Raw genomic sequence first — 115,343 nt, forward strand, 5'->3', positions numbered from 1 at the left:
TGTGACAGGATTAACCACAGGACTTGCTGTAATTATATTTTCTTCACAAATTAAAGATTTCCTGGGTTTACAAATGGGAACGAGTGTTCCTGTAGATTTTCTTGCTAAATGGGTGGCTTATTGGGATCACTTATGGACTTGGGACAGTAAGTCCTTTGCGGTGGGTCTCTTTACCCTATTGATCATGATCTATTTCCGAAACTACAAGCCTCGCTATCCTGGAGTCATGATTGCTATTGTAACAGCGACCACTCTAGTTTGGTTACTTAAAATTGATATTCCTACGATTGGCAGTCGTTATGGATCTCTACCAACCGCGATTCCTCTACCTAAAATTCCTCAGTTGAGTATCACGAAAATTCTTCAACTTATGCCAGACGCCCTGACTATTGCAGTCTTATCGGGATTAGAGACTTTGCTAGCCGCCGTGGTCGCTGATGGAATGACAGGATGGCGTCACCAGTCCAACTGTCAACTTGTAGCCCAAGGTATAGCGAACATCGGAACATCGTTATTTTCAGGAATCCCCGTCACAGGATCACTATCACGTACAGCTGCTAGCATCAAATCTGGAGCAACCACTCCCGTAGCAGGAATCCTCCACTCAATCTTTATTTGCTTTATCTTGCTTCTTCTGGCTCCACTGACTATCAAAATTCCTCTTACTTGCCTCGCTGCCGTCCTAATTTTGATTGCGTGGAATATGAGTGAAATCCACCATTTTCTCCATCTCTTTACAGCTCCTAAAAAAGACATTGTGGTTCTCCTTACCGTGTTTATCCTCACAGTAATGACAACGATCACAGCAGCAGTACAAGTAGGTATGATGCTAGCGGCATTCTTATTTATGAAACAGATGAGCGATCTTTCCGATGTGATCTCAACAGCCAAATACTTCGACGATGATAATCAACCCAAGGATTCCGACTTTTTAAACAAAGCCGAAGTTCCTCAAAACACAGAAATCTATGAAATTAATGGTCCCTTCTTTTTTGGAATTGCAGATAGGTTAAAAAATCTTCTTAATGATATAGAAAAGCCCCCCAAAATCTTTATTCTATGTATGACGCGAGTCCCTACAATAGATGCCTCGGCTATGCATGCATTGGAAGAATTTTTCTTAGAATGTGACCGCCAAGGGACCCTTCTCCTGCTCGCTGGAGTTAAGAAAACTCCCCTTGCCGACCTAAAACGCTATCATCTAGATGAGCTTATTGGAGTGGATCATATCTTCTCGAATATTAAAAGTGCTCTTCTCTTTGCCCAAGCTTTAACAAACCTAGAAAGCAAAACTGCAACGCGTCACCTAACCTAAACCCTAGAGAAGACATCTTCAATATCGTTGAACAGTCCTGAAGAGAAAATAAGCTCAGCATTCCCGTTCCTCAAAAATTTAATGGTCGCCAACCATATTCTCAGGGACTACCAGATGATCAAATTCCTTGTCAGAAAGATATTCCAAAGATATACAGGCCTCTTTCAAAGATAAATTTTCATGAAAAGCTTTCAGTGCTGCTTTCGAACACTTGTCATAACCTATGATAGGAGCTAAAGCTGTAACTAACATCAAAGAATTGTTTACATTATCTTGTAAACGAACTTTATTCGCTTTTAATCCTACAACAAAGAATTCAGAGAAGGCCCTCATTCCCTCAGAAAGCAGATCCACAGATTGCAGAAAATTATAGATTATCACAGGCTTCATCACATTAAGCTCAAAGTTTCCTCGGCTCCCGCTAATAATGATTGTTTGGTTATTACCAAACACTTGAGCACAAACCATCTGGAGAGCTTCACACTGCGTAGGATTTACCTTGCCAGGCATAATAGAAGATCCAGGTTCATTTTCAGGGAAAAATAGCTCCCCTAAACCACACCTGGGTCCTGAACCTAAAAAGCTCAAATCAGTAGCTATCTTAGTTAAAGCAGATGCTAAAGTTGCTAATGACCCATGGGCATCTACCAAAGCATCGTGGCAAGAAAGTGCTGAAAAGTAATTGGAAGCTGGAATAAATGGCTCGCCAGTTTCCTCCCTTAAGTAATGTATTACCTTTTGAACGAACCCTTCAGGAACATTTAACCCAGTCCCTACAGCAGTAGCTCCAATCGCAAGCTCGTATAAATGAGCTAAAGAAAACGCTATACTCTCTAAGCAATGACGCAATTGACTGCTATAACCAGAAAATTCCTGACCTAACGTCATAGGAACCGCATCCATAAGATGCGTACGACCTATCTTGACATCATGACGAAATTCTTCAGCTTTACCGTCTAAAACCCGAATCATATGATCTAAAGCAGGTAGTAACTTGTTTTTTAAACTAATTACACTAGCGATATGCATCGCTGTAGGGAAAACATCATTCGAAGACTGAGATTTGTTCACATGATCATTCGGATGGATGGGATCCTTACTACCCACCAGTCCTCCGTGATGACGAATAGCAAGATTAGCAATAACCTCGTTCACATTCATATTAGATTGGGTGCCACTCCCCGTTTGCCAAACTTTTAACGGGAAATGCTCTTCAAAACCTCCTTCTAAAATCTCATCGGCAGCAGAAACTATCATATCGCAATGTTTGGAATCCAAAAATCCTAAATCTTGATTCGCCTTAGCAGCACATTTTTTAATCCATACCAGAGCCCGTATTACCTCATAAGGCATTAACTCGGGTCCCCAAGAAAAAAAATTCCTAGAACGCATAGTTTGCGCCCCGTACAACTTATCCTCAGGGACCTCTACTATTCCTAAGCTATCCTTTTCTTGTCGCATATCTATATCTTCCCTATAATCCAGCTTTTTTTCCTCGTGAACTACATCAAAATGAAAAAAAAAGTTACCTGCTACTTTGTTATTATTTTTTTCCTACTACTCCTCTGGGAGATAGCGTCGCGCCATCAACCTACACTTTCGTTTCTATGTCCTCCCCCCTCGAGCATTGCCTCAAGTACTCTTCGCTCCCTACCACTCTTGTTAACATCTTCTTGGCACACGTTAAAAGCTATTTTGGGAGGATTCTTCCTTGCGATCATCCTCTCAATAACTCTCGCAACGATTATGCTATCTTATAAATCAGCTAAAGATCTCCTACAACCTTTTTTCATCCTGCTACAGTGCACCCCCATGTTTGCCCTAGCTCCACTTATTGTACTTTGGTTTGGCTGGGGACTCAGTGCTGTGATCATCCCTACAGCACTGACGATATTCTTTCCTTTAACTTTGACTATCTATCAAGGGATCCTATCCACACCAGAAGAACTTATGGAACAGTTCATTCTCTGCGGAGCTACAAAATTTCAGCTCCTTATCAAACTCCGTATTCCCCATGCCCTCCCCCATATATTCTCAGGTTTAAAAATTGCCATAGGATCTGCAGGATTTGCTGCCATTGCAGGAGAATGGGTAGCTTCACAATCAGGTCTCGGTATCCTCATCCTCGAAAGTCGTAGAAATTATGAAATGGAAGTGGCATTCGCGGGACTCGCGACGCTCACACTTCTCACTCTTACCCTCTTCCAAATCACCTTGTTAAGTGAAAAATTGGTTTTTTCCCTATTTCGGGTAAAACGTATAAGCCATAAGCGCAAATCAGTAGCTAAAAAAGCTTTATTCGTACTTTGTTTAATCCCTATAATACTTATTCCCTGGAAAGGACATTCTAAATCTCCTTCTAATAAAAAAAATCTTACTTCACTAACACTTCTACTCGATTGGACTCCTAATCCTAATCACATTCCCCTCTATGCAGGAATAGCCAAAGGATACTTCAAAAAACATGGTTTAAATCTACAACTCCAAAAAAATACAGACTCGAGCTCTGCAGTTCCCCATGTCCTTTTTGAACAAGTCGATATGGCTCTTTATCATGCTCTGGGCATCGTCAAGACCTCTATAAAAGGTATGCCTATACAAATCATAGGCAGATTGATAGACAGTTCCCTACAAGGTTTTCTCTACAGGAGTGAAGACCCTATTAATAAATTTGAAGACCTAAATAACAAGGTCTTAGGCTTCTGCTTAAATAACTCCAGAGATCTTAATCGTCTACTTGAGACCCTACGTCGTAACGGTGTCGTTCCTTCCGAAGTGAAAAATGTGAGTTCTGATCTCATCTCGCCAATGCTATTAAAGAAAATCGACTTCCTCTACGGCGCCTTCTACAATATTGAAGGAATAAAATTAAAAACTTTAGGCATGCCTGTACAATGTTTTCTCTCGGACACCTATGATCTTCCTACAGGCCCTCAGTTAATTGTCTTTGCTAAAAAAGGAACGAAAGCTAGTCAACCCGAAATTCTAGAAGCCTTCCAAAAAGCGCTTCAAGCGAGCATAGTATTCTCACAAAACCATCCCGAAGATGCGTTTAAACTCTACGCTAAAGCAACTAGAAATATACCTAAAAATCTCAATGAGGAGTATCTCCAATGGGAGGAAACCTTCCCTCTACTAGCTCAGTCACAGGCTCCTTTAAATAAAGATATCGTGAACAAACTCCTCCAAACAATTAGTAAACGATATCCTGAACTTTCTTCGGAAGTTGCTCAGTTTTCTCTAAACGATCTCTATAATTCTTTGCTATAACAAGAAGAGAGGACATAACTAACTATCTCTTTTACACATCCAGTTCAAAAAAATGTTACCTATAAATAAAAATTTATACAAATCTCAATACTCAATAAACTCTTTCTATTGAATAGCATCCTCTAGAGGATTCCCTTGAAAATAATAGGAAATGAGGTTAAAAAACTAGCCCATGATACAATTTTCTTTTTTGTTACCCCAAGCATGTATTTTGCTGTTGGCCTCCGATTCTTTAACTAATGTCTTAGCGTTACACTATCTCCTCACAAACTATTCGTTAAAGCAACGGATGCTTATTTTATTACGAGAGAGCTGCTTCGCATTCATTGCTATGTTTGCTCTTTATGGACTCTCTCTCGGGGGTCTAAAAATATTGAATACCCCAGTCTGCACTATACAAGTTGTTGGGGGAATTGCTGTGACCTTAACAGGAGCTAGAGCTGTCTTGCGATTGGGAAAAGAAGAAGCCTGGATCCCTTATAAATTCAGTGTTCCTCAAGCATCTTCTCCGTGGATTTCTCCAATAGCCCTCCCACTGATGTTTGGACCCTCATGGTTAGCAGCTTGCTGTACACTCATAGGAGGAAATCACAATACCTGGATCAATTTCCAAATCCTAATTCTCAGCTGGACGCTCATTACCCTATCTACCTTCTCCCTTCAAATCTTCTGTAAAAGAAACAAAGTACTCCTCGCCACACAAACAGTTCTAGGACTTTTTGTGACCATTGTGGGGACCCAACTTCTAGTTTCAGGATTACAACAAGCATTTTTATAGAATAAGCTATGCTCACCTTAATTAATCTTAGTCTGCTATTTTATGTCCTCTTCGATTCTCCTGGGTCGATTCCCATCTTCGTTGCCTTGTTAAAAAACTTTTCCCGAAAAAAACAACAAAGGATAATCCTGAGAGAATGCCTGTTTGCTCTCGGAGCTCTGGTTATTTTCGTCACTTTTGGAAGAAGCTTCTTCCAGTTTTTGGATATTTCTCTGTACTCTTTTCAAATCATAGGCGGTTTTCTCCTCTTTGTCGTCTCTCTGAAAATGATGCTGGCACCGATGCCAGCAAAGACTAAAGACGACAACTCGAAAACAGAACCTATATTCTTTCCCTTAGCTTTTCCAGTAATCACAGGCCCTGCTGTCATTACAGCAATCCTTAGCTACATGGAAGAGGGAGTGCATTCTAGGGAAATTATTTTTACTGCAATGATCGTCGCTTGGACGTTTTCTTTATTTACTCTGCTATGCTCGAGCTTTTTTGATCGTGTTTTGGGAAATTTCGGACTCCTTGCCTTGGAAAGATTATTCGGTATTGCTCTACTACTTATGTCAGCAAACCTTATGTTGAAAGGCATCTCAATTGCGTTTAATATGGGCTTTTATATTGGGTGATCCTTATGAAAAGAAACGAGCCTTGTTGGTGTGGGAGTCAACGTAAATGGAAACAGTGTCATTATCCCCAACCTCCCAAAATGTCTTCGGAAGCATTAAAGCAACATTACGCTTCCCAATATAGCATCATACTCAAAACTCCAGAACAAAAAGCAAAAATCTATACTGCCTGTCAAGTTACAGCGCGTATTTTAGATGAGCTATGCAAAGCATCTCAAAAGGGCGTAACTACAAATGAATTGGATCAGTTTTCGCAAGAGCTGCACAAGAAATATGATGCCATTGCTGCTCCACTCCACTACGGCTCACCACCATTTCCAAAGACAATCTGTACCTCATTAAATGAGATTATTTGCCATGGAATTCCTAACGATATTCCACTAAAAGACGGTGATATCATGAACATAGATGTGTCCTGCATTGTTGATGGCTACTACGGAGACTGCAGCCGTATGGTGATGATCGGAGAGGTTCCAGAAATTAAAAAGAAAGTATGCCAAGCATCTTTAGAATGTCTTAACGATGCTATAGCTATTTTAAAACCAGGCATTGCCCTTTGTGAAATTGGCGAAGCTATAGAGGCTCGGTCTGACCTCTATGGATTTTCTGTCGTAGACCAGTTTGTGGGACACGGCGTTGGAATTGAGTTTCACGAAAACCCCTATGTACCACATTATAGAAACCGCTCTATGATTCCTCTAGCACCAGGAATGATCTTTACTATAGAACCTATGATTAATGTAGGAAGAAAAGAAGGCATTATAGATCCCAAAAATCAATGGGAAGCACGTACGTGCGATAATCAACCAAGCGCACAATGGGAACATACCATAGCAATTACAGAGAGAGGCTACGAGATACTAACTCTTCTAAATGACTAACTTCTTCTTCGAAAAGCTCAATACGCTCTAGGAGTCTTTGGATCATGGAAACATCATCAAAAGACATGTCTTGCTTGGTAAGCTCTTCCTTTTTCTTCAAAGTCAAATACTTTTCTTGAACAGCAAAAAGCTTTTTTCTTACCAAGGAGAGGGTCTCGCTCTTTTCTATAAACTGCTCTTGAAGCTGAGAATATAACCCTTTATAATGCTTTTCTTCGTCTGAACTAATGACAGAATTCGCAGAAGCCTGAGTAACCGCCTTCTCTTCAAATTCACGCACCAATTGGTGGAGCTGATCTATCTTTGTTTCTTTCTGATTTAAAAGGTCTTGAAGCTCCTCGCATCTCATTTCAAGCGTAGTAAAATTTTCTAACGAGAGGGTTAGTTGGTGACAACGGTTTTCATACTCAGAACAACGTTGCTTCTCTACTAAAATCTCATTTCGTAAACACTCTAAACTCTTTTCCTTTTCCTGCAAAGCAGATGCCCATAGAGAAAGATCTGAATTCGCTGAACCATCACTTTCATAAACCAAAGGCTCTGCTAACCAAGGAAACACAACATCCTCGTTCTTAGAAACCAATTGAACATACTTATTATGAAGTTCTGCGTAATCTTCTAGCCAACTGTTTTTTTGATCAGCTAAAATTTTCAAATCTATAGTTAAGTACTCTTGTTTCTGATAGGCCTCTTTTAAAAGCTCCTGACATTTCGTAAGCTCTTTCTCTAAACCTTGAGCACGAGCATCCAAAAATTCCTTCTCTTGGCTCTTTTTCTCTAGTAAATCTTGATAAACATTACGTTGCTCATCCAAATCTTCCGAAAGCCTTACCCGCTCTTTCCCCTTAGCCACCTCTTCTTCTTGAGCAAGCCATACCCCTTGAAGGAAAAGCCCGTAAGAAAGTAAAAATGATAAACCTAAACCAGAAAACCAAAAGGACTGATATAAAGGTTCTCCAATAACATACTTAGCAAGATAAAAAGTTACAAAAATCCCCGTAAGCAAAGCATAGCCCTTGCCACGAAAACATAAAATCAGTGGCAGCGCCAAAGAAGAAAATACTAATAGAAAGGGAATTAAGGAAACTTTAACAACAGATGCGCAACCTAAACACGCAAAAATCGACAACAGAGCACTTATAAAAACCCATTCTATAGAAAATGATCGCGTGTTCTTTATCAAATTTCCTAACTTAATAGGCTGATTTACCCATCGATACAGACGTTTGCTAAGCACGTACATCGGTTTTAACATCCCAATAAATGAATAAGTTTAAGACTCGTCTAAAGAGTCTCGTGCTTTTGTTAATAAATAGCTGATCACAGCAGGATCTCCTTCATAAGTCATCTCCACCTGGATTTTGCCGTCAGAAGATACCTGACCACAAGTTACCAATACGTAAGCACTTACGTCATCTTTGAAAACTTCTGGATAGTCATTGCACTCATTCCCAGACACTTTCTTCTCCTCTCCAGCTAAAGATTTATATAACACAACTAGGGAGTCTGCAAAAGCCTCTATCAGGATCCATGCTAAGCTCTTCTTACCCCAATCTAGTAGTCCCAAAATTCTCTGGGCCACCAAAACTTTTTATTAGTTATCTAAAAAACAAAATACTTAATAACAATCAACAAAGAAAAATCATAAAAAATTTATTTTAATAAACGTTTTCTTTCTTGTTAGAATAAAACTAAACAAAAGTTAAATTTTTTTATTATGTCTATAACTATTACAGGGACTAATCCCACAGCTAATGCTACAAACAGTTCTCGCCCTCCCCTAGAACCTTTAAATACACCTAAAATAGGTGCTGTGCTTTTTAGCATTTACGAGCTTCTTTTACAAGCAATTGAAATTCGACAACAAACAGTTCTGACTCAATCACAACAATTAAACGACAATACTAATATTCAACAACAATTAAACCAAGAAACTAATCAGATCAAGTACGCCATAGTAAGTGCTGGAGCAAAAGAAGACGAGATCACTCGAGTACAAAATCAGAACCAAAACTACTCAGCTCAAAGATCTAACATCCAAGATGAACTCGTAACCACACGACAAAACGGTCAGATTATCCTCTCACACGCCTCTACAAACATTAACATCATACAACAGCTAGCCTCACAAGATTCCTCTTTTATCAAAACGACAAACTCGATAGGAAGCACCGTAAACCAAATGAATAAACCCCTAGGATAATTAATTAAACCATCCTTAAACATTTTAAAACCAAAAACTAGTTAGGTTGAATATGTGGATTATAGACCCTCTCTCCGTAAAAAAACCTCTACAAGCAGCCATAAATGTTCCTGGAACTCCAATTACAGAAGGACCGAATACAGCAACTGCTGACGATATCATTACAAAATTCTCAAAAGACTCAAATCCCCTGATTATTACTGTTTACTACGTATATCAATCCGTATTAGTTGCCCAAGACAACCTGTCGATTATTGCCCAAGAACTTCAAGCAAATGCTTCAGCACAAACCTACTTAAATAACCAGGAAGCTTTATACCAATACGTCAGTATTCCTAAAAATAAACTAAACGATACCTCCTCTACCTATTTGCAAAATATCCAATCTGATAACCAAGCGATAGGCGCTTCTCGACAAGCTATCCAAAACCAAATTTCCAGTTTAGGAAATGCTGCGCAGGTAATTTCCAGCAACTTAAACACAAATAATAACATTATTCAACAATCCCTACAGGTAGGACAAGCTCTTATCCAAACCTTCTCCCAAATTGTAAGCTTAATTGCTAACATCTAATTATAGAGGAACTTATGGCGATAAATCCCCTCCCCAGTACAATAAATAAAACCAATAAAGTGATTCCCGATTCTACAAAAGTAGTTCGTGACTCCATCACAATTAATAAACAGTCAGCCTTCTACTTTTGCATTACTGTAATGCTCAAACTCTCTGAATCCACAACCGAATACAGCAAATCAATCATAGCCGTACTAGAAGATAATACAGTAGTCCAGCAGCAAAGAGTTAAAGAGCTCATTAACCTCCCTTTACTCAAAGTTCCTGATCTACAGAAAAAAGCTGGAACTGATGACGAATATACTAACCAAAATGAAATCCAATCCTACCAAAGCTCAAACCAACAGATTTCAGCAAACCGTCAGATGATACAACAAGAACTCTCCTCGGCACAACAAAGAGCACAAGCGAACCAAAAAGCTGCAAACTCAACAACCACGGAATCCATGCAAATTCTACAAGCTACTAGCTCAATGCTCTCCACTCTAAAAGAACTAACAATTAAAGCGAATCTAACGACCTCACCCTCTGATTAAACTATGACAATAGTCTTCTAATAAAACAATCCATCCTCTACTATGGAGGCTTGACCGTCAGACTGTAGGTACAGCCTCTATGAGGGTGATCTTTCCCGATAAACACAACAAATTGCCTAACCTATCTAAGCTTTTAAAAAAACTTCCGTCGGTTATACTAGTTACTTCGTGTATCGCCCCGTTCCTTTCTTATATCATAAATAAAATTTTTGGAATTTCTGGGCTTCTTGAAGCTCTAGCCCTTTCTGTTAAAGGGATCCAGAAACATCATTTTTGGCAATTTTTCACCTATCCTCTAGTCACAGCAGATTCTCTATGCCTACATAAAGATCAAAGCTTTGAAATCACTCAAAGACTTCTTTTACGCAATGTCCTGGATTTCTTTCTTTTCTACAAAGCTATCCACCACGTCATCCGCAAGTTAGGAGCGTTCAGTGTTCTCGTCCTAATCTCAGGCGAGGTACTAATTACAGGAGCTGTTCTCTGGGGATTCATGGCTCTAATCCACAGCTCTCACGCCTTCTTCGGCCCAGAAAGTCTTATCTGCGGTGTTTTGACTGTGCAGATCTTCTTGGATCCAGAAAAGCGCTTTACAATAGGGGCTACTCCCCTATCAGTCTCAAGAAAGTGGGGCTTCGTATTCATTTTAGGGTTCTACTGTTGCATTCTCATTTTTTCTGGAGCCTTCTTCCTATTCCTCGGATCGATGCTTGCAATCATGTTGAGCATCCTATTTTGTAAAAAAGAAAAAATTCCTAACCCCTATATTACTTCTTTGAGATTCTAATTCTCCTCAGAAAGCACCGCTAAAATTGCAGCACGAACCTCACCGATTCCTGATAAAACACCCTCTTCAAAGCGAAAAAAGGGATTTCCTTCCAATTCAGGGAAATCCATAGGCTGCAATAAATCTTCGGGAGTTAAATTAGGAATGATCTCCTCTCCTAACTGTTGGAGTCGTAATTTCTGATCCTCGTAAAGCTGGTCTAGTAATGTAATAATTTTATTTTTCACTTTTCTCTCTACGCTTTTCTATAAAAAATTGTTTCATTAAATGTTCTGCCTCCTCCCGACATACATTCCCAGTACAAGTAACCGTATGGAAGGGATGCTTCTTAGTAAAAATATTGATCCAACTGCCTCCTGCTCCCAAACGGACGTCTGGTCCCCCCCAAACAACTCTAGAAATTCTAGCTAATTGAATCGCACCCGCACACATCAAACAAGGTTCTAACGTACAGTAGAGCACAGTATCCGATAAACGCCAATTATCTAAAGCCTCAGAAGCAGACCCTATACATAAAATTTCAGCATGAGCTGTAGCATCCTTAAGCTTCTCTACAGAATTATGCGCACGAGCAATAATTTTATTCTCTTTTACAATAATGCAACCTATAGGAACTTCATCCTCATCATAGGCCTTACGAGCTTCTTTGAAGGCTTGTTGCATAAAAAAAACATCTTTTTCCATATCGAAAAACATCTCTCTATCCAATTCTAAATAATATTATTTATTACGTTGCAAATTCTAAAAAGAAAAAAAATAACAATATACAATATCAATAAAACCCTTTTATGAAGCAATCTCAGACCTTTCAATAACCTTCCAATTTTTTCTTTGTTACAGAAAAAAAAGTCTTACCCTACCAAAAGGTGTACATTAACCATGTTCTCAAGTATAATTGGCTTTTGCGGTAATTATTTTAAGGAGACATCCGATGTCTTTGGATAAAGGAACTAAGGAAGAAATCACAAAGAAGTTTCAACTTCATGAAAAGGATACAGGATCGGCAGATGTACAAATTGCTATTCTCACGGAACATATCGCAGAATTGAAAGAACATCTTAAAAGATCTCCTAAAGACCAAAACTCCCGCTTAGCATTACTTAAGCTTGTTGGTCAAAGGAGAAAGCTCTTGGAATATCTTAATTCTACTGATACCGAAAGATATAAAAATTTAATTACAAGATTAAATCTACGTAAGTAGTTTTTTAGTTTTCCCTACAAATATCTAACAGGAGACCTTCATGAATTTTCAAACTATTTCTATCAATCTGACCGAAGGTAAAATGTTGGTATTTGAAACAGGGAAAATTGCTCGTCAAGCTAACGGAGCGGTTCTTGTCCGTTCAGGGGAAACTTGCGTTTTTGCAAGTGCTTGTGCTGTGAACCTTGATGACAAGGTAGATTTTCTTCCCTTACGAGTTGATTACCAAGAAAAATTTTCTTCCACAGGAAAAACCCTTGGTGGGTTCATAAAAAGAGAAGGACGCCCTTCCGAGAAAGAAATTTTAGTTTCTCGCTTAATTGATCGGTCTCTGCGTCCTTCATTCCCTTACCGACTCATGCAAGATGTTCAAATTTTATCTTATGTATGGTCTTACGACGGTCAAGTGTTACCTGATCCTCTCGCTATCTGCGGAGCATCGGCAGCCTTAGCGATCTCAGATATTCCACAGAATAACATTGTTGCTGGAGTACGCATTGGATGTATTGATAAGAAGTGGATAATCAATCCTACAAAAGCCGAACTAGCAGCCTCTACTCTAGATCTCGTACTCGCTGGAACAGAAAATGCTATTTTAATGATAGAAGGTCATTGCGATTTCTTTACTGAAGAACAAGTACTCAGTGCTATAGAATTTGGTCACAAACATATTGTTACGATCTGTAAAAAATTGCAAATGTGGCAAGAGGAAATCGGAAAGTCTAAAAATCTCAGTGTAGTGTATCCCCTTCCTCTAGAAGTTTTAACAGCAGTAGAGGAATGTGTTCAAAACAAATTTATTCAGCTTTTCAACATTAACGACAAGAAAGTACATGCAGCTACCGCGCATGAAATTGAAGAAACTGTTTTAGAAAAATTGGAGCGTGAAGATGATGATCTTTTCTCCTCTTTTAACATCAAAGCAGCATGCAAAACATTAAAATCTAATACGATGCGCGCTCTCATAAGAGAAAGAGGAGTTCGTGCGGATGGACGTTCCTTAACTACAGTTCGTCCTATTGGCATTGAAACTTCTTACCTTCCTCGCACTCACGGTAGCTGTCTCTTCACTCGTGGAGAAACACAAACACTAGCAGTTTGTACTTTGGGCAGTGAGGCCATGGCGCAACGTTATGAAGATCTCAATGGTGAGGGCCTTTCAAAATTTTACCTACAATACTTTTTCCCCCCCTTTTCTGTTGGAGAGGTAGGGAGAATGGGGTCTCCAGGAAGACGAGAAATTGGTCACGGCAAACTCGCAGAGAAAGCCCTAAGCCATGCTCTTCCCGATAGTGCTACATTTCCCTATACCATCCGTATAGAATCTAATATTACAGAATCTAATGGTTCTTCATCGATGGCTTCTGTGTGTGGCGGCTGCCTAGCTCTTATGGATGCTGGTGTCCCTATTTTTACTCCTATTACAGGAATCGCTATGGGGTTAATCCTTGATGACGATGGAGCTATCATCCTCTCTGATATTTCAGGTCTTGAAGATCATCTCGGAGACATGGACTTTAAAATAGCAGGGAGTACCGAAGGAATTACAGCCTTCCAAATGGATATCAAAGTTGAAGGAATCACCCCCGATATCATGAAAAAAGCTCTTTCTCAAGCAAAACAGGGGCGTAATGATATTTTAAATGTTATGAACGAAGCCCTTGCTGCTCCGAAAGCAGACCTATCTCAATACGCACCTCGTATTGAAACTATCCAAATTAAACCAACAAAAATTGCTTCAGTAATCGGACCTGGAGGCAAGCAAATTCGTCAGATCATTGAAGAGACTGGTGTCCAAATCGATATTAATGATTTAGGAATTGTCAGTATCTCTGCATCCTCAGCGTCGGCAATCAATAAAGCTAAAGAAATCATTGAAGGTTTAGTTGGTGAAGTTGAAGTTGGAAAGACCTACAGAGGTCGCGTAACTTCAGTAGTTCCCTTTGGAGCTTTTGTCGAAGTTCTCCCTGGGAAAGAAGGACTCTGCCACATTTCCGAGTTTTCTAGACAGCGAATAGAGAATATCGGCGATGTTGTTAAAGAAGGCGATATCATTGATGTAAAACTTTTAAGCATCAATGAAAAAGGCCAACTTAAGCTTAGCCACAAAGCAACTTTAGGGTAATCTTCTACTTTGCAGTTGTCGTCTGGACGGGTCTAAGTAGCATTAAACCCCAAGCCAGACAAAGTATCTTCTTTGGGAGGGGGTGGAGGAAGATCATCGGAAGACTTTTTGAATAACATTCCCTCTTCTTTCAGACGTGCCCTTTTCTTCTCGGGTTCCCAAGTATGGTCCATAATTTCTTTAACATCTTTGGAATCGAGAGTTTCAAACTCGATTAGCATCTGAGTCATGAGTTCTACTTCTGCCTTGTGCTCATTAATTATATCTAATGCACGTTGGTATGCAGCATCTAAAAGTGTTCTTAATTCTGTATCAATAGTTTTTGCTGTTTCTTCTGAATAACTCTTTTCGTGATAAGCACCATAACCTGTCAAGGCATCAGAACGGTCGTCATAAGTGACATTTCCTAGCTGAGGACTCATTCCCCACTCACAAACCATACTGCGTACTAGCTTTGTAGCCTGGGATATATCTTGCTGAGCACCGCTGGAAATATCTCCAAGAAAGATTTCCTCAGCAGCACGACCTCCCATCAACACAGCAAGCTGATCGTAAAGCTCTTTTTTCCAATAACTCAGCTTATTTTTTTCTGGTAGAAAATGAGTAGCTCCTAAAGAGAGCCCTCTGGGGATAATTGTAACTTTATCTACAGGATCTCCGTGCTGTACACAAAGCCCTACAACAGCATGACCAGACTCGTGATATGCTGTAGTTTTTCTCTCTTCGGCATCCATCTCTAAGCTTCTACGTTCCTTACCATAAAGAACTTTATCACGAGCTTCAGCAACATCAACAGCAGTAACTGCAGTACGGTCTTTACGTGCTGCTAATAAGGCAGCCTCATTCAATAAATTTTCTAAATCTGCTCCAGAAGCTCCTGGCGTACTTCTAGCAACTGCCATAAGATCTACAGTGGGGTCTAACTTGATTCTCTTTGCGTGTACCATAAGAATCTCAAAACGCCCCTTAATATCAGGAAGGTTCATCACAACACGTCGATCAAAACGTCCTGGGCGGAGCAGAGCCTTGTCTAGAACATCAGGACGGTTGGTTGCAGCCATAAGAATAACACCTTCGTTGGTGCCAAACCCATCCATTTCTACAAGAAGTTGGTTTAATGTCTGTTCTCTTTCATCATGACCACCACCAATACCAGCACCACGATGACGTCCTACAGCATCAATTTCATCAATAAAGATAATGCAAGGAGCGTTACGCTTTGCTTGCTCAAACATATCACGGATACGGCTTGCGCCGACTCCAACGAACATCTCAACAAAATCGGAACCAGCAATCGAGAAAAAGGGACGATCCGCCTCTCCAGATACAGCCTTAGCAATTAAGGTCTTTCCTGTTCCTGGGGGTCCTATCAACAGCACTCCTTTTGGAATACGTCCTCCTAAACTAGTAAACTTATTGGGATTTTTCAAGAAGTCCACAATCTCAATAAGTTCTTCTTTAGCTTCCTCGATACCAGCAACATCAGCAAAAGTAACCTTATTCTGTCCCTTGAGCAGCATCCGCGCAGGAGATTTCCCAAAAGACATCGCAGAACCACTCATCCCTCGCATCTGACGAGAAAAGACCAAGTAGACGAAGAGTAAAACTAAAATAATAGGTAAAAATGTAAAAAGATATCCTAAATAGTGTGGTGAAGGCTCTTGGCTCTTAAATGTTTTCTCCAAAACTAGGTTTCTTGGTTGATCTGGAGCCTTAAATGATAGCGAATGGTTAAACTTAAAGGCAGCCCACTCTTCCTTAGCCCCCGCAAACCAGTGGCCAAAAACTTCGGGATCCTGTTTCTCTAAACTACGAGAAGAAAGCTCTTGGTTATTGAAGTACCAAACTGTCTGACTTAATTCACTACGAAGCTTCTCTAACTGTGCTTGATTGAGATCGCGCACCTCGACCAATTTATGATACTTGTTCCACTCCTCTCGATAAAGGCGTACAGAACGGAGTTGAGAAAAACGTTCTCCTCCCTCAGACAATACTAAAGAAGAAGAGATCCGATTCAAAGTATTAAGAACCTGCCCATAAAGTGTATAGGCTTGTTCGCCATCAGTCTCCTGAGTTAAAGAGACCTCAACTTGCTGATAGAGATCTTTAAGCTCTCTTTTTAAAGTCTCGGATCCTATTCCTAAAACGGGAGAAAGGTACTTGCCTATTAACTCGTAAAGATCTGAGCCGTAGGTACGTAAAACTGCTGAAGATTGCGACAGCGCTCGATAACGCTCTTCTAAGGCATGTAGATTGATCAGCTGTGGATTTGCAGGTCCTGTAACAACCAGAGGCTCTATCGACAGAGAGCCTCCTCCTTCATCCTGATAAGAAATTGGATACCCTTGTTCAGGAATTGGGGATCCTGAAATTGCAGAAAACCATAGTATGGAATTCGTGACCTCTTTGCCTAAGATAGTAAGGCTCTTGCTCGTCTCTTGAAGATCAAAGTCTAACCGATGCCCCTGGTCAATAAGCTCTAGATAATGATAATGTACTTGTCCTTCTTGAGTTTGGACATCACGAAAACGTCCGCCAAAAGAAACTAAATTATCGTTAAGTGCTATCTTATGGCTATCTTCTGGAACGATTAAACGCAAGTTAACAAGGTGCTCTATTTGATGGCTAAAACCTACTTTAGCCTTCTTCCCAGCTACAAAATTTTGAAATGCAACTACACCAAAAACCACACCAAACAAAAGAAAAAAAAAGACTGTAGGGAAATTTTTTTTCGGTTCTGGCTTCATTTTCTTATCTTTCGACATAAACTTCACAACTAAGCTAATCAATCAGACGGATAATTATTCAATATAACATATTTTTTATTATTTTGTTTTAAAAAAAGTAAATGAAACTATAACAGCCAAATAAAAAATATGAATAGGCCCTAATACAAGGACCCAATCTTCTCTCATTTTTTCACATATAGAGAACATAATGAGTATATACTTTCTAATCTATCATTACTACTCTAGGTTTTATGATTACTACCTTATTCCTCATGCGTAAAGTTGCGCAAGAACTCTGAGATAAGTGATCGTAAACCATTTGTAAAAAATGCCTTGAAACAGCAACTCCAACATCATTAAAAAATTTCTTCATAACCCATTTACCTAAAAATGCTTGTTGAATTAAAGAGTCTGGAAATGGAAGTAATCTTTGAGATTTTTCATAAGTGACTGCAGAAAGAAATGGTTGGGCTTGCTCTTCGAGATACTCGGAAAGTTCTGCAGATTCTTCACCTAAGGTCAACAAAGGAAAAGTAATATTTTTTCCAAAGACCTCTTCAAGCCAAGGGAAAAGTTTTTTTCGCATCCTGGCTCTTAAATACCTTTCATCTTCATTTGAAGGATCTTGTATATAAGAAATGCCTCGAGCATCCAGAGCCTCTCTTAAAGAGCTTTTAGGAATATGTAGCAAAGGTCGTAAAAGTAAAACACCTTGAACGTAAGATCTCTCTGCCATAGCCTTGAGATTAGTTAAATGAGCGCTTTCTAACAAACGTTTCAAAACTGTTTCTGCTTGATCATTAGCGTGGTGAGCGAGGAAAATTCCTCCAGCATTTAGATGTCGATAGGATTCATAAAGAAGGGCGTAACGTTTCTTTCTTGCCTGATTCTCTAAATCTTTATCTCCTTGCTCTTCAGCGGTCAAGGCATGTAGAATGAAGGGAATACCTTCACGAGAGCAAAGTTCCTCTAACTCTTTAGCTTCTTGAGCAGACCTAGACCTCCAGCCGTGATCTATATGTACGGCAGTAAAAGAAACTCCACGTTCTTTAAGTAGATAAAAAAGAAAAAGAGAGTCGCTTCCACCAGACAGGGCAAGCAAATATCTTTTTTTTTCATCTAAAGAAGAAAAAAAAAGATCTAATTGCTTATCATCACAAATTAAATAAGAACTTAGTACCATTTTATACGCCTACATAGAAATCATGGGAAAGAATAGGGTTTCTGGGGTTTTTTCAGAAAAGATCTTTACTGTCTCACTCTATCAAAACGTCTAAGAAATTTTAATAATCAGGTAAGCTATGCCTATTTTATGGAAAATTCTCATTTTCCGTTACTTAAAAACAACAGTTTTTTGCACCTTAAGCTTAATCTGTATTTCTATAATTAGCTCTTTGCAAGAAATTGTTGCTTATATTGCTAAAGACGTTCCCTACGATACAGTCTTACGTTTAATCGCCTACCAAATCCCCTACCTTCTTCCCTTTATTCTCCCTGCTTCCTGTTTTGTCTCTGCATTCTCTCTTTTCCGTAAGTTATCAGACAACAATCAAATGACCTTTTTAAGAGCATCTGGCGCCTCGCAAAGCATCATCATGTTTCCTGTATTAATGATTTCAGGAGCCATTTGCTGTCTGAACTTTTATACGTGCTCGGAGCTTGCCTCAATTTGCCGTTATCAAACGTGCAAGGAAATTGCAAACATGGCAATGACATCACCAGCCCTGCTCTTACAGACTCTACAGAAAAAAGAAAACAACCGTATTTTCATTGCTGTAGATCATTGCGCTAAAAGCAAGTTCGACAATGTCATCGTAGCTCTAAAAAGAAATAATGAAATCTCCGATGTTGGAATTATAAAAAGTATAATCCCTGATACCACTAAGAACACGGTAAAAGCTAAAAATGTGGTCTTTATCTCAAAGCTTCCAGAATCTTCCTCTCCCTCTTCTCAAAAATTCTATATTGAAACCCTAGACGAAATGCTGATTCCTAAAATTACTTCAACATTGTTTGCTGGAAAATCCTATTTAAAAACACGCACAGACTATCTCCCTTGGAAGCAGCTGGTTAAACAGTCTCTAAAACACTCTCATCTTCCCGAAACTCTAAGGAGAGTCGCTATTGGTTTTCTCTGTATAACCTTAACTTATGCTGGGATGGTGCTTGGAATTCATAAACCTAGGTTTCGAAAATCTATAGCTTTATACTGCATTTTCCCTATTCTAGACCTTATCCTGCTCATTGTTGGGAAAAATACACAAAATCTACCCTTAGCCTTCATGCTATTTGTCTTCCCTCAAGTGATCTCCTGGGTTGTCTTTGCTGCTCGCGCGTATAGGGAAAGTCGGGGGTATGCTTAGCTCATGTTGATTTGGAAACGCCACTTACTCGCCAGATTCTGGTTTGCTCTCATCTCTCTTTTGATACTTTCTCTAATATTCTATGCTTCTATTCATCATTCTTTACATACCCTTAAAGGAGCCTCTACAACCGCTTCTGGAATTTCTATAAAGCTCTCTATACTATACTATCTCGCACAGATTTCCTTAAAAGCAGAGTTCCTCATGCCTCAGCTTGTTGCAGTAGCAACAACAAACACACTCTTTTCTATGCAAAATAAGAGAGAAATTATCCTTCTACAAGCCTCTGGTCTTTCCTTAAAATCTCTAATGCGTCCTCTCCTCCTCTCTGGATCTTTTATCATGATGATGCTCTATGCTAATTTCCAATGGTTGCATCCTATATGCGAGAAAATTTCTATTACTAAAGAACATATGGATAGGGGAACGACAGCCAAGGAACAGGAAAAAATTCCTGCTCTCTATCTCAAAGATCAAACAGTGCTTTTATATTCCTCTATTGAACCTAAGACTCTTACCTTAAATAATGTCTTTTGGATCAAAGATCCTAAAACAATTTACACCATGGAAAAGTTAGCTTTCACAACTCCCTCTCTTCCGATTGGCTTAAATGTAACACAATTCTTTGCTAGTGATTTAGAAAATATTGAGCTTAAAGAATTTTTCGATATGAAAGAGTTTCCTGAAATCGAGTTCAATTTCTATGAGAATCCTTTTTCCAAGCTATTTTCTGCGGGAAACAAAAACCGTCTTTCAGAATTTCTCAAAACTATACCCTGGAATGCTACAGGTTTAGGACTCTCGACACAAGTGCCACAAAGGATCCTATCTCTTCTAGCGCAGTTCTATTACGTATTGATTTCACCACTTGCTTGTATGGCCTCTATCGTCCTATCTGCCTACCTCTGCTTGAGATTTAGTAGAACACCGACAGTCACTCTGGCCTATTTAATTCCTTTAGGGACCATTAACATTTTCTTTGTTTTTCTAAAAGCGGGAATGGTCTTAGCAAGCAGCAGCGTTCTTCCCACACTTCCTGTTATGGCGTTTCCTATCGTAGTGCTCTTTGTGCTTACGAATTATGCTTATGCGAAACTTCAGTGAGCTCATGCATGTATCCAGTGAACTCCCAACTTTCAATGTCTCCCTTGAAGAAAGATTTCATGCTAGAAAATCCCTGGCGATTTTTCTTCAAACAGTTCACAAATTTACTTAAGAGTTCGATATGTGATACGAAGACCAAACGATCTCTGGCTACAAATGTAGGAGATAAGACGGCAGTGAGTAATAATTTTAAGCTATGTTCGTCCCAAAACGCTTCTCTAGAAAAGAACGCAAATCCTGCAATAAAGACAGAAGCGTAGTCCAATCCATCTTTAGATAGGACTACAATAGAGTTAGGGTTGATAGTTTCTATTAATTTAAAGACAAGTAGGTAAGAGAGGAGATGCAGAAGCAAGAGTTTATCATTTCTAAATAGAATTTTTTTCTTAGGAAAGAAAATATCTTTCAATGCCGTAAGATTTTCTTTTAGGAAAGTATGTACGGGCTCTTTTAACTCTTTCGTTAGGAAAAATGATGAGGTGGGGAGGGGTTTACGGAACTCTTCTTGCAAAAGAAAAAAGAAATCAGAAAAGGTTTCAATATCTCCATGGATACTTTCCAAATTATCGAGGAGTTCTTCGGGTTCAGGGAAAGAGAAAGTATCGACAGAAGAGGCGTACTCTTCTTGTTCTAAAGCTTCTTCAATGACACGGCTTCGAGCACGCTCTTTTCTTGATATACGATTCTGAATATTTAGGACTAAAGTGACATCACTGCGATGTACCTTAGCACTGAGAAATCCAAGGAATTCCTCATTACAATTAGCATAAGAAATAGAACTCTGGATGACGGGACTTGGAGATCGTATTACATCTATAGATTTCTCATGCAACTTCAACCTTCCTTCCAGACTAGGGAGGATTCCCAAAATCATAGGATCATAAACTTTAGATTCGTGTTCTAGAACTCTATCCATAGCTTTAAAAATAGGTCCATTAGGATATTTAGAAATAAGACGATGCAGCTCGTCATAAGCGTCTGTAAGGTATTGTCCTGATGAAAGAGGCTTCTTCCCATCCGCGTTTGTTAATTTCGTTTGAATATTGAAGTAGAGATAACGAGAGGCCTCTTCAAATACTAATTTGCTTTCAAAGATACCTATACTTAAGGCTAAAGCAAGAAGTTTGGCCTGTTTTTTTTCCTGAGAATCAATAGCAATGTCATTATTTAAGTCTTTCCATGCTTCTCTTAAAAAGAGAAGAAAGTCATTAAAATACAATATATTATGCTTCTTAGGGCTTTTGGCGACCATGGTAGCTTCGTATCTTGAAAAGAACAATGCCATTACTGCATTGTGGACTTTAACTACAGCTGCAATATCTAAATGACTTAAAGCACTCTGATAAAATAATCTCAAAGGCACGTCATTTATGAGAACAAGCAAAGAGGCAATGTTTTTCACCTCTTCACTATTCCAGAGAAGTGTTTTTGTTAGAGGATCGCCTTCATTTACAGTCTCGTATAGCTTATTTTGCTTGTAGATAATCTGAACAAGAGCATCATTGTAAAAGCGTTTATCTTGCTCATCTAGCATGTAGAAAAGCTCATAGGAACGATCTCGCTTGACTTCAACAAGGTTATTTAAAAAGCACTCAGGCTCTTTATGTTCTTGGGTCTCTTCAGCTGTCGAGAGATGATAGGTCTGAGGTTGTTTAAAATTCTTTTTAACCTCATCATAGGCCCTATTAACTTCAGAATATTCCTCTAATAAAGATTTGTAGATGTCTTCTTGGTTTTCTAAAAAAGAAAAGACGTTTTGCACACCTGCAATTAAAAAATCCGATTCCTTAAGAACTTTGTCTGCATGATTTTTTGAAACACAACTTACTTCAAGTAGATAGTTTTCAACATTTTTCAAAGCTTCTTTCATTGCCATTACAGAAGAGCATGTCTGCTTTCTCTGATCTAAACGCGCAGGACTATCCAGGTAGGAACTATCGGAGGTAGCTCGGGAAATCTCCTTGAGTTTTTCCAAATTTGCTAAAGCCTGTTCAAAGTTACGTCGAGACCCTTTCATTCTACCTCCTCGATGGAACCAAAAAAGTTAGATTATTTTTTATGAGATCGTTTTTCTAATTTATTATAAAAATAAATTAACTATCAATTTATTTAAGAATAAAAAGAAAACAAAGAAACACAAATAATTAATAAATAGAAAATTAAAAATTAATAAAACTATAAATCATTGAGAAGAAAGAGATTAAAAGGAAATAAAAAAGAGAAATGGTTGAATATGAGTGACTCGCAGCTCCTAACCGCAAAGCCCTTTCTCCACCGTAAGGAACTTGTACCAAAAGGAAACGGAAGAAGAGGGATTCGAACCCCCGGACCCTTTCAGGTCTCCTGTTTTCAAGACAGGTGCATTAAACCGCTCTGCCATTCTTCCTTAAGCAAATTGTTGTAAAAACCTCAAATCGTTTTCACTAAAAAGACGGATATCCGAGACGCCATGCTTTAACATAGCTAATCTTTCAATTCCCATGCCAACAGCATACCCAGAATAGATTTCAGGATCAATATCTCCGTTGCGCAGTACTTGGGGATGAATCATTCCCGCTCCTGCAACTTCTAGCCACCCTGTATATTTACAAAGAGTACATCCCTTGCCACAACATTCACAAGAGACATCGACCTCTATACCTGGTTCAACAAAAGGAAAGTAACTATGTCTAAAACGCAGCTCTGCTTTCCTTTCGAAAAAGGAATGGTAAAATGTACTTAAGATTGCAGTCAAGTCTGAAAATGTTACATTGTGATCTATATAAAATGCTTCCACCTGATGGAAGAGTACATGAGAACGGGCAGAAATATCTTCGTTACGAAAACATAGACCAGGTGCAACAACTTTAATTGGTGGTTGTTGCTTTTTTAGTTCACGAACCTGAACATTTGATGTATGTGTTCGCAACACTGTTGTAGCATCTAGATAGAAAGTATCATGCATCTGCCTAGCAGGATGATCTTCAGTAAAATTCAGCAAAGTAAAATTATTGGCTTCGCTTTCAATATTGGGGGCTTCTCGAACACAAAATCCTAGGTGAACAAAAATATCAACAACGTTATCAAGAATGCTTTTTAAAATATGTCTACGACCACCGTGTTGAAAATTTCCTGAAAGGGAGATATCTATTTTTTCTTTAGAAAAGGCTTCGGCTTGTTCTAAAGAAAAAATTAGAAGACTTTTTTCGTGGAAAAGCCCCTCTACATAAGTCTTAAAGTCATTTATAAGGGAACCAACTCTTGCCTTGTCTGTACACCGCTTTAATTTTTCGGAGAAACTACGAAAAATACCCTTTTTTCCTAGGTAATGTACTTTGAGATCCGCAAGTGCCTTAGAAGAGTTCACCTGATTTAACTCAGAATGAAATTGTTGCTTTACAGCTTCAAGCTCTTCTTTCATTTCCATAGAAACTCTGGTCCCTAAATTGTGGCTTCCAAAGCTTTTTTAGCTTCATTTGCAATTTCTGCAAAACCTTCAGGATTATGGATAGCTATTTCTGAAAGCATTTTTCTATTTAAAGAAATGTTGGCACATTTCAAGCCATTGATTAAACGGCTATAAGAGAGACCGTGAATTCTTGAAGCGACATTAAGACGAGCAATCCAAAGGCTACGAAAATCCCCTTTACGGTCTTTCCTATGCATATAATTGAATGCCATGGCGCGCATGACACTAGAACAGCTCTGACGAATATGTCCTTTTCTATCACCCCAGAAGCCCTTAGCTTGTTTTAATATACGTTTACGACGACGTCTAGAAGCTACTGAACCTGTTGCTCTTACCATAACTAAATTTCCTTACCTTTAAACAAGCATCATTCGCTTATACATACCTACCTGACCTTTATCCACAAGAGGCTGCTTAGATAGATTGCGTTTTTCTTGTGAAGACTTTTTTGACAACTTATGTCTCTTCCCAGGACGAGTTCTTTTTAATTGGCCTGAGCCTGTTAATTTAAAACGTGCTGCAACAGACTTATTGCTTTTCATCTTGGGCATGAGACTTTTCCTGTTTTTTCTTTGCTTTTACCGTTCCTGGAGCCACAACACAAATCAAAGAACGACCTGCCAACTTGGGTTCAGCTTCAACAAAACCAATATCGTCTAAACCCAGGCTCATTTTTTGAACAACTTTAAAACCATGTTCTGGATAAGCTAATTCTCTACCTCGGAACATGCATGTAATTTTTACTTTATTTCCCTTTTCAACAAAGGCACGTGCTTGCTTTAACTTAGTCAAAAAGTCATTTTCGTCTATGTTAGGTTTAAGCTTAACTTCTTTTATGCGCACCTGATGTTGTGCTTTTTTGCTGTCCTTTTCTTTTTTTGTCAGATCATAGCGATACTTACCGTAATCCATGATCTTACATACGGGAGGCTCACTATTTGAAGCAACTTCAACTAGATCAAGACCCGCCTCTCGGGCTAAATCCAAAGCATCTTTAATAGCCAGTATTCCTAGCTGTTCTCCCCCTGAACCGATGAGACGAACTTTAGGAGCTCGTATTTGCCTGTTAATCTTAAAATTTAATGCCACACTCTATCTCAATTTCCTGTTAAGACAATTGCTATGGTCTGAAAGCACTGTGTGTTCCAGAAAAGACAATCTGATCTTTTATCCATTCTAGACAAGAAGAAGGTTATCTTAGGGTATTAGGAAAAGAAAAGCAACGGAAATCCCTTTCTCATAATTATCCCTGTTGTCTTTATAAATTAAAAATTTTATAGCAAAAATCTCCACCAACTCTTTCTCTAAATCAAAAAATAGGTGTGTTCTGAAAACAAAGTACATTTTTCAACTAAGAAGTTTTTGTTGCAATTAAAACTTTCTACTAGATAACCTGATTTCTTTCTCACAACTTCTTAGCTAAGGACCTCTTTAGCAGTTAAATGTGTATTATTAACTATTTTTTGGGTGCTTATCATGGCCACATTGAGTCCTGAAAAACTTTCGGGGTCTGCTATTTCAATCTCTAAGGAATTCCCTCCTCAAAAGATGCGAGAAATCATCTTACAGATGTTATATGCTTTGGATATGGCTCCTCTAGCAGAGGAAAGTTTAGTTCCTCTACTTATGTCGCAAACTGCGGCATCTCAGAAACAGGTTCTCATAGCTTTAAGCCAAACTAAAAGAATTTTAGAAAAATCCCCAGAATTGGATCTAATTATTGGAAGTACCCTTAAAAATAAGTCTTTTGATAGTTTAGATCTTATGGAAAAAAATGTCTTACGCCTGACCCTCTTTGAGCATTTTTATAGCCAACCCATTAACGAAGCGATTCTTATTGCAGAAGCAATTCGTCTAGTTAAAAAGTTTAGTTATTCAGAAGCCTGTCCTTTCATTCACGCGGTTTTAAATGACATTTTCACAAAGTCGCCCCCAAATGAAAATTCTTTAAACTTCTGTCAAATTAACTTAGACTGAGGGATTCTCAAAATGAAAGAATCTGCACCACCACATTTTCCTTTTCCTGTTCGTCGCAGTGTGTGGCTGAACAGGTATTCGACATTCCGCATTGGAGGGCCTGCAAATTACTTTAAAGCTGTCCATACTATTGATGAAGCTCGTGAAGTTATCCGTTTCCTACATTCAATAAACTACCCCTTCCTCATCTTAGGGAAAGGCTCGAACTGTTTATTTGATGACCGTGGTTTTGACGGCTTTGTACTCTACAATGCTATCTATGGTAAAAAGTTCCTAGAAGATGCCTGTATTAAAGCATATTCTGGTCTTTCCTTTTCAGCTTTAGGAAAAGCTACTGCCTATAATGGATATTCAGGACTAGAGTTTGCTGCAGGGATACCTGGATCTGTTGGCGGGGCCATTTTTATGAATGCAGGGACAAACCAAAGTGACATATCTTCCGTAATAAAAAACGTGGAAACAATCAACTCTGAGGGTAAGCTTTGTTCCTATTCTTTGGAACAATTGGATTTGGGCTACCGATCGTCTCGCTTCCATAGGGAGCAAGAATTTATTTTATCAGCAACCTTCCAACTTTCAAAAAAACAAGTCTCTGCCGATCACTCAAAATCCATTCTTGAACAACGACTAATGACACAACCCTACACACAGCCTTCTGCTGGCTGTATTTTCCGCAATCCCGAAGGTACTTGTGCAGGAAAACTTATTGATGAAGCTGGGTTAAAAGGGTTAGCGATAGGAGGAGCTCAAATTTCTCCCACGCATGCAAACTTCATTGTCAACACAGGCAAGGCCACTTCTGACGAAGTCAAGCAACTGATAGCAATCATCCAATCGACTTTAAAAACCCAGGGCATTGATCTCGAACACGAAATTCGTATTATCCCATATCAACCTATGACATACTCCCCTGCCGCTGAAAAATAAAAAGTCGAGGAGCTTGAAACCGATTGACAGTGTAGAATGAACTCACGCACCAATCTTTAGGGTTTAACTGCTGCGCTAGACTCTGCACTGCGTAGGTTTCCCTTTCTCCTTCTGGATGACCTGGGTAGCATACAACAGTAACGAGTCCATCCGAGCGTACTATGTTTAAAGCGCATTCTAAACTAACTTCTGTAGTTCTTGCCAATGTAGTGATTGCTTTATTCCCTGCAGGAAGATAACCCAAGTTATAATGGATAAGTTTGGCATCTTTCTCTGAAAGATACTCATGAGACTGTTCTTTAATTTCAATAATGGCTTTTTCTTCCTCTGACAGGTGTGTTTCGAATAATATTAAAGCGTGATTCAAGGCTTCTTTTTGAATATCGTACACAACAAGTTTTCCACACCCCTGAAGTAGCCGAGCTAAAAGAAGGCTATCTTTACCGTTTCCACAGGTTGCATCAATCACTGTATCCCCAGGAGAAACTATATTTTTAAAAATTTCATGCGATGCTTGAACTACATTATGAGTAAGCAGTCTATGACATGTAGACATGAAGAAGCCTATTGCAAAGATACCATTTTCTGGTTAGGATAATAACCAAATTTGGGGTATTAGCTCAGTTGGTTAGAGCGTCACGTTGACATCGTGAAGGTCAGCTGTTCAAGTCAGCTATATCCCAGCCTTCTTTATAAATTCCGTATAAAAAATTTCTTGTCCTTTTGTCCGCCAAAGGTTTTCAAACCAGGAGTTGCCATAATTATCTGCCATTTTTATATAATGCGGTGTTTCCATTCTTGGAGTTAAAAGTGTTTGCAGAATCGTTACAGACTCCAAGAGGTATGCCTTATCATCAGTAGCTAAAGCAAAAACTGCCGAATCTTGAAGGGTACGAGCTACTTCTTGAACAAATGGGCCTTGGAAAAGGCGGTGTTTACGATGTCGAAACTTCGGCCAGGGATCTGGGAAATTAACAACAAGGCGTTGCAGAAATTGGTCTGGAACATAGTACTGAAAAAAGGTCTCGGCAGCACCACAGACAATTCTTAGGTTTGGGATGCGATGGTTGATCATTTTGGACCAAATTTTCCTTACCCTATCAAAGCGCTGCTCCACAGTGATCCAAAGCATCTGAGGATTTTTCTGAGCTTGGGCAACTACCCAATCACCATTACCAGAACATAATTCACAAGCTATAGAGGTATGATTTTGAAAAAATTCTTGATGATAGCCTGTTGAAAAATCCTGATGTTCGAAGTAGTGTTTAGGAACGTAGAGAACTCCATCCCGAATACAGGGTCGACGTTCTTTCCATAAAAATGGTGGGGACAAATCTTGCGGCTTCATGAAACAACAGAGATCAGAGACTGGTTGCTTGAGAAAAGTATAAAGCTTCTTGAAGTTTTCTCTAAGGACTTTCTTCTGCAGGGAGACAGGGTAAACCCTGAGAGACAATATTTAGGACCGTCTCTCAAAACTTCCATTAAAAAGATTGTAAATTACCAATTCAAATTACCAGCAGTTTGATATTCGGTAACCCGGGTTTCAAAGAAATTCTTTTCTTTATTAAGATCCATAGTTTCGCTCATCCAAGGAAAAGGATTTCTGGCGTGATAGATAGGTTTTAACCCGATTCTCTCTAAGCGACGATCTGCAATATGACGAACGTAATCTATGAACATTGAAGATTTTAATCCCAAGATTCCTCGAGGCAAACAATCTTTAGCATACTCAATCTCAAGCTCCACAGCTTTTTCAATAAGAGTCTTGATTTCTTCTTGTAATTCTGGAGACCAAACTTCAGGATTTTCTTCTTTAATTCCATTGATAAGATCGATTCCAAAGTTTAGATGTATGGTTTCGTCTCTAAGGATATATTGGTACTGTTCCCCAATTCCTGTCATTTTGTTTTGTCTATGGAAAGAAAGAATCATCACAAAACCACTATAGAAGAAGATTCCTTCCATAATGATGTAGTATCCAACTAAGTTTTTAATGAAATGTCCAAGGCCTTCTGTAGACTCTACAGAAAAGTTAGGATCAAGGACATCTACGGTTAATGTCATTTGAAAATCATCTTTAGCTTTAATTGAAGCTCTTTCATTGTAGGCATTGAATACTTCTCTTTCATCAAGTCCTAGAGACTCACAAATATAAAGGAATGTATGTGTATGTACAGCTTCTTCAAAAGCTTGGCGTAACAAATACTGTCTTGCTTCAGGGTTAGTGATATGTTTGAAGATAGCAAGAACAATGTTATTTCCAACAAGGCTTTCCGCTGTACTAAAAAATCCTAGGTTTAACAAAATTACCCTGCGTTCATCTTCAGACAGTGCATCTGATTTCCATAATTCGATATCCCTCGCCATAGGGACTTCTGTAGGGAGCCAGTTGTTTGCACACCCATTAAGGTAATGTTCCCAAGCCCATTTATACTTAATAGGAACTAGCTGATTGACGTCAACTTGATTACAATTCACCAACCCTTTTTTACTGACTTCTACTCGTTTGAGCTTTCCGTCTAAAATATCTGACTCCATTTTAGCTCCTCTTTTTTCCATTATTGACAAGATTCGCAACCTTCTTCCATTGAACAAATAGGGGTTGTTTTTCTTTCTACCACAATACTTGTGGACGCTGACTTATTTTTCATCCAACGGGGCTGAATGCCACGCTTATTGATATCTATAAAAGACTTCTCTACTGATGTTGCAGCTTGAGACCTTAAATAATATGTAGTCTTTAATCCTTTTTTCCACGCCATGAGATACATGTTCGACAGTTTTTTACCATCAGGTTCGGCAAGATATAGGTTGAGTGAAACTCCCATATCAATCCATTTCTGTCTTCTAGAGGCACACTCTATGATCCATTCAGGTTCGATTTCAAATGCTGTTAGGAAAATCTTTTTCAAGTAATTAGGAATCCTTTCGATCTCCAATAAAGATCCGTCAAAGTATTTTAGATCATCTAACATTTCCGCATCCCAAAGACCTAAGTCCTTTAGTTTTTTAATCAGGTAGGTATTGGGGATTGTGAATTCTCCTGAAAGATTGGACTTTACAAATAAATGTTTATAAGTTGGCTCTATGGACTGGGTCACTCCTATAATATTAGAGATTGTTGCTGTAGGGGCAATCGCCATGACTTGGCTGTTTCTCATTCCATATTTCTGGATAGTATCACGAACTAGAGTCCAATCCTTTCTGCTTGATGTGTCTACAAGAACATTGTGATCTCCCCGCGTTTCTTTGAGCAGCTCGATAGTATCTAATGGTAGGTACCCACGATCCCACTTAGATCCTGAATATGAAGCATATGCGCCGCGTTCCTGAGCAAGCAAGCTCGAGGCTAGAATAGCATAGTATGCAATTATCTCCGAGCACTTGTCAGAAAACTCAACAGCTTCCTGCGAGGCATAGCTAATGTTCAACTCGTAAAGTACATCTTGGAAACCCATAACTCCTAACCCCACAGCTCTGTGAGTCAAGTTCGCTCGTTTAGCCTCTACTGTAGGGTAGAAGTTTAAGTCGATAACGTTATCCAAAATACGGATTGCTATTGCGATTGTTTCTTTTAATTTTTCTTCATCTAATTCGCCATTAAGGATGTGTGCTACCAAGTTTATGGAACCTAAATTACAAACTGCAGTCTCTGATTCCGAACAGTTCAATAAAATCTCTGTACATAGATTGGAACAACGTACGATGCCAACATGATCTTGATTTGAGCGAATGTTCGAAGGATCTTTAAATGTAATCCAAGGATGGCCTGTCTCATAAACCATGCTTAACATTTTACGCCACAGCACTTCGGTTTCAACTTTTTTATAAAAACGAATTTCCCCAGATTCAGCCTTACGTTCATATTCTTCATAAAGCTTTTCAAATTCTAAACCGTAGGCCTCATGTAAACCTGGAACATCATCGGGACTGAAAAGTGTCCACATGCCTTTTTTTTCTAATCTCTTAAAGAAGAGATCTGGAATCCAGCTTGCTGTATTGATATCGTGAGTTCTACGACGCTCATCTCCTGTATTCTTCCGTAATTCCAAAAAGTCTTCGTAATCCAAGTGCCAGTTTTCTAAATATACGCACATAGCACCTTTACGCTTACCCCCTTGATTCACTGCAATTGCAGTATCGTTAGCAACTTTAATGAAGGGAATTACGCCTTGACTCTTCCCGTTTGTTCCCTTAATTACAGCTCCTGTAGCACGAACATCTGTCCAATCATTTCCAATGCCCCCTGCCCATTTAGAAAGTAGAGCGTTATCAGAAATCACCTTGTAAATGTGACTTAAGTCATCCTTGACTGTAGAAAGATAGCACGAACTGAGCTGGGAATGCCGCATTCCAGAGTTAAATAACGTAGGAGTTGCTGGGGTATAGCGGAATGTTGATAGCAGATTATAGAAAGTGATTGCCCAAAAGTTCTTGTCTTCTCCTTCATTTAAGGCTAAGCCCATAGAAACCCGCATCCAAAAGATTTGGGCAGTCTCTAAGCGTCGTCCTTCATGTAGATTAAAATAACGATCATAGAGATTTTGTACTCCCATATAGGAAAATTGCCGGTCTCTAGAAAGGTCAAGGACTTCACTAAGAGCATCGAGATCGTAATCCTTTAATTTAGGATTTAAGCGATACTTTTCTCCATTGAGGATATACTCTTTAAAATGTTTTTTATGTATTTCTGATAAATTCGGGTCTTGAGAACGGCATCCTAAGGTTTCTTGATACAAAACACTGGTTAAAAGTTCTGCTGCGATAAAAGCATAGTCGGGTTCTCTTTCAATATTGGCCCGTGCAGCCATAATACACGCTGTTGTTACTTCTTCTTCTTTGATTCCTGAATAAAGGTTCAGAAAGGCCATATCTGCAAGCAATTGAGCATTTGTAGTTTTAGGAAATCGCTTGCATGCCCAAGAAAACCGTTTTTCTAAATCTGTCTTGCTCAAAAGGTAAGTTGTCCCATCTTCTTTTTGAACAACATAGGTTTCCTCTTCGGTTATAACCTCTTCTTGTCCCTCTTGATCTTTATGGGCACGGGCTCTTGCACGAGCTTCTCTATATAGAATATAATTTTTAGCTACATTATAATAGCCTGCAACCATCAGCTGTTTTTCAACAATATCCTGAACAATTTCAAGATTAATACCCTCTTCAATATGAAGACTTAGGACATCTTCAACAATCCTAAGGGTAAGGTCATTAATTTCGGATAGTGTTGCAGGAGAAGTCATCCCCGTGATTTGGTGCGTAGCTCTGAAAGCTTTTTCGAGAGCTGCTGAGATCTTCATAGGATTAAATTTAGCAGAACCACCGTCTCTACGTATGATTGCAATTCCAGACCAAGAATTGCCGCGGGTGACCTTACGTTGGTCCCTGTAGACAATATAATCACGAGCGACATCTTGTAAGCCGCTAATATACAGCTGACTTTCTACAATATCTTGGATTCTCTCTACAGTGACTACTTGTCCTTCAGAAATTTTAGAAAGGACTTCCTTGACCACTTTATGAGTAATTTGCTCGATAGATTCTTCTAAATCTTTGGGTAATGGAGAACTATTTTCTAAGCTACGCGTATCTCGAAAAGCTGCCTCCAAAGCCTGGAAAATCCTATCTTGATTAAATGGGACAAACATTCCATTACGTTTGACGATGGTGTAATGCTTTTCTTCAACTTCGACCATAACTTTTCCCCAGAATGATATTTAAATATTAAATTCTTTTATTCTTTGCGCACTAGAAAACCAGGACTCCGAAACCATAAATATTGGAGTACTTTTTCCTTTGTTGTAATTAAAAAGTAGAAAAAAAAACGACTTTAAACATAAGAAGGATTTCCTCTAAAAACCCAATATGTAGTGAAACATTATGCGCTTATCTACCATATATAGGAATTGTGGTGGTTTCCTGCAATTGAAAAATGATGCTGTTCTCGGTAAAAAAGATCATGCTCCAGGCTCTTTTAGAGATAGAGATCTTAACAGAAAAGAGGACCGCAAAAACTTGTTGATTTTAGAAGAATGTATTATGCTACGAGCAAAAGAAACTCTGGCAAATTGACATGGCAGGACTAGATCTAGAAGCGCGAGGCAAGCGTCGCGTAGTGACCCCTAACGCTATTACTGCTTTCGGACTTTGTTGCGGATTATTTATTATTTTCAAAAGCGTATTAAGAACGTCATCCTCTGTAGAATTATTTCATCGTTTGCAGGGCTTATCTCTTTTACTTATTAGCGCTATGATCGCGGATTTTTCTGATGGTGCGATTGCCCGCATTATGAAAGCCGAGAGCGCTTTTGGTGCTCAGTTTGATTCTCTTTCTGATGCAGTAACTTTCGGCATTTCCCCACCCTTGATTGCTATAAAAAGCCTTGATGGGATTTATGTCGGAAATGTTTTCTCTTCGCTACTACTCATTACCTCCATTATTTATTCTCTGTGTGGGGTGTTGCGGTTAGTACGTTACAATCTCTTTTCCCAAAAAACTGTTGATGTTTCAAAACCTTATTGTTTTATTGGACTACCAATTCCTGCTGCTGCTGCGAGCATCGTTTCCTTAGCTTTATTTCTTGCCTCAGATTTCTTTCCTGACCTCCCTGCCCAAATTCGGGTAGGTCTACTATCGTTTGCTCTTCTTTTTATTGGGGGTCTGATGATTTCCCCTTGGAAATTCCCTGGAATTAAACAGTTTCGCTTTAATGTTTCTTCATTTCTTCTTGTAGTGACTATAGGGTTAGCGGCGTGTCTTTTCTTTTCAGGACTTGTAGATCATTTTGTTGAAGTATTTTTCCTTGTTTCTTGGTTATATACTTTAGTGGGTTTCCCGATCTTTTCAATCATCTGTAGAAAAAAGAGTTAGTATCTGTTATGAACATTTTTTTTTCTCTAGCGTGCCTACTTTTATCTGGGTGTGTTTTTTTTCTAGGGGTGTTCGTAGCCTCGTACTATTATTCAAGAAAGAAGCACGACTTTTTAGAAAAGATTCAGAAATTGGAACACGAAAATCAACTTTTACAGACTTCTTTAAATCTCAGCCGCCATCAAGAGCAGTTAATTGAGGATTTCAGCAATCGCCTAGCTATTTCTTCTCACAAACTCATCAAAGACATGAAAGAAGAAGCTCAAAATTACTTTGGTGACACATCTAAATCTTTTCAATCTATACTCTCTCCTATCCAAACAACACTTACGACATTTAAACAAAGTTTGGAAACATTTGAAACTAAGCATGCTGAGGATCGCGGAAGACTGAAAGAACAGATGTCGCAGCTGCTTGCTGTAGAGAAAAAGTTAGAACAGGAAACTCATGTTCTAACGGATATTTTAAAGCACCCAGGATCTCGAGGACGTTGGGGAGAAATCCAACTGGAGAGAATTTTAGAGCTTGCAGGGATGTTAAAATACTGTGACTACGACAGTCAAACGACAAGTGTACAAGGATCCTTTCGAGCTGATATTATCGTTCGCCTACCTCAAGATCGTTGTTTGATTATTGATGCCAAAGCCCCGATTTCGGAATCCTATTTTTCTTTAGAGGAGATTGATAAAAGCGATCTTGTTGATAAAATTAAAGAACACATTAAAACTCTGAAATCCAAGAGTTATTGGGAAAAATTCCATCACTCACCAGAATACGTGATCCTTTTTCTTCCTGGAGAAAGTTTATTCAATGACGCGATTCGCTTGGCTCCCGAATTGATAGAAATTGGAGCTTCTTCAAACGTAATTTTATCAAGTCCTTTAACTTTACTTGCTCTTCTGAAGACCATTGCTTACATGTGGAAGCAAGAAAATCTCCAAAAACAAATTCAAGAGATAGGTCTTTTAGGTAAAGAGCTCCATCATCGCTTACAGGTGGTGTTCACACATTTTCATAAGATAGGGAAAAATTTAAACCAGACAGTGCAGAGCTATAATGATATGGCATCGAGTTTTCAGTATCGGGTACTACCCACATTGAGGAAATTCGAGGGCTTGGAGACTTCCTCTTCTTCCCATCAGATTGAAGAGCCTACCGCTATAGAAAGCCTTGCAACCTCGTTTCCTCATAGTTCATTTGATATAGATGAGAGGCTAACTGCTATAAAGTCTTTAGAAAAACAAGAATAACATTCAAATTGCTGGCACTATCGGAAAATCTTTATCTAGGGTAGGACCAATATTCCGCAGCATATCTTCTCCTGCAAAAGATATGAATGTTGTCTCTTCAACTGTCGATGCCAGATATTTATCCACAACCATACAGATATGTTCTTTGGTCATTTCAAGAACAAAACGACGAAATGCTTGACGCAACACTGGAATCTTACCACTTTTCAGCCTATAAAAAGCTACGGAAGCACGGCTTCCAGGAGCTACGGGCATATCTAAACCTTGGATAACTCCAAGAGCTCCTTCATAGACATCTTCTTCATTAAATTTTCCAGAAGCAATCTCCGAAACTCCCTTCAGAAAAGTTTTGTAGGTGGTTGCAATTCCTGGATCTCGATAACTATAGCAATAGAAAGATCCTCGAGATAAGTTTGCAGCTGCTCCCGAGCCATAGGCCCCTCCTTGTTCTCGGATCTTAGTGTGCAACACAACATTATCCAAGATTTCTGCTGCTACGGTTAAAGCTGCGGCATCAGGATGGTCATAAGCTATATCTCTAATAGGGAAGGCAAGAGCATTGAATGCTGCACGTGCAGGAATATGTAACCCCTGAGATGAGACACTTAAATCTATGATTGGGTTTTCCCAAGGTTCTGGGATAACAATCAGATAATCTAGCAAACCGTAAAACTTATTATCTTTTAATTGCTGATAATTATGAGCACTTCCACTAACGACAATCTGCCGTTTCCCAGAGAAACATTTTGTAAATAACCGTCGTAGAATCACAACAGCTTCATCTATATTCTGATCAAAATTTTTTTTAAATTCGCGAATTTTTTTAACATAAGGAAGCCCTGTAGTCAGATAAGACATTGCTGCTGTTATAGAATTCCCAAAGCAAGCCATGCTTACTGCATAGCTCATGGAACTATTTCTAACACTATTCGTCAATGCTTCATTATGCTGCATGAGCAGCTCACGGATCCTGGGAATATCTGTGAAATCTACACTTGTTAACATATCGCTGATAATACGACAAAGCTTCTCGGATTTTGATGCCAAGGCTTTGCCTCGGATACTTACTGATGGAGAAAGAAAGCTATTTTTATTTGCGTGAGGAGAAAAATCATACGAGACATCTACACCACCCGTGTGCTCTAAAAGAAGCTCTAGATGTTCTTTATAGGATCTTCCTCCACATCCCAGCTGCAACATTAAAAATACGAGCAAACGTAGCCATGGGAGCTCTTCAACAGATAGCGGGGGGATATCTATCACAACATCTATAAAGACAATGTCATTTGTGAAACATTCATGATGCAGAACCTCTCCTTCGCTGAGCCCTTCTTTAATTAGGAGAAATTCCTTTCCAGATGTGGGCACTTTATCTAAAGCAAGGCTAGGAAGCACCCCTTTTAGATCTTCTTCCTGCGCTTGATATTCTTCAAGTTCTCGTGTATTCTGTTGAATCTTTTCTTTATCTTCATCCGTCAATTTTTCCTTGATACTCTGTAAAAGCTGCTGTTCATCTTTATTTTCCTTAGCAACAAGTTCCGTATCAGGAATCAAGATAACTCTCGCAAAATGTGGATTATCTAAGAAGTACTTGCGGATTAATTTGGCAAGATAATCAGAATTTTTTAAAGAAGTGCGAAATTCAGAAAATAAGCTATGGATTCTTAGCCCATCTTCAGGATGGCCTCCGTGCTGTTTTAATAACCCTGAACGGAAAAATAACGACAACCCATAAGGTAGAGAATATCCTGTGATCTCTTTTCTAGATAACTCTAACTGATGTACCGCACCCTCTATAATATTTTCTGCTATCCCTTCGCGGATGATCTCTTCAAGAGAAGCAAAAATCAAAGCTTCTAATTTCTGAGCTCCTGCTGGAGAACATCCCTTACATACTAATGTCATTGGAATTTCACGTATATCATTCTCGATGCTCATCTCTGTCTGCTTGCAGAAACCTGATTTTAGCAATCGAGATTTTAAAGGAGCCGCATCTGTACCCATAAGAATGATTTCTAACACATGCAAAGCCAAAAGTTCTTGTTGATCTAAGATAGAACAGGTAAGCCAAGAAATTCCGAAGAGGACTTTATTTTCCTCTTGATGATCGACAGGATAGGTCAAGATGTGCCTGACTGGTTCCTTAAACCGCTTCTGCAAAGGTACTGACACTGTTTGCTTTTCTAGTTTTGTAGCTTGTCTAAGTAATTTTTCTTCCAAGAAATCTAAATGACGGGAAGGTTTGATATTTCCATAAAAATAAAACAAACACCGATTGATACTATATTGGCTTTGATGAAATGTGCTGACGTCTCCACGAGATAGAGTTACAATCTCTCTAGGTTCTCCTCCTGAGTTTACGCCATAGGTCACTGAAGGAAAAATTGCTGCATTTAAGGCCTCAGAAAGTCTTGCCTCCCCAGACATCATAGCACCTTTCATCTCGTTAAAAACAACTCCTGTATAAAAGAGCTGATTCTCAGAATTGAGTTCGTATCTCCATCCCTCTTGAAAAAAACTTTGTTTGGTAAGCAAAGGATGAAATACTGCATCAATATAAACGCTGAGTAAATTATAAAAATCTTCGGGAATCTGGGAAGCTGCAGGATAGCATGTGAAATCTGGTCCTGTAAAAGCGTTTATGAAAGTATTCAGACTACGGCGCGTCATCGAGAAGAAGGGATCTCGCACAGGATAGTTCTCAGAACCACAGAGGACCATATGTTCTAAAACATGCGCAACACCATTGGAAGTCTGTGGACATGTTCTAAAGCAAATATTGAATACGTTTTCATCATCATTGTTCACGATCATCATGATAGAAGCTCCTGTCGGCTTATGTTCCGCTTCAAGGAGTTTAATCTCTATTTCAGGAAGATCTTTGCATGACTTAATAAGGAAATTTCTATACGTATCACCAGCTTTCATACTTTCTGTAACTCGTCTGATTGTTAGGATTGCATCCCTAATTTGTCATGCTTAATCATGCTAACAAGCACGCTAAACCCTATGTTCTTCTTTTCTTTTCGACAAAAGTAAGTTAAGTTACTGTGATATTATTTTCAACAACTGCTCTGGGAAGCTCATGAATCTAGATTCGAAATATTTTGATATAAATAGTGCAACTTTTCTGGAAGAATTTGCAAAATTTATAAGCTTTCCCTCGATATCTGCCGATAGTAACCGTCTTCATGATTGTGAAAACTGCGCACATTTTTTAGTAGAATATCTTAAGAAGATTTTCCATATAGAGCTCTGGGAAACGCCTGGCCACCCCCCTTTAATCTATGCATCGTACAAAAGCAAAGATCCTCTTAACCCAACTCTTATGCTCTACAATCACTATGATGTCCAGCCAGCAGAACTCGCTGACGGTTGGAAGGGAGATCCCTTTATTCTTAGGAAAGAGAATGGCAATCTTTATGCCCGAGGAGCCTCTGATAACAAAGGACAATGTTTTTACACCCTAAAGGCATTACAACACTATTACAAATCTCGAGGAGAATTTCCTCTGAATATCACTTGGTTGATTGAGGGTGAAGAAGAGAGTGGGAGTCCCGCGTTATTTACTTGGTTAGAAAAGAAAAAAGAAGTTTTGCGTGCTGATTACCTTCTTATCGTAGATGGAGGCTTCCTTTCCCAAAAACATCCTTACGTAAGTATTGGCGCGCGAGGTATCGTTTCCATGAAGATCCACCTTGAAGAGGGCAACAAGGACATGCATTCAGGGGTTTTGGGCGGCATTGCCTACAATACCAATCGTGCTTTATCAGAAATTCTTAGTTCCCTCCACCACCGCGATAATTCTATAGCTGTTGAAGAATTTTACGATGATCTTGCTCCCCCCCTAGATACGGATCGTCCTGATCTTCCAAAGTCAGACACTCTTTCCGAATGTGAAGAAACGTTAGGGTTTCGACCTCAGGGTTATGAATCTTCTTATAGCCCTGAAGAATCTGCTTTACGCCCTACTGTAGAAATCAACGGAATTTCTGGAGGCTATACGGGACCTGGCTTTAAGACTGTGATCCCCTATAAAGCAACTGCTTATATCTCTTGCCGACTTGTCCCTAATCAAGACCCTGATAAAGCTGCTCAACAGGTTATAAATCATTTGAAAAAGCTCGTTCCTTCTTCATTAAAGTTTTCTTACGAAATTCTTGTAGGAGGATCTCGAGGTTGGATAAGTTCTCCTAACCTCCCCATAGTCAAATTACTTCAGGAAATCTATAGTAGTCTTTACAATGAAGAGTGTTTGAGATTAGTGATGCCTGCTACGATCCCGATTGCTCCCCTATTGGGAGAAGCAGCACAAGCCTCACCTATCATTTGTGGGACTTCTTATCTTAGTGACGACATCCACGCTGCTGAAGAACACTTCTCTATAGATCAGCTTAAGAAGGGATTTCTTTCTATCTGTCAGCTTCTTGACAAGCTCCCTAAAATAAAAGAGAGACGAGGATAACCACCTCTCCTCCCTTGATTACTCGGAGCCCTTTTTGAATGTCTTTCTTACTCCTCAGGTTTCAAAGCAATGAAGCGAATGACATCTCCTTGGGAAACCATAAGTAGAATACTCTCGTTGTTGGAGTCTTTTAAAATCCTATTGAGATCTTCAATCGAAGATACTTTTTGTCTATTCACAGCAAGGATCAGCTGGCCAGGAGCAATTCCTGAAGATGCTGCTACAGATCCTGATTCGACATGTGTAATCAGAATGCCTTTAGTTTCTAGAGCAATTCCTAGCTTTTTAGCATTTTCAGGATTGAGGTTTTGAACACGGATTCCCACACGCTGTAAAGCTGACATCCCGTCTTCTTTTGGAGCCTGGGAAACCGTGACTGGAATCTCAATAACTTTTCCTTCGCGAACGACCTTCAGAACAATACGTGTATCTGGATTCATTAAAGAAACGGCATTACGGAAAGTACTCAAGGAATCGACTTCTTTTCCATTATAAGCGATAATAACATCTTCTTGTTTTAGCCCTGCTTTATCTGCTGGAGATCCTTTAACAATATCTGTCACTAGAGCCCCATAAACCTTTTCGAGTTTGTAGCAAGCAGCAAGTTCCGCATCTATAGGTTGTAAAGTCACTCCTAAGAATCCTCGGGTAACTTGACCGTCACGGATAAGCTGATCAATGATTCTATTAGCCATAAGGCTAGGAATCGCAAACCCTATTCCAATATAGCCACCACTACCACTGACGATGGCAGTGTTAACACCGATAACCTGACCATCAATATTTAGAAGAGGGCCACCAGAGTTTCCAGGATTAATAGCGGCGTCTGTCTGAATAAAGTCTTCGAAGTCTGCAATATGAAGTTGATTTCTTCCTTTGGCGCTGATTACACCCACAGTAACCGTAGCTTGAAGACCAAAGGGATTACCAATTGCAATTGCCCAATCTCCGACTTTTAATTGGTCGGAGTTGCCAAAAGAAAGATATGGGAGGTTTTGAGCTTTAATTTTAATTACCGCAAGATCTGTTTTAGGATCGAGTCCGATTACAGTTGCTGGGTATTTTTGCCCATCATGAAGAGTTACATGAATCTTACCCGTATCTTCTACAACGTGGTTATTAGTCACGATATAACCATCCGAAGATACAATAAAACCTGTTCCTCGAATTGCCTCTTTACTTTGAGGTCTTTCTCTCTGTGAAGGCAAACCGAAAAAACGATTGAAAAACTCGTCATTAAAATAATCAAAAGGATTTTCATAGGGCCCGCGACGTCCAGGAGCAGGATGTGCTACAGTATTGCTCTTTGGAAAACTTTCTATGTAGACAACAGCGGGAGTCGCCTTAGTAGCGACCTTAGAGAACCCCCCCGAGATTTCTTTAAGAAGGACATCTTGAGGCAGCTCTGAAACCCGAGTTTCTTTTTTCCCTAGAGCTTGCCCTGGTAAAGAAAAAGCTACCAGACCCAAACCAACAAGTACAGCTAACCACGAACGCAATTGCTTAGTTATCATATCTATCCCTCAAGAATGTTGTCTTCGATGAAGCAGAATACCATGGTGCACTAGCTAACATAGCTTCTGCCCTCTAGTAATTACGAAAGGTAAATCATATGTGACGAAAACATTACTACAAAGGGATTTTATCTCTTTAGATTGAGAATACTTGATGATTAAAGTTAAACTTTGAGGATCCTATCACCTAGAGCTCCCTGCTTTGAGCTTAAAGGCTCTTCTATACCGCCGACGGATCTTTTTATCTTAAAAGTAAGAACCTACCACGATCATTTTGACTTTTCTTTTGGTAAGGGTATCTGTAATGTAATCTGTGTTTTGATATCAATAATTAATGAGGCACTAACATCAGGGTCGACTCCTCGAGACCCATGATATAACACTGCGTCTAAAAGATCAGCTCTAAACATTTGATCAAATGCATCTAACATTGTTTTGTTTACAGCATTTAGATTAAATTGTTCACTCACTTGTTCTACTATCGCTTCAATAAAAGTCGAAGACTTTATAACTTTAATAAACTCTGGCCACCAAATCTTAAGAATAGTTTTAAATAAGTCGCTCGATACATAAACTGCCGTATTTCCCCTGGTCGCTCCAGTCTTATTATCAAGCAGACTTTGAATTTCTTTCTTTATCTCTTCACTAATTAAGCCGTATGCAAGAAATACTCGAGGATCGAGGGGAGAATCCCCTCGATCAAGGATATCAAATATCTTCTGCAACCGAACCTCACCTTCTGATGATAGAGACTCAATGACGTGAGTCAGCATATTTCTCACATAGCTTTGTACTGCTTTTTTTCTGCTTCTTTACCAAATGAGAGCCAGTAATTCAAACGGCACATCTCTGGAAGCTGAGAAGAGAGAGAAAAAATTGCTACATTTTCGCAAGAGAGCTGGTAAAAGTCTATACCAATAAACCGCTTGTAAAAATCGTCTTTTTTAAGCCAATAATAATAAGGCGGGTAAGCACAAGAATCCAGGTACAGACTCCTTCTTAGATCAGTTTCTTGCCACATTGTCGTTAACAAAGACCTCTTTTCTACATCTGTCGTAAAATTCTTATGTAAAAAATAGCGAATTGTCAGCGCTAATAGGACGATGGGGAAAAGTAAATAGGAGAGTAGTTTCAAGACCTTTGCTGTCGTTGAAAGAGCTACCTCCTCTTGTGGTTAGCGTAACCTAGGTTGGGACCATCTAGAGCAACTATTTTTAAACGTTTCCCTCCCAAGAAAAACCAACTATCTATTCCGGCCATTAAACGGTGTTGAAATAGGGTCGATACTGAAGGGGCGAAACTATAAACTTGCATGAAAAAATATCTTTTTTAATTTAACAAGCAAACATTATAGAGTTAGTTGCCAAAAAAAATAAAATAGAATTTTGTAAATTAAAGAATTATAAAGATTTTAATAAATACAAACATCTGAATACTAGAAGATTAAGTAGAAGAAATGGCTCCGAAGAGATCCGTATCAAAAGGGGAAGCTCTAAAATGTTCTAATCCCTATAGCTGGACTAGGAGATCAAAGAATCTGCTTTCTTTAAAAATGTGAGTCACTCTTAGTTAGAAGACTATTTTAGTGGAAAGATTGTGTAAAATAATACGGTGTTCTTAAAGATAGAGAATGAGCTATTATTGAAGGAAGGGAATCTGCTGTTTACTTCTTTTATTACTGCTTTTACCAGGTGTTCTTGGCATTTGTTATCTACTGCATTACACACTTCTGCGTTTATAACATTTGGACAACGAAACTCACGAGTTGCTTCATTTATTATTAATTCAATAAAATCTCCACCGCGTATAACATGAAGATGCTTTTCAAAGTAAGCTTTTAAAATTATCTTAGAAATTTCACATTCTTGCCGCTCTACATAGATTTGTGTCTTGTCGATTATATTCGCCATACCACCTTCTCCAAGTGTATGCCGCGCCAAGTCTTTCCAATGTTCATGAAAATCTCGATAGCCAAAGCAAGATTTATTTTTGAAAACGATCGCCATCTTAGGGAGGAGCTTCATTAAGTTATCCCAACGAGTATCGCTTAGTGACAACATACACTCAATAACATGGCGCAGCATACCTCTAAAATAACTCTTTTTACTTTCTTCTTCTTCAGAAAACTGACCATCTTTTACATAGTTTTTGAAACGGCTAGTTTCTGGAGTTTTGTTAAAAAGAGGAAACCAAGTTTTTAGATCGCTCAAACTAATCGAACATACGTCTATTCCAGTGATATTTTTCCCATTTTTCCATATATTCAGCCTTTCTGGATTATCGAAAAGTTGAATGTCGGGGAAAAATCTGAAGTCGCTTAGAGAAGTGCATCTCCAATTACGTTCAAACCTAGCGTGTAAGAGGTAGCGAACTAGCAAAGCAATAAGGACAATAGGGAAGAACAGATAGGAGAATAGTTTCAAGATCTTCTTTACTTTTGAGATGCACATAGTTTCTTGAATAGTCAAATAGCTATTACCCTCAAGCGCGAAAATTCTTAAACGATTTCCTCCTAAGAAAAACCAATTATCTAGTTTTGCCATCAGGCGATGTTCAAAAGGAGTTGGTACCGAGGAATCAAAACGATAGACAAGCATCAAAAAACCATTATTATTTTTAGATAGAAAAAATTATTCATGCTTTTATTAATAAAATCAACACCTTATAATTTTAAAAAATACTATTAAACAAAAAGAATTAGTTTGTTTTTTTCTAGAAATTCCAATTAGAGATGATCTAGGATGGATAGGATAGAATTTTTAAAAATTTTCTCGTTAGTAGAAATAAGACCGAGTTCTATAAAACCGACACCTTGATCAGGGCTCTGCTGTAAAGAAGACGGAACAAATAGAAAACTATTATTAGTCTTATTTTTAAAAAGGTAATTCTAATAAAATTAAAAAAGTTCCCTCTACGTACTTGGATTGTCTTCCCAATGCAGACAACCAGAGAAATATAAACAAAAACAAAGAGTAGCTAGCTCTGGAACTAGATATAGTGTTTGACCTATAGAGGTCTTGAATATAGCGTTGAGTCTCTTAAAAATCTCACCTCCAATACTTTCTTTTAAAATATCTTTTCCTGTTTTAGATACTTCAAAAAAAACGGAAAACCAGATAGTTTTGTAAACTCCGAGAGCGGGTCCACGATCTAAAAGAATCCACATCTCCTCTTTCGATCGAATGTTTGGTCCATCCCCAACCATTTCCTCTTCCCTCTTTGTCCTTTCAAATACAGAGAAGACAACTCCATGACGGCCAGCAGACTGTATACACGATGTCTTTGGAGGATTAAAAAAATACATGAGAAGTAAACGAACCAGTTTTCGTTTACCATCGAAACTAATCAGCTCCCCAGTCTCTGACTCACGCATCTCTTGGATCAATGTTTCCTCTAGTCTATTTGCAAATACCATATCTTCACGGAGGCATCTTGAGGGCCACTCAAGAGTTTCCAAATCTAAAAGATTTATCATTTCTTCTATCTTAGCCTCATTACATTTGTAAATTCGACTTACAGGCAACCTTGGAGAAGCTTCTACATTACACTTGAAATTTGCGTGCAATTGATAACGAATCACCCAAGCGAGTAAAACAAATGGAATCAAAATAAGTGCTAGGATAACTTTAAGGATTTTTATACAAGTGGGTATCGCAACTTCTTCTTCTATTCCTTGAGCCATATTAGGTCCATCTAAACGGATAATTTTTATCCGCTTTCCTCCAAAGAAAAACCATGAATCTAGTTTTGCCATTAGGAAATTTTGAAATGTTGGTTGAACCTGGGAAGAGAAATCATAGACCTGCATAATGTCCTGCTTCTATTTTTGTTATAACTTCTTAACTACACGCAGTCCTTCTATAGTTTACCTGATTAGCTAGTGCGGTGTCGTTAGAAAGAAACTATGGAATAGGGTAGAACATGTAAATAGCAAAGTGCGATAGCAGTAAGAACCAGGGGCAGCAAGAAGTACGAAAGAACTTCCGACATCTTCATTAAAATAAAGATCTCTCCACATTCTCAAAATCCATCCCCTGAACTAGGAGAATCTGGGGAAACAATTCTAACTGTTTGGCAAAAAAAAAAACCGTCCATCCAGTTCTACCGTCAGCCGATTCTTTAGAGTCGGCTGAAATTCAAGAAAAATTATATAGATTGCCATATAAAATATCCTCTTAATTTTTTGGTTCAAGGATTGGAAAAAGATCTGAGCTATTTCTATATTTTTTAAATTTATCTTTGAGAATCTTGTCTGCGAAAATTTTGAAGAAAACCAGGAATTGTTCTTGAGACCGAGAAAAGGGAAAGAGAATTCTTATTTGTTCAAAGGCATTAAGAAAACTTTCTTTCTTAGATTATCAAGACAATATTAAGAATTAGAGTTCTTTGGCTCGCAATACAGCGTCTACAGTTTTTCCGATATGAGCAGGGGACTCAACGACGGTAACCCCACATTCACGTAAAACTTGTATCTTACTTTTGGCATCTCCAGAATTTCCAGAAACGATGGCCCCAGCATGACCCATGCGTTTCCCTTTTGGAGCCGTGACGCCAGCAATAAAAGCAACAACGGGTTTGGTGCAATACGCTTCAATCCAGGCTGCAGCTTCTTCTTCGGCACTACCCCCAATTTCGCCGATCATTAAAATCAATTCTGTATAGGGGTCTTGTTCCAATTCCTGCAAGACATCAATAAATGATGTTCCGTTAAGTGGGTCACCTCCGATGCCCACACAAATACTCTGGCCAATTTTGATTTGAGTCAGCTGCCAAACAGCCTCATATGTCAGAGTTCCTGATCTAGAAACGACTCCAACATTTCCAGGAAGATGGATATATCCTGGCATAATTCCAATTTTACATTCTCCAGGCTTAATAATTCCTGGACAATTAGGGCCAATAAGCTGCGAAGTACTATTTTCCATGACCCTAGCTACTTGAAGCATATCTCGAATAGGAATCCCTTCGGTAATACAAACAATGAGTTCGATTCCAGCATCCTCGGCTTCAAGGATCGCCTCGGCAGCATAGGGCGGGGGAACAAAAATCATTGTCACACGACAATCCGTAGCTTGCTTTGCCTCAAGGACAGAATCATAAACTGGAAGGTCTAGCCAAGAGGTGCCTCCCTTGCCTGGAGTAACGCCACCTACGAAGTTAGAACCATAGGCTAGACACTGCTCAGTATGAAATGAACCTGCTTTCCCTGTAATTCCCTGTGTAATGATGGGAGTATTTTTATTTAGAGAGTCGAACATGGGTTTCCTAAATCTATACACTCAATGCTACAGCAAGCTTGGCACCCTCTTCCATGGAAGAGACAAATTGGCAAGGAATCCCAGATTGCTGAACAATTTCTTTTCCTAATTCTACATTTGTTCCTTCGAGACGAATTACCGTGGGAATCACTTGGTCTCTTGTTTCCATAACTGCAACAAGCCCAGCAGCAACTACAGAACAATCCATAATCCCTCCGAAGATATTAATAAAAAGCACCTTCACACTCTCATCGGACAATACTAAAGATACAGCTTCTTGGATTTGCTTTTGAGAAGCTCCTCCTCCAACATCTAAGAAATTTGCGGCATTACCCCCGTGCAACTTTAAAATATCCAGGGTACTCATAGCAAGTCCAGCGCCATTCACGATACAGCCAATATCTCCGCTTAGAGCAATGTAGGATAATCCGATTTGCTTTGCCAAGACATCACGAACATTCTCTTGAGAAGGATCGTACAGAACTTCTAAGTTGGGATGACGGTATAGGGCATTGTCGTCAATAGTAACCTTAGCATCGAGGACAAACAACTCACCACTTGGAGTCAAAATTAAAGGATTAATCTCTAACAAAGAGAGGTCATTTTCATAAAAGCACTTAGCAAGCTTCTTAATCAACTGAACACCTTGCTGCATCACTTCTCCCTCCCACTCCATGAACTTAGTGGCTTGACGAAGCTGATAATTATAGATATGTCCATAAGAAGTAAGTGGCAATGTCTGTAGCTGTTCTGGGTAGGATTGGGCCACCTCTTCGATATCCATACCTCCTGCTTTTGAAAGCATAAGAACTGGGCATCGATGCTTCCGATCCATAATCACTGCTATATAATATTCCCTCTGTATATCAATAAGTGGAGAAATCAAGACCTTCTCTACAAGGAGAAACCCATCTGCAGTTTGATTACTGGTAAAATGCATCCCCAACAGCTTAGCTACAGCTTGCAAAATCCCCGCCGAGGATTTTGTAACAATGACTCCACCATTCTTTCCCCGCCCTCCAGCATGAACCTGTACTTTAACTACACCAGAATCCAATCCTGACTTTGTGACGAGAAGTTCTCCTTCTTCCTCTGAAGACACTACCCAATATGGAGGGATAGGCACATCATAAGAGGCTAAAAGATCTTTAGCTTGGTACTCATGAAGATGCATAAATAACTCTTTGCGTTTTCCTTCTTATCTTGTATCATTTCTTTTACTTCAACTAACTTTGCTATTAGCAATGTTCAACTTCTTTAGAAATAAGCTTCAATCTTTATTTAAAAAAAACATTTCCTTAGATCTTATAGAAGATGTCGAAAGCTTGTTTTATGAAGCAGATTTTGGGACTGAGCTTACTGAAGAGCTCTGTGCACGATTACGTCAAACTAAAAAAGCTGATGAGTCTGCTATCAAAGAGCTCATTACTTCTTTACTTCACGAGTCTCTTGAAGGTTTTCCTTCTCAAACTTTCCAAGCTTCCGCCACAAAACCTGCGGTTTCTTTACTCGTTGGGACCAACGGCTCGGGGAAAACCACAACAGCTGCGAAACTTGCTCACTACTATAAAGAACGATCTCAAGACACGATGCTTGTTGCCACAGATACATTTCGAGCTGCTGGCATGGACCAAGCACGACTATGGGCAAACAAACTTGGCTGCGGTTTTGTCTCTGGAAAACCTGGGGGAGATGCCGCTGCTATTGCCTTTGACGGTATCCAAGCCGCAATAGCCCAGGGGTATTCTAGAGTCATTATTGATACTTCGGGCCGCCTGCATGTACACGGCAATCTTATGAAAGAGCTTTCTAAAATAGTTCTGGTTTGTGGAAAAGCTTTAGATGGAGCTCCTCATGAAATTCTTATGACTGTCGACTCTACCCTAGGAAATAATGCTGTAGAGCAGGTTCGAGTATTTCATGACGTCGTTCCCCTATCAGGCCTGATCTTCACAAAAGTAGACGGTTCTGCTAAGGGAGGCACTCTTTTCCAGATAGCTAAAAGATTGAAAATTCCTACAAAATTCATAGGTTATGGAGAGTCCTTCAAAGACCTTGATGAATTTGATTTAGATCTTTTTCTAAAAAAGTTATTTGCTGAGATAGAAAAGATCTAAGCCATTGTTTAGTCTCGATTTCCTGAAGAAGAAAAAATCTGTAGCAGATACCAAAATACCATGATTACATTGCAATACATCTTGAGAGCAAGCATCAAAGAGAGTTTGTAACTCAAGGCGTTATTATTACCTATACTAGCAGAAATCCGACGAATTGCTTGCGCATCAGCAGCTGTCAACCCAACAAAGATTACCAACCCTAGATAGCAAATCAATAAATACATTAAAGGCATAGAGATAAAAATCGAAACCACGCCAAATACTAGAGTCACTAACAGAAGTCCTATCAAAGCGAAAGTCATGATTTTACTAATTTTAGTAAGATCGCTTTTTGTAAAGGCGCCATAAAGTGCTGCTAAGCCAAATACCAAAGCTGCTGATCCGAAAGCCGCCCAGATAACTCCTCCGCCATATTGAGCAGCATACACAGGAAGCAGGGTTCCAAAAAACATTCCTTCTAATGTTGAATAGAGAAGGAAAAGACCTCCTAAAGTAGAAACCGATAGAGTCTGGATCTTAGCATTGATAAAGAAAGATACTCCTAGGGTAGCCAAACACCACACCCACCAAAAAGAAAAAAGGCTTCTATATAATCCAGAAAAATAAAGGCACAGGGCAACACATGAAGTTACGATCAGCCCTGCTGTCATCCAACCATAGACTCTCGAAGCAAAGGTTCCTTGCAATCGAGAATCTTGTATATAGTCACGATCGTATAGTCCCATAAAATCCTCCTAATTGCTCACCTAGAATTGAAAAATAGGGCAAAATAAACTTAAAGCTCATAATAAAGGCTAACTACATTTATTACTATCACCAAGAACATCAAAAATAAAGTAAACTTTCCTCCTGGAACCAACCGTTTCTCTCTATGTTGTTGTTTGCCGTAACGCCCTTTCCATACAATCAATGTTGGGAAGAACCCAATAATGATGGCAACCCCAAGGCCCCCAGCATACTTAAGACAGGTCAAAACAATTTCAGGATAACAAATGGCCCAAGCAAGAGGGATAATAAATGTTAAAAAGAAAATTGAAAACGGATGCGACTTCTTGTTCCACTTTAAACCATCGGCAAGAAAATCCATAACACCCAAAGCAACGCCTACAAAAGAGGAAACCAAAGCAAAGAAGCCAAAAAGTTCTCCCGCGATATAAAATGCCCAGGAATGATGGGCCTGCTTGAGAGCTTCTACAGCAGTATACCCACCTACCCTAGCCTGCGCAAGAATAGGAAGAGAGACGGCACCTAAAACCATAGCTTCCCACAAAATATAGAGAATAAGAGGAATACATGTTCCTATGATAATAGCCTTTTTAACATCTCCAACTTTTTTGTCCATGTAGTAGTACAATGTAGGAATGATACTTTGGAATCCAAAAGCAAGAAAAAACAAAGGAAATGCGTTCATTGTAGTTAACCATGAGGAACGCAGTAAAAAGCTCGGTTGGATTTTTAAAAATCCAAACAGACAAAAAATTCCGAAAGCTATAATCAAGCCGAACATAAAAAATCGATTACAATAATCCACGACTTTTGTTCCTGCCATAATGATAGGCCCCATCAATATAGAAAAACCTAAAGGTCCCAGATGACGAATCCACGGAATCCCCAAATTTTGGCAATTAAAAATGCGACATAAGATGTTTCCTCCTTCACAGAAATATGCAATAAGTAAGGAGTAAAACAGAAACAAGTAGACAAGGCATACAGAAATCTTGCCTATATGACCTAAGATAGATTCTGCCATGGAAAGCATGTTCACTTGGTTCTTGGATTCCTTCATCCAAGTCATGACTTCAAGGAAGCAGAACCCCGCAGCCATAGAAAAAAGCCATGAAACAATATAGAGAAAAGTTGTAGGAAAGAAACCGCCTTGAGCGGTCAGTACAGGAACCGCTAAAACACCAGCACCAATTGCAGAACCTGCGATAAGCAAGGATCCGCCTAAAACTTTATTTGACATAATTTATACCTAATGTTTCATATGCGCTCTTAAGACAAGTCCTGAAGAGCTTCCCATCGCAGGATTGCCGTGCCTACCTACTGGAAGTGATTATTCTACAGTAACAGACTTGGCAAGATTTCTGGGACAGTCAATTTCCGTTCCCTTTGCCAAAGCCATAGCGTATGCCATCACTTGACTAGCTACAGTATATAACACAGGCGCAGCGAGAAAATGACAGTCTGGAACAAAGATCTGTTGATCAGAAACTGCAGCGATATCTTCACGAGATTCGGGAGCAATAGCAATCACATGAGCATGACGCGCTTTAACCTCCATCATATTGCCTATCATTTTTTCATAGACAACATCATCACCGCAAAATGCAATCACAGGAGTCCCTTTGCTAATTAAAGCTATAGGTCCATGTTTCATTTCTCCACCAGGATAGGCATTCGCTTCAATATAAGCAATTTCTTTGAGTTTCAGAGCAGCCTCCATAACAACAGGATACATCAACCTCCGTCCTAGAAAAAGGAACTTATCTTCACAGGAATAGGAGTGAGCCCAAGAATGGAGAGAATCGTTAGCAAGAAGTTTCCTGCACAAATCTGGCAAGCTTTGTAAGCCTTTGCCAAAAGAAAGTTGTTCTGCATGAGTCAATGCACAGTGTGCGTTTGCTAATTTCAAACCAAAAAACATAAGCAACAAGAGCTGAGAAGTAAATGCCTTTGTAGAGGCCACACCAATTTCCACTCCTGCTTCTAAAAATAAACAATGATCCACACCAAGAGCAATCGCTGATTCAGGGATATTACAAATTCCTAAGAGATATGCGATGTTTCTTCGACGTAATTCCTTCAAAGCAGCTAGTGTATCAGCAGTTTCTCCTGACTGACTAATCAAAACCCCCAAAGTATTTTTACCTACATAGGGACGTCGATAGCGAAATTCAGAAGCAATTTCAATATGTACAGGAATCGAAACTAAAGACTCTATGATATATTTAGCAAGATAACCCGCATGATACGAAGAACCGCAAGCAACAATAGTGATTTCTTTAAAGGTCTTAATGGGGAGATCTGACAAAAAATCGGATAGAATACAGCCTTCTGCATCCATATGCTTTTGAATCAAACCTTCTAAAACTTCTGGCTGATCATAGATTTCCTTAAGCATATAATAGCTATACCCACTTTTATCCGAAGCGTCTTCATTACAGGTAATTTGTCGTATGTTCTTATGAATTTTCTTAAGTTCCAAATTATAAATCTCAGGTTCTTTCCCTTGAGAAATTACTGCAAATTCTCCAGAAGCGAGAGCTTGAGAATGTCGCGTATGTTTAAGAAACGCTCGGGAATCTGAAGCAATAAATGTCTCTTCTTTCCCTAAGCCCAGAATTAAAGGGCTCTCTTGAGATGCGCAAAGAAGCAAATTCGGATGATCTTTATGGACCAAAGCACAGGCTACGCTACCTCGTAGTTGAGATAAAGTCTGACAAAAGCTGAACACAAGATCTTTGGAATCTTGATAATATAAAGCAAAAAGCTGAACTATAATTTCAGAATCAGTATCCGAAGCAAAAGAAACTCCTTGACCAACCAGTTCCCTTCGCAACTCTTTGAAATTTTCTATAATCCCATTATGAACTACAGCACACGATCTATTCTGATCTACATGAGGATGGGCATTTATCTCTGTTGGCACTCCATGAGTTGCCCAACGGGTATGGCCAATGACTGATGAAGACATGACTTGTTTTTCTTCCAACAAGTTGGAGAGCTCTTTAACATGACCTACAGTTTTTCTGATAAAAAGCCCTTCTCCAACGACAGCAGCAAGACCTGCGGAATCATAACCACGATATTCTAATTTTTCCAAGCCCTCTAACACAAGGGGCACGCCATCTTGGTCTCCCAAATATCCAAATATCCCGCACATACTATCCTACTCTATACTGCCTGTGCCCAATTCTGCATCAATAACATCTGCAAGAGCCTTGGCAAGGCAGTCTACTTGATGTTTTTTAAGACCCTCAACCATAACTCTGCATATATTTTCGGTTCCAGAATATCTTAATAATATACGTCCAGAAGGGCCTAGAGCATCCTGAACATCTCTTAGGGTTTTTTCAACTAACGGAATATTTTCAAGAGGAATTTTTTCTCTTACAGCAACATTTATCAAAGTTTGGGGACTTTTTACAATTGGGGCTGTCAAATCTGAGAGTGTGGATTCACTTTCTATCATAATGCGTAAAACTTGCAGTGCTGAAACAATGCCATCTCCAGTCGTATTATAGTCTAAGAAGATCATATGCCCACTTTGCTCACCTCCTAAGGTCACTTCGTTTTCTAACATAGCGTGCAAAACATGCCGATCCCCTACTGGGGAAGTGACTACCTGCAAACCTAACCCTTCCAAATATTTCAACACTCCAAAATTTGTCATAACCGTAGCAACAACACGGTTATGTGGTAATAAGCATCTTTTTTTAAGATCACTAGCACATATACTTAATATCATATCTCCGTCGACAATATGACCCTTCTCATCCACCATGATAATCCGATCTCCGTCCCCATCTAGAGCAATCCCAAGATGGGCTTGGTGTTCGATTACAGCTTTCTGAATGACTTGAGGAAAAAGAGCTCCGCAGTTTTCATTGATATTTACTCCCGTGGGTTTGCAACCACAACAAATTACCTCCCCATCAAGCTCTTCAAATACCAAAGGTGCTACTTTATAAGAAGCTCCATGAGCGCAGTCTAAAACAATCTTTAATCCCTTTAAAGTGCGTCCCTTAGGGAACGTAGCCTTAACGAACTCTATATAGCGTCCCAGAGCATCTATGACACGTTTATTCTTCCCAACGGCATGATCTTCAGGAAATGGACCGAAGGCAACTTGACTGACCATTGTTTCAATACGTTGCTCAAGAAAATCAGAAATTTTAAATCCTTCCGAAGAAAAAATCTTAATGCCATTATCCCAATAAGGATTGTGTGAAGCAGAAATCATAATTCCTGCGTCAGCTCGATACGCTCGTGTAATAAAGGCAACCCCTGGTGTAGGAATGGGGCCAAGAACAAGAGTTTCTACACCCATGGAATTGAGACCAGCAATCAAGGCATTCTCAAACATATACCCTGATAACCTAGTATCTTTGCCTACTACAACACGATGTTTGCCCGACCTATCTTCTCGAAGTACTCTAGCTACAGCTTTTCCTAATAAAACAGTTGTTTCTACTGTCATAGGCTCAAAATTTGCTCGTCCTCGAACACCATCTGTACCAAAAAGTTTTCTCACACTCTGTTGCATGTTTCTCCTAAAAATCTCTAATTACCAGTCTCTTTTTGCTGCTTCTTACAATAAGAAAAGCAAATTTATAAGTAGCAAACTATAAGCAAAAGAAAGTAACCTTTGATAGTAGTATTCTTTGAGAAGAATATTTCGATCTTCCATAGAGAACTCTCTAATGGATGTAAAGGTCTATAATTTAATTCTGTCAGAAACTGGAAATTTTTAATTATAAATACTTTTTATATCCTTTTCGTATCGAAGCATCAAAGTATTTAAAAACTACCGACCAGTTTCCAGTAACGCTGAAATCTGAGGCCTGCTCTATATCTAACCAAAAATCTGGCGCCAATCCCTATATAGAACATCTTTTATTTCACATTTTTATCCTTGAAAACTTCGCTATTTTTGCTATGTTGGGATTTTAAAATGGAAGTAGATCTGAACTACACGCTCTTTTTCTTCCAAGACTTTTAACTCTTAATAACTATAATAATGGTCTGTGAAAACAATATTCTCTCTGGTAGAGGCATAGAATTGTTAAAAAAAAAATCTAATATCACTTTAACTCCTACGATTTATTCCGTTTCTAACCATAACATCCAACTCAAAGATTTTTCTCCTCAAGCCTTATCAGTTATCAAAACCTTACGTAAAGCAGGATATACCGCTTATATTGTTGGTGGTTGCATCAGGGATTTATTATTAAATACCACGCCAAAAGATTTTGACATCTCCACTTCGGCGAAACCCGAAGAAATTAAAGCTATCTTCAAAAATTGTATTTTGGTTGGCAAGCGTTTCCGTCTTGCCCATATTAGGTTTTCCAAGCAGATTATTGAAGTTTCAACATTTCGTTCTGGAAGCACGGACGAGGATGCTTTAATTACTAAAGACAATCTATGGGGAACTCCTGAAGAAGATGTCTTACGAAGAGATTTTACAATCAATGGATTATTCTATGATCCTGAGCAAGAAGAAATTATAGACTATACTGGTGGCGTTAATGATTTAAGGAATCGTTATTTGCGGACTATTGGCGACCCATTTACAAGATTCAAGCAAGATCCTGTACGAATGCTGAGATTGTTAAAAATTTTATCACGGTCTCCATTTACTGTAGAAACTCAAACTCGGGAAGCTTTAATTGCCTGTCGTCAAGAGTTGACTAAAAGTTCGCAAGCACGAGTCTTTGAAGAACTCATCAAAATGTTGAATTCGGGAACCGCAGAAAATTTTTTCCGTTTATTAATAGAGAACCATCTTCTTGAAATCCTTTTTCCCTACATGGATAAGGCATTCCGCTTAAATCGCACACTAGAAGAGCAAACAGCTACGTGCTTAAAAGCCTTGGATAGGAAGATACAACAAAAAGAGAGACAATATGAACGTCACCAGTTGATGGCCGTATTTCTTTTCTCTCTAGTGAACTTTAATGTCCGTTATAAGCATCAAAAACACCCCTATTTATCTTTAACGTCAATTTTTGATTATATCAAAAATTTCCTAGAACAATTTTTTGCCGACTCATTCACAAGTTGTTCAAAAAAAAATTTCATCCTTACAGCATTAATTTTACAAATGCAGTACAGGCTGACACCCCTGATTCCTACAAAAAAGGCTCCCTTCTTCAATAAAAAACTTTTACATCACACAAGGTTCTTAGAAGCATTATCTTTATTAGAAATTCGTAGTATAGTGTATCCTAAGCTCGATAAAGTGTACGCTGCTTGGATGCATCATTACCAAACTCTTAAATATAAAAAGGATTCTTGTTCTCAAAAGTAGGTCTAAACATGCTCCCTTCTGACCTAGTTTATCTTCTTTATCCCCTAGGATTCTTTGGTAGTCTTTTTTTTGGGATTGCTTTCTCAATACAGTGGTGGCTAAGTGAAAAACGTCAACGTGTCTATGCTCCTCGAAGCTTTTGGATTCTCTCCTCAATAGGGGCATTTCTGATGATTGTCCACGGGACAATTCAAAGCCAATTTCCTGTTATTTTACTTCATGTCATTAACTTGGTTATCTACCTCAGAAACTTAAATATCACTTCCTCTCGACCCATTTCCTTTCAAGCAACGTTGGTTCTTATGGCCTTGAGTGTGTTATTAGTGACGCTCCCTTTTCTCTATACTAACATAGAATGGATGGCATCCCCTAATATCCTAAACCTTCCTCTTCCTCCTGCACAACTTCGTTGGCATCTTATAGGATGTTTAGGTCTTGCTATTTTTTCAGGTCGTTTTCTAATTCAATGGTTCTACGTAGAGTTGAATAACACCAAGGGTTTCCCAGTAATATTTTGGAAAATTGGACTTCTTGGGGGGGTGCTGGCTTTCATTTACTTCATTCGAATCGGAGATCCTATAAACATTCTGAGCTACGGTTGTGGATTATTCCCATCGATTGCAAATTTATGCCTCTTTTACAAGGAACAACGTTTGAATCCCTATTCAAATACGCATTGCTTTCTCTCTGCTGGGGAAGCTAGCGGCGACATTCTGGGGGGCAAGTTAATCCAATCGATAAAGTCTCTCTATCCTAACATGACATTTTGTGGTGTTGGAGGTCCTGCGATGCGACAAGAAGGTCTCGAACCCGTCCTAAATACGGAGGATTTTCAAGTTTCGGGGTTTGTTGAAGTTTTGGGATCACTATTTAAATTATTTAGAAATTACCGAAAAATCCTAAAAGCCATAATCCAACAAAGGCCAGCGACTCTTATCTTTATCGACTTCCCAGACTTTCACTTTTTCTTAGTTAGGGCGCTAAGAAAACGCGGGTATCGAGGAAAAATCATCCACTATGTTTGCCCGAGTATCTGGGCGTGGCGTCCTAAAAGAAAGCGCATACTAGAGAAATATCTTGATGTGCTCCTACTCATCCTCCCTTTCGAATCAGGCCTTTTCAAAAATTCATCTCTCGAGACCATCTATTTGGGACATCCCCTAGTTAAGGAGATTTCTGACTATAAAGAAGAGACTTCTTGGAAAGAGAGGTTCCTTACTTCTGACCGTCCTATTGTTGCTGCCTTTCCTGGAAGTCGTCGTAGTGACATTGTTAGAAATTTGCGGATCCAAATACAAGCTTTTCTAACTTCATCGTTATCTCAAACACATCAACTTGTAGTTTCCTCATCAAGCCCTAAGTACGACGAAATCATCCAAGACACTCTAAAAGCAGAAGGATGCTGGCCTAGCCAAATCGTACCAGCGAATCTCCGCTATGAGCTCATGAGAAGTTGCGATTGTGCACTAGCAAAATGTGGAACTATAGTCTTAGAGACTGCCTTAAATCAAACACCTACAATAGTAACTTGTCGACTTAGACCTTTTGATACTTTTTTAGGAAAATATATCTTTAAAATTCTTTTACCCGCATATTCTTTGCCTAATATCATTATGAACTCTATTATTTTTCCCGAATTCGTTGGAGGAGAAAAGGATTTTTACCCAGAAGAAATCGCTATCGCTTTAGATTTGCTAAACCAACATGACACTAAAGAAAAACAAAAGGAAGCCTGCCGCAAACTATGCAAAGTTATGGCAACAGGAAAAATAGCTTCCGAAGATTTTGTAAAAAGAATTTTTAATATACTCCCTGTTAGGTGAATATTTGTACTTCCTAATGCAAATTAGGTTTAAAGTTAAATTAAGTGCAAAGCACTTCTTCTTAACGACTTTTAAGATATTTTGATTAAATATTATAAGTTGTAATAAAATGTTTCTATTTAATCCAATTCAAGATGCATATGTCTAGTCCCGTATCTTCGCCGCCACCTTCATTAGGAACTCCTAATCTGATACCGACAAAACCACTGGCTTATTCCCGAAGCACCGAACACATCTCCTCAGAAAATCAATGTCGAGCACGCCTAACTAAAGTTGCTCAAATGATAGATCCTACTTTCATATTCCGCACCTCTAAGAAGATATTGAACCCTTGTGGGTGTTCTGGTTCACTATGTTGGGTCATTGTCAACATACTAGTGTTTATCATTACGCTAGTACTATATACTATTCTTCTGCCAATTAAGCTCATCCTAGTGAGCATTCGTCAATGCATACCCCCTCCTAAAGTAAAGATTTTACGCGAACCTACTATTAATGAAACAAATGAAGTCATTACTCCCCTTATCCATGCTTTGGAGCAGCTGCTTTATGTAAATAATGAACTCCGCCCTTTTAGGATCAACGAGGAAAATCTAGACAAGGCTCCCGCACCCAATCCCTTTTTAAACAGGCTAATCGCGACTACAAGGGAAGAAAGCCTGGAAGCTATGCGGGCAATTCCCGACTTATGCTCGCAACTGAAAAAGGTATTAAAATCGCTAGGTGTGCTGACTAAGGAGTGGCAGAAAATGTTGGCGTATTTTGAGGGACTCAAATACGAATACGACTCGCATCCCGACAAACAGACGTTCCCAATTTTTATGAAAATACTCATAGAAGCTTTTACTTGCAAAGCTCCTTTCTTTTCTAATACAACCAGGCCCCCTAATACAAAGGAAAAACAGCAAGCAGCTTTATTCATTGCAATTTCTTCCACAACCTGTAAGCCAACTTGGGGAGAAGTCATAAGCAGAGCTCTTAGCAAACTCTATAGTAGTACTAATGAAGGAAGCAATCAGCTCCTTACCTGGGTCCAGGAGTTTAAAGAAAAAGAGCTAATGCTTCTGCAAGATGGAGAGGTTAAAGAGTATGCACATATAGGTCAGAAAAAAGGCCCTGAGTACACATCAGCGATAGAAAGCGCTCTAAAAAATGAAGCAACAGAAAAAGTACAATGGCATATTATCAACACTATGAAATGCTTCTATGGAAAACGTTTCGGTCTGATGGTAGAACACCTACAAGACACGTTTCGGTCTCTAACTTTACGTCAAACCACTGTAGAGACAAACGAAGGAAAAGAAGAAAGTACTCACCTAGCTACCCTTTTCCTAAGTAGGTATCTAGACAACCCTGGGAAGCTTGTGGATAGCGTCTTTCAAGCGTTGCAAAAAGCTAATCCGCAAACAAAAAACATAGTTCGCGATTTCGCCCTAGATGTATTAGCTGAAATCATAGGACTCCCCGAAACTACCGCGCATACCGAGGTTTTTTCCACACTCTTAATGGACCAAGATACTTATGAGCCTAACAAAGCTTGTGTAGTCTATTTACTCTATGTCCTAGGTATTATCCAGCCATAAAGCAACGTATAAGCACTAAAAAGAATAGAAAAGGGTTACTAAAATAACCCCTTTTGTCTTCGATTAAAGAACTGATACGCCTAGTTAGAAAATAATGCGGATACCGCCATTGAAATCATAAGCTGTTAGACCCTCTCTCCATTCATAATTAAATCCTAAATAAGTACTTAAATATGAATTCCACTCAGTATTATTATTAAAGCGAGCTTTCCAAGCTTTAGAAGGAATATCTACTCCATAACTTCTCCAAGAATAAGCTGCATCCTTTAGTGTAACCAAAGACACAGGCCTTTTACGATACACATCAAATACGTAAGAAAGCTGTACGCCATTCACTTCGGAACATGATCCACGCGAATATCCATGTTCTAAAGCAAAGCCTACAGGAATGGCTACATTCTCAAAGCGAGTTTTTTGGAAAGTTCTGACTTCTTTACCTTGTTCGTTGATCTCTGGCAGATCCATGCGGATATACTCTGCTTCCACAAAAGGAACTACTGTAGATACGATTGCTGATATAAACCGACGAGGATTTACAATATAGCGATAATCAATGCTCGTACCTGTAATAAATCCTTTTCCTACCCAAGAGCCTGTTGAACTCCCCAAATTACCATAATCTGTAGTCAAATCGTTGTTTATGTTACTATAAACAAAAGCTCCTTTTACCAACCAAGAACCTGCTAAAATCCCTGCGTAGGCAGCACCCATATAACTCTTAAGATGATTTTTAGCTTTGTAGGATTGGCTTTCAGTTTTACCAAACAACTGTGCAAAACATCCTCCAATTAAGAAGTCTTCAACAAGCTGTGTATCCAAACCTAAGCAATAACCTGCGAGCTGATGTTTGAATCCATCAAGATCTCCAGTATTTTGACAATCTTCAACAACACCTAACCCAGATCCCCAGATGTTTGTCGAGAAATCCAACTCCATTCTTTGAGCGATCGTATGATGTCCAAAGATCTCCTGTCTAAGAGCTCGAAGATCTGTATAATAGCTCCAAAGACTATTTAAAACTAAAGTCCCTTGCTTTTCAGGATTTAACTTATATCCAGTAGGTTGCCAACCCACCACAAGTTTTCCGTCTTCCATTTTAGTTTCAGACCAAACCCCTGTGTGACCATACGTTGCAGTTGTGATTGAGGGTAGAGAAACATCAATTTTTATATTAGATAGAGAAGCATCCGTTGTAGGAGTTCCTGACATTCCTTCTGCTGTCTTAAGAGCAATTAAAGAAATATCTTTAGGCGAACTTAAAAGAGCATGATTTTCATATCCCACATCGGTAGGATCTATAATCTTAAGATCTATTGTCGTAGAATTTAGTGTTGTTCCCTTAGGAAGGACAATTTCAGGAGGAAGAGGAAGAGTTCCATCTTGTTCAGGAGCAAACGAAGACAAATCTATAGTAATACTTGTGATATCGGCAAGTACTCTAGTATCTGCAATTTTATCGGGTGTAGGAGAGCTCATATTAATTTGAACTCCTGCAGAAACAAGATTCTCCTCTTTATTTTCTATAGGAAGAGAAACACTTTTATCAACTGAAGAATCAAAAATACGGAGGACAGAACCTGCGGATAATAAAATAGAGCTTCCTCCTTCCTGCTTCAGTCCTGCCAACCAAAGCTCTGTGTTTGGAGATAAAGCCAAGGTCCCCTCTTGTATAGCAGCAACTTGAGGAATCTTAGACGCTCCACGAGAAAACCGTATCGTACCCTCATGATGCTGTTCACTTTCATCTTTTGGCTTAGCATTAAAGATTAGTGAGGGGGCGTCTAAAGGACTTGTATTTTCAGCTGGCAAACCCCGAATTGAATTCTCTTGATAGGTAATTGGATCTTGGAAAAGAATGTTTTTACTTTGAACAGCAGAAAGCTCTAGTATTTTTGAATCTTTCCCACATAAGTGGATGGCATTAAAACTCCCATCAAAATTTATATTCCCTTCAAACGAGATATCACCACCAAAAGCCTCTAAACAAACAGTTCCGCCCTCTTTAATTTGGATACCAGCACCACTAGAAGCTCTGTTCCCATAGAAAGAAACAGTGCCTTGATTCTCTGCTATTTTGAGGTTTTGTGTATAGATGGCTCCTCCTCCAGACAACTCTTCTGTTACTGAAGAACTGGCAGTTTGAGTGCTATTTTTAGCAAATAGAATATTCCCTGTGTTGCCTGTAATCGTAACTGTCGGTGCATCATTGCTCTCAGAAGGAACCAAAGATCCTACAAAAATAGCTCCTCCAGAGGATCCCGCAGAATTGTCTAAAAATAGGACATCCCCTTCATTATTCTGAATATTTACAGAAATCTTCGCAAAAACGGCTCCTCCGTATGATCTTTTATCTTTAGAGTCACCAAAAACAAGGTTATCTTTGAATTCTATGCTTCCCTGATTCCCAACAATCGCTACAGAGCCTTGAGGAGCAGCAATTCCAGCACCACCAAGACGTGTTCTATTTTTAGAGAAAAATACTAAAGAACTATTGTCTGTAATGTTTACTGATTCGTCTAAAGCACAAACGGCACCACCGAATTTCCCAGAACCATTAGAGAAAAATTCAATGGCCCCGTTATGGGAGATATCTACTTTTTTAGCTAAGATAGCTCCTCCTGAATCACAACCATTTGAGGTTGTGTTATCAGAAAACACAACGGCTTGATTATTTCGAATGATAGCTTCGCTAGTAGAAAGCAAAGCACCACCTCCTACAATAGCTGAATCGCTAACAGTAGAAGACTCTTCACCACCACCAAGGTTATTAGAGAACCTAAGATTTCCTGTATTATCTGTAATTAAGATATGTCTAGCTAGAACGGCTCCTCCTCCACGAATATCCGTTGAGGAGATCACGCTTGGGTTTGCAACTTCTTCTGACAAAGGAGCTACTAACTCCTCTTCAATAATATTACCACAAGAACGATCTCTATAAGCACAAGCCTTATGGACACTATTGTCTTGATCTGTAGATTGCGCACCTGTTTCTGGGGTCCCTGTTTCTTCAGAAGCTATATATTTTTGAGCAAGACCTTGACCTTTATTTCCTTTAAAAACAATATCTCCAGAGTTATTAGAAATCCTTACTATATCGGTAGAAAGGATAGCGCCCCCGCCAACATATTCCCCTATCCAGAAGGTACTTCCACCTAAATTTCCTGCAAATTCTAGATTCCCGCTATTGGAATCTAGAAGAACATTACGACCCCATAAAGCTCCTCCACCAGCATAATCTTCTGCTTGTGTCATGACCTCTAAAACAGATGCTTTATTTTTTAGGAAAGTTACAGTCCCAGAATTCCCAATAATACTAATATTCTCTTTAGAAGTATTTTCTTCCGATGTAGGATTTAATCGAGATCCACAATAAATAGCCCCTCCCTGTTTCCTAACTTCGTTCTCTTCAAAAAGAATATCACCAAAATTATTTGCAATTAAAACCGTCGTATTTGCACTTAAGGCACCTCCAGTTAGGACGGCTGTGTTATGTTTAAAGGAAACCTCACTAATTGCTTCGTTCACATCAACAACATTTGCTAAAATCGCTCCACCGTGTGTGTTAGAAGTATTTTTAACATATTGAACTACTGTATTATTTCTTAAAGTAAAAGTACCTCCAACTGCTAGGGCGCCTCCACCCACAAAATCTGTAAGCCCTATACGTTCTCCAAGACTAATTAGAGATTGGTTTTCTAAAAATTCAACACCACTACAGTTGCCTTGAATATCGATGTCTCTTCCTGAGGATATTGCTCCTCCTGACAACGCCCGATTTTCCTTCCACAAAGCAGTGTTTTCATTATTTTTATAAACAAAATTTTCACAAGCAAAAGCTCCTCCGTTGGCCTTGTCAGAGCTATTTGTCTCCACAACAAGCACTCCCGTGTTACCTAAAATGGATATATTTCCATCTACAGAGGCATTTTGAACTCCACGATTACGAGCATTAAAAACAGCTCCTCCTCGAGAAAAATCTTTAATCAAATTTGAAGATTCAAGGTCTAAATTACTTGTACAACCAGTTAAAGTTAGATCACCAGAACGGGTCACAAGAATGTTAGCACCTGCGGCAGAGCCATCTTCTAAAGACTCACAAGATGTAAAGCTCAACCCTTTAGCAAAATTCTCAAAAACAATATCTTTATCAGAATAGACAGCAGCCCCAGACTTAGCAGCTTTAATATTTGCAAAACTTAGGCCTGCATTAACCCCTGCACCAGAAAAGATGATTCCTTGAAATGATGAATCAGTTGGAGAGAGGTACTGAGATGGTTTGTTTTTATAACAAAATGCTAAGCCATGAAAAGGATCTTTTAAGGAAATATCAGTAGTTATTCCAGAGTCTTTTCCTGCTGCTACCGAAGTTTCGGGGTCTTTAAGAGAATTCAATGGAATTTCTGTAGAGCTACTTTCTCTTGAAGTAGCTTCGCTCTTCTCTTTACTATCTGAGGATACTTCCTTGCTCACAGGATCGATTGTATCAAGCTGAGAAGTGGGTTGAAAAAAAGCTCTTGTATCTAAGTCAGACCAGACAAGTTGTTGATCAATAGTATATACTGTGGTTTCTTCAACAAGATGTTGAAAATTCTCTAAAAAATTAACATCCGAAATATCAAGACTCTTTCCAGAACTTCCTTCAGTAAGAGATATTGTAGGGTACAAAAACTTCTCGGATTCGTTTTGTAAATTAAGCTGATTTACAGATGGTTGTTCTTCTTCGACATTAGCAGGATTTTTAACCAACTTCTTGTTGAATACACCTAAATCCAGTTCAGAACTATATAAGGAGCTCGCTTGAAAAGAAATTCCTGCTGACAATACTGCTACTATTACGGAATGAGAAAATGAAGATCTATAAAATCGTACTATTTTTTTCGCTACCATTGCAACCTTAAACCTGAGAGGTGTTTATAAAGTATTTTGCAAAGTATGTAGCACTATCAACAAGATCCCGTCAATAAAGAAAAAGCTATACAGAGAAGCAAAAAATTGAATTTAGTTAAATTAAATCAGATTAGACAAAATACGCTTGCATAAGCGTGCTTGAGCAAGATTTATAGACCCTAAAATACCATGAAATAAAGAAGGGCCGCAGGCCTTACCGTGACATTTGATCACAAGTTTAGAAAGACCGCAGAGTACGGAGCCAGGATAAAACGTATAATCTAACCGACGTTTAATATCGGCCTCAATTTTATCTCCTAAAATACGTCGCAAGAATTCGAATACTCCCTCAGCAGTCTTTAAAAAGATATTTCCTGTAAACCCATCGGTTACGACGATATCTGCAGCACCATCAAAGACAGCACCGCTTTCTATATTACCTAAGAAAGCTCCTTCAAATGTTTCTCGAAGCATACGGAATGTTTGACGATGAGCTTCGGTACCCTTACGTTCTTCTGAACCAATATTAAGCAATCCGATAGTAGGAATCGTAGAATCACCGAGACACTGACGATAGGCAATCCCCATACGAGCAAAGCCTACCATCTCTTCGGGCTTTACAGCAATATTTGCACCAACATCTAAAATAACTGCACGACCTCGCATTGTAGGAACACAAACAAGTAATGCGGGTCGAGATACTGCCGGGAAAAGAGAAATCTTAGTACGTGCTAATGTAATTAATGCCCCTGTATTTCCTGTAGATACAAAAGCATCAATTTTATCCTCTTGAAGATAATCCAATCCTAAAGCCATAGATGAAGACTTTTTTCGGATAGCTACTAAAGGGGAGTCCTCCATAGCAACAAAATTTTCGGCAGCAATAATCTTAGGAAACTTCTCGGAAGGAAGTTCCGATTTAAATTCTTTTTGAATTTTCTTTTGAATATCCTCAGAGGCAAAAAGAGTGAATGCAAAAGGAATATCAGAATCTTGGGATTTAAGTACATCAACCAGCACTTTCCAAACAACAAGAGGAGAATGGTCCCCTCCCATTAAATCTATGCCAATTTGCACTTTCATAATAATCAGATAAGATTTATTTCTTTTCTACAGTCATAACGGCTTTACCGTTATAAAAGCCACAAGAAGAACATATAGTGTGAGGAAGAACCGCATGCTTACAATTACTACACTTCGCTGCGTAACAAACTTTCTTAGCATCGTGACTTCTTCGAATATTTTTTCTTGCATTACTATGTCGATTGCGTGGTACCGCCATGTTCCTTACCTTTTATAAATACTCAAAGGGATTATTCCCCTGATGTTTTTTTCTGTCTTCCAAAAATTTTAAGATATTTTTCCTTTCAGGACATCCTTGTCCGCTACATTCTTCAAAACGGTCACTTTCTAAAAGGAGCTCCTGACGAATCAATGGCTTGCAATCAAATACTCCTGAACTTACCTCATCATGAGATATCACACGTTGAAGATCTAACAAGCAGACAGGGTGTAAAAAAAAGTTACTACACACTGGACAACATAACCCTAGCTGAGTCTTTAAGCTTAACAAGAGAATCCATTGGTCATTGTCTATGCGTACCAAAGACCCTGAAACCTCAATGGGAGAGTTCAAAAGCTGTTCTTCCCCACTCTCTCGAATATATTCAGGGCCAATAGAATAGCTTATTTCTTCCGTATCCCCAGGCAATTTCAAACGAAAAATATATAATTTTAAATTATCAATACAGTCCATACTAAAATCTTTACTATCTAGAACCAAGACTTTTGGGGATTAGAAGGACAGCTTACCAAAGACAATGATTATAGAAAACAAAGACCTACAGTTGAAAAGAATTAAATTAAAATAACCTAGTTATTTTTAAAAAGAATCAAAAACCATTTCTGTAGAATTTTTTACCTATTTTCCTTATAATCACCAACGCAACTTATCTCATGAGCAGTTAGAAATTTAAGTTTCGACATCTAGAAACCACTTTTTTCCCAAACAAAATAAATAAGCTCAAGGATATGGTATAGGCAAAGGAAAGTCATGGAAAATGAAATTTTACTTAACATAGAATCAAAAGAAATTCGTTACGCCCATCTGAAAAACGGTCAACTCTTTGACCTAATTATAGAGAGAAAAAAAGTTCGACAACTTAAAGGGAATATTTACCGAGGTCGTGTTACGAACATTCTGAGAAATATTCAGTCTGCGTTTATTAACATTGATGAGAGAGAGAACGGTTTCATTCACATCTCAGATATTTTAGAGAACTCGAAGAAGTTTGAACAGATGTTCGATATGGATTTAGACACTCTTCCTGAAGAAACTTCTGAATCGGCTCTTCTTTCTGAAGAAGCTCCCATCGAAGAGTTTCTCAAATTAGACAGCCCTGTTTTGGTTCAGGTAGTGAAAGAGCCTATTGGGAGTAAGGGAGCACGTTTAACTTCAAACATCTCAATTCCAGGACGTTATTTGGTACTGCTACCAAACTCTCCTCACCGCGGGGTTTCTCGCAAAATTGAAGATCCCCATATGAGAGAGCAGTTAAAGCAACTCATTCGTTCTTTTGAAATGCCTCAAGATATGGGATTAATTTGCCGTACAGCAAGCACTACAGCCTCTACTGAAGCTCTCATTAATGAGGCTCATGACCTACTGCTGACCTGGAAAACAATTTTAGAAAAATTCTATTCTACAGAACAGCCCTGTTTGCTCTATTCAGAAACGGACATACTAAAAAAAGCTGTAATTACCTGTATTGACAAAAACTACAAGCGGCTCCTGATTGACGACTATGCCACGTATCAAAAGTGCAAGCGTATGTTAAAAAAATACTCTCCAGATGCTTCCATCAAAATAGAGTATTATCGGGATTCTATTCCGATGTTTGAGCGTTTCAACATAGAGAAAGAAATTGATAAGGCGACAAGAAGGAAAATTTGGCTTTCAAGCGGTGGTTACTTGTTTTTTGACAAAACAGAGGCTATGCACACTATCGACGTAAATTCAGGAAGAAGCACGCAATTAGAAAGTGGCGTAGAAGAAACCCTAGTTCAAATCAACCTAGAGGCAGCTGAAGAAATTGCTAGACAGATGCGTTTACGTAATGTGGGCGGATTAGTCATTATTGACTTTATCGACATGAAATCTCGTAAGAATCAGCGACGTGTTCTGGAACGATTGAAAGAACACATGAAATACGATGCGGCTCGCTGCACTATTTTAAGCATGAGCGAGTTCGGACTTGTTGAGATGACCAGACAAAGAAACCGGGAATCTCTAATGCAAACATTATTCACTATATGTCCATACTGCTGTGGCAATGCCATCATTAAAACACCTGAAAGTGTTGTAATTGAGATTGAAAGGGATTTGAAAAAGGTTATTAATCACAAAGAACACTCTCATCTTTGTCTTGTTGTGCATCCAGAAATTGCTAACTATATGAAACAAGAAAATGATGACGACGAAATGATAAACTTAGCTAAGCAACTAAAAGCTAAACTTCAGATCAATACATCAGACTCACTTCATTTAAATCACTATCAATTTTTCTCGCTCATTACAGGGGAAAGTATAGATTTATAGGGCAATACATGCAGTTTTCTAGGTATTTACGACATGCTTTTGATAATCAGTATCTCCCAGAGCCTTTACATCAACAATTTTCTGTTTTTCATCAGAATTACATTGATGCGGCTATAAGAAAATCTGCGTCTGCTCAAGCTGAAGCACTATGCTTACAATGGGTAAAAGTTATCATTGAAGACCTCAAAAACCCTTTTATCTTTCCTCCCTATCATAAAAAAATTCGTGCACCTATAGATCTATTTCGTTTGGGTATAGATTTTTTCTCTTTAGTCACTGACGACAAAAATTCTCGCATTTTAAACCTTCAGCGTCTTAAGGAAATTCAGGAATATATTACTAGGGGAGATAACGTTGTTCTCCTTGCAAATCACCAGACAGAATGCGATCCTCAACTCATGTACTATACCTTAGGAAAAACACATCCTGAATTAATGGAAAAAATGATTTTTGTAGCTGGAGATCGAGTGACTTCGGATCCCCTAGCACGCCCGTTTAGTATGGGATGTGATTTATTGTGTATTTATTCTAAGCGTCATATTGCCAGCCCACCAGAACTTCGGGAAGAAAAGCTCCTTCACAATCAGAAAAGCATGCAAATTTTAAAGACTCTGTTACATGAGGGCGGTAAATTTATTTACGTGGCCCCTGCAGGAGGTCGTGACAGAAAAAATAAAGAAGGAAAGTTATATCCTTCGGAATTCTCTCCAGAAAGTATTGAAATGTTTCGTTTATTAGCTAAGGCTTCTGATCAAATTACGCATTTCTATCCTTTTGCTTTGAAAACCTACGATATCCTCCCCCCCCCTCCAAAAATAGAAGATGCGATTGGAGAAGATCGAGCAATTTTCTTTGCTCCTGTTTTCTTCAATTTCGGAGATGAATTGTTCTTTGATCAATTATGTTCACAAGAAGAACTTGTTAACTGCGATAAACGTACTCAAAGAACATTGAGAGCAGAAAAAGTATTTTCTATTGTAAAAAATCTATATGAGGAACTGTAAGATGTTTTGGAAAATTTTATGTCCTATTTTAATTTGCGCCTCACTGTGCATAACATCTTGTAAACAACGGTTCCAGATCATCCCTAACGAGTGTCCTTTACAAGTCTCCACTCCAGCTGCTGCGAATCAGAAAATTGAAAAAATTATTTGTAGTAACGGCCTACCTCTTCTCATTATTTCAGATCCCAATTTTCCTACCTCAGGAGCCGCTCTTCTTGTAAAAACAGGAAACAATGCTGATCCCGAAGAATCTCCTGGGATGGCACATTTCACAGAGCACTGTGTCTTTCTTGGAAATGAAAAGTATCCTGATGTTTCTGGTTTCCCTGGATTTTTAAGTGCCAATAACGGGATGTATAATGCATTTACTTCATCAAATAGAACTACCTTTATATTTTCGGTAGAGAATTCTGCTTTTTCTGAAGCTCTGGACCAATTTGTTCATTTATTTATTCATCCAAAGTTTCGTCAAGAAGATCTTGATAGAGAAAAGTACGCGGTACATCAAGAATTCGCTGCCCATCCTCTTTCTGACAGCAGACGTGTTCATCGTATTCAGCAGCTTATTGCTCCTCAAAATCATCCCTGCGCCCGCTTTGGTTGTGGCAATGCCTCAACCCTAACTTCCGTAACAGGAGAGAAAATGGCTGAGTGGTTTAATCTACATTATTCTCCCGAAAATATGTGTGCAATTGCTTACACCTCCGATCCTCTTTCTAAAGCAACAAAACAGTTATCAAAGATCTTTTCTCAGATTCCTAGATCACAAAATTATGAGAAACAAAAGCCTTTTTTTCCTTCTGGAGACACTTCGTCATTAAAAAAGCTCTATATTAACCAAGCAATTCAGCCCACCCCTAATCTAGAGATTTACTGGCATATCTATGATTCTTCCCCTTCGATCCCTTTGGGCTGTTATAAAGCTCTTGCCGAAGTTTTAAGAAATGAGAGTGAGAACAGCTTAATGTCTGTATTGAAAAAGGAACAGCTGGTTACAAACTTAGATGTAGAATTCTATAGGAGTTCTTTAAATACTGGAGAATTCTATATTAGTTACCAGCTTACAGAGAAAGGCGATGAACATTATTCTAAAGTTATTGACTATACCTTCCAGTATCTTCGGTATATTCAAGAACATGGTATTCCTAGCTACACTTTAGAAGAAATCTCTACAATTAATGCTTTGAACTACTGTTACAGCTCTAAAGGCCCTCTTTTTGACTTACTTTGTAAACAAATCGTATCCCTAGCGAATGAGGACTTATCCACGTATCCCTACCATACGCTAGTTTATTCCAGATACTCTTCTCAAGACGAGTCTCTTCTGCTTAATTTAGTCTCTGATCCTGAACAAGCTCGCTATGTTTTATCTAGCAAGAACCCTAAAAATTGGGAAGGAGCTAGAGAGCTCTACGACCCTATTTTTAACATGACTTACCATGCAAAAGCACTAGATCATGTTAAGGATTATGGAAAAGTGCCATCGATAGAACACATGGCGCTTCCAAAGCCGAATATATTTATTCCTAAAGAAGTGACCCTTCCTGGAGTGCACTTACTGAAAAAACAAGAATTTCCTTTTGCTCCTGTACTCAGTTACCAAGGCGATAAATTAACTGTGTATCATTGCGAGGACTGCTACTATACAGCACCAAAACTTTCCAGCCAAATTCGCATCCGCTCTGCTCAAATTTCGAGGTCAGCTCCTCAACCTTTAGTTGCTACAGAGCTCTACTGCTTAGCTTTAAACGATCACCTTCTAAGAGAGTATTATCCTGCAACTACAGCAGGTCTTTCATTTACTTGTGGTTTAGGTGGTGATGGTATTGATTTAAGAATTTCGGGGTACGCGGCAACAGTCCCTGGATTACTACATTCTATTTTAACATCGTTACCTAATTTAGAGATCAATGAAGGGACATTCTCAGTATATAAAAAACAACTGTTAGAGCTCTATCAAGGATCTTTGCTCAACTGCCCGATACGTGCTGGGCTTGATCAGGCGATCTCACAAGTTATGAAGGGAACCTACTCTAATACTACCAAGCTGGCTGCTCTTGAGGAACTAACTTTTTCGCAATTCCAGGTGTTTACCTCGAACGTCTTCAATAGTGTACATCTTGAAGCTATGGTGTTAGGGAACCTTTCTGAGGAAGAGAAAAAAGGCTACATCGCTACTTTACAAGCTTTTACGGCATCGCGATCTGCCCATACTATAAAGCCTTTTTATTACGAGCTACAATCTAAGAGGGTTGCTGAGATTCATCATAATTATCCGCTAACTGCAAATGGCATGTTGCTATTACTTCAAGATGAGAATTCCCCATCTATACAAGGAAAAGTTTGTGCAGAGATGCTATTTGAATGGCTACACCACATTACTTTTGAGGAACTTAGAACCCAACAGCAGTTAGGTTATATGGTGGGGGCTCGCTATCAAGAGTTTGCTTCAAGACCTTTTGGATTTCTCTATATCCGTTCAGATGCGTATTCTCCTGAAGAGCTTTTTGATAAAACGTCTACGTTTCTTAAAAAGATCTCAGCTTCTCCTGAGAACTTTGGAATGTCACAAGAAAAATTTGCAAACATACGCAAAGCCTATATCAATAAACTGTTGGAGCCTGAGCATTCCTTAGATATTATGAACTCAGCCTTGTTTTCTTTAGCTTTTGAGCGGCCTTCTGCGGAGTTTTCAACCCCTGATTTGAAGATTGCTGCTGCAAAAGCATTAACATACAAAGATTTCTTAAACTATTGTCAATGTTTTCTTACTAATGAACTGGGGACAAAAACCAGTGTCTATATACGTGGCACTGAGAAGAATACATAAAACCACAATGCTTGTGCATTTGTTTTATCTTTGTGGTTCACCTAAAGAAACAGTAGAGAAATTCTGGGATGTTTCTCAACAACCAGAATACTCCCAAGGAAATTATTGAGGGTCCTAGGGCTCCAAGAAACAACCACCCCATATGAATTGCCGATGATGGAAATGCTGGCCTTAAGATTAGGTATCCCACAATATTTGGGATATTCGAGACTAAGGTAAGCCCTCCTGCTGCCATACAACCTACAACTACAAGATAATGATAGCAATCAGTAGCTACGGAGAGATTATGTACTAGGTAATTCACGAGTGCATTATCTAAGAATATAGATAGCGTATAAGAAACTGTCATATATCCGAAGTCTGACAGACCGTGCATTAAGTTTAGCACCCACCATTCTTGAAGATCTCCGAACACTACTAAGCCAGCATAAAAAAGTCCTACATAGCACACCTTAGGAAGATTTATAGGATCTTGATAAAAGATAGTAAACTTCTGGAACGCCAAGTAGAACAGCAGCAGAGCTCCCATGAACAAAGGTGTAGATCGTGACAATATTATAGAACTAACAAAAACAATATGCACACAGATGATCCACCAGGGTACTTGTTCACCAATAGGATCTTTGCCATTAGGGATGTCTGGGAATTTCTTAAACTCTTTCCGAAAGATAAAATAATAGATGGTTGTAGAGACAAGGATAGCAATTATGGCTTTCCATGCGAAGTGGGAAAGAAAAAACGAGTGTTCCCATTTTAGTGTAGGAAAGATCAGAAAGAGGGCTCTTGAGGATACATAGCTTGTAAGTCCTCCTATAGAGATGTTTGAGAACAGAAGGCCCATAGTAGCATACGCAAAGCGTTTTGAGGGAGAAAATACATAAAAGTGCTTCATAAGCAGAGTAGCACCAATAATCATAGCTCCTGTTTCTTTAAGAAGGCAGCAAAGAAGTGGGGGCGCTATCATTAATGTCCACCACCAAGATTTGGGAGAGGTATTTCCTATTTTAGCAATTGCGGAGAGTACGCGTTCTGCGAAGTATACTATAGGACGGGACTCTAGTAAAATAAGGATAACCATAATGAAGACTGCGAATCCGTAGTTTCTACTGTTAAAGTAGGCCAAGGTAATCCTGTAACCTTCGGTATATAGAAACCAGCAGAACAACGGAATTGCCCACAAGAAAAATACAATTTCCACTCTACTTAGGATTCTGAAGAGTTCTGATAGGCGGACATAACGTTTCCAACATTCTGGGAAAACAAGTTTTTTATGTTCGTAGGACTGACAGAGAGTATGAAGCCAGGGAGTAAGAAAGGTGTGCAATATCGAACAAAAAAAGAGCACTGCGGCTCCTATTTTTAAAGAATAAGAGTATGAAGGCAGGATCATAGAGAACCAGACAAGCTGAGTTAATACTTATGCGTAGACATAAAGGTATTCACAGTAAAAAGAAAGGGTCAAAAATTTAGAGGGAATCTTTGGTTGTTTTTTCCGTAGAGAAATAGAAATTTCACATTAAAAAGCTAAGACACACTTATAAAAGAAATTGTTTAAAATAAAAAAATCCTATAAGTAGGAAAGGAAGGTGAGGGTTTATTTATGTCTTACAAGATTACACTTCCTGAAGCTGATGAAAAGACTACTACAAAAGTAGAGCAAATTTCCAAAGCTTCTATTTTTATATTCTCTGCGCTAAAGGAAAAAACTAGTTTAGGTGATATCCATGGATTTTGCCAAGCAGAAAATTCACTTTCTGTAGAGGCAAATAAAATCATATCTGTGGCTGAACACACACTCGTGGGCTCTTTCTGTAGATAGGTTGTTTTACAGAATACCATTGATTTTTTCTATAAAGGCAACTTACGGGAACTCCTTGTGTTTGTTTGATTAGGCTATGAATATGAGACATTGCCTGGGAATCTTTTTCAAACTTGTTTGGATAGCAAACAAATAAAGTTGCTCCCGAACCTGACATAAGCACATGGCTATGGAAAGGACTCCATATCCTCTCTAGCATGTGTTTCTTATCTTTCAAGTCTGTGCGTATACGAAATACGGATTTTTCTAAATCATTTTCACCATAGAAGAAGGCTTTAGGATTTCCTCTACTCAAGTCTTGTGGAAGTAGGGATTGGTAAGCTCTTTCCGTGGAGACCCCTTGATCATCTAGATAAAGAACATATTTATGCTTATGATTACGTTTTTTTAGAGAAACGACCTGTTCTCCCCGACCTTTCCCTAACGCTACTCCTGAAGAAAAAAAAAAGGGACATCGCTTCCAATTTCCTTTGCCCAAAGTTGCAAAGTAGTTGCGGGAATATTTGTTTGGAAATGCTTGTTAAGGGCGTAAAGGGCCGTAGCAGCATTACTGCTACCTCCTCCTAATCCAGCCTGGAGGGGAATAGATTTATTGAGATACCAAGAAACGGGTTGTAAAATTTGTGTTTCCCTTCTGAAAATAGCAAGACTTTTCCAAATGAGATTAGAGGGGGAAAGCATTTCATCGACATTACTGACCAAATGATCCTTTGTGCTACTCTTTAAAGAAAGTGTGTCTCCAAAATCTATAGCTTGATACAGGGTTGTAAGCTCATGAAAATTGTCGGAACGTTTTTCCCATATTTTTAAAAAAAGGTTCAACTTTGCGGGAGAAAAGTATTGCATGATGTCCTTTCTAACAAACTTTTCTACCCTATACACTAGCCTTCTTGACTTTCTTCAGTTTGTTTCCCTTGTGCCAAAACAGTGACGTATTCATTATCAGAGGTAACTTCAACCAATAAAGTTGCGGTTACTTCTTCTTTTAGCTTTAAAGGAATGCTTTTCTTGCCCAAATTCTTGATAGCGTAGTGGGCATGAGGAAAATTTTTACGAACCAAGAAAATATTCTTCTTTGCGGCTTCTTCAATAATATCCGAGATGGTTACAGATCCGTACATATTATTATCAGGGTCAACACGTACTTGGAATTCCAATACAGTATCTTTGAGGACCTCAGCAATTCTTTCGGATTCTGTTTTATCAGCAGCAGCTTGTATTAAGCGTTGCTCTTTAAGCTTAGCTTGCAAACGCAGAGTCCCTGCACCAGCAATAACTGCTTTTTTCTTAGGGATAAGATAGTTACGGGTGTATCCAGGGAGAGCAGCAACTAAATCGCCACTACGTCCTAACCCATCAACATCTTCAAGTAAAAGTAGCTGTTGTTTCATTTTTCTTCCTATAAATTAATCTTCTCCAACAAAAGGCAACAATCCTAAATGACGGGCCCTTTTGATTGCTTGCGATAGCACGCCTTGGAAACGGGAAGAAACACCCGTAATTCTTCTAGGTAATACCTTACCTCTTTCAGTAATAAATTTTTTTAAGGTTTCAACATCCTTATAATCTATTGATTTCCAACCCGCGGAAACAAAAGGGCATTTTTTATTAAAACGCTTCCTTCTGTGTTCATTACTATGAACAGGCTTATTCATATTTTCTCCTTAATAAATTATTCGGGTAGAGAGGTAAACTCTAAAACTTCTTTTACAGAATCTGCTCTAAGAGTCATAAAGCGAAGCAGATCTTCATTTAAATGATACTCTTTCCAAAGCTCTGAAATTACTCCAGGAGAGGCAGAAAAATAAATAAAATAGTAGTAGCCCTCCCTAGCTCCACGAATAGTATATGCTAGTTTTTTACGTCCTTGATCGTGAATTTTATAAATTTCACCGCCGTAATTAGTTATGCCTGAAATAACCTTATCCAAAGCTTTGTGCCTAGCTTCTTCACTAAGAGTGACGCTAAACACATAGGCGCCTTCGTAAAGTTGATTTTCCTTTTTTCCCATTAAAAACTCCTAAACACAGACAGATAGAGTAGTTTATTATCCTTAAGATATCTCAGTCCACTAAAATTATTTCAGAAACGTCTTGAGTCATTTAAAATTCCGAACACCACTGGGTAAATAGAGCGGCTGCCTCAATAAATATAGATTTCAACTGAAGGTTTTCTTCTTCAGAGAATTTTCCTAAAACAAATTTAGATAGTTCAGCACCTTCTTCGGAAGGTCTTCCTAGACCGAACCTTAATTTCCAGTATTCATTCGAACCTAAACTGGAAGTAATGCTCTTAAGGCCATTGTGTCCCCCACTTCCTCCGTTAAAACAAAGGCGAAGTTTTCCGAACGAACGATTCACATCATCAGCGAGAACTAAGATGTGACTAAGAGCAATATTAAAATACTTTTTAGCCAAAATTACAGATTTGCCACTTAAATTGACAAAAGTCGTTGGCTTAATAAAAATCAAGGGCTCTGAAGAAGACTCTATAAGAGTCATTAAAGCGCAACATTTTGACAAAGGCTTAAATGGCGAGCCATGAAGTTCCTCTACCAACCTATCAGCTAATAAGAACCCTACATTATGTCGAGTATTTGCATATTCCCGCCCAGGATTCCCTATAGCTACAATCAGCTTAGCCATATTATCTTCTAGTGACGGTTATAGCGACTTCTTTCAAAGGTGTAATTGGTTCAATGCCATCAGGGATCTTTATATCAGACAGTTTTCTCGTTTGAGAGAGTCCAACAGACTGCACATCAAGTTCTAGAAAAGGCACAATATCTTTAGGTTTGCATACTACGCGAACCGAACGAATCACCTGTCTTAAAGATCCGCCTAGTTTAACTCCAATACAGTCCAAAGCATTGATACAACGAATGGGAATATTCAACTTTACAGGACGATCTTCCATGAGTTCTTCAAAATCTAGGTGAATGACATCATAAGTCGTTATTTGATATTGGATATCTTTAACTAGAGCTTTGACTATACGCCCTTCATAAGACAAAGAAAAGATCGTAGAAGATAGAGCGTCACTTTCTAAATTCGATAAAAACTTTTTAAAAACAAGTGCATCAACTGTGATATTAGCGAGGCTCTTGCCTCCAGAATAAATTACAGCAGGAATTCCGCCTCGCTGACGAATTTTCTTAAGAAAAGATTTCTTACCAGTCTCTCGACTTGTAACTACAAGCTCCATAATGTTGTTTTCTCCATAATCTTGAGTAAAAGAGCTCTGCGCTATGCATTCACTCTGAGAGTCCAAACATATTTTCTTAGAGGGCCAATCACTGTCATGTTTTGGACGTCTATCTGACAGTTTTCGAAGTAAAATTATATCTCCACTTTGGAAAAAGTCAATACTTTCCCTAATTTAAAGAATAGAGTTACCAAAAGGAGAAAAAGGACTCTGGGGTGGAAGGATTCGAACCTCCGATGCACGGTACCAAAAACCGCTGCCTTACCGCTTGGCCACACCCCAACGGAAAGCCATTAGTTTAACCAAACTTCAGTTTTTGAAAATAGGAAAATGATAAAAATCTCTCTTTTTTGGTCTTGAGATTTTACCTTCATGCTTGATATGGGATATTTTATAGTTTTAGGAAGAGTCTATGAGAATCGTACAAGTCGCTGTAGAATTCACTCCAATCATTAAGGTGGGCGGCCTAGGTGATGCCGTAGCAAGTTTATCAAAGGAGTTGGCAAAACAAAACGACGTGGAGGTACTTCTTCCTTATTATCCTTTTATTTTCAAATTCTCTTTATCCCAAATTCTTTCTGAGTCTTCTTTCTATTATGAATTTTTAGGAAAACAGCAGGCCTCTGCGATTTCTTATTCCTACGAAGGTTTAACGCTTACTATAATTAAATTGGATTCACAAATAGAGCTTTTCTCAACCACGTCGGTATACTCTGATAATAATGTTGTACGTTTCTCTGCTTTCGCAGCTGCAGCTGCAGCTTATCTTCAACAAGCGGATCCTGCTGACATTGTCCACTTGCATGACTGGCATACAGGCTTACTTGCAGGTTTATTAAAGCATTCTCTTCGTCCTGTGCATCCAAAGATTGTCTTTACTATCCATAATTTTGGTTATCGAGGATATTGTAGTACGCAGATGCTTGCTGCGTCACAAATTGACGATATTCATTTAAGTCATTACCAACTATTTCGCGATCCACAAACTTCTGTTCTAATGAAAGGGGCTCTATATTGTTCAGACTACGTTACTACAGTGTCTCTTACTTATGTGCAAGAAATCATAAATGACTATTCTGATTACGAACTTCATGATGCGATTTTAGCAAGAAATTCTGTTTTTTCTGGGATCATCAATGGAATTGATGAAGAAGTTTGGAACCCAAAAACAGATCCTGCTTTAGTGGCACATTACGATACCAGCCTATTAAACCAACCTGAGATCCTATTTACTAAAAAAGAAGAGAACAGGACGGCTTTATATGAAAAGTTAGGGATGAGTTTAGACTACTTTCCTTTGATTTGTATTATCTCGCGCATTGTGGAGGAAAAAGGTCCAGAATTCATGAAAGAGATGATTCTACATGCCATGGAAAACGGCTATGCCTTTATATTGATTGGCACAAGCCAAAACGACCATCTTCTCAATGAGTTCCGTAATTTACAAGAGTGTCTAGCCAATTCACCTAATATCCGTTTGATTTTGGACTTTAATGACCCTTTAGCAAGGCTAACTTATGCTGCTTCTGACATGATCTGCATTCCATCACATAGAGAGGCTTGTGGACTGACACAGCTGATAGCTATGCGTTATGGCACAGTTCCTTTAGTTCGTAAAACTGGGGGACTTGCTGATACAGTGATTCCTGGAGTAAACGGTTTTACTTTCTTTGATACAAATAATTTTAATGAATTTCGGGATATGGTTAGCAATGCTGTAGCTACTTATCGTGAGGAGCCCGATATTTGGTTGAATTTGATTGAGGCGGGCATGCTTCGGGCGTCTGGTTTAGATGCCATGGCTAAGCATTACTTAAACCTTTATCAATCGTTACTGTCATGATTCTTTTCTGAATCCTTTGTTTTAGATCTTTGGGATAAAAAGTTTTTGTTCATCCAAAAGTATTCTATTCCTGAAGCTATAGAATAAACAGCTATTATTGAAACCATAACCGAGGCAAAGAGTTCCAGTCCATCATCAGAAAGAAGCCCTAGAGAATGAGGGATCATAGCCAAAAGAATTAAGCAGAAGCTGACTCCTTGTAATATAGCTTTCAGTTTTCCACTAGCCCTTGCAGCCACAACACGCCCACGAAAAGCACATACAGTACGCAAAGTACTAATTACAGAATCTCGTGCTAAAAAGATAAATACCAAAAGCAGAGGCAAGTTCACTGGAGGCTGTGTAAAAGTCAGGTAGAGAGAAATTCTATAGATACTATCTGCCATAGGATCCAAGAGTTTGCCTAAATCAGTAACCTGTGAAAACTTTCTTGCAACATAACCATCGATAGCGTCTGTTAACTCGGAGATTCCCAAGAGAGTTAAAAGCACATAAGGCAAAACTACTGGAGTGATTCCAAACCATTTTCCCTTTAAATAAAGGATCATGAAAATGGGTGTAATAAATAGTCGGGAAAAAGTTATGTAATTAGGTAGTCCCACCCTACTCCCCTAATATATGTTTCTTTTCGGTCTCTGACGATCGCCTTATTAAGAGACAAAGGCAAGAAAATCAAAGTCTTCTTATTGTTTCGTTCTTTAGCTTATGTAAGGAAACCTTATATTTACTTTATTCGCAAGATCAAGGATAGCTGTGAGCTCAAAGGAGGTCATGCTTTCCTTAAGGTTGGTATTTCGTATGATTAGTTTTTGTATACCGAGAACCCTTACGCACCAAGCTAACTAGAAAATTTTCTAATTTTTCTAAATTATTGAAAATATTGTCAAGTACTATGAAAACAACTCTACATTGCGTGTGGCTACTAAAACATGTGCTACAGGATTTCTTCCAACTTTACTCAAGAGAGTTTGTAGGTCAAAAATCTTCGTATATTTAATTAAAATTGGAATGCTATCTTTAAAAACTTCTTCCCTTATCTTGTTAAAGATAAGACTCTCTTTTCTTTTGGTTTTCTGTACTATAGTATTTTATAAAAGATATATACTCATCCTAACACGTACCGTGGGACACACGGGAATCTACGCTTGTGGAGAAGATGTAAGCCGTAGCGTTCTTTAAACTCTATGCTGCCTTCAATGAAACAAGAATCCTCCCGCTTTAGTTAAGGAGAATGTCAAAAGAAAAAACGTTATATCTTGGAGTCATTTGTGTTAGAACATCCCCTCACCTTACAGTCTATGATTGCAACCATCTTACGATTTTGGAGCGAGCATGGGTGCGTCATCCATCAGGGATACGATTTAGAAGTTGGCGCTGGAACATTCAATCCTGCAACATTCTTACGCGCATTAGGACCTGAGCCCTATAAGACTGCTTATGTAGAACCCTCAAGACGTCCCCAAGATGGTCGGTATGGTATGCATCCTAACCGATTGCAAAACTATCATCAACTCCAGGTCATTTTAAAGCCCGTCCCTGAGACTTTTCTCTCACTCTATATGGAATCACTAGGAGCCATTGGTTTAGACCTTCGTGATCACGATATTCGTTTTATTCATGACGATTGGGAAAACCCCACGATTGGAGCTTGGGGATTAGGTTGGGAAGTGTGGCTAAATGGGATGGAAATCACCCAGTTGACGTATTTTCAAGCAATTGGAAGTAAACCTTTGGATACTATCAGTGGAGAGATCACCTATGGCATTGAAAGAATCGCGATGTATTTGCAAAAGAAAAGTTCCATTTATGATGTTCTATGGAATGACAATCTAACTTACGGGCAAATTACACAAGCTTCTGAACAAGCTTGGAGTCAATATAATTTTGACTACGCAAACACCGAGATGTGGTTTAAACATTTTGAAGATTTTGCTGAAGAAGCTATGGCAACTCTTAAAAACGGTCTTCCTGTTCCTGCTTATGACTTTGTGATCAAAGCATCGCATGCTTTTAATATCCTTGATGCTCGAGGAACGATTTCTGTCACGGAGCGTACGCGTTATATTGCTCGTATCCGTCAATTAGCTCGTTTAGTTGCCGATAACTATGTAGAGTGGCGCGCTTCTTTAAAGTATCCTTTACTTAGTCTTGCCTCAGAATCTGAGCCTAAGAAAACATTAGCATCTGCTATCCCTATTATTTCGTCTACTGAGGATGTATTACTAGAAATTGGTTCTGAGGAACTACCTGCGACTTTTGTTCCTATCGGAATACAACAACTGGAATCGTTAGCTCTTAAGGTCCTTGCTGATCATAATATCATTTATGAGAGCCTAGAAGTCTTTGGCTCTCCAAGACGACTAGCTTTGCTTATCAAAAACGTAGCTCCTGAGGTAGTACAGAAGGCATCCGAAAAAAAAGGTCCTATGCTCGCTTCTCTGTTCTCTTCCTCTCGAGATGTTTCTCTTCAAGGGCGGCAATTTTTTGCTTCCCAAGGTTTGAATATTTCTCATTATGAAGACCTTTCTCGACACGCTTCCTTAGCTATCCGTACAGTCAACAATTCGGAATATTTATTCCTATTATATCCTGAGGTAAAGTTGCGAACTGCGGAAATCTTAATCCAAGAACTCCCTTTGTTAATTCAAAAGATAAAGTTTCCCAAAAAGATGGTTTGGGACAACAGTGGAATAGAATATGCACGCCCCATACGTTGGCTATTAGCTCTTTACGGAGAACAAATCTTACCTATTACTTTCGGTAATATAGCAGCTTCAAGAAATTCTTTTGGGCACCGTCAATTAGATCCGAGGGAAATTTCTATTTCCTCTCCACAAGATTATGTAGAAACCTTACGAACAGCTTGTGTTATAGTTTCACAAAAAGAACGTCGGATGATTATTGAACAAGGGCTACGAGCTCATAGCTCTCCTACAATTTCTGCGATTCATCTTCCTCGTTTAATCGAAGAAGTTACATTTCTATCGGAGCACCCCTTCATCTCTTGTGGGCAACTTTCCGAGCAATTTTGTGCTTTGCCGAAGGAGCTTCTCATTGCCGAGATGGTAAATCATCAGAAGTATTTCCCTACTCATGAAAATTCTTCGGGAGCTATTTCCAACTTCTTTATTGTTGTTTGTGACAATTCTCCGAATGACACCATCATTGAAGGAAATGAAAAGGCGCTCACTCCTCGTCTCACTGACGGAGAATTTCTTTTCAAACAAGATTTACAAACTCCGCTAACGACCTTTATTGATAGGCTGAAATCTGTAACATACTTTGAAGCTTTAGGTTCTTTATACGACAAAGTGGAACGTTTAAAATCGCACCAAAGAGTATTCTCTACGTTTTTCCCCTTAGCAGCTTCCGAAGATCTGGGTATTGCTATCGAATACTGCAAAGCTGACTTAGTGTCTGCTGTCGTCAATGAATTTCCTGAGCTTCAGGGTATCATGGGAGAATACTATCTTAAGCACGTAAATCTTCCAACGGCATCTGCAATCGCTCTAGGAGAGCACTTGCGACACATTACTTTGGATCAAAAGATCTCAACCATAGGCTCTCTTCTTTCTCTTTTAGATCGTTTGGATAACTTGCTGTCGTGCTTTATTTTAGGACTTAAGCCTACGTCATCGCACGACCCTTATGCACTACGTCGCCAATCGTTAGAGGTTTTAACCTTATTACTAGGATCGCGGATCTCTATAGATTTTGCTTCTCTTCTAGATCGCCTAGCCGATCATTTTCCTAAGACCATTCAAAAAAAGGTCTGGGACAAGGCAAAGATCGTCGAAGAGATCCTGGATTTCATTTGGGGTAGGTTAAAAACATTTATGGGATCTCTAGGGTTTAGTAAAGATGAAATTGCTGCTGTTCTTACAGATTCTGTAACTAAAAATCCTATTGAGATTTTAGACATTGCGGAAGCTCTCCAGCTATTAAAGAAAGAGCATTCCCACCAGTTAATAGTGATTGCTACGACTCATAATCGTTTAAAGAAGATGCTTTCCTCTCTAGAATTTTCTATGGCCTCATACTCTATGGAAAGTTTTGGAGATCGTGAAGCTAACTTTAAGCGAATTCTTGATACTTTCCCACAGCCTCCTGAGAAAAGCTCGGCAAAGGCGTTTTTAGAATACTTCTTAGCCCTCTGCGGTCTTTCTAATGATATTGAAGATTTCTTTAATAATGTACATATTGCTACTGATGATGACGGCATTCGAAACTTACGAATTTCACTACTACTTTCTGCTATGGAGAAGTTTTCCTTATGTCATTGGGAATCTATAGCTATTTAATTTGATATAACATTTAGATAAAAGAAAACGCTCGTAAGAGGAAATCCTCCGAGCGTTTTCTTTTATTAAGAGAGTATCTGGTTTATGCTACGGACTACTCTTCTGAGTGAAACCCAGACTTACTTGTCTTCCGTTTCTGTAGGCTTTTCATCTGCTGATGCTTGTTCTTCATCTTCCCAACACTCTACTAAAAACGGAGTTCCTTCTTCTGTAACTTCTTCATCCGCAGTTAAAGGAACTGGGCTAACTTCTATGATATTTCCAGGTCCTTCTTTTGTGACACAAATAACCACAACACTTAACCCTTCAGGAAAAGACTCTTCCTCGAACAATTTTTTGAATGCTTCGATCTCGTCAAGCATGAGGTCTCGGACTGGAGGATAAATCAGTGGGACACCTCCTGAGGGCGCGAGCAGGACAAAGTTGGCTACCTCAGAAAATATAGATTCTGAAAATACAGAAATTACCCCGTTGCATGCCTGGTTTAACTCTACGCAGGATTCTGGATCGAAATTATTGTCGGGATTATAGAGTACTACAATAACCAGTGGCTTTTTCTCATTTCGTGATGCTTGCAAGGCTTGCAAATAAGAGCGATAAACTTGTATATCTTGAACTTCAACTATCTCCTGCTGATTGTTGTCATCGTTTTTTGGGCTTGGGCTACTCTCCTCACCGAAAAGAGGGAATATCATTAATAATGAAAGTAGAGATAGTGCGGTACGCATTTAATGCCTCCTTGTTTAATCAAAATTATTTCTGAGATAGGGTGTCAAAATTCTATTTTAAAAGATACTCTAATTCTTAGTTCCCAAAGGCAAGACAGCACAACATTGAGCCACGCCCTGTTTATCTATCAAAATATAGCATAAGCGAGGACCGTCAACAGCACTCACCTCGGGGAACATTTCTATAAAACTTCCCATATAGAAAATCACAGGATCCATCTTGTAAGGAAAGTCCATGGGACTAATTAACCCAGGGCATAAAACAACGGTATTAAAGCCCTTAGTGATTGCCTCGGGGAGCGAAAAGGAACCATTCGTTAAAGAAACAAATTCTTTGGTCTGTTGTTCAGAGAAAAAGACTAGAATTCCAGCTTTCCCCTCAGCAATAGCATTACTATAGGCAGCTTCGAACTTACAGAAGAGTTGAGAACCTTCTGCACAGGCAAGTTGTGTAGGCCATACAACCCCTTCATCCTTACCTACTAGAGGTTCTGCCGCTATTAAAGAGGGAGAGAAAAGAATAAGGGCTAGTAAAGTAATAAGGTAACGGTAAAACATAACTTTATTCACACTTTATTTAAACTAAAAGGACACTATCACAAACAATGAATTAGATCATTATAAATAGATAAATAAAAAAATTAAAAATATAGTTTTATAAAACCTGAGCTCTTTAGATCACAGTCAGGCTATGAATCTTCGAGACGAGGATAGAGAAAACCATATTTGCTAGGCTATAGAGAACAGGCCGCCGATATAAATAGCTAAGGGTAATTTGTAAGTGAAAGTAGCTCAAATTTAAATCACCTGATTTTGTGTTATTAAGCACTCCATTTCTAACCACTGTTGTGTTTGCCAGTCATGAAGAATAATGGAAGCTCCAAATCCATATCCGATTTCCTCTAGGAATTGACGAGCGCTTTCAGATAGAAGAAGCGTCTTGACGGCTGACGTTCCAATTGCTTCGGTTACGGAGATTCCTTGGGAGCGTGGAGAAGAAAGGAGCGTGTTCCCGTAGCAAAGGATAATACTTAAAAATGGTAGTAAAAATTTAAAAGCTTTCATGAAAAAACTAATAATAAAAATAAAAACGAAACAGTATTTTATATTAAATTTATTAAATTTTCAATGATTTAGAAATAAGATTGAATTTATTAAGAAACAACGAACCCGATCGGTCTGTTTAAATCATAATCGTTAAAGATCCCTTGACAAAAGATATGATGAAAAGTCTAAAAAACCCTGAGGTATGTTTTTAGAAAAACAAGAATTCTTTATAAAAGAAGGAGTGGCTTAAGAAAGAACTGGGTCTTCTGGATCTAGCAAACTGATTATTGTTCTATCTTTACGCAATTGAACATAATCTTCCAAAATTTCAAGCTTTTTATCTTGAGCATTTTGGTTGAGAGACAAGGGCTGGCATTGCTCGCGCCATTTCCTATCTGCCATTCTCTGAAGAGATTGTACGAAGATGGTATCTAGGGCACTTATGTTTAGGCGGCGTTTTGTTAACAATTGAAGAATTTCGGAATCAGAAAGCAGCTCAAGAGCTTCATCCAATGGAACATTTTTTCGATATTTTTCATAATAGGAAATCATAAAAACAAAGAGCTTCCTGCATTCGGAATGTTTAAAATCCTCTGGAACAAAGTAGTATTGTGCAGTATAGAGAATTTTAGCATTGAATCCGCAAAAAAGCATACAACGCAAGACATCTGTTTCCATCACAATATCGGGATGAAGCTTTGGAACTTTTTGTTTTATTGGAATTTTTTGTGGTGCAGTTTTCCCCTGAGGGTTTGCTAAGGACAATACCATATCTTCTGGTATGGTCATTAACGAGGCCAACTGCTTCAGATGCTCGTATACAAGAATAGGGCTACCCCAGTGCTTGATTTGACGAATAGCTTCTTCAACTATAAGAGCTTTTTCTCTTGGGCCAAATTTCGGGTAGGAGCTAATTTTTTCACTGATCAAAAAAGTAAGATAGTCTTCACTTTGTTCTAATAAGGCAATGAGCGTAGAGCTTCCTCGTTGCACAAGAAAAGAATCGGGATCATGGCCCTGAGGTAGCCTACATACAAATACTGACATCCCAGCAGTTTGACAAAGATCACCAACACGTAGTGCAGCTTTATTTCCTGCTTCATCACTGTCGAAAAGTAGAAAAACTTTTATAACTCCCAGCTTACTTAACTCTTTCACATGTTCCTCTGTGAATGCTGTTCCTTGAGCCGCCAATGTACAATTAAATCCTGAATCTATCATTTGCAGGCAATCAGCCTGTCCTTCTACTAAGATTACCTTTTTTTCTTTTGCTATCCTCCTACGAGAAAAGTTTAGCCCGAAGAGAATCCTCGACTTTTTGAATATAGGAGTTTCTGGAGTGTTCACATACTTGCCTCCTTGAGAGTTTTCTAAAAATTTCCTCGATGAAAATCCAATAGTATGTCCTAACGCATCATGGACAGGAAAAACGATCCTTCGCGAAAACAAAAACCATTTATTCCCTAAAAACCCTGCAGTATGCAGTTGTTCTTGTGAGATTTTCCTTTCTTGCATTGCTTGTAAAAAAAGAGACTGCTCGGGTCCATAACCCAAATGAAATCGATCTATTGTATCTGGGGAAAATCCGCGCTGATATAAATACTGCAAAGCCTGTCTACCTTCGGGAAGGTGATACAAGCAATAGCGAAAAAAAGTCTCCGCTTCACTGTTGATTTGACGCAGTTCTTCTTTCAATCCCTGAGGAGGAGTGTATCCTGAATCCTTAGGTTTCAGGACTAGATCTACTTGAAATTTTTTAGATAATACTAAAACAGCTTCGGTAAAGGAGTAACCTAAGTGCTGCATTAGAAAGCCAATGGCATCCCCGTGTGCACCACATCCAAAGCAGTGGTAGTGCGCACCCGTAGGATTCACAATAAAGGAAGGTGTTTTTTCTGTATGAAAAGGACAACACGCCTTGTATGTTGCACCTGATCGCTTCAAGTGAATGTGTTCTGAAAGGACGTCCACAATATCTATACTGTGTCTCAAGTTATCTAAGCTGTCTTCCGTATACATAGCAGTACCCAACTTGGTTATGCTGCAATTTTAACTTACAGATTTTTTGAGTTTAAAAAGACTAAGGCTCTACAAAATAGAGAGACTCTCCCCAATTATTGATTTACTTCTGTATTTTGTCTAATGTAGCGTTCCTTGCTGACTGAATTTCTTTTATACTAGGTAATTTTTATAAAAAGGAGTTTTCTATTTATAGCCTCCAAGGAAAGGATTTTCTACCGAGAATTGCCTTGGAATTAATACCGTATCATGTTTATCTTTCTTAAAGGGAAGCGGCCCTTGATGTGGCATTCTTAGTTCCCACTCTAGATTTAAAACTGAGGTTGTCTCTCAGGAATTTTAGAGACTCGTTCGAACACTCTACTTTCCTGTATAGTCACAGGAACTCTGGCAGAAGCCGCGGTAATAAGTTAGCTAAATGCATTTTAAATCCTACTGGTAATACAGAAACAATAACGTACATTGCGAATAAGTTATGACGGAAAAAAAACCTACCCCCATGATGGAACAATGGCATCAGTGCAAAGAAAAAGCTGGAGAGTCTGTACTTTTATTTCGGATGGGAGACTTTTACGAAGCTTTTTATGACGATGCTGTTCTTTTATCTCAACATTTGGAACTTACTCTAACACAAAGACAGGGGATTCCTATGAGTGGGATCCCTCACGCTACAGTCGATACCTATGTCGATCGCCTTATTAGCAAGGGATTCAAAGTTGCTATTGCGGAACAATTCGATGAGTGTTCAAAAGAAAAAGAGAGTAAAAAAACGGGTCCGATGGCCCGAGATATTCAAAGGTTTGTTACCCCTGGTACTTTACTTGCCTCCTCGCTGCTCCATGAAAAATCCAATAACTATATTGTTGCTATCAATCGTGTAGGATCTCTTTTCGGTTTTGCTTGTTTAGACCTTTCTACAGGATCTTTCCTTATTGAAGAATGTGATAATACTAAGGAGCTTGTTGACGAGATCTGTCGTCTTTCCCCCTCTGAGGTGCTCTCATATAGTAAATTTTACAATAAAGAAACCTCTGTTGTAATGCAGCTACAACAACACCTTAAGCTTACCTTATCCACATATGCAGACTGGGCCTTCGAACATAAGTTCGCCTCTCAAAAACTTACAACTCATTTTCGGGTAGCCTCTCTAGATGGGTTTGGCCTGAAAGGTTTGGTCCCAGCGATCAACGCTGCTGGAGGTCTTCTCTCTTATATCCAAGATAAACTCTTATTACCTACAAAACACATTGCGATTCCTAAAACCCGTGGAAAACAGCAGAAGTTGTTAATAGATACGTCATCCCAAATTAATCTAGAACTCCTAGCCCCCCTTAATGATCCTCAGGGGAAAAATTCTCTCTTGCGTATTATGGATCATACAAATACACCTATGGGAGGAAGACTCTTACGTCAAATTTTAGTCAGCCCTTTCTACAATCCTAAAGAGATCCTTGTACGCCAAGATGCTGTAGAATTTTTCTTTCGACAAGTGACATTGAGGAAAAATATCAAAACGTATCTTTGTCAAGTACGTGATATCGAACGTCTGATGACCAAGGTAACGACAGGATGGGCGGGACCTAGAGATATCGGTATGCTTAGAGATTCCTTTTGTGCAGGAGCTCAAATCTATGAACAACTTGCATCTTCTAATCTTCCCGAATTTTTTGTAAATACATGTTCCTTAGGTGCGGAATTATCCTCATTAATCGAGCTGCTTTCAACAGCATTACATGGGGACCTTCCTTTCCGTGTCTCGGAAGGAAATGTCTTTGTAGATGATTTCCACGATGATTTAAAACGTCTACGCCACAATCAAGGACATTCTCAAGAATGGCTTTGGGAATACCAAGAACGTATTCGTAAGGAAACAGGAATCAAGAAACTCAAAGTCTGTTTTGCTCAGGCTTTAGGATATTACATTGAAGTGAACAGCGACCTTGCTCCTCGGCTTCCTAAAGAGTTCATCCGTCGGCAATCACGACTACATGCAGAAAGGTTTACTACTGTTGAGCTGCAACAGTTCCAAGATGATATGTCCAACATTTCTGATAAACTTCAATCTTTAGAAACCCAATTCTTCAAAGATCTTTGCTCACAAATCCTACAATTACGTACAGAGATCTTGACTCTATCTCAAAATCTAGCAGATCTAGACTATATAATTTCTCTTGCGGAGCTCGCAGATACCCAAGGCTATTGTCGTCCTCGTTTAGATACAAGCGATGCCTTATGTATTTATCGCGGCTGCCATCCTGTAGCAAAAACTCTTTTAGATACTGGGAAATTTATTCCCAATGACACTGAAATGCGTGGCTCACAAACCCGGATGATCCTACTTACTGGGCCTAACATGGCGGGGAAATCTACGTATATCCGTCAGGTAGCTCTTTTGGTGATTATGGCTCAAATGGGATCCTATATCCCTGCAAAGTCAGCCCACATCGGAGTTATTGATAAAATCTTTACTAGGATAGGCGCTGGAGATAACCTCTCAAAAGGAATGTCTACTTTCATGGTAGAAATGGCTGAAACTGCCAATATCCTTCACAATGCGACCGACCGCTCCCTAGTAATTTTAGATGAGGTAGGAAGAGGTACAAGTACTTATGATGGCCTTGCCATTGCTCAAGCAGTTGTAGAATATCTTCTTTTTACTGATAAAAAGAAGGCTAAAACGCTCTTTGCAACTCATTATAAAGAGTTGACTACTTTGGAAAATCATTGCCCTCACGTAGAAAATTTTCATGCTGGTGTTAAAGATAAAGCGGGGCAACCTGTTTTCTTATATGAGATTCTTAAGGGACACTCACAAAAAAGTTTTGGCATTCATGTTGCCAGGCTTGCTGGCTTTCCCCTTTGTGTGGTATCGAGAGCTCAGCAGATCTTAAGACAATTAGAGGGCCCAGAATCGATTACCTCTCCTGTTCAAGATAAGATGCAACAGCTTACGTTATTCTAGTTATGCGCATTGAGGATTTTTCTCTCAAACTCATTCCTGCCTCTCCTGGAGTCTACTTGATGAAGGATATCCAGGGTCAAGTCCTCTATATTGGCAAAGCTAAAAATCTCAAAAATCGCTTAGCATCATATTTTCATGAGAAGGGGGACTCTCGAGAACGAATCCCATTTCTTCTAAAAAAGACCGCGACTATTGAAACTATTGTCGTTTCAAATGAAACTGAGGCTCTTCTTTTAGAAAACAATTTAATTAAGCAGTACCATCCAAAATACAATGTGTTGCTCAAAGATGATAAAACCTTTTTCTGCCTTGCAATTTCCCTCTCCCATTCGTGGCCAAAAGTGGAAGCGGTTCGTACCAAAGGGATCACCTCTTCACAACGACAATTGATTTTTGGTCCTTATGTAAGTGCTGAAGCTTGTCACACACTTTTAGAGGTCATTAGTCAATGGTTTCCTCTTAGAACCTGTTCAAATCGAGAGTTTGCCTTAAGGAAGCGGCCCTGCATTCTTTATGACATGAAGCGTTGCCTTGCTCCTTGTGTGGGACGCTGCACGCGCGAAGAATATCAAGGAACCTTAGAAAAGGCGATTCTCTTTCTCAAAGGAAAGATCGAAGAAGTTGTCAAGAATTTAGAAAAAGCTGTTCAGAAGGCCTCTGATAACTTGGAGTTTGAGCAAGCAGCTAATTACTACCGCACTTTGTCATTAATTAAGCAGGCAATGGCAAAGCAGCAAGTTGAAAAGTTTCATTTCCAAAATATTGACGCGCTTGGTCTTTACAGGCATAAACAAAGGACTATTTTAACGATTCTTGCCGTCCGCTCAGGAAAACTTCTTGGAGCCCGCCATTTCTCTTTCTTTGAAAATGCTCAAGAAGATCAAGACTTCCTCTCCTCCTTTATTTTACAATACTATGTTAACCAGCCTCATCTTCCCAAAGAAATTTTACTACCTCTTCCTTTAGAATTTCCAACTCTCGCTTCCTTACTGAATGCAGATGCTCCCCCCCGCTTACGTTCTCCAAAAACAGGATATGGAAAAGGACTTCTCAATCTTGCATATCAAAATGCCAAGACGTATGCAGCAACTACAACCTCTTCATCAACTCTTCCCTACCAAGAATTCCAACAAGTACTGCGAACATCACAGTATCCTTACCGCATAGAATGCTACGATAATGCCCATATGCAAGGCGCTCATGCTATCGGAGTGTACATTGTATTTGAAAATAGTGGGTTCGAGCCCAAGCAATACCGCACGTTCTCCATTGATTCTGAAAAGACTAAGAATGACTTAGCTCTATTAGAAGAAGTGCTCTTAAGAAGGTTTCATTCATTGACCACCGCTCTTCCTGATATGATTGTGATTGATGGAGGAAAGACTCACTATAACAAGACAAAAAAAACACTCCAAACCCTCAACCTTACTGGAATCCAAGTCGTTACTATAGCAAAAGAAAAAAGTAATCACAGTCGAGGGTTAAATAAAGAGAAAATTTTCTGCGAAACCTTTCCAGAAGGTCTTTCACTTCCTCCAACTTCTAATTTATTACATTTCTTTCAAATCCTTCGTGATGAAGCGCATCGGTTTGCGATTAGTAAACACAGAAAAAAAAGAGGCAGGGCTTTGCTTATACAAGAAAAAATCCCTGGAATTGGGGAGGTAAAACGAAAACGATTATTGCAGAAATTCAAAAGCTGGGAACAAGTAATGCGTAGCTCCCAGGAAGAGCTGGAAGCTATTCCTGGGCTAACTAGGAAAGATATCGAAGAGCTTCTTACAAGGCAAAAAGCTTTCAACAAGTCTGAATAGGCTTATCCTTCGGAATTCTCCATCAAGAAATCTTCGGGTGAAGGAAGATCTTGAACTAATACTTCTTCTTCACTTTCTTCATCAATAGGATCTTTTGGTTGTGTCAATCCCTTGATAACCACGTGCACAGCAGCCACGTGAAGTCCTGTATACTCTGAAATTTCCGAAACAATACAGCCTTGGATTTCTTCTGTTTTTTCTGGTATAGAAACACCGTAATCTACATTTACTTCAACACGAACTTTGACTAAATGGTTTTTCGAATCTTGTTCTACATAGATTCCCTTCATTCTTTCGATATCTCTGCCAAATAGAGCATCTATTAGATTTCCTCCAAGGAGGGAAACACCATTAATTTTTGCTAAACAATGCAAAATAATTACTTGGATAACACGAGTTTCGATATCACGGCTGAATACTGTTTCAGGAAACTCAATCTCTTTGACATCTAATTTTAAATTTTGTTTTTCCATTTTTCCTCCTCCAATGCGCTCTATTTCTTCTCTAGAGAAATATAACACCGTGGAAATAATAAGTGTTAGTGACAATCTAATAGTCCAGCGGTTAATATGCTACATTCATTAGACCCTATTTCTAGTTACTTTACATGACTTACGGGTTCCCTTGCAGCTTTTTGGGAGCAAAGAAAAATAATCGTAACACTAAACGTTAGTTTTTTGTTTTAGAAATTTTAAACTCTGCAAGCTTAATTTTCTCTTTATTCTTCCTTCTCCCTAGAACAATGTATCAGAAAAAAGCCAAAATCGTCCTTGTTGCAACTACTCCTCTGAAATTTAAATTTTGTTTTGTATTTTCCTTTCCAAACTTACCCTATTTCTCTAGCGAGAAATGCAACACTGTGGGAATAATAAGTGTTAGTGACGGTCTACTAATCTTGCAGGTACGCTAGGCTTTATGCTTCCTATTTCGATTTTATTATTTTATGTGATTCTAGGTTGTTTATCTGCCTACATAGCAGATAAAAAAAACCGAAACCCGATTGGCTGGTTTTTTGCGGGAGCATTTTTTGGATTTATCGGTCTAATTGTTCTTCTTCTTCTTCCTTCTCGTCAAAACAATACTTTAGAACAGGCCCAAGGTAACCCTTTTGATAACTCCAATCTTTTTGATGATCTAAAAAAAAGCTTCGAAGGTAAAAACAAAGAAGAGGAAGACGAACCATTATCATCGGAAGATCTTAAAGAAATTGTTATTGATACAGAGAAATGGTTTTACTTAGATAAAGAGAGAAAAAACGTAGGTCCCCTATCTTTTGACAGTTTAGTCTTATTTTTAAAAGATCAAGAATCCTGCTCTAAAGAAAAAATCAATCCAAAAGAAATTTGGGTTTGGAAAAAGGGAATGGAAGATTGGAAACGAGTGAAGGATGTTGCGGCACTACAGCTGGCTTTGAAAGAAACAAAATAAAACCCCACACTCTTCTTAAAATAGAGTTGGGGTTTAACTAGAATAGACTACCAACTAGCTTTAATGACTCCAGGAATTTCTCCCATAGAAGCCATTTGTCTAAAACAAATTCTAGAGACAGCAAACTTTCTTAAGTAGCCTCTAGGACGACCTGTCAACAAGCACCTATTATGCAAACGTGTAGGAGAGGTGTCTCTCTTCATTTTATTTAAAGCGATGCGGGCACTCTCTTTTTCTTCTTTGCTAACAGACAAACTCTTCACGATTTTACGAAGGTCTGATCGTTTTTTAAAATTAGCCTCTACCAATCGTTGACGCTTAGCTTCTCTTGCTATTGATGATTTTTTCGCCATGCGTTTTACCTAAATTTTTTAAATTACTTTTTACGGGCAGGTCCTGTTTGGCGCTGCTTTCGATTTGGATCTTTCTTATTAATTACGTAAAGGCGTCCTTTGCGGCGGACCAATTTATCCCCCTTAGATGGATCAGCCTTAACAGATGAACTAACTTTCATGAAAATATTACCTTCACTTCTCATAAAAAAGGAGAAGCATATTAAGTTACAACAAGGAACCAATTTAATCTCCTAGAAGCTTTTTTGACAATATCAGACTGTCATCTCTCGAATTTTCTTAGATCAGTTAGAAGAAAGCTGGTGTCTTCTTGTTGATCTTTATTGATATAATCTTCTAAAATTTGGCCGAAGCCTCTCTAGTGAGACTAGTAAACCGTGAATGAGGCTAGGAATTATAGGGAGACACTGTGAAACGGACTTATCAACCTAGTAAAAGGAAACGCCGCAATTCTGTGGGTTTCCGTGCTCGTATGGCCACAAGAAATGGAAGAAAACTTTTGAATCGCCGTCGCCGCCACGGCAGACATGCTCTAGTCGATTTGTAATTTAGTATTTTGTGCACCAATTAACTTTACCCAAACATGCTCGTATTTTGAAAAGAAAGCAATTTCTTTACATTACGCGATCAGGTTTCTGTTGTCGTGGCAGCCAGGTGACTTTCTACATAGTCCCGTCTCGGCATCCTGGGATTTGCAGGGTTGGTATTACTGTGTCTAAAAAATTTGGAAAGGCCCATGAAAGAAATTCTTTTAAGCGTGTCGTTCGTGAAGTATTTCGGCATGTCCGCCATCAGCTTCCTAATTGTCAAATTGTTGTTTTCCCGAAGAGACATAAGCAGCAACCCAGTTTTTCAAAACTTCTCGAAGATTTTATAAATCAAATCCCAGAGGGGCTGAGTCGTTTCGGGAAAACTAAAGCTACGACTGGTGGCGAATGTATTCCAAAGAACGAGAAATATGCGAACGCACCTCGTTAGGAGCAGCTTCAAAAGCGACTTCTGCGTGTTGCAGAGCTTGATGCCATTGATCGGAGTCTAAATAAAATTGAGCGATCATCATTTCTATACGCCACAAATTATCCTTATCCTGTTGCCCAAATTGAGAAATATAACTTTCTAAAGGGGCTATTACCTGGCTGGCGTCTTGACGCACGCCAGTTCGAGATCTTTTTGCCAGTTCTTGAAACTCTATAAGAGCTACGGTAAAATGTGTTTGCTTTTCATTTTTAGGATCTTTGTGGAGAAGGCGTTTTTTAATTCTTTGACACTCCTCGGAATCCATTTTGCCTACTTCTACTAACAAACGAAACTTCTCGGATAAGAAAAAGTAGTCATCACTACGCACACCAAGTTCAAGAGCATGATTGAGAAATTCTTTATAAGAAAGCTCTTCAGCAAGTCGATAATACCTTTGTAGTACTGATAAAGATAGAGACGCCATAACTGGGAACGCCCTTCTTAGTAAAGAATCGCTTTCTACGATATGGCAAAGACTATCTCCTAAATTGGAGCCTGTCTCGTTTCCAAAAGAGCCTATTCTATAAATTTCTCTCTCTTCATGTGAGAGTAAAATGATGCAAGGCAGCTCATTAATTTTGAATTTAGATTTCAAAGCAATATTCTGCTTACGAATGCCTTCAACCTGGGGTCTATGTTTTAGGTAATCAACTTCCACACAAACGAACTTACCTCGCACTCTTTTGATAAATTCTGGTGATTCTAAAACCTCTTTCCAGATTTTCATACAGGAGCCATTCCAGTCGGAACCAGAAAAAACAACAAGGAGAGGAAGTTCTGCTTCCTTACTCTTTTGCAAAGCTTCCTGATAGTTCGGGTGCCAAACAATGGTATTAGCATCATTGTTCTGGGCTGCTTCTAGGTTAAGGAAGCTCACACTCAACAAAAGAGTAGCTAAGACCTTCAACTGTTTTAAGGAACATCGTTTGATATTTTGTAACAGGATCACAGGCTACCTCCTCCTTTCCTAAGATTAGGGTGCAATTTATTCTATTCAGGGCGGGCCAGATATGCCTCTAGAACATCTTTTTAGCGACTCTTGTTGTATAGTCTTTTTTTTATTAAAACGAAATAAAAAACACTACTTAAAAACGTTGAACTTCGCTACTAAAAAAAATTTAGCTTCTATTGCATGAATAAATATGAAACTCTAAGAATATTTATGCGATTTTTTATTTCTTTTGAAAAGAAAGAAATTTGCTATCTTTTCTCTTCCAAGATTTTCGAAAGTAAAAATCATGGATCTAGAAAATTTATTTTGTTAGCATAAGCGGAAGAGACTGATGTTAAATTCTTTCTGTATGTGCAGCAACAAACTCCTCAGTCAAGAGTGATACAGTTATGGCATTTTCTCCTATAGAAGGTCTCTATTTCTACAATACAGCATCTCAAAAAAAAGAACCTTTCTTCCCTAATCATACCCCTGTAAGACTGTATACTTGCGGTCCTACGGTTTACGACTATGCTCACATAGGGAACTTCCGAACGTATGTTTTCGAAGATGTTCTCAAGCGCACTCTGTTATTCTTTGGTTATTCTGTAACCCATGTGATGAATATTACTGATGTAGAAGACAAAACCATAGCAGGAGCCTGCAAAAAAAATATTTCGCTGCAAGAATATACTGAGCCGTATATTGAGGCTTTTTTTGAAGATCTCAATACTTTAAATATTGCTAAAGCCGATTTTTATCCCCATGCGACACATTACATTCCTCAAATGATCCAAGCAATTACAAATCTCTTAGAGCAGGGAATCGCCTATGTAGGCCAAGAGGACCCCTCTATTTACTTTTCTCTTAACCGCTTTCCAAATTACGGGAAACTCTCTCATCTTGATCTTAGTAGCTTACGCTGTTCCTCTCGTGTCTCTACTGATGAATATGACAAAGAAAACCCAAGTGATTTTGTACTTTGGAAAGCATACAATCCAGAACGTGACGGAACAATTTATTGGGAAAGTCCTTTTGGAAAAGGTCGACCTGGATGGCATTTGGAATGTTCGATTATGGCTATGGAACTTCTTGGAGACTCTTTGGATATCCATGTGGGAGGCGTAGACAATATATTTCCCCACCATGAAAATGAAATAGCTCAATCTGAAGCTCTATCAGGGAAACCCTTTGTACGCTACTGGCTGCATTCAGAACATCTTCTCATTGATGGGAAGAAAATGTCGAAGAGCTTAGGGAACTTCTTTACTCTGCGAGACCTTCTAAACCAGGGATTTACTGGTCAAGAAGTACGCTATATGCTGTTGCAAAGCCATTACCGTATGCAACTCAATTTTACAGAAGAAGCTCTTCTTTCCTGTAGGCATGCCTTACGTCGCTTAAAAGATTTTGTTTCTCGACTTGAAGACGTTCCTCTCTCTGGGGAATCTCCCCTCCCTAAAACCTTGACCTCTAGTAATCAATTCCTTTCAGCTTTCTCAGGAGCTCTTGCCAATGATTTAAATGTTTCTACAGGATTTGCATCTCTTTTTGATTTTGTTCATGAGATTAACAGTTTGATAGACCAAGGGAATTTTTCTAAAGCCGATTCTCTCTACATATTGGAGATTCTTAAGAAAGTCGATAGTGTACTTGGTGTCCTTCCTTTAACCACAATCGTGCCCATTCCAGCAACAGTGATGCAACTTGTTGCAGAACGTGAGGAAGCTCGAAAAGCTAAAAATTGGGCAATGGCAGACATCTTGCGTAATGAGGTACTTGCTGCAGGTTTTCTTATCGAAGACAATAAGTCAGGACCTAAAGTAAAACCTCTTTAAAATTATGTCTTCTCCACATCGAAGCGCCGCATGACAGGGAAATACAATACATCGCGTATAGATGCAGCATTTGTAAGAATCATAACAAGCCTATCTACACCAATACCAAATCCTCCTGCAGGAGGCATTCCTTGACACAAGGCTTCCAAAAACTCTTCGTCAATAGGATGACACTCGCTATCTGAAAGTAGTTCTTTTTTGGCATACTGTTGCTCTAATAGTTGTCTTTGACGAATAGGATCATTCAGTTCCGAATAGGCATTACATAACTCCTTCCCTAAACAGAAGCTTTCAAAGCGCTCTACAAAGGCAGAATCTCCAGAGCGCAGGGTTTTACATAAAGGGGTTGTCTCTATAGGGTGATCTGTAATGTGGTGAGGGGCTATTAAATTATCAGATACCAGTTCATCAAATAAAGTAACGATCAACATCCCCCGGGAAGCGTTCACAAATGCAGTCTCTGGCAAGGTCGTTTTTGCCTTCAATATTTCCTTAAGCTGGTGATCACTATGAACGTCAACATCAATATTTGCATAGGTCGCGATACTTTCTTTCATTGTCATCCGAATCCAAGGAGCTTTAAAATCCACCTCTTGAGGACCGTGTTTCCAATGAGAATAGACAAGAGATGTATTGTTTTGGTTTAAAGCACGAACAAGATGTTCGATAAGATTTTCTACAAAGACCATAACCTCTTGATAATCCATGTAAGCAGCATACGCTTCTATCATCGTAAATTCAGGATTATGAGTTCTATCAATTCCTTCATTTCTAAAGACCTTCCCAAGTTCATAAATACGAGGAGCTCCTCCTACTAGGATTTTCTTCAAGGCGATTTCCAGGGAAATTCTCAAAAACATTTCAGAGTGTAAAGCTTCCATTGTTGTCGTGAAGGGCCGAGCTTCTGCACCTCCATAGATATTTTGTAATATAGGAGTTTCTACCTCTAAGAAGCCATGAGCGTCCATATACTGGCGAATGAGCTTGATAATATAACTTCTTGTTACAAAGGTATTGCTAACCTCTCTTGAGGAAATTAGATCTAACCAACGCTTACGGTAGCGGACTTCTTTATCACTCAAACCCGCATGCTTATCGGGTAACGAAAGTAGGGATTTACAAAGTAGAGTTACCGTCTCTACAAGAACCGTAAGCTCTCCAGAATGAGTGAAGAATAGATAGCCATCAATCCCAAGAATATCTCCTAAATCCAACTTCTTTTCTATAAACTTAATCGGAGTGATCTCAGCATCTTTAGAAAGTCCGTTTACAGAGGTAAACTCGCGGTTGAACATCACTTGGATGGTTTGATTATGGTCTAAAATCTGTCCGAAAGCATTTTTCCCCATGGCACGGAAAAGAATCAAACGCCCAGCAAAACGGACTTTAGGAGTAGACCTACTCATAGCAGCTTCGCTATTCCCTAAATCTTGATTAGCAAACGTTTTTTTAATATCTTCGCATGAAAGAACTCCTGGAAATTGGTAAGGATAAGGTGCTACGCCCAACATAGAAAGTTCCTGAAGTTTATTCATCCTGTATAAAAAATCTTCATGATCTAAGTATTCTGCTTTCACCGTCATTCTTTCCCCTACCTTAGTATGTTTGTATAAATACCGCTTTGTGTTACAAGCCAAGACTCTGAAATCACTCTATCTAAATTTATAAAGAGCTGCCTAATCCCATCAAACAGAGTATCTGATGCTTTAATTATGCGACAAATTTTATATAGCTTCTGAAATTTTTTGGATCTCTTAAAAAAGTCTAGTGAAACTTTAAGTTCATAAAGAGAATCGCAACAGCGTTTGCGCTACTTCTATAAACCGATAAATTATTCTCTATTCTCTGATTCTTTTCGAAGATTCTGACTCTTCTTCAAGTTCTACGCATATATCAGTCAAAGATTTGCAAAGAATAAACATTTTAAACTTTGGTATTGAAATAAAAAAAGAGAAACCTTAGAATTTTTCCTCTTTAGTCGTAATTTATAGTTTAAAAAGTAATTTGTGAACAGCACACATAATTTTTCCTCTCAATTCCGTTCTAACTGGCGGAATCCCCTTATGGATAAGCTGCCACCCTCTTGGGGGGGGGGGGATTTGTGCCGTTAGCTTCCAAAACAGAACAAGTCGTAAGTTTTTTTTCCTATTATTTCCACCGTAAAAATACGTTACTCCAAGCTCTTAAAACTTCGCCTAAGCAATAGAAAACAAGAGTACTGTAAATTTTTAATCGCTCATAATCCTCTCTATATTTGCGGGCATCGCCTTTTCAAATGGGGGAACAGTTACAGATCTATTTTGACAAGCTATCCGTTTATTCGAGAGCAGATGTATCAAGAAATCAAAGGCTGGCTACCCCATCTCTTGAGAGCAACTCTTTTTATTGCGCCAAATTTTAATTTAAAAACTTTTACAAGAGGTTTTCATGAAAATCTATAGTTTTTCTCCTGGAACTTGTCCTAACTGGCAAACCGCTCTTATGAGTAAATTAGACTCGTATTGTTGTTTAGGAGGGGGAAACCGTTACCCGAATTATCAGTACAAGTCCCTCTGGACTTATTATAGCTAGAAAAGAGACAGCCCAAGTTTCTATGTTAATAAAAATCTTAAAAATCCTTTCACTCCTTCTCTTGCCTATTATTTTAATTGCCTTAGCAATTCGCTTCTTTTTACATGTAAAATTTGATAGACGATGTTTCTACATACCAGTAAATGTGACTAAGCAAGAAGAACTCGTCCTTGCTAAGAATCCTGAGCTAGTTAAAAAAGCTGCTTTAGAGGTCTCCCCTGCCTTCTTTGCTCTGCCTAAAAAATATCAAATTATGACAATCAAATCTCCTGAAGGGCAAACACCTGAAATTACCTTCTCTATAAATATAACCAAGCTTGGACAAGACCTACTATCGGCGAAAATCCCATTCTTAAACATAGACTTAGACTCCTTAAAATGGCCTAAAAAGGATCTGGATAAGCATTTTGACTTCGCCTACGATCGGCAGTTTTCCTCTACAGAGGAAACACTAATTAACCGAGTTCGAATGATGGAAAAGGAGAACGGAGATAAAGAGTGGATGTGTTTTGAAAGCAAAGAACTTTTGGCACGTTATTTCGTAAAACGATTGTTTCAACCTTCGGATCTACAACACGCTTCTTCCCCCGAATTAAATAAAATAACCTTCCTTCCCTTTGGCAATGAAAACCAAGAAACGATATGGGGACCCCCTCTTCTTTAAAAGAAACGAGAACAACCCCCTTGCCCTCCCTCCTGGAACGATAATCATAAAACTCCTTACAGTCCTGGGTTTGAGAATCCCACAACAACGTAGTTATTTTGGTAATCCTGTCAAAGATCCGTATTACGGAGATCTTGAACACGAGAAGCAAGGGTGTGTGTTTTATTGGGAAAATGCAAACCAATCTATATTGCAAGATCACGGGCTTTTTAAATAACCTTATAAAATCTTTGGATTTCACGGTTAATTGTGCTCAATGCATTTGAAGTTTGAGCCTATACACTGGGCCTCAAACTTCTTTACAAAGTTAGAGCCAAATGAAAAATGCTTTTCCTTTTATTTCCTGACTGCTTAAAATTGTATGTCCCCAATTCGATACGCCTACCACTCTCCTCCTAGTCTTAAAGGCTAGCTCCAGAACTAGAACCTCTGAATTACAATACAATTAAGAAGCTTTCTGAAGAAATCCTGGCAAGTCTTCCTATAAAAAACTAAAACAATTACAATGCATGTTCTTTTTCTTGTATTTCCCCTATACTTTGCCCACTTCAAAATTTAGGAACCACCTATGATTCAAAGGCCTACCCTAACAAACTTCTATGAAGATTTACTACTATTGACTGACCCGCAGCCTTCTCTCATAATGTTTTCTTCAAAGAAAGCACAGGCATCTTGGGAAAGGCGCAGAGCTCACCCCACTTTGTTTAAGATTTTGGAAGTGATCTGGAACATCGTTAAATTTATTATCGCAGTCATTTTGTTCTTGCCAGTGGGGTTATTCTGGGTACTTCAGAAATTGTGTCAATTTCTCATTCACCCTGCTCCTTTCATATCTCAGCACATGCCAGAAAAAGCTGTGAAGGATACAAGAGCTGTCTATGTTTCCAAGCTCAAAGACCTCCTTAGTCTCAATGAAATTTCAGCAGTCCAGCGTGTGGTTATGCAATATGACGAACTGCTTATCGATAGTGTGGCTATAAAACTCCCCAATGCTTTCCCGAAAAGATGGATTCTTTTTTCTCAAGGAAACCTTGGGTCTATAGAAAACCAATTTAATCAAGAAAAATGCTCTATACACGAGCTGGCAAAAGCCACCCACTCTAATATTCTTATGTTCAATTATCCAGGAGTAATGTCTAGTCAAGGATCCGTGACACGAGAAAATCTCATTAAGTCATACCAGGCATGCGTACGCTATTTACGAGATGAAAATACAGGTCCGAAAGCCACTCAAATCATTGCTTTCGGATATTCTCTGGGGACAAGTGTCCAAGCCGCAGCCCTAGATCGTGAGATCACCGATGGCAGTGATAAAATCTCGTGGATTGCCATAAAAGATCGAGGCCCCCGATCCTTAGCAGATATCGCAAATCAATTTTGTAAACCCCTAGGTTCCGCTATTGTAAAATTAGTAGGTTGGAACATAAACTCTGTAGAGGCTAGTGAAAGACTGCCTTGCCCTGAAATTTTCATTTATAACTCTGATAAGGACGGAAAGCCAGTTGGCGACCACCTCTTTGAAAAGGAAAATTGCGTGGCAACTCCTTTTCTAGATCCTGATAGAGAAAACACCGTTGGAACTAAACTCGCTCTAACCACAACAGGTCTTCTCCATGCAGCCCCTCTCCCAAGAAGCATAATAAAGAGATTAGCGAAGACTATCTCTGATTATTTAAATGCTAAAAAAAACAAGTCTGAAAAAATTGATTAAGCGACTAGTTTATTTTTGCTAGTTTTGAAAAACTTTGATCGACGGGTTTGTAAGAAAATTCTCACCTTGAATTTACAAAAGAGGGGCTCAATGCAAGGATACGTTTTCAGATCTCCTTAATGCATCTTAAGGGCAGACTTCACCCTAGTTACATAAGCAGCTCCACCACCAGGTTCAAATCCCATGCGAGCGAGTTGTTTTCCTTCTTGATCTATGAAGACCAGCTCAGGGAATCCCGTAACTTTATGTTGAGTTTTCAGTTCTTGATTTTTTTGTCGTTGCTCTTGAGATTGGTTATTCTTTTGAGGAAAATCAACTTCAACCATATGAAGATGCTTACGAGCAAAGTCCTTAAAATCGGTAGTTTGCAAAATCTGTTGTTGCATTTTTATGCACCACATACACCAGTCTGACCCTGTGAAAAACAGGCATATAGGTTTGTGGTCTTGTTTAGAAAGTTCAAGAGCTTTTGAATAGCTCTCCCAGTTCATATTTGTGGTTGTCGCAGGGCGAGTTTCTGGAGGATTTTCTCTAGAAACACGCTTTCGTGCAGCACAACAAGGTAAAGTCAATAGCAGGCAACCGACAAAAGCACATCCTTGCAACCAAAATTTCATGTCACCACCTTAAAAAAAACACGTCGAATAAATTTGTTGAGTATGATGACACTATTATCTCATTTAGGATAAAATAAGAATAGAAATTCTTGTCCACAGAGAACTTCTCCTTTAAGGACACCAGAAAGTAAGCCTCTTTTTAGAAAAATAAGCTATTTATGGAAAACTCTCAAAATCTTTATGAGACTGTCTCTCAACTTTTAGATCGTTATTCTGAAGAATTCTATCCTAAAATTTCATCTCTCTTGGACGTAACACTTCCTAACACTGCGGCCTCTATAAGTGCCCCACACCTACATAAGAAAGCTATAGAACTACCTAATGCGGAGCCTCAAGTACTACCTCCTTCACCTACGAATCTTTCTAAGGAAAAGTCTAAATTTTCTGAGTGGAAATGTGTTCCCCTTCATCCAGATCTTTCAAAAGACCGTATTTTAAAAGAGAAGTATCTTGCCTTAAAAGATTACACTCTTTCTCCTCCGAAGATCCCTTGTTCTATTTTTGTTTATGAAGAAAACAATGAAGAAGTACTCTTCTTCAACAGACTAGCAAAAATTCTTACTCAGCAATTTTTTCCTACAAAGTTGACGTTGATTCATCCAAACACAAATATCTTTTTAAATAACTCGGATCTTTTTTTAGCTCTAGCCCCTTTAAATGTGATCCGCTATAAAATTCCTACAACTGATTATCATCAATCTCTGACACAAAATGAGTGTATCTTTCTTCCCCTCTATTCTTCACTAGAGTATGAAAAAGATTCACAGTTAAAACGAAATCTATGGGCTATATTGAATCGTCTACCTTTCGCCTATACGCCGAAGTCATCGTAGGCTCTAATATTAACAAGGTACTCGATTATGGCGTTCCAGAAAATCTAGAACACATTACCAAAGGAACCGCTGTTACCGTTTCTCTACGCGGAGCAAAAAAAGTTGGGGTCGTATATCAAATAAAAGCAACCACCCAATGTAAGAAAATTCTGCCTGTCTTAGGAATATCCGATTCAGAAATCTTCCTCCCTCAAGATCTTCTTGATTTATTGTTTTGGATCAGCCAGTACTACTTTGCTCCCTTGGGGAAAACTCTCAAGCTATTTCTCCCTAGCATTTCTTCAAATGTTATTCAGCCCAAGCAGCACTATCGTGTTGTCTTAAAACAAAGCAAGGCAAAAATTAGAGAGCTTCTTGCTAAATTAGAAGTTTCGCATCCTTCTCAAGCTTCTGTTTTAAAAATTCTACTACAATATTCGTCTCCGTTAGGTCTATCTTCCCTTATGGAAAAAGCCAAGGTATCGCAATCTCCGATCCATTCTCTTGAGAAGCTGGGTATTCTTGATGTTGTGGACGCAGCTCAGTTAGAGCTCCAAGAAAATCGACTTACCTTTTTTCTTCCTTCTCCTAAAACCTTGCATCCTGAACAGCAAGACGCCATAGATAAAATTTTTTCTTCGCTACAAACATCACAATTCCATACGCATTTACTTTTCGGAATTACAGGAAGCGGCAAAACAGAGATCTATCTTCGAGCGACAAGCAAGGCTCTTAAACAAGGGAAAAGTACCATTCTTCTTGTTCCAGAAATTGCCCTCACAATACAAACAGTCACATTATTTAAAGCTCGCTTTGGCAAGGACGTGGGCGTTCTCCACCACAAGCTTAGCGACAGCGACAAAAGTCGCACGTGGCGACAAGCTTCCGAAGGATCTTTACGTATTCTGATAGGACCACGCTCAGCTCTTTTCTGCCCCATGAAGAATCTCGGACTGATCATTGTAGATGAAGAACATGATCCCGCGTATAAACAAACTGAAAGTCCTCCTTGCTACCATGCCCGGGATGTTGCTGTAATGCGAGGCAAACTCGCACACGCTACTGTGGTTTTAGGAAGCGCGACTCCCAGCTTGGAAAGCTATACCAATGCGCTATCTGGAAAATACATTCTATCACAACTTTTTTCACGAGCTGCTGCTCAACCAGCAAAAGTTTCTCTGATCAATATGAACCTAGAGAGGGAAAAGTCAAAAGCCAAGACTCTATTTTCCCAGCCAGTTTTGAAGAAAATAGCCGAGCGTATGCAAGTGGGAGAGCAAGTTTTGATTTTCTTTAATCGTCGAGGGTATCATACAAATGTCTCTTGTACAATTTGCAAGCATACATTGAAATGTCCTCATTGCGATATGGTACTCACTTTCCATAAATATGCGAATGTGCTTCTCTGTCATCTATGCAACTCCTCACCTAAAGAGCTCCCACAATCATGCCCAAAATGTCTTGGAACCATGACGCTGCAATATCGAGGCTCTGGAACAGAAAAAATAGAAAAAATACTACAGCAGATTTTCCCTCAGATACGTACTATCCGTATTGATTCCGACACTACCAAGTTCAAGGGAAGTCACGAAACCTTACTGAAGCAGTTTGCAACGGGAAAAGCAGATGTTCTTATCGGCACTCAGATGATTGCCAAAGGCATGCACTTCTCTGCAGTCACGCTCGCGATCATTCTGAATGGAGATTCTGGATTATATATCCCAGATTTCCGAGCTTCAGAGCAAGTCTTTCAGCTTATCACACAAGTAGCAGGAAGGTCTGGGCGTAGCCACCTGCCTGGAGAAATCCTTATCCAATCATTTCTTCCTGACCATCCAACAATTCATTGTGCTATGCGTCAGGATTACTTTGCCTTTTATAGTCAGGAAATTACAGGTCGTGAACTCTGCGACTATCCTCCTTTTATCCGTCTTATTCGTTGTATTTTCATGGGGAAATGCCCCAAACAGACCTGGCAAGAAGCAAACCGGGTCTATACAATCCTAAAAGAGCAGTTAGAAAATTCGAAACAACTGATGCCAGTCACTCCCTGTGGCCATTTTAAAATTAAAGATACATTCCGCTATCAATTTTTAATTAAGAGTACGTACGTGATTCCTGTAAATAAAAAGCTACATCACGCCTTAATGCTGGCAAAGCTCTCGCCAAAGGTGAAATTCATGATTGACGTGGATCCTATGACTACTTTTTTCTAAGTATGGTTTCATAACTTGAGCCAGCTGGTCCACCTCATCTATGGTATTGTAAGCATGTAGATTGACGCGCAAGAAAGGATGTTTAGCAAAGGCTACAACTCCCACATGTATACCTGCATTCTCTAATGCAGAGACAACTTCTTCGAAACAGGCGTGTCTTAAAAATATGGGCTGTACACATCCTGGAGCATGAGAGGCAAAACACCCACTAAAGTGTTCTTTTAACTTAAAGACCTGCTGGCGTGCTTTTTCTCCTTCAGAGGTAAGGAAATCATAAGCTGTACCTATAGAAATTAGGGTGTGTGGAGATAAAGATGTAGAATAACGCAAGGGTGGAGCATTTCGCATTAACTCATATTTTACTTCTGATGACGTTAATAAAGAGGCTCCCATCGTCCCCAAAGCTTTCCCGTAGGTAACCAATACAGCATAGAAATTTTCATAGCCTAAGGCGTGACACAATCCTTTTCCCTCTTCTCCGAAAATTCCCATAGCGTGTGCTTCATCTACAACTAAGTGAGCGTGATACTTTTTTGAAAGCGCTATCACTTCCTGAAGCGGTGCTAAAGTCCCCCTAAAAGAATATACAGAAGAGACAAAGATAAAAATCCTTCCCTTAGAGCTTATCCTATAGCATTGTAATAGTGATTCTAAGTGCTCAAGATCATTATGATGAAAGGCATGGTGTTGGCCAGCAATTACGGATAGACTGTGCACTACAGACATATGCACTTCTTCGTCCCACAGAAGCACATCGTTAGATCGCGATAGGTGATAGCATAGGCCGAGGTTAGCCATATAACCACTATTTGCCAAGAAGGCATTCGGGGCTCCGTGATATCCTGCTATTTTAACTTCAAGATCATCTATAACTGGAGAAGACCCCACCATAAGCCGAGAGCCACGGGTCCCTAGTTTCTCATTAGGAAACTGCTGACAATGGATGTGGAACCGCTTACTTACCTCACAGTATATTGTGGGAGAACGGGCAAAACCTAGAAAATCATTTGTTACAAAATCTACAACACCAATGGTAGTCAAAAAACTCTCCTTGCACACTCACTATGCGTCAACCTACCTCAGAAAAAAGGCTACTTAGCCAAATAATGAAACAGCCAGAGCATTTAACGAGGCATAATCAGGTTTTCCAATGCCTAAGATAGGAATGCTTTTAACCTGATGCACATAGGATATCTTCACTATGCTACTGGTTTCAGCGTTTTTTAAGATATCATTTACTTCATGTATTGTTGTAGGAAAAGTAGTAAATAAACACAGCCTTACCTTATCCCCAGGAATACCACAAACCACTAGGAAGTTTGCATCGCTATTCTGATTGGCAATAAAATGTTCACGCAAAATACTCTCCAAAGCCTCTAGGCTGACCATTTCTCCACCGATTTTTACAAATCGGCTAAGCCTACCTTCTAAAAATAGATCACCACTAGGACCTATATGACCCAAATCTCCAGTCAAATACCACCAATCTCCACCTAGGGAGACAAAACCCTGATGTTTAGGGCTGCTCAGATATCCTGAGAATACAGAACTCCCACGGATAACGATCAACCCCTGTTCTCCTGAAGATACGGGAACATGAGTTTCTTTAGAAATAATGAGCACATCCATATCTCCGATCGGCAATCCCACACACTCTGGTTTTCTAGGACTTTCTCTCGTAGTAATCGAAATAACAGGAGAACATTCGGTAGCACCATATCCCTGATATAAAGTAATTTTTGGCTGTAATTTCTTAGTTTCTTCATAGAGGCTATCTTTCAACGCGTCACCACCGATAACAACAAGCCGCAGAGATTCTAAATGGGAATTTTGTTTTTTTGCTGTTTTCAGAATGTATTCGAAAAATACTGGGGTACTCCCCAATAAAGAGACCTTTTTGTCATCGATCAGCTCAACTAACTTTTTAGGGTTTAAAGGATTAGAAGCAAATACTACAGGAAAGCCAACAAGTAAAGGGAACATGCCGCAGCTATTGAAACCGTAAGCATGAAAAGGAGGTAGAAAGGCCAACATGACATCTTGCCTACTTGGATCGAAAAATTTCAGGCACGCTTTTTGATTCGCAATTAAGTTCTTATGGGTTAGAGGGACTGCTTTTGGCAATTTTTCTGTTCCAGAAGTAAACAAAATCACAGCAATGTCATTGCTCTCCAATCCTGAAACTCCAAAAATCCTAAGTAACCAAGGAACGGAACACTTAGAATACAGCCCTATGCGACACTTCTCCCACCAGGAAAGCTGTTTACGCATATCTTCCATATAGACAAGATCAAAGGGATACTCTATCAACCCTTGGACCTCAGTTAAATGTTTGACCAGCTGCTGTGAAGTTAGAACACGAACTATCTCTGCTGTTTTTGTACATGCACGCAGTTCTCTAAGTCCCTGACTCCAGTTGATCATTACGGGAATCTTTCCTGCAAGTAGAATGCCAAAATAGGCAATATAAGCCCCTATAGATCCAGGCATCATAACCCCGACTCTATCTTCAGGAAATTTCGATACCTTGATTGCTACGGCAATTACAGCATTGCGAAGCTCTCGATAAGAGAGAGAACCAAGATGCTCGTCGAAACAGGCAATTACAGCATCAAGTTCGGAACATAGTATTAAAAAATTTTCTAATACCGTAGATCCTGGTCGCAACCCTAAAGGACGGTTGTTACGACTCCTATTCCATTGATCGTGCATACCTCGTAACTTCCTCGTTATCCATAAGGAACTTCTATGGGCAAACTGTCATCTCCTTGATTAAACCAAGAGGCTAAAAAAGTATTTAGATCTTGTTTAGTTGGAAATTGCTTTAAAAAAAGATGATCTACTTGACATAGAGTAATTTTTACAAACCTTTTGGGCATAAAAAAAATCGCGCGACGGAGTAAAGCACGCAAAGCTTCTTTAAACACAAGACCTAACTTAGGTGTAGAGTCACGCTTGTAGCGAGAGAATGCGCTCCCCCATAAACCTGAAACTCTTACTAAAATTACGTTGCATTCCGCAACTTCATGTAATAACACATACGCAGAATACTGATTAACGATTTCTTCTTTCCCTGTTCTAGATAACCTTCCTGAAGGATAGAGAAGGATGCTTTCCCCTCTATTTAAAGCCGCTGTGGCTTCTTCATAACATTTGTTCATACAGTCCAAGGTCTCCTTATTCTTTTTACCAGGAACAACTTGGGGGATAGAAATAGATTTTACAGAGTTTAAAAACCATCGAACAATGGGATTGCGAAATAAATACTCGACCGCCATGGGACGAGTATGAAATCGCCTCCAAAATAGGTATTCTAGGATAACGGGATCAATTTCCGCGACGTGATTCGCAAGAAATAAACACCCTTGTCTAGGATTGAGATTTAGGGTTTTCCGCCCTTCAACATGCATACGGTAGCGCAACTTTAGCAACATACCTATAAGAAATGCATACATGCCCTCATAAGTAGCTCGCCATAGCTTCATTAGCATAAGTTCCCCTTACTTATAGGGAAAAGAATTTTAGCAAGCACTAAGCTTTCAGCTATAGTGCCACTCCCGAAGTTTAACATAATCCTAACTTTTGCTAACATTCTTATCTAGATACTTGAGGAAAATTCTATGTACTCTCAGTTGCCTAACTATCAGAACATCGTTGAGTCTGTAGTTACGGAAATCATCACGCAATTACTAAACTACCGAAAAGAACAACGTTTAGTCCCTTCTTGGGAAAAAGCCGACGGATCCTTTATCACTCCTGCCGATTACGGTAGTCAATATTACCTAAAACAACGACTTGCAGAAGCTTTTCCTCATATTCCTTTTATTGGAGAGGAAGTTTTAAATCCTAATCAAGATAACCAAAAAATCCCAGAGATCTTAAAATTTACTCGGCAGTTGGCTCCCCGAATCTCGAGCGAAGACTTAATTTCTACTCTTGTTGCTCCTTCACCTCCAACCTCTCTATTTTGGCTTGTCGATCCTATTGACGGTACTGCGGGTTTTATCAGACATCGTGCTTTTGCTGTTGCTGTATCGCTAATTTATGAATACCAACCGATTTTATCGGTCATGGCATGTCCTTCCTATCATCAAACATTTAAAGTATATTCAGCGGCTAAAGGTCGTGGCCTTTCTATTTTACATTCTCAAAATCTAGATAAACGATTAATTTATACTGATAGAGGACAAACAAAACAATTCTGCGAGGCTTCGTTAGCTGCATTGAATCAACAGCATCATGCAACACGTAAGCTTAGCCTTGGCCTCCCCAACAGCCCAAGTCCGCGTCGTGTAGAAAGCCAGTATAAATACGCTTTAGTTGCCGAAGGCGCTGTAGATTTTTTCATTCGCTACCCTTTTGTTGATTCTCCTGCTCGTGCTTGGGATCACGTGCCAGGAGCCTTTCTTGTTGAAGAAGCTGGTGGTAGAGTAACCGATGCTTTAGGAGCCCCTTTAGAATATAGAAAAGAGAGTTTGGTCTTGAATAATCACGCTGTGATTCTTGCTTCTGGGAATCAGGAAATCCATGAGACAACACTAGCAGCAGTACAAAGCCAACTCAATGTTGTCCCCTCTGATAAACTTATTGCTCTATGAGGTATAGGCCAGCAGCCTCTCTTCGACAAAGGAATCCGATAAAGCTACAAGATCTTTCCCTGTGGCTTTACTTTCATTGTATAACTCACGCAGGACTAAAGGAAGATGTTCTACTTTAAGAAGAACTTCTTTAGGAGCGTAGGTTTTTCCCTCTATTGCTGCAGTCACATTAAGCAATCCTCCGGCATTCACTAAATAGTCAGGACCGTAAAGAATTCCCCGTTCGTGAAGCATCATCCCAACGGAGCTATCTTGAAGTTGATTATTTGCGACACCTACAATCGCCTTACAATTTAAATCGACAACACTATCTTTACGAATCACATTACCACGAGCGCAGGGAGTAAAAATATCACATTCCAACGCATGGATCTCCTCTGTAGGAACAATCGTAGCCCCGTAGAGTCGCACGGCATCCAGCAGGGGGGGATCTAAAACATCAGCAACATAAAGTTCGGCACCTTCAAAAAACAACGATTGTAATAGACGTCGCCCTACAGAGCCAATCCCCTGAATAGCAACTTTTTTCCCTCTAAGGGATCGAGATCCCCAAAGATGTTGAGCTGTTTCTTTTATGCATAAAAATCCCCCATGTGCGGTGTATATAGAAGGATCTCCACTAACATCAGCAAGCCCACAAACATAGGGAGTTTCTTGAGCAATTATAGAAATATCGTTTATAGAGACACCAAGATCTTCGGCACAGATATATTTACCCTCTAAAGCATCCACAGCCTGACCAAAAGCTTTCAGCATACCTTCAGTAAGGTAAGGAGCATCCTCAGGAAGAATGATTACACTTTTACCCCCGCCTGTACCCGTGTTACTGATTATTGCCTTGTACGTCATACTCCTTGCTAAGCGAAGAGCGTCTGTACATGCATCCTCAAAAGAAGAGTATAGAGAGGCTCTCACTCCACCTAAAGCTGGTCCTACTGCTGTTTGATGAATAGCAATAATTGCATGAAGACGCACCTGTGAACATGTGATTTCAACAACACGCTCATAATCCTCTATTTTTATCTCTTTAAAATTTAGGGAGTATTTCATAAATTAGTGAGGGTTAATTAGAAAATAAAAGTATTGTTCACTTTTAATTAAAAGTCAATCAACCCCGAGCAGACTCTTCTCTTAAAACTTCCTCCGTGTTAGTCTAATTTCACCAAACCTGCTAGTATAGAAAATTTTATATTGAGAGTTATTTATGTCTAAAAAACCGTTATATGTTGCGCATCCTTGGCACCACCCCGTATTAACTCAGGATAATTACGAGTCTCTATGTTGCTATATAGAAATTACTCCTTACGACTCTGTAAAATTTGAATTAGACAAAACGACAGGCTTGCTCAAAGTAGACAGACCTCAAAAATTTTCTAACTTTTGTCCGTGCCTTTATGGTTTGCTGCCTCAAACATACTGTGGGAATGCCTCTGGGAAATATAGCGGAGAACAAACACGTCGTGAAGGAATCCAAGGCGATAAAGACCCTTTGGACGTATGTGTTCTTACAGAAAAAAATATCCATCATGGAAATATTTTACTTCAAGCACGTCCTATAGGAGGACTTCGCATCATTGATTCTGGAGAAGCCGATGATAAGATTATTGCTGTTCTAGAGGACGATCTAGTTTTTGCTGAAATCGAAGACATCTCAGACTGCCCAGGGACAGTATTAGATATGATCCAGCACTATTTTCTAACATATAAAGCAACTCCTGATCACTTAATCAAAGGGGTTCCAGCAAAAATCGAAATCGTAGGCATTTATGGAAAGAAGGAAGCTCAAAAGGTGATACAGCTTGCTCACGAGGATTACTTATCCTATATTGGAGAGACTGCTGATGTGAATTAATTTTTAGGGAGAGGTATTCCCTCTCCCTAAAAATTAAAAAGAAAAAAGATAGTTATTAATAAATTTATCTGCTTCTACAGTAAGATCCCGCAATTCAGGAAAACTTAGTAAACGGAGTCCCTCTTGGAAGGGCAACCACTGGCTATCGCAAATTTCCATAGGATCTGCGTGAATGTCACCACGCACTTCAGCAAGAAAATAGGTGACTTCTTTGCGAACAAAGACCTGCTCTTCATTATTAAACGAATACTGTTCAATAAGAACTTTAGGGAAGAAATTAACAACACTTAGTCCAGTTTCCTCTACTAGTTCTCTCTCTGCGGCCTCTTGAGGACCTTCTTTATCTTCAGAATGTCCTTTAGGAAATCCCCAATGTTTTCCTCGAGTATGGCAAATAAAACAAGCTTTTAATGTGCTCTTATCGGGAGTGCCGAAAAACCTTATAGGAATAATACCAAAAGAATACTCATATTTTGTCTTCATCATAATTAGGGTACATACCTCGAGAATAATATCGTTGAATTATGTCCACCAAAACCAAATGAGTTGGACATTGCTACATCAATATCCCAGTCTTGAGCTTTATTTGCAACTACATCAAAGTCTTCAATTTCTGCGATAGGATTATCCAAATTAATCGTGGGATGAAGCTTTCCAGTAAGTATAGCTTGAATTGCAACAATTGCTTCAACACCTCCCGCAGCTCCAAGACAATGCCCTATTAATGATTTAGTAGAGTTCATGCGCAGATTGCGTACGTGAGAGCCAAAAGCCTTTTTGACGGCCAAGACTTCAGAAAGATCTCCCAAAGGAGTCGATGTGCCGTGAGCATTCACATAGTTTATTCGTTCTTTAGGAACTCCTGCAGACTCTAAAGCACCAAGTACACACGCAGTAATTCCCTCACCATCATCTCTAGGAGCTGTAATATGGAAGGCATCACATGTAACGTAACTTCCTAAAACCTCAGCAAAAATAGGAGCATCGCGACGTAGAGCGTTCTCTAGGGTTTCTAAAACAAGAATTCCTGCTCCTTCTCCTAAAACAAATCCATCACGATCTCTATCCCAAGGACGTGAAGCTTGCTCTGGAGCATCGTTTCTTTCAGACAAAGCACGATTAGCAATAAAGCCTTCTAAACCCACGCGATTAACTGCAGCTTCAGTACCACCACAGATGATCATATCAGCACGCCCAGATACTAAATGTTGATAGGCAGCATCAATACAATAATTTCCTGTAGCACATGCTGTAGATATAGAATAATTAGGGCCCATCAAACCAAAGTCCATAGCAATAAGTGCTGGAGCCATATTAGTAATGATGTAAGGAATAAAAAAAGGAGATAGTTTTTTATGAATAACTAAAAGTCTTTCCATCCCTTCGTCTAATGTTGAGAGGCCTCCCATTCCAGAGCCTACAATAACTCCACAACGTAAAGGATCAGCGGGCAGATGGTCCTTGTCCCAGCGCGACATAGCAATCGCTTTTTTAGCAGCAACCATGGCATAAGTAATAAAGGGATCCACACGACGTGCTTGCTTTTTATCTAAATAAGGCTCGGGATTAAATTCTGGGATCCATCCAGCAAAACGAGTGGCATAATCTTCGCAAGGAAAAGTAGTAATTGTCCGAACACCGCTAACACCAGCGAGCAGATTATCATAAAAAGTATCTACTTCATTCCCGAGGCAAGATACAACACCGAATCCTGTAACAACTACGCGCTTTTTACCCATGTAGGTCCTTACTCCACTAAGAAGCTAAAAGCTTGGATGCGACAATAAATCCGTCTTTCCAAAGCTCTTCTAAACGATATTTCCCACGAATTGCGGAAACAAATACATGGACGACAATAAACCCATAATCTATCACCACCCAATTACCATCAGTTATCCCCTCGATATGAAGAGGGCTAACTTTTTGCTTTTTTAATTCTTCTACGATAGTGTTTGCTAAAGCTCTAACGTGAACATTAACACTACCTTCGACAAAAACAAAATAATCGGTAAATTCTGAAATTGTTCTAACATCTAGAACTACTGGATTATTTCCTTTTTTGCTGTCAATAGCCTTAACAACTACTTTCAATAGATTAAAACAAAATGAATCCATAAAAACCAAGTTTAGGATACTCCATTATCCAAGATAAGGTCGAGCTTTTTTTTAAGCACAATCAAACGATATTCCAGTAATATTTTTTTGCCATTTTCTTTAAACGGCCCTGCGGGCGAACAACCGTTTTTTCTTCTCCCAACATAAGAAAAGGGAGATCTAAAATGTGGTCAGAAAAGGTATGACTTCTTGCTTGGTTAATTTTTTTTATATGACTCAAAATTTGAGCTTTCTTATCACCTGTAAGACATTTTTTATAAATCGTCTGTTCTGCAGACTGATCGCGATAACAAGAGGCATACCAAGAGCTGATCCCGATTTGCTCAGCTATGGGTTGTACAATAAAATCTGGAGAAGAAGAAAAAAGGATAACCTGTCCTGTAGCATCTGCAAAAGCTTCTTCTAATTTTTCTAAAACAGGAGCATAAAAATCAGAAAGCGTCAAAGTAGCTACAAAATTTAAGGCAACTTCATAAAGATCGTCGCAGGAAACAGGAGAAAGCAAATGAGTTACAATGGAATAATAGAACGATGGAAGATCCCAAAAAAAAACTTGAATCTAAAAAAACGGCAAATAGAGGGGGGCAACGTTTTATAAGAAAACAAACCTTGAAGTAGGCCATAGCGATAAAAACTCCAACTGCTATTTCCTTTCAATAAGGTGCCATCTAAATCAAAAGCATATATACAATTTCTTCTCATAGCAATTGCTGAATCTGTTGCTTCAATTCTAAAATACTTGCATCCAACTCTTCAAGCGCACGCTTGTCTTCTTCAACTAGAGTACTATATTGCATTGCCCGATCAAAATCTAGTCCCGAGGACCCTAATAATTTTTTATCTTGCTCTAATTTATCTTTAAGTTCTTGGCGACGCTCTCGTCTTTGCTTGAGTACTTGGCGCATATTTGTAAGCTTTTCTCGAGAATCTGGAGAAGAAAGAAGTTGTTCTTCAAAGAAGTTGGCAATAGCTTGAAGAGCAACATTGAGTTGATTATCTAAAGAAATTTTTTCAGCAGGAGACAAAAAAGACATTTTACTTAATAGCTCTTTCAATGTCCGCCACTCTTCTTGAGACTCGAAAGTAATGTTCCCTTCGGAGCAAGTTTTTGAAAATGCGGTAATGCGCTCAGCAAGAGAGCGTGCAGCTTCTTTCTTGACTTGCTTATCTTTAGTCAATTGCTCTTGATAAGAATGCTCCGCGGCATCTTGTTTTTCTCGCAATCGATCAAATACTGCCTGAAGCTCTTTTTTTAAGGAGATAACATCATCGTGTGTAAGATCAAGAGCCCGAATTTTCTTAGAAATACCATCTAAGTCTTTGCGTACTTTAATGAAATCGTGTCCCTCAGTAAGAAGAGAGGATACCTCGGTTAACATTTGACGGACTTCTTTTGAATTTTCAGCTGATACGATACGTAAGCGGCCTTGCTCTTGGCGAATTTCTTTTTCCATCCCTTTGAGTTGATCCCAGCACTTACTGAGTTTCAATCTTGTATCAGAAAAAACATGCGATGAGACAAAGAGTCGTTTCGCTGCGTGTTGAAGATTTTTGATCTCTTTTCTTAAAAAAAAAACAGTTTTTTTTAACGTATCTTTGTCAGATCCAATGAAATATTTAGAGACAAATGCATCAACATCTTCTGCAAATGTTCGACTCACTCTTTCGATAAATTCCTTGCGTTTAGGAAATACCTGATTCCCCAAAGTAGAAAGACGCTGGAAAAATTTACTTTTCAACCGCATCCGCATCCCAACATTCATGAGTTCCTTACGGAGATCTATGATTTTTGAAGAGAAACTACTCAACCAT

Annotated in this window: 102 protein-coding genes, 3 tRNA genes and 1 pseudogene (2 of these 106 cut by a window edge); 43 read left to right on the plus strand and 63 right to left on the minus strand. The window is 39.0% G+C overall.

What is annotated here, in order from left to right; translation table 11 throughout:
* On the plus strand, window positions 1-1,315 hold the 3' portion of the coding sequence (locus CMV32_RS01255; protein WP_192940636.1) for an SLC26/SulP family anion transporter. It extends 401 nt beyond the left edge of the window; the window shows 1,315 of its 1,716 coding nt (coding positions 402-1,716); its start codon lies beyond the left edge, outside the window; the stop codon is at window positions 1,313-1,315.
* Between the two features lie 78 nt (window positions 1,316-1,393).
* On the opposite strand, the gene fumC is transcribed toward CMV32_RS01255, so the two are convergent.
* Window positions 1,394-2,776 (minus strand): class II fumarate hydratase, encoded by a 1,383-nt coding sequence (gene fumC / locus CMV32_RS01260; protein WP_100934130.1) that lies wholly within the window; start codon window positions 2,774-2,776, stop codon window positions 1,394-1,396.
* Window positions 2,777-2,827: 51 nt separating this feature from the next.
* Between fumC and CMV32_RS01265 the strand changes: the two genes are divergently transcribed.
* From CMV32_RS01265 to CMV32_RS01280, 4 genes are all read left to right on the plus strand, one after another.
* On the plus strand, window positions 2,828-4,585 hold the full coding sequence (locus CMV32_RS01265; protein ID WP_100934343.1) for an ABC transporter substrate-binding protein: 1,758 nt from the start codon (window positions 2,828-2,830) through the stop codon (window positions 4,583-4,585).
* Window positions 4,586-4,757: 172 nt separating this feature from the next.
* A complete protein-coding gene (locus CMV32_RS01270) occupies window positions 4,758-5,363 on the plus strand; it encodes a MarC family protein (RefSeq protein WP_100934131.1) in 606 nt (201 codons plus the stop codon).
* 8 nt (window positions 5,364-5,371) lie between these two features.
* Entirely contained in the window at window positions 5,372-5,980 is a 609-nt protein-coding gene (locus tag CMV32_RS01275; RefSeq protein WP_100934132.1) for a MarC family protein, read from the plus strand.
* Window positions 5,981-5,985: 5 nt separating this feature from the next.
* Window positions 5,986-6,861: a methionyl aminopeptidase gene (locus CMV32_RS01280; RefSeq protein ID WP_100934133.1), complete on the plus strand. Its 876-nt coding sequence runs from the start codon at window positions 5,986-5,988 to the stop codon at window positions 6,859-6,861.
* Here CMV32_RS01280 and CMV32_RS01285 read toward each other — a convergent pair.
* Together CMV32_RS01285 and CMV32_RS01290 are read right to left on the minus strand one after the other, a co-directional pair.
* Window positions 6,818-8,104: a coiled-coil domain-containing protein gene (locus CMV32_RS01285; protein WP_239923127.1), complete on the minus strand. Its 1,287-nt coding sequence runs from the start codon at window positions 8,102-8,104 to the stop codon at window positions 6,818-6,820. The two genes, CMV32_RS01280 and CMV32_RS01285, sit on opposite strands and share 44 nt — an antisense overlap.
* A gap of 30 nt (window positions 8,105-8,134) precedes the next feature.
* Window positions 8,135-8,320, minus strand: coding sequence for a hypothetical protein (locus CMV32_RS01290; protein WP_192940637.1), 186 nt, complete (start codon window positions 8,318-8,320; stop codon window positions 8,135-8,137).
* Window positions 8,321-8,578: 258 nt separating this feature from the next.
* Between CMV32_RS01290 and CMV32_RS01295 the strand changes: the two genes are divergently transcribed.
* From CMV32_RS01295 to CMV32_RS01310, 4 genes are all read left to right on the plus strand, one after another.
* A complete protein-coding gene (locus tag CMV32_RS01295) occupies window positions 8,579-9,064 on the plus strand; it encodes a DUF720 domain-containing protein (RefSeq protein WP_100934135.1) in 486 nt (161 codons plus the stop codon).
* Between the two features lie 52 nt (window positions 9,065-9,116).
* A complete protein-coding gene (locus CMV32_RS01300) occupies window positions 9,117-9,638 on the plus strand; it encodes a DUF720 domain-containing protein (protein WP_100934136.1) in 522 nt (173 codons plus the stop codon).
* Between the two features lie 14 nt (window positions 9,639-9,652).
* The gene (locus CMV32_RS01305) at window positions 9,653-10,174 is read left to right on the plus strand and encodes a CT847 family type III secretion system effector protein (protein ID WP_100934137.1); all 522 of its coding nucleotides are present in this window, start codon (window positions 9,653-9,655) and stop codon (window positions 10,172-10,174) included.
* Between the two features lie 79 nt (window positions 10,175-10,253).
* Window positions 10,254-10,961, plus strand: coding sequence for a hypothetical protein (locus CMV32_RS01310; RefSeq protein ID WP_100934138.1), 708 nt, complete (start codon window positions 10,254-10,256; stop codon window positions 10,959-10,961).
* Here CMV32_RS01310 and CMV32_RS01315 read toward each other — a convergent pair.
* Together CMV32_RS01315 and CMV32_RS01320 are read right to left on the minus strand one after the other, a co-directional pair.
* On the minus strand, window positions 10,958-11,188 hold the full coding sequence (locus CMV32_RS01315; RefSeq protein ID WP_100934139.1) for a hypothetical protein: 231 nt from the start codon (window positions 11,186-11,188) through the stop codon (window positions 10,958-10,960). The genes CMV32_RS01310 and CMV32_RS01315 overlap by 4 nt on opposite strands.
* Window positions 11,178-11,645 (minus strand): nucleoside deaminase, encoded by a 468-nt coding sequence (locus CMV32_RS01320; protein ID WP_100934345.1) that lies wholly within the window; start codon window positions 11,643-11,645, stop codon window positions 11,178-11,180. Before CMV32_RS01320 ends, CMV32_RS01315 begins: the two co-directional genes overlap by 11 nt.
* Window positions 11,646-11,892: 247 nt before the next feature.
* On the opposite strand from CMV32_RS01320, the gene rpsO reads away from it, so the two are divergent.
* Entirely contained in the window at window positions 11,893-12,162 is a 270-nt protein-coding gene (gene rpsO / locus CMV32_RS01325; protein ID WP_010883633.1) for a 30S ribosomal protein S15, read from the plus strand.
* Window positions 12,163-12,202: 40 nt separating this feature from the next.
* Window positions 12,203-14,287 (plus strand): polyribonucleotide nucleotidyltransferase, encoded by a 2,085-nt coding sequence (gene pnp, locus CMV32_RS01330; protein WP_100934140.1) that lies wholly within the window; start codon window positions 12,203-12,205, stop codon window positions 14,285-14,287.
* Window positions 14,288-14,319: 32 nt separating this feature from the next.
* On the opposite strand, the gene ftsH is transcribed toward pnp, so the two are convergent.
* Entirely contained in the window at window positions 14,320-17,052 is a 2,733-nt protein-coding gene (gene ftsH / locus CMV32_RS01335) for an ATP-dependent zinc metalloprotease FtsH (RefSeq protein ID WP_100934141.1), read from the minus strand.
* Window positions 17,053-17,239: 187 nt separating this feature from the next.
* Entirely contained in the window at window positions 17,240-18,199 is a 960-nt protein-coding gene (gene tilS / locus CMV32_RS01340) for a tRNA lysidine(34) synthetase TilS (protein WP_100934142.1), read from the minus strand.
* A gap of 118 nt (window positions 18,200-18,317) precedes the next feature.
* Between tilS and CMV32_RS01345 the strand changes: the two genes are divergently transcribed.
* Window positions 18,318-19,379, plus strand: a complete 1,062-nt coding sequence (locus CMV32_RS01345; RefSeq protein ID WP_100934143.1) for an LptF/LptG family permease — start codon at window positions 18,318-18,320, stop codon at window positions 19,377-19,379.
* 3 nt (window positions 19,380-19,382) lie between these two features.
* The gene (locus CMV32_RS01350) at window positions 19,383-20,483 is read left to right on the plus strand and encodes an LptF/LptG family permease (protein ID WP_100934144.1); all 1,101 of its coding nucleotides are present in this window, start codon (window positions 19,383-19,385) and stop codon (window positions 20,481-20,483) included.
* Here the strand turns inward: CMV32_RS01350 and CMV32_RS01355 are convergent.
* The 6 genes from CMV32_RS01355 to infC form a co-directional block, all read right to left on the minus strand.
* Complete coding sequence (locus tag CMV32_RS01355; RefSeq protein WP_100934145.1) at window positions 20,452-22,500, minus strand: calcium-binding protein; 2,049 nt, start codon at window positions 22,498-22,500, stop codon at window positions 20,452-20,454. The genes CMV32_RS01350 and CMV32_RS01355 overlap by 32 nt on opposite strands.
* Window positions 22,501-22,784: 284 nt before the next feature.
* Window positions 22,785-22,869, minus strand: a tRNA-Ser gene (locus CMV32_RS01360).
* Window positions 22,870-23,889 (minus strand): phenylalanine--tRNA ligase subunit alpha, encoded by a 1,020-nt coding sequence (pheS, locus tag CMV32_RS01365; protein WP_100934146.1) that lies wholly within the window; start codon window positions 23,887-23,889, stop codon window positions 22,870-22,872. It lies immediately after the preceding tRNA gene.
* Window positions 23,890-23,903: 14 nt separating this feature from the next.
* Window positions 23,904-24,269: a 50S ribosomal protein L20 gene (gene rplT / locus CMV32_RS01370; RefSeq protein ID WP_100934147.1), complete on the minus strand. Its 366-nt coding sequence runs from the start codon at window positions 24,267-24,269 to the stop codon at window positions 23,904-23,906.
* A gap of 18 nt (window positions 24,270-24,287) precedes the next feature.
* The gene (gene rpmI / locus CMV32_RS01375) at window positions 24,288-24,482 is read right to left on the minus strand and encodes a 50S ribosomal protein L35 (RefSeq protein WP_011006725.1); all 195 of its coding nucleotides are present in this window, start codon (window positions 24,480-24,482) and stop codon (window positions 24,288-24,290) included.
* Window positions 24,460-25,020, minus strand: coding sequence for a translation initiation factor IF-3 (gene infC, locus CMV32_RS01380; RefSeq protein ID WP_100934148.1), 561 nt, complete (start codon window positions 25,018-25,020; stop codon window positions 24,460-24,462). Before infC ends, rpmI begins: the two co-directional genes overlap by 23 nt.
* Before the next feature lie 387 nt (window positions 25,021-25,407).
* On the opposite strand from infC, the gene nusB reads away from it, so the two are divergent.
* Together nusB and murB are read left to right on the plus strand one after the other, a co-directional pair.
* Entirely contained in the window at window positions 25,408-25,908 is a 501-nt protein-coding gene (nusB, locus tag CMV32_RS01385; RefSeq protein WP_100934149.1) for a transcription antitermination factor NusB, read from the plus strand.
* Window positions 25,909-25,920: 12 nt separating this feature from the next.
* The gene (gene murB, locus CMV32_RS01390) at window positions 25,921-26,835 is read left to right on the plus strand and encodes a UDP-N-acetylmuramate dehydrogenase (RefSeq protein ID WP_100934150.1); all 915 of its coding nucleotides are present in this window, start codon (window positions 25,921-25,923) and stop codon (window positions 26,833-26,835) included.
* On the opposite strand, the gene mnmM is transcribed toward murB, so the two are convergent.
* Complete coding sequence (gene mnmM / locus CMV32_RS01395; protein ID WP_100934151.1) at window positions 26,804-27,391, minus strand: tRNA 5-(aminomethyl)-2-thiouridylate-methyltransferase MnmM; 588 nt, start codon at window positions 27,389-27,391, stop codon at window positions 26,804-26,806. The two genes, murB and mnmM, sit on opposite strands and share 32 nt — an antisense overlap.
* Before the next feature lie 53 nt (window positions 27,392-27,444).
* Here mnmM and CMV32_RS01400 point away from each other — a divergent pair.
* Window positions 27,445-27,518: transfer RNA gene (locus CMV32_RS01400), tRNA-Val, on the plus strand.
* On the opposite strand, the gene CMV32_RS01405 is transcribed toward CMV32_RS01400, so the two are convergent.
* The 3 genes from CMV32_RS01405 to CMV32_RS01415 form a co-directional block, all read right to left on the minus strand.
* Window positions 27,509-28,183: a tRNA (guanine(46)-N(7))-methyltransferase TrmB gene (locus tag CMV32_RS01405; protein WP_100934346.1), complete on the minus strand. Its 675-nt coding sequence runs from the start codon at window positions 28,181-28,183 to the stop codon at window positions 27,509-27,511. The genes CMV32_RS01400 and CMV32_RS01405 overlap by 10 nt on opposite strands.
* A gap of 152 nt (window positions 28,184-28,335) precedes the next feature.
* Window positions 28,336-29,397 (minus strand): ribonucleotide-diphosphate reductase subunit beta, encoded by a 1,062-nt coding sequence (locus tag CMV32_RS01410; RefSeq protein ID WP_100934152.1) that lies wholly within the window; start codon window positions 29,395-29,397, stop codon window positions 28,336-28,338.
* A complete protein-coding gene (locus CMV32_RS01415) occupies window positions 29,397-32,531 on the minus strand; it encodes a ribonucleoside-diphosphate reductase subunit alpha (protein ID WP_100934153.1) in 3,135 nt (1,044 codons plus the stop codon). The genes CMV32_RS01410 and CMV32_RS01415 overlap by 1 nt, the downstream gene beginning before the upstream one ends.
* Window positions 32,532-32,908: 377 nt before the next feature.
* Here CMV32_RS01415 and CMV32_RS01425 point away from each other — a divergent pair, with 377 nt between their 5' ends.
* On the plus strand, window positions 32,909-33,706 hold the full coding sequence (locus CMV32_RS01425) for a CDP-alcohol phosphatidyltransferase family protein (protein ID WP_100934155.1): 798 nt from the start codon (window positions 32,909-32,911) through the stop codon (window positions 33,704-33,706).
* 8 nt (window positions 33,707-33,714) lie between these two features.
* Window positions 33,715-34,956, plus strand: a complete 1,242-nt coding sequence (locus CMV32_RS01430; protein ID WP_100934156.1) for a DNA recombination protein RmuC — start codon at window positions 33,715-33,717, stop codon at window positions 34,954-34,956.
* Between the two features lie 3 nt (window positions 34,957-34,959).
* Here CMV32_RS01430 and CMV32_RS01435 read toward each other — a convergent pair whose 3' ends face one another.
* Entirely contained in the window at window positions 34,960-37,884 is a 2,925-nt protein-coding gene (locus tag CMV32_RS01435) for an insulinase family protein (protein ID WP_100934157.1), read from the minus strand.
* Between the two features lie 157 nt (window positions 37,885-38,041).
* Between CMV32_RS01435 and CMV32_RS01440 the strand changes: the two genes are divergently transcribed.
* Complete coding sequence (locus CMV32_RS01440) at window positions 38,042-39,421, plus strand: M20/M25/M40 family metallo-hydrolase (protein ID WP_100934158.1); 1,380 nt, start codon at window positions 38,042-38,044, stop codon at window positions 39,419-39,421.
* Between the two features lie 47 nt (window positions 39,422-39,468).
* Here CMV32_RS01440 and htrA read toward each other — a convergent pair whose 3' ends face one another.
* From htrA to sucC, 8 genes and pseudogenes are all read right to left on the minus strand, one after another.
* A complete protein-coding gene (htrA, locus tag CMV32_RS01445; RefSeq protein WP_100934159.1) occupies window positions 39,469-40,935 on the minus strand; it encodes a serine protease HtrA in 1,467 nt (488 codons plus the stop codon).
* 269 nt (window positions 40,936-41,204) lie between these two features.
* Window positions 41,205-41,708, minus strand: coding sequence for a hypothetical protein (locus tag CMV32_RS01450; RefSeq protein WP_100934160.1), 504 nt, complete (start codon window positions 41,706-41,708; stop codon window positions 41,205-41,207).
* Window positions 41,709-41,713: 5 nt separating this feature from the next.
* Window positions 41,714-42,094, minus strand: a pseudogene (locus CMV32_RS05710) (DUF648 domain-containing protein); the annotation flags it as partial.
* On the minus strand, window positions 42,094-42,249 hold the full coding sequence (locus CMV32_RS05715) for a DUF648 domain-containing protein (RefSeq protein ID WP_100934162.1): 156 nt from the start codon (window positions 42,247-42,249) through the stop codon (window positions 42,094-42,096). The pseudogene CMV32_RS05710 and the gene CMV32_RS05715, both read right to left, overlap by 1 nt.
* 263 nt (window positions 42,250-42,512) lie before the next feature.
* Window positions 42,513-43,532 carry a DUF648 domain-containing protein gene (locus CMV32_RS01465; protein WP_239923129.1) on the minus strand — a complete coding sequence of 340 codons (1,020 nt, stop codon included), beginning with the start codon at window positions 43,530-43,532 and terminating at the stop codon, window positions 42,513-42,515.
* Window positions 43,533-43,846: 314 nt separating this feature from the next.
* Window positions 43,847-44,689: a DUF648 domain-containing protein gene (locus CMV32_RS01470; protein WP_239923130.1), complete on the minus strand. Its 843-nt coding sequence runs from the start codon at window positions 44,687-44,689 to the stop codon at window positions 43,847-43,849.
* Window positions 44,690-45,311: 622 nt separating this feature from the next.
* Window positions 45,312-46,193 carry a succinate--CoA ligase subunit alpha gene (gene sucD, locus CMV32_RS01475; RefSeq protein ID WP_100934164.1) on the minus strand — a complete coding sequence of 294 codons (882 nt, stop codon included), beginning with the start codon at window positions 46,191-46,193 and terminating at the stop codon, window positions 45,312-45,314.
* 13 nt (window positions 46,194-46,206) lie between these two features.
* Window positions 46,207-47,367, minus strand: coding sequence for an ADP-forming succinate--CoA ligase subunit beta (gene sucC / locus CMV32_RS01480; RefSeq protein ID WP_100934165.1), 1,161 nt, complete (start codon window positions 47,365-47,367; stop codon window positions 46,207-46,209).
* 70 nt (window positions 47,368-47,437) lie between these two features.
* On the opposite strand from sucC, the gene ftsY reads away from it, so the two are divergent.
* Window positions 47,438-48,310, plus strand: coding sequence for a signal recognition particle-docking protein FtsY (gene ftsY, locus CMV32_RS01485; RefSeq protein WP_100934347.1), 873 nt, complete (start codon window positions 47,438-47,440; stop codon window positions 48,308-48,310).
* 8 nt (window positions 48,311-48,318) lie between these two features.
* On the opposite strand, the gene CMV32_RS01490 is transcribed toward ftsY, so the two are convergent.
* From CMV32_RS01490 to glmM, 4 genes are all read right to left on the minus strand, one after another.
* The gene (locus tag CMV32_RS01490) at window positions 48,319-49,035 is read right to left on the minus strand and encodes a Bax inhibitor-1/YccA family protein (protein WP_100934166.1); all 717 of its coding nucleotides are present in this window, start codon (window positions 49,033-49,035) and stop codon (window positions 48,319-48,321) included.
* A gap of 50 nt (window positions 49,036-49,085) precedes the next feature.
* Window positions 49,086-50,276 carry an aromatic amino acid transport family protein gene (locus CMV32_RS01495; RefSeq protein WP_100934167.1) on the minus strand — a complete coding sequence of 397 codons (1,191 nt, stop codon included), beginning with the start codon at window positions 50,274-50,276 and terminating at the stop codon, window positions 49,086-49,088.
* Between the two features lie 90 nt (window positions 50,277-50,366).
* A complete protein-coding gene (gene glmS / locus CMV32_RS01500) occupies window positions 50,367-52,196 on the minus strand; it encodes a glutamine--fructose-6-phosphate transaminase (isomerizing) (RefSeq protein ID WP_100934168.1) in 1,830 nt (609 codons plus the stop codon).
* A gap of 6 nt (window positions 52,197-52,202) precedes the next feature.
* A complete protein-coding gene (gene glmM / locus CMV32_RS01505) occupies window positions 52,203-53,579 on the minus strand; it encodes a phosphoglucosamine mutase (RefSeq protein WP_100934169.1) in 1,377 nt (458 codons plus the stop codon).
* Between the two features lie 474 nt (window positions 53,580-54,053).
* On the opposite strand from glmM, the gene pcnB reads away from it, so the two are divergent.
* The 3 genes from pcnB (at window position 54,054) to CMV32_RS01520 (ending at window position 58,752) form a co-directional block, all read left to right on the plus strand.
* On the plus strand, window positions 54,054-55,346 hold the full coding sequence (gene pcnB, locus CMV32_RS01510; RefSeq protein WP_100934170.1) for a polynucleotide adenylyltransferase PcnB: 1,293 nt from the start codon (window positions 54,054-54,056) through the stop codon (window positions 55,344-55,346).
* A gap of 8 nt (window positions 55,347-55,354) precedes the next feature.
* Window positions 55,355-57,169 (plus strand): lipid-A-disaccharide synthase, encoded by a 1,815-nt coding sequence (lpxB, locus tag CMV32_RS01515; RefSeq protein ID WP_100934171.1) that lies wholly within the window; start codon window positions 55,355-55,357, stop codon window positions 57,167-57,169.
* A 140-nt stretch (window positions 57,170-57,309) separates the two neighbouring features.
* Window positions 57,310-58,752 carry a DUF1548 domain-containing protein gene (locus CMV32_RS01520; protein ID WP_239923131.1) on the plus strand — a complete coding sequence of 481 codons (1,443 nt, stop codon included), beginning with the start codon at window positions 57,310-57,312 and terminating at the stop codon, window positions 58,750-58,752.
* A gap of 84 nt (window positions 58,753-58,836) precedes the next feature.
* Here CMV32_RS01520 and CMV32_RS01525 read toward each other — a convergent pair whose 3' ends face one another.
* The 4 genes from CMV32_RS01525 to CMV32_RS01540 form a co-directional block, all read right to left on the minus strand.
* Window positions 58,837-63,639: a polymorphic outer membrane protein middle domain-containing protein gene (locus tag CMV32_RS01525; RefSeq protein WP_100934173.1), complete on the minus strand. Its 4,803-nt coding sequence runs from the start codon at window positions 63,637-63,639 to the stop codon at window positions 58,837-58,839.
* 120 nt (window positions 63,640-63,759) lie between these two features.
* Window positions 63,760-64,722, minus strand: a complete 963-nt coding sequence (gene plsX / locus CMV32_RS01530; RefSeq protein ID WP_100934174.1) for a phosphate acyltransferase PlsX — start codon at window positions 64,720-64,722, stop codon at window positions 63,760-63,762.
* A gap of 16 nt (window positions 64,723-64,738) precedes the next feature.
* Window positions 64,739-64,921 carry a 50S ribosomal protein L32 gene (gene rpmF / locus CMV32_RS01535; protein WP_100934175.1) on the minus strand — a complete coding sequence of 61 codons (183 nt, stop codon included), beginning with the start codon at window positions 64,919-64,921 and terminating at the stop codon, window positions 64,739-64,741.
* 12 nt (window positions 64,922-64,933) lie between these two features.
* Complete coding sequence (locus CMV32_RS01540; protein ID WP_100934176.1) at window positions 64,934-65,395, minus strand: DUF177 domain-containing protein; 462 nt, start codon at window positions 65,393-65,395, stop codon at window positions 64,934-64,936.
* Between the two features lie 297 nt (window positions 65,396-65,692).
* Between CMV32_RS01540 and CMV32_RS01545 the strand changes: the two genes are divergently transcribed.
* Genes CMV32_RS01545 through CMV32_RS01555 form a run of 3 tightly spaced genes read left to right on the plus strand, consistent with a single transcriptional unit; the run spans window position 65,693 to window position 71,071 of the window.
* Window positions 65,693-67,237, plus strand: coding sequence for an Rne/Rng family ribonuclease (locus tag CMV32_RS01545; RefSeq protein ID WP_100934177.1), 1,545 nt, complete (start codon window positions 65,693-65,695; stop codon window positions 67,235-67,237).
* Between the two features lie 8 nt (window positions 67,238-67,245).
* Window positions 67,246-68,241: a 1-acyl-sn-glycerol-3-phosphate acyltransferase gene (locus CMV32_RS01550; protein ID WP_100934178.1), complete on the plus strand. Its 996-nt coding sequence runs from the start codon at window positions 67,246-67,248 to the stop codon at window positions 68,239-68,241.
* Window position 68,242: 1 nt separating this feature from the next.
* Entirely contained in the window at window positions 68,243-71,071 is a 2,829-nt protein-coding gene (locus CMV32_RS01555) for an insulinase family protein (RefSeq protein ID WP_100934179.1), read from the plus strand.
* Between the two features lie 37 nt (window positions 71,072-71,108).
* Here the strand turns inward: CMV32_RS01555 and CMV32_RS01560 are convergent, their stop codons facing one another.
* Window positions 71,109-72,461, minus strand: coding sequence for a putative Na+/H+ antiporter (locus CMV32_RS01560; RefSeq protein WP_100934180.1), 1,353 nt, complete (start codon window positions 72,459-72,461; stop codon window positions 71,109-71,111).
* Between the two features lie 210 nt (window positions 72,462-72,671).
* Between CMV32_RS01560 and rbp7 the strand changes: the two genes are divergently transcribed.
* On the plus strand, window positions 72,672-72,890 hold the full coding sequence (gene rbp7 / locus CMV32_RS05720) for a reticulate body protein Rbp-7 (RefSeq protein ID WP_151899111.1): 219 nt from the start codon (window positions 72,672-72,674) through the stop codon (window positions 72,888-72,890).
* Here the strand turns inward: rbp7 and CMV32_RS05560 are convergent.
* The 8 genes from CMV32_RS05560 to CMV32_RS01600 all read right to left on the minus strand — a co-directional run bounded on the left by CMV32_RS05560 (window position 72,844) and on the right by CMV32_RS01600 (window position 76,376).
* A complete protein-coding gene (locus CMV32_RS05560; RefSeq protein WP_100934181.1) occupies window positions 72,844-73,368 on the minus strand; it encodes a 4-(cytidine 5'-diphospho)-2-C-methyl-D-erythritol kinase in 525 nt (174 codons plus the stop codon). The two genes, rbp7 and CMV32_RS05560, sit on opposite strands and share 47 nt — an antisense overlap.
* Window positions 73,317-73,736 carry a 4-(cytidine 5'-diphospho)-2-C-methyl-D-erythritol kinase gene (locus CMV32_RS05565; protein ID WP_100934348.1) on the minus strand — a complete coding sequence of 140 codons (420 nt, stop codon included), beginning with the start codon at window positions 73,734-73,736 and terminating at the stop codon, window positions 73,317-73,319. The genes CMV32_RS05560 and CMV32_RS05565 overlap by 52 nt, the downstream gene beginning before the upstream one ends.
* A gap of 35 nt (window positions 73,737-73,771) precedes the next feature.
* A complete protein-coding gene (rplI, locus tag CMV32_RS01575; RefSeq protein ID WP_100934182.1) occupies window positions 73,772-74,281 on the minus strand; it encodes a 50S ribosomal protein L9 in 510 nt (169 codons plus the stop codon).
* 15 nt (window positions 74,282-74,296) lie between these two features.
* The gene (gene rpsR, locus CMV32_RS01580; protein WP_100934183.1) at window positions 74,297-74,545 is read right to left on the minus strand and encodes a 30S ribosomal protein S18; all 249 of its coding nucleotides are present in this window, start codon (window positions 74,543-74,545) and stop codon (window positions 74,297-74,299) included.
* 17 nt (window positions 74,546-74,562) lie between these two features.
* A complete protein-coding gene (gene rpsF, locus CMV32_RS01585) occupies window positions 74,563-74,901 on the minus strand; it encodes a 30S ribosomal protein S6 (RefSeq protein ID WP_100934184.1) in 339 nt (112 codons plus the stop codon).
* A gap of 91 nt (window positions 74,902-74,992) precedes the next feature.
* Window positions 74,993-75,535 carry an aminoacyl-tRNA hydrolase gene (gene pth, locus CMV32_RS01590; RefSeq protein ID WP_100934185.1) on the minus strand — a complete coding sequence of 181 codons (543 nt, stop codon included), beginning with the start codon at window positions 75,533-75,535 and terminating at the stop codon, window positions 74,993-74,995.
* Window position 75,536: 1 nt separating this feature from the next.
* A complete protein-coding gene (locus CMV32_RS01595) occupies window positions 75,537-76,094 on the minus strand; it encodes a 50S ribosomal protein L25/general stress protein Ctc (RefSeq protein WP_100934349.1) in 558 nt (185 codons plus the stop codon).
* A 210-nt stretch (window positions 76,095-76,304) separates the two neighbouring features.
* Window positions 76,305-76,376: transfer RNA gene (locus tag CMV32_RS01600), tRNA-Gln, on the minus strand.
* Between the two features lie 130 nt (window positions 76,377-76,506).
* On the opposite strand from CMV32_RS01600, the gene glgA reads away from it, so the two are divergent.
* Window positions 76,507-77,937 carry a glycogen synthase GlgA gene (gene glgA / locus CMV32_RS01605; RefSeq protein ID WP_100934186.1) on the plus strand — a complete coding sequence of 477 codons (1,431 nt, stop codon included), beginning with the start codon at window positions 76,507-76,509 and terminating at the stop codon, window positions 77,935-77,937.
* On the opposite strand, the gene pgsA is transcribed toward glgA, so the two are convergent.
* Window positions 77,919-78,539: a CDP-diacylglycerol--glycerol-3-phosphate 3-phosphatidyltransferase gene (pgsA, locus tag CMV32_RS01610; RefSeq protein WP_100934187.1), complete on the minus strand. Its 621-nt coding sequence runs from the start codon at window positions 78,537-78,539 to the stop codon at window positions 77,919-77,921. The two genes, glgA and pgsA, sit on opposite strands and share 19 nt — an antisense overlap.
* 666 nt (window positions 78,540-79,205) lie before the next feature.
* Here pgsA and CMV32_RS01615 point away from each other — a divergent pair.
* Window positions 79,206-82,238, plus strand: coding sequence for a glycine--tRNA ligase (locus CMV32_RS01615; protein ID WP_192940628.1), 3,033 nt, complete (start codon window positions 79,206-79,208; stop codon window positions 82,236-82,238).
* Window positions 82,239-82,357: 119 nt separating this feature from the next.
* On the opposite strand, the gene CMV32_RS01620 is transcribed toward CMV32_RS01615, so the two are convergent.
* The 4 genes from CMV32_RS01620 to dnaG form a co-directional block, all read right to left on the minus strand.
* Window positions 82,358-82,966 carry a CT795 family Sec-dependent secreted effector gene (locus CMV32_RS01620; protein WP_100934189.1) on the minus strand — a complete coding sequence of 203 codons (609 nt, stop codon included), beginning with the start codon at window positions 82,964-82,966 and terminating at the stop codon, window positions 82,358-82,360.
* Between the two features lie 69 nt (window positions 82,967-83,035).
* Window positions 83,036-83,524 carry a CT795 family Sec-dependent secreted effector gene (locus CMV32_RS01625; RefSeq protein ID WP_100934190.1) on the minus strand — a complete coding sequence of 163 codons (489 nt, stop codon included), beginning with the start codon at window positions 83,522-83,524 and terminating at the stop codon, window positions 83,036-83,038.
* Between the two features lie 240 nt (window positions 83,525-83,764).
* A complete protein-coding gene (locus CMV32_RS01630; RefSeq protein ID WP_100934191.1) occupies window positions 83,765-84,031 on the minus strand; it encodes a hypothetical protein in 267 nt (88 codons plus the stop codon).
* Between the two features lie 228 nt (window positions 84,032-84,259).
* On the minus strand, window positions 84,260-86,032 hold the full coding sequence (gene dnaG, locus CMV32_RS01635; protein ID WP_100934192.1) for a DNA primase: 1,773 nt from the start codon (window positions 86,030-86,032) through the stop codon (window positions 84,260-84,262).
* 475 nt (window positions 86,033-86,507) lie between these two features.
* Here dnaG and mutS point away from each other — a divergent pair, with 475 nt between their 5' ends.
* Together mutS and uvrC are read left to right on the plus strand one after the other, a co-directional pair.
* Complete coding sequence (mutS, locus tag CMV32_RS01640) at window positions 86,508-88,994, plus strand: DNA mismatch repair protein MutS (RefSeq protein WP_100934193.1); 2,487 nt, start codon at window positions 86,508-86,510, stop codon at window positions 88,992-88,994.
* 2 nt (window positions 88,995-88,996) lie between these two features.
* Window positions 88,997-90,808, plus strand: coding sequence for an excinuclease ABC subunit UvrC (gene uvrC, locus CMV32_RS01645; protein ID WP_100934194.1), 1,812 nt, complete (start codon window positions 88,997-88,999; stop codon window positions 90,806-90,808).
* Between the two features lie 2 nt (window positions 90,809-90,810).
* Here uvrC and CMV32_RS01650 read toward each other — a convergent pair whose 3' ends face one another.
* Window positions 90,811-91,281 (minus strand): Asp23/Gls24 family envelope stress response protein, encoded by a 471-nt coding sequence (locus CMV32_RS01650; RefSeq protein WP_100934350.1) that lies wholly within the window; start codon window positions 91,279-91,281, stop codon window positions 90,811-90,813.
* A 442-nt stretch (window positions 91,282-91,723) separates the two neighbouring features.
* Between CMV32_RS01650 and CMV32_RS01655 the strand changes: the two genes are divergently transcribed.
* Entirely contained in the window at window positions 91,724-92,236 is a 513-nt protein-coding gene (locus CMV32_RS01655; RefSeq protein ID WP_100934195.1) for a DUF4339 domain-containing protein, read from the plus strand.
* Between the two features lie 47 nt (window positions 92,237-92,283).
* Here the strand turns inward: CMV32_RS01655 and rpsN are convergent, their stop codons facing one another.
* Window positions 92,284-92,589 (minus strand): 30S ribosomal protein S14, encoded by a 306-nt coding sequence (gene rpsN / locus CMV32_RS01660; RefSeq protein ID WP_100934196.1) that lies wholly within the window; start codon window positions 92,587-92,589, stop codon window positions 92,284-92,286.
* 23 nt (window positions 92,590-92,612) lie between these two features.
* Window positions 92,613-92,750, minus strand: coding sequence for a 50S ribosomal protein L36 (rpmJ, locus tag CMV32_RS01665; protein ID WP_100934351.1), 138 nt, complete (start codon window positions 92,748-92,750; stop codon window positions 92,613-92,615).
* A gap of 248 nt (window positions 92,751-92,998) precedes the next feature.
* Between rpmJ and rpmH the strand changes: the two genes are divergently transcribed.
* Both rpmH and rnpA read left to right on the plus strand, forming a co-directional pair.
* Window positions 92,999-93,136 carry a 50S ribosomal protein L34 gene (rpmH, locus tag CMV32_RS01670; RefSeq protein ID WP_100934197.1) on the plus strand — a complete coding sequence of 46 codons (138 nt, stop codon included), beginning with the start codon at window positions 92,999-93,001 and terminating at the stop codon, window positions 93,134-93,136.
* Window positions 93,137-93,147: 11 nt separating this feature from the next.
* Window positions 93,148-93,567 carry a ribonuclease P protein component gene (gene rnpA / locus CMV32_RS01675; RefSeq protein ID WP_100934198.1) on the plus strand — a complete coding sequence of 140 codons (420 nt, stop codon included), beginning with the start codon at window positions 93,148-93,150 and terminating at the stop codon, window positions 93,565-93,567.
* Here the strand turns inward: rnpA and CMV32_RS01680 are convergent.
* Window positions 93,509-94,555, minus strand: coding sequence for a thioredoxin family protein (locus tag CMV32_RS01680; RefSeq protein WP_100934199.1), 1,047 nt, complete (start codon window positions 94,553-94,555; stop codon window positions 93,509-93,511). The genes rnpA and CMV32_RS01680 overlap by 59 nt on opposite strands.
* Window positions 94,556-94,947: 392 nt before the next feature.
* On the opposite strand from CMV32_RS01680, the gene cysS reads away from it, so the two are divergent.
* On the plus strand, window positions 94,948-96,375 hold the full coding sequence (cysS, locus tag CMV32_RS01685; RefSeq protein WP_100934200.1) for a cysteine--tRNA ligase: 1,428 nt from the start codon (window positions 94,948-94,950) through the stop codon (window positions 96,373-96,375).
* Between the two features lie 2 nt (window positions 96,376-96,377).
* On the opposite strand, the gene lysS is transcribed toward cysS, so the two are convergent.
* Window positions 96,378-97,958, minus strand: coding sequence for a lysine--tRNA ligase (gene lysS, locus CMV32_RS01690; RefSeq protein ID WP_100934201.1), 1,581 nt, complete (start codon window positions 97,956-97,958; stop codon window positions 96,378-96,380).
* Between the two features lie 844 nt (window positions 97,959-98,802).
* On the opposite strand from lysS, the gene CMV32_RS05455 reads away from it, so the two are divergent.
* The 4 genes from CMV32_RS05455 to CMV32_RS01705 all read left to right on the plus strand — a co-directional run bounded on the left by CMV32_RS05455 (window position 98,803) and on the right by CMV32_RS01705 (window position 101,321).
* Window positions 98,803-98,946 carry a hypothetical protein gene (locus tag CMV32_RS05455; protein WP_192940629.1) on the plus strand — a complete coding sequence of 48 codons (144 nt, stop codon included), beginning with the start codon at window positions 98,803-98,805 and terminating at the stop codon, window positions 98,944-98,946.
* Entirely contained in the window at window positions 98,939-99,610 is a 672-nt protein-coding gene (locus CMV32_RS01695; protein WP_239923137.1) for a DUF648 domain-containing protein, read from the plus strand. The genes CMV32_RS05455 and CMV32_RS01695 overlap by 8 nt, the downstream gene beginning before the upstream one ends.
* Window positions 99,570-99,827 carry a hypothetical protein gene (locus tag CMV32_RS05460; RefSeq protein WP_100934202.1) on the plus strand — a complete coding sequence of 86 codons (258 nt, stop codon included), beginning with the start codon at window positions 99,570-99,572 and terminating at the stop codon, window positions 99,825-99,827. Before CMV32_RS01695 ends, CMV32_RS05460 begins: the two co-directional genes overlap by 41 nt.
* A gap of 351 nt (window positions 99,828-100,178) precedes the next feature.
* Window positions 100,179-101,321 (plus strand): CPn0927/CPn0928 family alpha/beta hydrolase fold protein, encoded by a 1,143-nt coding sequence (locus tag CMV32_RS01705; RefSeq protein WP_100934203.1) that lies wholly within the window; start codon window positions 100,179-100,181, stop codon window positions 101,319-101,321.
* Between the two features lie 116 nt (window positions 101,322-101,437).
* Here the strand turns inward: CMV32_RS01705 and dsbH are convergent, their stop codons facing one another.
* A complete protein-coding gene (gene dsbH / locus CMV32_RS01710) occupies window positions 101,438-101,938 on the minus strand; it encodes a disulfide reductase DsbH (RefSeq protein WP_100934204.1) in 501 nt (166 codons plus the stop codon).
* A gap of 158 nt (window positions 101,939-102,096) precedes the next feature.
* Here dsbH and CMV32_RS01715 point away from each other — a divergent pair, with 158 nt between their 5' ends.
* A complete protein-coding gene (locus CMV32_RS01715) occupies window positions 102,097-102,771 on the plus strand; it encodes a hypothetical protein (RefSeq protein ID WP_100934205.1) in 675 nt (224 codons plus the stop codon).
* On the plus strand, window positions 102,720-104,966 hold the full coding sequence (gene priA / locus CMV32_RS01720) for a primosomal protein N' (RefSeq protein WP_100934206.1): 2,247 nt from the start codon (window positions 102,720-102,722) through the stop codon (window positions 104,964-104,966). The genes CMV32_RS01715 and priA overlap by 52 nt, the downstream gene beginning before the upstream one ends.
* Here priA and CMV32_RS01725 read toward each other — a convergent pair.
* Genes CMV32_RS01725 through CMV32_RS01735 form a run of 3 tightly spaced genes read right to left on the minus strand, consistent with a single transcriptional unit; the run spans window position 104,895 to window position 108,457 of the window.
* Window positions 104,895-106,007 carry an aminotransferase class I/II-fold pyridoxal phosphate-dependent enzyme gene (locus CMV32_RS01725; RefSeq protein ID WP_100934207.1) on the minus strand — a complete coding sequence of 371 codons (1,113 nt, stop codon included), beginning with the start codon at window positions 106,005-106,007 and terminating at the stop codon, window positions 104,895-104,897. The two genes, priA and CMV32_RS01725, sit on opposite strands and share 72 nt — an antisense overlap.
* A 54-nt stretch (window positions 106,008-106,061) precedes the next feature.
* Window positions 106,062-107,678 (minus strand): AMP-binding protein, encoded by a 1,617-nt coding sequence (locus CMV32_RS01730; RefSeq protein WP_100934208.1) that lies wholly within the window; start codon window positions 107,676-107,678, stop codon window positions 106,062-106,064.
* 17 nt (window positions 107,679-107,695) lie between these two features.
* Window positions 107,696-108,457, minus strand: coding sequence for a lysophospholipid acyltransferase family protein (locus CMV32_RS01735; protein WP_100934209.1), 762 nt, complete (start codon window positions 108,455-108,457; stop codon window positions 107,696-107,698).
* A 129-nt stretch (window positions 108,458-108,586) separates the two neighbouring features.
* Between CMV32_RS01735 and CMV32_RS01740 the strand changes: the two genes are divergently transcribed.
* Window positions 108,587-109,564 carry an inositol monophosphatase family protein gene (locus tag CMV32_RS01740; RefSeq protein ID WP_100934210.1) on the plus strand — a complete coding sequence of 326 codons (978 nt, stop codon included), beginning with the start codon at window positions 108,587-108,589 and terminating at the stop codon, window positions 109,562-109,564.
* Here CMV32_RS01740 and CMV32_RS01745 read toward each other — a convergent pair.
* The gene (locus CMV32_RS01745; RefSeq protein WP_100934211.1) at window positions 109,559-110,614 is read right to left on the minus strand and encodes a Glu/Leu/Phe/Val dehydrogenase family protein; all 1,056 of its coding nucleotides are present in this window, start codon (window positions 110,612-110,614) and stop codon (window positions 109,559-109,561) included. The genes CMV32_RS01740 and CMV32_RS01745 overlap by 6 nt on opposite strands.
* Before the next feature lie 154 nt (window positions 110,615-110,768).
* Here CMV32_RS01745 and CMV32_RS01750 point away from each other — a divergent pair, with 154 nt between their 5' ends.
* Window positions 110,769-111,416: an inorganic pyrophosphatase gene (locus CMV32_RS01750; protein ID WP_100934212.1), complete on the plus strand. Its 648-nt coding sequence runs from the start codon at window positions 110,769-110,771 to the stop codon at window positions 111,414-111,416.
* Window positions 111,417-111,449: 33 nt separating this feature from the next.
* Here the strand turns inward: CMV32_RS01750 and CMV32_RS01755 are convergent, their stop codons facing one another.
* The 5 genes from CMV32_RS01755 to CMV32_RS01780 form a co-directional block, all read right to left on the minus strand.
* Window positions 111,450-111,902 carry a bis(5'-nucleosyl)-tetraphosphatase gene (locus tag CMV32_RS01755; protein WP_100934213.1) on the minus strand — a complete coding sequence of 151 codons (453 nt, stop codon included), beginning with the start codon at window positions 111,900-111,902 and terminating at the stop codon, window positions 111,450-111,452.
* A gap of 2 nt (window positions 111,903-111,904) precedes the next feature.
* Complete coding sequence (fabF, locus tag CMV32_RS01760; protein ID WP_100934214.1) at window positions 111,905-113,155, minus strand: beta-ketoacyl-ACP synthase II; 1,251 nt, start codon at window positions 113,153-113,155, stop codon at window positions 111,905-111,907.
* A 16-nt stretch (window positions 113,156-113,171) separates the two neighbouring features.
* Window positions 113,172-113,531 carry a ribosome silencing factor gene (gene rsfS, locus CMV32_RS01765; protein WP_100934215.1) on the minus strand — a complete coding sequence of 120 codons (360 nt, stop codon included), beginning with the start codon at window positions 113,529-113,531 and terminating at the stop codon, window positions 113,172-113,174.
* A 61-nt stretch (window positions 113,532-113,592) separates the two neighbouring features.
* Entirely contained in the window at window positions 113,593-114,036 is a 444-nt protein-coding gene (locus CMV32_RS01770; RefSeq protein ID WP_100934216.1) for an HAD family hydrolase, read from the minus strand.
* Between the two features lie 193 nt (window positions 114,037-114,229).
* A protein-coding gene (locus CMV32_RS01780) for a coiled-coil domain-containing protein (protein WP_100934218.1) crosses the window boundary here: on the minus strand, window positions 114,230-115,343 show its 3' portion. 548 nt of this gene lie beyond the right edge of the window; 1,114 of the gene's 1,662 nt are visible here — the last part of the coding sequence; its start codon lies beyond the right edge, outside the window; it ends in the stop codon at window positions 114,230-114,232.

It is taken from the genome of Candidatus Chlamydia corallus, from assembly GCF_002817655.1.
GTDB lineage: Bacteria > Chlamydiota > Chlamydiia > Chlamydiales > Chlamydiaceae > Chlamydia > Chlamydia corallus.

Excerpts from the sequence above, each read along its gene's own strand:
- CMV32_RS01755 (WP_100934213.1), bottom strand. The coding sequence starts at position 111,902 with ATGATGAAGACAAAATATGAGTATTCTTTTGGTATTATTCCTATAAGG.
- CMV32_RS01470 (WP_239923130.1), bottom strand. The coding sequence starts at position 44,689 with ATGGCAAAACTAGATTCATGGTTTTTCTTTGGAGGAAAGCGGATAAAA.
- CMV32_RS01415 (WP_100934153.1), bottom strand. The coding sequence starts at position 32,531 with ATGGTCGAAGTTGAAGAAAAGCATTACACCATCGTCAAACGTAATGGA.
- pnp (WP_100934140.1), top strand. The coding sequence starts at position 12,203 with ATGAATTTTCAAACTATTTCTATCAATCTGACCGAAGGTAAAATGTTG.
- CMV32_RS01740 (WP_100934210.1), top strand. The coding sequence starts at position 108,587 with ATGTACTCTCAGTTGCCTAACTATCAGAACATCGTTGAGTCTGTAGTT.
- nusB (WP_100934149.1), top strand. The coding sequence starts at position 25,408 with ATGGCCACATTGAGTCCTGAAAAACTTTCGGGGTCTGCTATTTCAATC.
- CMV32_RS01345 (WP_100934143.1), top strand. The coding sequence starts at position 18,318 with ATGCCTATTTTATGGAAAATTCTCATTTTCCGTTACTTAAAAACAACA.
- CMV32_RS01490 (WP_100934166.1), bottom strand. The coding sequence starts at position 49,035 with ATGGGACTATACGATCGTGACTATATACAAGATTCTCGATTGCAAGGA.
- tilS (WP_100934142.1), bottom strand. The coding sequence starts at position 18,199 with ATGGTACTAAGTTCTTATTTAATTTGTGATGATAAGCAATTAGATCTT.
- CMV32_RS05565 (WP_100934348.1), bottom strand. The coding sequence starts at position 73,736 with ATGCAATACTTTTCTCCCGCAAAGTTGAACCTTTTTTTAAAAATATGG.
- CMV32_RS01520 (WP_239923131.1), top strand. The coding sequence starts at position 57,310 with ATGTCTAGTCCCGTATCTTCGCCGCCACCTTCATTAGGAACTCCTAAT.
- rsfS (WP_100934215.1), bottom strand. The coding sequence starts at position 113,531 with ATGGATTCATTTTGTTTTAATCTATTGAAAGTAGTTGTTAAGGCTATT.
- CMV32_RS01440 (WP_100934158.1), top strand. The coding sequence starts at position 38,042 with ATGAATCTAGATTCGAAATATTTTGATATAAATAGTGCAACTTTTCTG.
- CMV32_RS01550 (WP_100934178.1), top strand. The coding sequence starts at position 67,246 with ATGCAGTTTTCTAGGTATTTACGACATGCTTTTGATAATCAGTATCTC.
- pheS (WP_100934146.1), bottom strand. The coding sequence starts at position 23,889 with ATGGAAATGAAAGAAGAGCTTGAAGCTGTAAAGCAACAATTTCATTCT.
- CMV32_RS01495 (WP_100934167.1), bottom strand. The coding sequence starts at position 50,276 with ATGTCAAATAAAGTTTTAGGCGGATCCTTGCTTATCGCAGGTTCTGCA.
- rpsF (WP_100934184.1), bottom strand. The coding sequence starts at position 74,901 with ATGGGAAAAAAGGAAAATCAACTTTACGAAGGCGCCTATGTGTTTAGC.
- lysS (WP_100934201.1), bottom strand. The coding sequence starts at position 97,958 with ATGACGGTGAAAGCAGAATACTTAGATCATGAAGATTTTTTATACAGG.
- CMV32_RS01595 (WP_100934349.1), bottom strand. The coding sequence starts at position 76,094 with ATGGAGCTTGTAGTTACAAGTCGAGAGACTGGTAAGAAATCTTTTCTT.
- CMV32_RS01270 (WP_100934131.1), top strand. The coding sequence starts at position 4,758 with ATGATACAATTTTCTTTTTTGTTACCCCAAGCATGTATTTTGCTGTTG.
- CMV32_RS05455 (WP_192940629.1), top strand. The coding sequence starts at position 98,803 with ATGAAAATCTATAGTTTTTCTCCTGGAACTTGTCCTAACTGGCAAACC.
- CMV32_RS01630 (WP_100934191.1), bottom strand. The coding sequence starts at position 84,031 with ATGAAAGCTTTTAAATTTTTACTACCATTTTTAAGTATTATCCTTTGC.
- CMV32_RS01410 (WP_100934152.1), bottom strand. The coding sequence starts at position 29,397 with ATGGAAAAAAGAGGAGCTAAAATGGAGTCAGATATTTTAGACGGAAAG.
- CMV32_RS01560 (WP_100934180.1), bottom strand. The coding sequence starts at position 72,461 with ATGATCCTGCCTTCATACTCTTATTCTTTAAAAATAGGAGCCGCAGTG.
- rpsO (WP_010883633.1), top strand. The coding sequence starts at position 11,893 with ATGTCTTTGGATAAAGGAACTAAGGAAGAAATCACAAAGAAGTTTCAA.
- CMV32_RS01555 (WP_100934179.1), top strand. The coding sequence starts at position 68,243 with ATGTTTTGGAAAATTTTATGTCCTATTTTAATTTGCGCCTCACTGTGC.
- CMV32_RS01750 (WP_100934212.1), top strand. The coding sequence starts at position 110,769 with ATGTCTAAAAAACCGTTATATGTTGCGCATCCTTGGCACCACCCCGTA.
- rpmJ (WP_100934351.1), bottom strand. The coding sequence starts at position 92,750 with ATGAAAGTTAGTTCATCTGTTAAGGCTGATCCATCTAAGGGGGATAAA.
- fumC (WP_100934130.1), bottom strand. The coding sequence starts at position 2,776 with ATGCGACAAGAAAAGGATAGCTTAGGAATAGTAGAGGTCCCTGAGGAT.
- CMV32_RS01405 (WP_100934346.1), bottom strand. The coding sequence starts at position 28,183 with ATGAAGCCGCAAGATTTGTCCCCACCATTTTTATGGAAAGAACGTCGA.
- CMV32_RS05460 (WP_100934202.1), top strand. The coding sequence starts at position 99,570 with ATGAAAACCAAGAAACGATATGGGGACCCCCTCTTCTTTAAAAGAAAC.
- CMV32_RS01730 (WP_100934208.1), bottom strand. The coding sequence starts at position 107,678 with ATGCACGATCAATGGAATAGGAGTCGTAACAACCGTCCTTTAGGGTTG.
- CMV32_RS01540 (WP_100934176.1), bottom strand. The coding sequence starts at position 65,395 with ATGGACTGTATTGATAATTTAAAATTATATATTTTTCGTTTGAAATTG.
- CMV32_RS01625 (WP_100934190.1), bottom strand. The coding sequence starts at position 83,524 with ATGTTTTACCGTTACCTTATTACTTTACTAGCCCTTATTCTTTTCTCT.
- ftsH (WP_100934141.1), bottom strand. The coding sequence starts at position 17,052 with ATGTCGAAAGATAAGAAAATGAAGCCAGAACCGAAAAAAAATTTCCCT.
- CMV32_RS01745 (WP_100934211.1), bottom strand. The coding sequence starts at position 110,614 with ATGAAATACTCCCTAAATTTTAAAGAGATAAAAATAGAGGATTATGAG.
- ftsY (WP_100934347.1), top strand. The coding sequence starts at position 47,438 with ATGTTCAACTTCTTTAGAAATAAGCTTCAATCTTTATTTAAAAAAAAC.
- CMV32_RS01650 (WP_100934350.1), bottom strand. The coding sequence starts at position 91,281 with ATGGAAAAACAAAATTTAAAATTAGATGTCAAAGAGATTGAGTTTCCT.
- murB (WP_100934150.1), top strand. The coding sequence starts at position 25,921 with ATGAAAGAATCTGCACCACCACATTTTCCTTTTCCTGTTCGTCGCAGT.
- glgA (WP_100934186.1), top strand. The coding sequence starts at position 76,507 with ATGAGAATCGTACAAGTCGCTGTAGAATTCACTCCAATCATTAAGGTG.
- CMV32_RS01430 (WP_100934156.1), top strand. The coding sequence starts at position 33,715 with ATGAACATTTTTTTTTCTCTAGCGTGCCTACTTTTATCTGGGTGTGTT.
- CMV32_RS01525 (WP_100934173.1), bottom strand. The coding sequence starts at position 63,639 with ATGGTAGCGAAAAAAATAGTACGATTTTATAGATCTTCATTTTCTCAT.
- CMV32_RS01450 (WP_100934160.1), bottom strand. The coding sequence starts at position 41,708 with ATGCTGACTCACGTCATTGAGTCTCTATCATCAGAAGGTGAGGTTCGG.
- mnmM (WP_100934151.1), bottom strand. The coding sequence starts at position 27,391 with ATGTCTACATGTCATAGACTGCTTACTCATAATGTAGTTCAAGCATCG.
- sucD (WP_100934164.1), bottom strand. The coding sequence starts at position 46,193 with ATGTTCGACTCTCTAAATAAAAATACTCCCATCATTACACAGGGAATT.
- CMV32_RS01305 (WP_100934137.1), top strand. The coding sequence starts at position 9,653 with ATGGCGATAAATCCCCTCCCCAGTACAATAAATAAAACCAATAAAGTG.
- fabF (WP_100934214.1), bottom strand. The coding sequence starts at position 113,155 with ATGGGTAAAAAGCGCGTAGTTGTTACAGGATTCGGTGTTGTATCTTGC.
- CMV32_RS01320 (WP_100934345.1), bottom strand. The coding sequence starts at position 11,645 with ATGGAAAAAGATGTTTTTTTTATGCAACAAGCCTTCAAAGAAGCTCGT.
- rpmI (WP_011006725.1), bottom strand. The coding sequence starts at position 24,482 with ATGCCCAAGATGAAAAGCAATAAGTCTGTTGCAGCACGTTTTAAATTA.
- CMV32_RS01300 (WP_100934136.1), top strand. The coding sequence starts at position 9,117 with ATGTGGATTATAGACCCTCTCTCCGTAAAAAAACCTCTACAAGCAGCC.
- CMV32_RS01435 (WP_100934157.1), bottom strand. The coding sequence starts at position 37,884 with ATGAAAGCTGGTGATACGTATAGAAATTTCCTTATTAAGTCATGCAAA.
- sucC (WP_100934165.1), bottom strand. The coding sequence starts at position 47,367 with ATGCATCTTCATGAGTACCAAGCTAAAGATCTTTTAGCCTCTTATGAT.
- CMV32_RS01425 (WP_100934155.1), top strand. The coding sequence starts at position 32,909 with ATGGCAGGACTAGATCTAGAAGCGCGAGGCAAGCGTCGCGTAGTGACC.
- CMV32_RS01280 (WP_100934133.1), top strand. The coding sequence starts at position 5,986 with ATGAAAAGAAACGAGCCTTGTTGGTGTGGGAGTCAACGTAAATGGAAA.
- rpsN (WP_100934196.1), bottom strand. The coding sequence starts at position 92,589 with ATGGCGAAAAAATCATCAATAGCAAGAGAAGCTAAGCGTCAACGATTG.
- CMV32_RS01275 (WP_100934132.1), top strand. The coding sequence starts at position 5,372 with ATGCTCACCTTAATTAATCTTAGTCTGCTATTTTATGTCCTCTTCGAT.
- htrA (WP_100934159.1), bottom strand. The coding sequence starts at position 40,935 with ATGATAACTAAGCAATTGCGTTCGTGGTTAGCTGTACTTGTTGGTTTG.
- CMV32_RS01350 (WP_100934144.1), top strand. The coding sequence starts at position 19,383 with ATGTTGATTTGGAAACGCCACTTACTCGCCAGATTCTGGTTTGCTCTC.
- dsbH (WP_100934204.1), bottom strand. The coding sequence starts at position 101,938 with ATGAAATTTTGGTTGCAAGGATGTGCTTTTGTCGGTTGCCTGCTATTG.
- CMV32_RS01715 (WP_100934205.1), top strand. The coding sequence starts at position 102,097 with ATGGAAAACTCTCAAAATCTTTATGAGACTGTCTCTCAACTTTTAGAT.
- CMV32_RS01285 (WP_239923127.1), bottom strand. The coding sequence starts at position 8,104 with ATGTACGTGCTTAGCAAACGTCTGTATCGATGGGTAAATCAGCCTATT.
- CMV32_RS01545 (WP_100934177.1), top strand. The coding sequence starts at position 65,693 with ATGGAAAATGAAATTTTACTTAACATAGAATCAAAAGAAATTCGTTAC.
- CMV32_RS01310 (WP_100934138.1), top strand. The coding sequence starts at position 10,254 with ATGAGGGTGATCTTTCCCGATAAACACAACAAATTGCCTAACCTATCT.
- priA (WP_100934206.1), top strand. The coding sequence starts at position 102,720 with ATGGGCTATATTGAATCGTCTACCTTTCGCCTATACGCCGAAGTCATC.
- CMV32_RS05715 (WP_100934162.1), bottom strand. The coding sequence starts at position 42,249 with ATGCAAGTTTATAGTTTCGCCCCTTCAGTATCGACCCTATTTCAACAC.
- CMV32_RS01465 (WP_239923129.1), bottom strand. The coding sequence starts at position 43,532 with ATGCTTGTCTATCGTTTTGATTCCTCGGTACCAACTCCTTTTGAACAT.
- uvrC (WP_100934194.1), top strand. The coding sequence starts at position 88,997 with ATGCGCATTGAGGATTTTTCTCTCAAACTCATTCCTGCCTCTCCTGGA.
- CMV32_RS01655 (WP_100934195.1), top strand. The coding sequence starts at position 91,724 with ATGCTTCCTATTTCGATTTTATTATTTTATGTGATTCTAGGTTGTTTA.
- pth (WP_100934185.1), bottom strand. The coding sequence starts at position 75,535 with ATGGCTAAGCTGATTGTAGCTATAGGGAATCCTGGGCGGGAATATGCA.
- CMV32_RS01355 (WP_100934145.1), bottom strand. The coding sequence starts at position 22,500 with ATGAAAGGGTCTCGACGTAACTTTGAACAGGCTTTAGCAAATTTGGAA.
- dnaG (WP_100934192.1), bottom strand. The coding sequence starts at position 86,032 with ATGTATACGGAAGACAGCTTAGATAACTTGAGACACAGTATAGATATT.
- plsX (WP_100934174.1), bottom strand. The coding sequence starts at position 64,722 with ATGAAAGTGCAAATTGGCATAGATTTAATGGGAGGGGACCATTCTCCT.
- rplI (WP_100934182.1), bottom strand. The coding sequence starts at position 74,281 with ATGAAACAACAGCTACTTTTACTTGAAGATGTTGATGGGTTAGGACGT.
- CMV32_RS01705 (WP_100934203.1), top strand. The coding sequence starts at position 100,179 with ATGATTCAAAGGCCTACCCTAACAAACTTCTATGAAGATTTACTACTA.
- pcnB (WP_100934170.1), top strand. The coding sequence starts at position 54,054 with ATGGTCTGTGAAAACAATATTCTCTCTGGTAGAGGCATAGAATTGTTA.
- cysS (WP_100934200.1), top strand. The coding sequence starts at position 94,948 with ATGGCATTTTCTCCTATAGAAGGTCTCTATTTCTACAATACAGCATCT.
- CMV32_RS01735 (WP_100934209.1), bottom strand. The coding sequence starts at position 108,457 with ATGCTAATGAAGCTATGGCGAGCTACTTATGAGGGCATGTATGCATTT.
- rbp7 (WP_151899111.1), top strand. The coding sequence starts at position 72,672 with ATGTCTTACAAGATTACACTTCCTGAAGCTGATGAAAAGACTACTACA.
- glmS (WP_100934168.1), bottom strand. The coding sequence starts at position 52,196 with ATGTGCGGGATATTTGGATATTTGGGAGACCAAGATGGCGTGCCCCTT.
- CMV32_RS01265 (WP_100934343.1), top strand. The coding sequence starts at position 2,828 with ATGAAAAAAAAAGTTACCTGCTACTTTGTTATTATTTTTTTCCTACTA.
- mutS (WP_100934193.1), top strand. The coding sequence starts at position 86,508 with ATGACGGAAAAAAAACCTACCCCCATGATGGAACAATGGCATCAGTGC.
- glmM (WP_100934169.1), bottom strand. The coding sequence starts at position 53,579 with ATGCAACAGAGTGTGAGAAAACTTTTTGGTACAGATGGTGTTCGAGGA.
- rpsR (WP_100934183.1), bottom strand. The coding sequence starts at position 74,545 with ATGAATAAGCCTGTTCATAGTAATGAACACAGAAGGAAGCGTTTTAAT.
- CMV32_RS01295 (WP_100934135.1), top strand. The coding sequence starts at position 8,579 with ATGTCTATAACTATTACAGGGACTAATCCCACAGCTAATGCTACAAAC.
- lpxB (WP_100934171.1), top strand. The coding sequence starts at position 55,355 with ATGCTCCCTTCTGACCTAGTTTATCTTCTTTATCCCCTAGGATTCTTT.
- rplT (WP_100934147.1), bottom strand. The coding sequence starts at position 24,269 with ATGGTAAGAGCAACAGGTTCAGTAGCTTCTAGACGTCGTCGTAAACGT.
- CMV32_RS01620 (WP_100934189.1), bottom strand. The coding sequence starts at position 82,966 with ATGCGTACCGCACTATCTCTACTTTCATTATTAATGATATTCCCTCTT.
- rpmF (WP_100934175.1), bottom strand. The coding sequence starts at position 64,921 with ATGGCGGTACCACGCAATCGACATAGTAATGCAAGAAAAAATATTCGA.